This window comes from Amycolatopsis sp. WAC 04169, assembly GCF_003947535.1.
Taxonomy (GTDB): Bacteria; Actinomycetota; Actinomycetes; order Mycobacteriales; family Pseudonocardiaceae; genus Amycolatopsis; species Amycolatopsis keratiniphila.
Genome location: NZ_QHJI01000007.1, coordinates 54,685 through 170,027, shown reverse-complemented (window position 1 = coordinate 170,027; position 115,343 = coordinate 54,685). Strand labels below are relative to the sequence as shown.

General features: G+C 69.4%; 85 protein-coding genes and 1 tRNA gene (2 of these 86 only partly in view). 52 read left to right on the top strand and 34 right to left on the bottom strand.

Translation table 11 applies throughout. The features are described from left to right. The 5 genes in view from DMC61_RS20115 to DMC61_RS20095 are tightly spaced (at most 55 nt apart) and all read left to right on the top strand, a layout consistent with a single transcriptional unit that may run on beyond the window. A protein-coding gene (locus tag DMC61_RS20115) for an FAD-dependent oxidoreductase (RefSeq protein WP_125690594.1) crosses the window boundary here: on the top strand, positions 1-108 show its 3' end. The gene continues 1,254 nt to the left of window position 1, outside the view; the window shows 108 of its 1,362 coding nt (coding positions 1,255-1,362); the start codon falls outside the window, past its left edge; its stop codon occupies positions 106-108. After that, complete coding sequence (locus DMC61_RS20110; RefSeq protein ID WP_125690593.1) at positions 105-1,016, top strand: dihydrodipicolinate synthase family protein; 912 nt, start codon at positions 105-107, stop codon at positions 1,014-1,016. The genes DMC61_RS20115 and DMC61_RS20110 overlap by 4 nt, the downstream gene beginning before the upstream one ends. Continuing rightward, on the top strand, positions 1,017-2,018 hold the full coding sequence (locus DMC61_RS20105; protein WP_125690592.1) for a proline racemase family protein: 1,002 nt from the start codon (positions 1,017-1,019) through the stop codon (positions 2,016-2,018). Positions 2,019-2,073: 55 nt separating this feature from the next. After that, positions 2,074-3,525, top strand: a complete 1,452-nt coding sequence (locus DMC61_RS20100; protein ID WP_125690591.1) for an amino acid permease — start codon at positions 2,074-2,076, stop codon at positions 3,523-3,525. After that, positions 3,522-4,886, top strand: coding sequence for an aldehyde dehydrogenase (NADP(+)) (locus DMC61_RS20095; RefSeq protein WP_125690590.1), 1,365 nt, complete (start codon positions 3,522-3,524; stop codon positions 4,884-4,886). The genes DMC61_RS20100 and DMC61_RS20095 overlap by 4 nt, the downstream gene beginning before the upstream one ends. A gap of 81 nt (positions 4,887-4,967) precedes the next feature. Here the strand turns inward: DMC61_RS20095 and DMC61_RS20090 are convergent, their stop codons facing one another. From DMC61_RS20090 to DMC61_RS20080, 3 genes are read right to left on the bottom strand one after another with little or no spacing between them, the layout of a single operon-like run. Further along, positions 4,968-6,182, bottom strand: coding sequence for an amidohydrolase family protein (locus tag DMC61_RS20090; RefSeq protein WP_125690589.1), 1,215 nt, complete (start codon positions 6,180-6,182; stop codon positions 4,968-4,970). Next, the gene (locus DMC61_RS20085) at positions 6,179-6,619 is read right to left on the bottom strand and encodes a GAF domain-containing protein (RefSeq protein ID WP_016333976.1); all 441 of its coding nucleotides are present in this window, start codon (positions 6,617-6,619) and stop codon (positions 6,179-6,181) included. Before DMC61_RS20085 ends, DMC61_RS20090 begins: the two co-directional genes overlap by 4 nt. Beyond that, positions 6,616-8,007 carry an MFS transporter gene (locus tag DMC61_RS20080; RefSeq protein ID WP_125690588.1) on the bottom strand — a complete coding sequence of 464 codons (1,392 nt, stop codon included), beginning with the start codon at positions 8,005-8,007 and terminating at the stop codon, positions 6,616-6,618. Before DMC61_RS20080 ends, DMC61_RS20085 begins: the two co-directional genes overlap by 4 nt. 144 nt (positions 8,008-8,151) lie before the next feature. Between DMC61_RS20080 and DMC61_RS20075 the strand changes: the two genes are divergently transcribed. The 5 genes from DMC61_RS20075 to DMC61_RS20060 all read left to right on the top strand — a co-directional run bounded on the left by DMC61_RS20075 (position 8,152) and on the right by DMC61_RS20060 (position 11,470). Next, a complete protein-coding gene (locus tag DMC61_RS20075; protein WP_125690587.1) occupies positions 8,152-9,078 on the top strand; it encodes a MurR/RpiR family transcriptional regulator in 927 nt (308 codons plus the stop codon). 79 nt (positions 9,079-9,157) lie between these two features. Continuing rightward, positions 9,158-9,322, top strand: coding sequence for a hypothetical protein (locus DMC61_RS41180; protein WP_158634120.1), 165 nt, complete (start codon positions 9,158-9,160; stop codon positions 9,320-9,322). Positions 9,323-9,407: 85 nt separating this feature from the next. Continuing rightward, positions 9,408-9,713 (top strand): hypothetical protein, encoded by a 306-nt coding sequence (locus tag DMC61_RS20070; RefSeq protein WP_125690586.1) that lies wholly within the window; start codon positions 9,408-9,410, stop codon positions 9,711-9,713. Beyond that, positions 9,706-10,818 carry a VanZ family protein gene (locus tag DMC61_RS20065; protein ID WP_125690585.1) on the top strand — a complete coding sequence of 371 codons (1,113 nt, stop codon included), beginning with the start codon at positions 9,706-9,708 and terminating at the stop codon, positions 10,816-10,818. The genes DMC61_RS20070 and DMC61_RS20065 overlap by 8 nt, the downstream gene beginning before the upstream one ends. 223 nt (positions 10,819-11,041) lie before the next feature. Further along, positions 11,042-11,470, top strand: a complete 429-nt coding sequence (locus tag DMC61_RS20060; protein ID WP_125690584.1) for a hypothetical protein — start codon at positions 11,042-11,044, stop codon at positions 11,468-11,470. Here DMC61_RS20060 and DMC61_RS20055 read toward each other — a convergent pair. From DMC61_RS20055 to DMC61_RS20040, 4 genes are all read right to left on the bottom strand, one after another. Continuing rightward, positions 11,443-12,537: a S1 family peptidase gene (locus tag DMC61_RS20055; protein WP_125690583.1), complete on the bottom strand. Its 1,095-nt coding sequence runs from the start codon at positions 12,535-12,537 to the stop codon at positions 11,443-11,445. The genes DMC61_RS20060 and DMC61_RS20055 overlap by 28 nt on opposite strands. A gap of 308 nt (positions 12,538-12,845) precedes the next feature. Next, positions 12,846-13,751, bottom strand: coding sequence for a M56 family metallopeptidase (locus tag DMC61_RS20050; RefSeq protein WP_125690582.1), 906 nt, complete (start codon positions 13,749-13,751; stop codon positions 12,846-12,848). Next, positions 13,748-14,110, bottom strand: coding sequence for a BlaI/MecI/CopY family transcriptional regulator (locus DMC61_RS20045; protein ID WP_016333984.1), 363 nt, complete (start codon positions 14,108-14,110; stop codon positions 13,748-13,750). The genes DMC61_RS20050 and DMC61_RS20045 overlap by 4 nt, the downstream gene beginning before the upstream one ends. A gap of 37 nt (positions 14,111-14,147) precedes the next feature. After that, positions 14,148-15,194 (bottom strand): C40 family peptidase, encoded by a 1,047-nt coding sequence (locus DMC61_RS20040; RefSeq protein ID WP_125690581.1) that lies wholly within the window; start codon positions 15,192-15,194, stop codon positions 14,148-14,150. A 179-nt stretch (positions 15,195-15,373) separates the two neighbouring features. Here DMC61_RS20040 and DMC61_RS20035 point away from each other — a divergent pair, with 179 nt between their 5' ends. The 3 genes from DMC61_RS20035 to DMC61_RS20025 are packed head-to-tail and all read left to right on the top strand — an operon-like array spanning position 15,374 to position 18,009. Beyond that, the gene (locus tag DMC61_RS20035) at positions 15,374-15,676 is read left to right on the top strand and encodes a hypothetical protein (RefSeq protein ID WP_233594873.1); all 303 of its coding nucleotides are present in this window, start codon (positions 15,374-15,376) and stop codon (positions 15,674-15,676) included. A 54-nt stretch (positions 15,677-15,730) separates the two neighbouring features. Further along, positions 15,731-16,780 (top strand): PLP-dependent cysteine synthase family protein, encoded by a 1,050-nt coding sequence (locus DMC61_RS20030; protein ID WP_125690580.1) that lies wholly within the window; start codon positions 15,731-15,733, stop codon positions 16,778-16,780. Next, positions 16,777-18,009 carry an MDR family MFS transporter gene (locus DMC61_RS20025; protein ID WP_370456424.1) on the top strand — a complete coding sequence of 411 codons (1,233 nt, stop codon included), beginning with the start codon at positions 16,777-16,779 and terminating at the stop codon, positions 18,007-18,009. Before DMC61_RS20030 ends, DMC61_RS20025 begins: the two co-directional genes overlap by 4 nt. On the opposite strand, the gene DMC61_RS20020 is transcribed toward DMC61_RS20025, so the two are convergent. From DMC61_RS20020 to DMC61_RS20010, 3 genes are read right to left on the bottom strand one after another with little or no spacing between them, the layout of a single operon-like run. Further along, positions 17,988-18,554, bottom strand: a complete 567-nt coding sequence (locus DMC61_RS20020) for a vitamin K epoxide reductase family protein (RefSeq protein WP_125690578.1) — start codon at positions 18,552-18,554, stop codon at positions 17,988-17,990. The two genes, DMC61_RS20025 and DMC61_RS20020, sit on opposite strands and share 22 nt — an antisense overlap. Continuing rightward, positions 18,551-19,219, bottom strand: a complete 669-nt coding sequence (locus tag DMC61_RS20015; protein WP_125690577.1) for a thioredoxin domain-containing protein — start codon at positions 19,217-19,219, stop codon at positions 18,551-18,553. The genes DMC61_RS20020 and DMC61_RS20015 overlap by 4 nt, the downstream gene beginning before the upstream one ends. A gap of 56 nt (positions 19,220-19,275) precedes the next feature. Beyond that, complete coding sequence (locus DMC61_RS20010) at positions 19,276-19,668, bottom strand: hypothetical protein (RefSeq protein WP_233594872.1); 393 nt, start codon at positions 19,666-19,668, stop codon at positions 19,276-19,278. A gap of 91 nt (positions 19,669-19,759) precedes the next feature. Between DMC61_RS20010 and DMC61_RS20005 the strand changes: the two genes are divergently transcribed. The 4 genes from DMC61_RS20005 to DMC61_RS41950 all read left to right on the top strand — a co-directional run bounded on the left by DMC61_RS20005 (position 19,760) and on the right by DMC61_RS41950 (position 22,436). Continuing rightward, the gene (locus tag DMC61_RS20005) at positions 19,760-20,113 is read left to right on the top strand and encodes a VOC family protein (RefSeq protein ID WP_125690576.1); all 354 of its coding nucleotides are present in this window, start codon (positions 19,760-19,762) and stop codon (positions 20,111-20,113) included. Positions 20,114-20,217: 104 nt separating this feature from the next. Beyond that, positions 20,218-21,021 carry an endonuclease/exonuclease/phosphatase family protein gene (locus DMC61_RS20000; protein ID WP_125690575.1) on the top strand — a complete coding sequence of 268 codons (804 nt, stop codon included), beginning with the start codon at positions 20,218-20,220 and terminating at the stop codon, positions 21,019-21,021. Next, entirely contained in the window at positions 21,018-22,166 is a 1,149-nt protein-coding gene (locus DMC61_RS19995) for a family 43 glycosylhydrolase (protein WP_125690574.1), read from the top strand. The genes DMC61_RS20000 and DMC61_RS19995 overlap by 4 nt, the downstream gene beginning before the upstream one ends. Before the next feature lie 138 nt (positions 22,167-22,304). After that, the gene (locus DMC61_RS41950) at positions 22,305-22,436 is read left to right on the top strand and encodes a hypothetical protein (protein ID WP_255431566.1); all 132 of its coding nucleotides are present in this window, start codon (positions 22,305-22,307) and stop codon (positions 22,434-22,436) included. A gap of 67 nt (positions 22,437-22,503) precedes the next feature. Here DMC61_RS41950 and DMC61_RS19990 read toward each other — a convergent pair whose 3' ends face one another. Both DMC61_RS19990 and DMC61_RS19985 read right to left on the bottom strand, forming a co-directional pair. Beyond that, entirely contained in the window at positions 22,504-22,908 is a 405-nt protein-coding gene (locus DMC61_RS19990) for a ChaB family protein (RefSeq protein WP_125690573.1), read from the bottom strand. Positions 22,909-22,972: 64 nt separating this feature from the next. After that, complete coding sequence (locus DMC61_RS19985) at positions 22,973-23,185, bottom strand: DUF3072 domain-containing protein (protein WP_125690572.1); 213 nt, start codon at positions 23,183-23,185, stop codon at positions 22,973-22,975. 187 nt (positions 23,186-23,372) lie between these two features. Between DMC61_RS19985 and DMC61_RS19980 the strand changes: the two genes are divergently transcribed. The 7 genes from DMC61_RS19980 (at position 23,373) to DMC61_RS19950 (ending at position 36,071) form a co-directional block, all read left to right on the top strand. Then, a complete protein-coding gene (locus tag DMC61_RS19980) occupies positions 23,373-24,860 on the top strand; it encodes an amidohydrolase family protein (RefSeq protein WP_125690571.1) in 1,488 nt (495 codons plus the stop codon). After that, on the top strand, positions 24,857-26,482 hold the full coding sequence (locus DMC61_RS19975; protein WP_125690570.1) for a CdaR family transcriptional regulator: 1,626 nt from the start codon (positions 24,857-24,859) through the stop codon (positions 26,480-26,482). Before DMC61_RS19980 ends, DMC61_RS19975 begins: the two co-directional genes overlap by 4 nt. Before the next feature lie 138 nt (positions 26,483-26,620). Further along, the gene (locus DMC61_RS19970) at positions 26,621-28,009 is read left to right on the top strand and encodes a serine hydrolase (RefSeq protein WP_125690569.1); all 1,389 of its coding nucleotides are present in this window, start codon (positions 26,621-26,623) and stop codon (positions 28,007-28,009) included. Beyond that, positions 28,006-28,908, top strand: a complete 903-nt coding sequence (locus DMC61_RS19965) for a serine hydrolase (RefSeq protein WP_125690568.1) — start codon at positions 28,006-28,008, stop codon at positions 28,906-28,908. The genes DMC61_RS19970 and DMC61_RS19965 overlap by 4 nt, the downstream gene beginning before the upstream one ends. 10 nt (positions 28,909-28,918) lie before the next feature. Next, complete coding sequence (locus DMC61_RS19960) at positions 28,919-30,517, top strand: ABC transporter substrate-binding protein (RefSeq protein ID WP_125690567.1); 1,599 nt, start codon at positions 28,919-28,921, stop codon at positions 30,515-30,517. Positions 30,518-30,616: 99 nt separating this feature from the next. Beyond that, on the top strand, positions 30,617-34,957 hold the full coding sequence (locus tag DMC61_RS19955; RefSeq protein ID WP_125690566.1) for a cation-translocating P-type ATPase: 4,341 nt from the start codon (positions 30,617-30,619) through the stop codon (positions 34,955-34,957). Between the two features lie 67 nt (positions 34,958-35,024). Next, positions 35,025-36,071, top strand: coding sequence for a YihY/virulence factor BrkB family protein (locus tag DMC61_RS19950; RefSeq protein ID WP_233594871.1), 1,047 nt, complete (start codon positions 35,025-35,027; stop codon positions 36,069-36,071). Positions 36,072-36,081: 10 nt separating this feature from the next. Here the strand turns inward: DMC61_RS19950 and DMC61_RS19945 are convergent, their stop codons facing one another. The 3 genes from DMC61_RS19945 to DMC61_RS19935 form a co-directional block, all read right to left on the bottom strand. After that, positions 36,082-36,501: a VOC family protein gene (locus tag DMC61_RS19945; protein WP_016334004.1), complete on the bottom strand. Its 420-nt coding sequence runs from the start codon at positions 36,499-36,501 to the stop codon at positions 36,082-36,084. 128 nt (positions 36,502-36,629) lie between these two features. Next, positions 36,630-37,415 (bottom strand): CPBP family intramembrane glutamic endopeptidase, encoded by a 786-nt coding sequence (locus DMC61_RS19940; protein ID WP_125690565.1) that lies wholly within the window; start codon positions 37,413-37,415, stop codon positions 36,630-36,632. Between the two features lie 12 nt (positions 37,416-37,427). Next, positions 37,428-38,696, bottom strand: coding sequence for a cytochrome P450 (locus DMC61_RS19935; RefSeq protein ID WP_125690564.1), 1,269 nt, complete (start codon positions 38,694-38,696; stop codon positions 37,428-37,430). A gap of 182 nt (positions 38,697-38,878) precedes the next feature. On the opposite strand from DMC61_RS19935, the gene DMC61_RS19930 reads away from it, so the two are divergent. Next, positions 38,879-39,220 carry a hypothetical protein gene (locus tag DMC61_RS19930; RefSeq protein ID WP_125690563.1) on the top strand — a complete coding sequence of 114 codons (342 nt, stop codon included), beginning with the start codon at positions 38,879-38,881 and terminating at the stop codon, positions 39,218-39,220. A 47-nt stretch (positions 39,221-39,267) separates the two neighbouring features. Here the strand turns inward: DMC61_RS19930 and DMC61_RS19925 are convergent, their stop codons facing one another. After that, on the bottom strand, positions 39,268-40,251 hold the full coding sequence (locus tag DMC61_RS19925; RefSeq protein ID WP_125690562.1) for a helix-turn-helix transcriptional regulator: 984 nt from the start codon (positions 40,249-40,251) through the stop codon (positions 39,268-39,270). Between the two features lie 201 nt (positions 40,252-40,452). On the opposite strand from DMC61_RS19925, the gene DMC61_RS19920 reads away from it, so the two are divergent. Beyond that, a complete protein-coding gene (locus DMC61_RS19920) occupies positions 40,453-43,269 on the top strand; it encodes a BTAD domain-containing putative transcriptional regulator (protein WP_125690561.1) in 2,817 nt (938 codons plus the stop codon). A 290-nt stretch (positions 43,270-43,559) separates the two neighbouring features. Further along, on the top strand, positions 43,560-45,605 hold the full coding sequence (locus tag DMC61_RS19915) for an MDR family MFS transporter (RefSeq protein WP_125690560.1): 2,046 nt from the start codon (positions 43,560-43,562) through the stop codon (positions 45,603-45,605). Positions 45,606-45,827: 222 nt separating this feature from the next. Here DMC61_RS19915 and DMC61_RS19910 read toward each other — a convergent pair whose 3' ends face one another. The 3 genes from DMC61_RS19910 to DMC61_RS19900 form a co-directional block, all read right to left on the bottom strand. Further along, the gene (locus DMC61_RS19910) at positions 45,828-46,316 is read right to left on the bottom strand and encodes an NUDIX hydrolase (RefSeq protein WP_125690559.1); all 489 of its coding nucleotides are present in this window, start codon (positions 46,314-46,316) and stop codon (positions 45,828-45,830) included. Positions 46,317-46,321: 5 nt separating this feature from the next. Then, positions 46,322-47,542, bottom strand: coding sequence for a helix-turn-helix domain-containing protein (locus DMC61_RS19905; RefSeq protein ID WP_125690558.1), 1,221 nt, complete (start codon positions 47,540-47,542; stop codon positions 46,322-46,324). 197 nt (positions 47,543-47,739) lie between these two features. Then, positions 47,740-48,102 carry a GntR family transcriptional regulator gene (locus tag DMC61_RS19900; RefSeq protein WP_125690557.1) on the bottom strand — a complete coding sequence of 121 codons (363 nt, stop codon included), beginning with the start codon at positions 48,100-48,102 and terminating at the stop codon, positions 47,740-47,742. A gap of 87 nt (positions 48,103-48,189) precedes the next feature. On the opposite strand from DMC61_RS19900, the gene DMC61_RS19895 reads away from it, so the two are divergent. From DMC61_RS19895 to mobF, 9 genes are all read left to right on the top strand, one after another. Continuing rightward, on the top strand, positions 48,190-48,558 hold the full coding sequence (locus DMC61_RS19895) for a helix-turn-helix domain-containing protein (RefSeq protein WP_233594870.1): 369 nt from the start codon (positions 48,190-48,192) through the stop codon (positions 48,556-48,558). Beyond that, entirely contained in the window at positions 48,558-50,651 is a 2,094-nt protein-coding gene (locus DMC61_RS19890) for a type IV secretory system conjugative DNA transfer family protein (protein WP_125690556.1), read from the top strand. The genes DMC61_RS19895 and DMC61_RS19890 overlap by 1 nt, the downstream gene beginning before the upstream one ends. Further along, on the top strand, positions 50,648-50,932 hold the full coding sequence (locus tag DMC61_RS41175) for a hypothetical protein (RefSeq protein WP_158634119.1): 285 nt from the start codon (positions 50,648-50,650) through the stop codon (positions 50,930-50,932). Before DMC61_RS19890 ends, DMC61_RS41175 begins: the two co-directional genes overlap by 4 nt. Further along, entirely contained in the window at positions 50,929-51,306 is a 378-nt protein-coding gene (locus DMC61_RS41170; protein WP_158634118.1) for an SsgA family sporulation/cell division regulator, read from the top strand. The genes DMC61_RS41175 and DMC61_RS41170 overlap by 4 nt, the downstream gene beginning before the upstream one ends. Then, entirely contained in the window at positions 51,303-51,509 is a 207-nt protein-coding gene (locus DMC61_RS19880; protein ID WP_125690554.1) for a hypothetical protein, read from the top strand. Before DMC61_RS41170 ends, DMC61_RS19880 begins: the two co-directional genes overlap by 4 nt. Continuing rightward, positions 51,506-52,237: a hypothetical protein gene (locus tag DMC61_RS19875; RefSeq protein WP_199750044.1), complete on the top strand. Its 732-nt coding sequence runs from the start codon at positions 51,506-51,508 to the stop codon at positions 52,235-52,237. Before DMC61_RS19880 ends, DMC61_RS19875 begins: the two co-directional genes overlap by 4 nt. Next, entirely contained in the window at positions 52,234-54,693 is a 2,460-nt protein-coding gene (locus DMC61_RS19870) for a hypothetical protein (RefSeq protein WP_125690553.1), read from the top strand. The genes DMC61_RS19875 and DMC61_RS19870 overlap by 4 nt, the downstream gene beginning before the upstream one ends. After that, positions 54,690-55,730 carry a DUF2637 domain-containing protein gene (locus tag DMC61_RS19865; RefSeq protein WP_125690552.1) on the top strand — a complete coding sequence of 347 codons (1,041 nt, stop codon included), beginning with the start codon at positions 54,690-54,692 and terminating at the stop codon, positions 55,728-55,730. The genes DMC61_RS19870 and DMC61_RS19865 overlap by 4 nt, the downstream gene beginning before the upstream one ends. Before the next feature lie 220 nt (positions 55,731-55,950). Then, a complete protein-coding gene (gene mobF / locus DMC61_RS19860) occupies positions 55,951-60,408 on the top strand; it encodes a MobF family relaxase (protein WP_125690551.1) in 4,458 nt (1,485 codons plus the stop codon). Between the two features lie 5 nt (positions 60,409-60,413). Here mobF and DMC61_RS19855 read toward each other — a convergent pair whose 3' ends face one another. Then, positions 60,414-60,827, bottom strand: coding sequence for a hypothetical protein (locus DMC61_RS19855; RefSeq protein WP_125690550.1), 414 nt, complete (start codon positions 60,825-60,827; stop codon positions 60,414-60,416). Positions 60,828-61,202: 375 nt separating this feature from the next. On the opposite strand from DMC61_RS19855, the gene DMC61_RS19850 reads away from it, so the two are divergent. From DMC61_RS19850 to DMC61_RS19815, 7 genes are all read left to right on the top strand, one after another. Further along, on the top strand, positions 61,203-61,427 hold the full coding sequence (locus DMC61_RS19850) for a hypothetical protein (RefSeq protein ID WP_125690549.1): 225 nt from the start codon (positions 61,203-61,205) through the stop codon (positions 61,425-61,427). Further along, positions 61,424-61,837: a hypothetical protein gene (locus DMC61_RS19845; protein WP_125690548.1), complete on the top strand. Its 414-nt coding sequence runs from the start codon at positions 61,424-61,426 to the stop codon at positions 61,835-61,837. The genes DMC61_RS19850 and DMC61_RS19845 overlap by 4 nt, the downstream gene beginning before the upstream one ends. Before the next feature lie 47 nt (positions 61,838-61,884). Further along, positions 61,885-62,523 (top strand): hypothetical protein, encoded by a 639-nt coding sequence (locus DMC61_RS19840; protein WP_125690547.1) that lies wholly within the window; start codon positions 61,885-61,887, stop codon positions 62,521-62,523. A gap of 37 nt (positions 62,524-62,560) precedes the next feature. Continuing rightward, positions 62,561-62,797, top strand: a complete 237-nt coding sequence (locus tag DMC61_RS19835) for a hypothetical protein (protein ID WP_125690546.1) — start codon at positions 62,561-62,563, stop codon at positions 62,795-62,797. After that, positions 62,794-63,432 carry a hypothetical protein gene (locus DMC61_RS19830; RefSeq protein WP_125690545.1) on the top strand — a complete coding sequence of 213 codons (639 nt, stop codon included), beginning with the start codon at positions 62,794-62,796 and terminating at the stop codon, positions 63,430-63,432. Before DMC61_RS19835 ends, DMC61_RS19830 begins: the two co-directional genes overlap by 4 nt. A 95-nt stretch (positions 63,433-63,527) precedes the next feature. Continuing rightward, on the top strand, positions 63,528-64,514 hold the full coding sequence (locus tag DMC61_RS41685; protein ID WP_233594869.1) for a DNA cytosine methyltransferase: 987 nt from the start codon (positions 63,528-63,530) through the stop codon (positions 64,512-64,514). A 243-nt stretch (positions 64,515-64,757) separates the two neighbouring features. Continuing rightward, positions 64,758-66,761, top strand: a complete 2,004-nt coding sequence (locus tag DMC61_RS19815) for a hypothetical protein (RefSeq protein ID WP_125690544.1) — start codon at positions 64,758-64,760, stop codon at positions 66,759-66,761. 1,213 nt (positions 66,762-67,974) lie between these two features. Here DMC61_RS19815 and DMC61_RS19810 read toward each other — a convergent pair. Beyond that, positions 67,975-68,334: a hypothetical protein gene (locus DMC61_RS19810; protein ID WP_125690543.1), complete on the bottom strand. Its 360-nt coding sequence runs from the start codon at positions 68,332-68,334 to the stop codon at positions 67,975-67,977. A 343-nt stretch (positions 68,335-68,677) separates the two neighbouring features. On the opposite strand from DMC61_RS19810, the gene DMC61_RS19805 reads away from it, so the two are divergent. The 4 genes from DMC61_RS19805 to DMC61_RS19785 all read left to right on the top strand — a co-directional run bounded on the left by DMC61_RS19805 (position 68,678) and on the right by DMC61_RS19785 (position 74,607). Then, the gene (locus DMC61_RS19805; protein ID WP_125690542.1) at positions 68,678-69,442 is read left to right on the top strand and encodes a hypothetical protein; all 765 of its coding nucleotides are present in this window, start codon (positions 68,678-68,680) and stop codon (positions 69,440-69,442) included. Between the two features lie 521 nt (positions 69,443-69,963). Beyond that, the gene (locus DMC61_RS19795; RefSeq protein ID WP_158634117.1) at positions 69,964-72,591 is read left to right on the top strand and encodes a tetratricopeptide repeat protein; all 2,628 of its coding nucleotides are present in this window, start codon (positions 69,964-69,966) and stop codon (positions 72,589-72,591) included. A gap of 323 nt (positions 72,592-72,914) precedes the next feature. Beyond that, the gene (locus tag DMC61_RS19790) at positions 72,915-73,136 is read left to right on the top strand and encodes a hypothetical protein (protein WP_125690540.1); all 222 of its coding nucleotides are present in this window, start codon (positions 72,915-72,917) and stop codon (positions 73,134-73,136) included. A gap of 247 nt (positions 73,137-73,383) precedes the next feature. Beyond that, positions 73,384-74,607, top strand: a complete 1,224-nt coding sequence (locus DMC61_RS19785) for a site-specific integrase (RefSeq protein WP_125690539.1) — start codon at positions 73,384-73,386, stop codon at positions 74,605-74,607. Positions 74,608-74,745: 138 nt separating this feature from the next. Here the strand turns inward: DMC61_RS19785 and DMC61_RS19780 are convergent. The 4 genes from DMC61_RS19780 to DMC61_RS19765 all read right to left on the bottom strand — a co-directional run bounded on the left by DMC61_RS19780 (position 74,746) and on the right by DMC61_RS19765 (position 79,562). Beyond that, positions 74,746-74,819, bottom strand: a tRNA-Pro gene (locus tag DMC61_RS19780). Positions 74,820-74,958: 139 nt separating this feature from the next. Next, the gene (locus tag DMC61_RS19775; protein ID WP_125690538.1) at positions 74,959-76,128 is read right to left on the bottom strand and encodes an alginate lyase family protein; all 1,170 of its coding nucleotides are present in this window, start codon (positions 76,126-76,128) and stop codon (positions 74,959-74,961) included. A 133-nt stretch (positions 76,129-76,261) separates the two neighbouring features. Beyond that, positions 76,262-77,278, bottom strand: coding sequence for a lactonase family protein (locus DMC61_RS19770; protein ID WP_370456419.1), 1,017 nt, complete (start codon positions 77,276-77,278; stop codon positions 76,262-76,264). 67 nt (positions 77,279-77,345) lie between these two features. Beyond that, positions 77,346-79,562 (bottom strand): glycosyl hydrolase family 18 protein, encoded by a 2,217-nt coding sequence (locus DMC61_RS19765; RefSeq protein ID WP_125690936.1) that lies wholly within the window; start codon positions 79,560-79,562, stop codon positions 77,346-77,348. Positions 79,563-79,782: 220 nt separating this feature from the next. Here DMC61_RS19765 and DMC61_RS19760 point away from each other — a divergent pair, with 220 nt between their 5' ends. Beyond that, positions 79,783-80,385, top strand: a complete 603-nt coding sequence (locus DMC61_RS19760) for an RNA polymerase sigma factor (RefSeq protein WP_199750043.1) — start codon at positions 79,783-79,785, stop codon at positions 80,383-80,385. Then, the gene (locus tag DMC61_RS19755; RefSeq protein WP_125690535.1) at positions 80,378-81,286 is read left to right on the top strand and encodes a CU044_5270 family protein; all 909 of its coding nucleotides are present in this window, start codon (positions 80,378-80,380) and stop codon (positions 81,284-81,286) included. The genes DMC61_RS19760 and DMC61_RS19755 overlap by 8 nt, the downstream gene beginning before the upstream one ends. Before the next feature lie 5 nt (positions 81,287-81,291). On the opposite strand, the gene DMC61_RS19750 is transcribed toward DMC61_RS19755, so the two are convergent. Then, positions 81,292-82,071, bottom strand: a complete 780-nt coding sequence (locus DMC61_RS19750) for an enoyl-CoA hydratase/isomerase family protein (protein WP_125690534.1) — start codon at positions 82,069-82,071, stop codon at positions 81,292-81,294. A gap of 36 nt (positions 82,072-82,107) precedes the next feature. After that, the gene (locus DMC61_RS19745) at positions 82,108-82,998 is read right to left on the bottom strand and encodes a PaaX family transcriptional regulator C-terminal domain-containing protein (protein ID WP_125690533.1); all 891 of its coding nucleotides are present in this window, start codon (positions 82,996-82,998) and stop codon (positions 82,108-82,110) included. 147 nt (positions 82,999-83,145) lie between these two features. Here DMC61_RS19745 and DMC61_RS19740 point away from each other — a divergent pair, with 147 nt between their 5' ends. Further along, entirely contained in the window at positions 83,146-84,783 is a 1,638-nt protein-coding gene (locus DMC61_RS19740; protein ID WP_125690532.1) for an ABC-F family ATP-binding cassette domain-containing protein, read from the top strand. A 48-nt stretch (positions 84,784-84,831) separates the two neighbouring features. Here DMC61_RS19740 and DMC61_RS19735 read toward each other — a convergent pair whose 3' ends face one another. The 7 genes from DMC61_RS19735 to DMC61_RS19705 all read right to left on the bottom strand — a co-directional run bounded on the left by DMC61_RS19735 (position 84,832) and on the right by DMC61_RS19705 (position 92,854). After that, complete coding sequence (locus DMC61_RS19735; RefSeq protein WP_125690531.1) at positions 84,832-85,650, bottom strand: carbohydrate ABC transporter permease; 819 nt, start codon at positions 85,648-85,650, stop codon at positions 84,832-84,834. Next, the gene (locus DMC61_RS19730; RefSeq protein ID WP_233594868.1) at positions 85,647-86,534 is read right to left on the bottom strand and encodes a carbohydrate ABC transporter permease; all 888 of its coding nucleotides are present in this window, start codon (positions 86,532-86,534) and stop codon (positions 85,647-85,649) included. Before DMC61_RS19730 ends, DMC61_RS19735 begins: the two co-directional genes overlap by 4 nt. A gap of 7 nt (positions 86,535-86,541) precedes the next feature. Continuing rightward, entirely contained in the window at positions 86,542-87,813 is a 1,272-nt protein-coding gene (locus tag DMC61_RS19725; protein ID WP_125690530.1) for an extracellular solute-binding protein, read from the bottom strand. Positions 87,814-87,951: 138 nt separating this feature from the next. Then, positions 87,952-90,057 (bottom strand): alpha-galactosidase, encoded by a 2,106-nt coding sequence (locus tag DMC61_RS19720; protein WP_125690529.1) that lies wholly within the window; start codon positions 90,055-90,057, stop codon positions 87,952-87,954. Positions 90,058-90,403: 346 nt separating this feature from the next. Further along, positions 90,404-90,841 (bottom strand): PPOX class F420-dependent oxidoreductase, encoded by a 438-nt coding sequence (locus DMC61_RS19715; RefSeq protein WP_125690528.1) that lies wholly within the window; start codon positions 90,839-90,841, stop codon positions 90,404-90,406. After that, positions 90,841-91,806: an RNA polymerase subunit sigma-70 gene (locus DMC61_RS19710; protein ID WP_125690527.1), complete on the bottom strand. Its 966-nt coding sequence runs from the start codon at positions 91,804-91,806 to the stop codon at positions 90,841-90,843. The genes DMC61_RS19715 and DMC61_RS19710 overlap by 1 nt, the downstream gene beginning before the upstream one ends. A 100-nt stretch (positions 91,807-91,906) precedes the next feature. Continuing rightward, entirely contained in the window at positions 91,907-92,854 is a 948-nt protein-coding gene (locus tag DMC61_RS19705) for a methionyl-tRNA formyltransferase (RefSeq protein ID WP_125690526.1), read from the bottom strand. Positions 92,855-92,991: 137 nt separating this feature from the next. Here DMC61_RS19705 and DMC61_RS19700 point away from each other — a divergent pair, with 137 nt between their 5' ends. Continuing rightward, a complete protein-coding gene (locus DMC61_RS19700) occupies positions 92,992-94,335 on the top strand; it encodes a lysine N(6)-hydroxylase/L-ornithine N(5)-oxygenase family protein (RefSeq protein WP_125690525.1) in 1,344 nt (447 codons plus the stop codon). Between the two features lie 30 nt (positions 94,336-94,365). Next, positions 94,366-115,343: the 5' portion of a non-ribosomal peptide synthase/polyketide synthase gene (locus DMC61_RS19695; RefSeq protein WP_255431564.1), read on the top strand. 1,249 nt of this gene lie beyond the right edge of the window; 20,978 of the gene's 22,227 nt are visible here — the first part of the coding sequence; its start codon is at positions 94,366-94,368; the stop codon falls past the right edge of the window.

Genomic DNA, 115,343 nt, shown 5'->3' with positions numbered 1-115,343 from the left:
CCGGCCGTGTCCGAACTCTGCGGCGGGGCCGACCGGCACCACCGCCCGATCGCCCAGCCGATCCGGCTGGGCGAACTCGCCGCCCCAACCGAAGGAGAACCTGAATGAGCACCCCCGACCTCGGTGGCGTCGTCGTCGCGACCGCCCTTCCGTACCGGGAAGACGCGTCGGCGCCCGCCGGGCTGGCCGTGGACTACGACGCCTATGCGGCGCACTGCCGGTGGCTGGTCGACAACGGCTGCCGGGGCGTCGGCCCGAACGGTTCGCTCGGCGAATACTCCTCGCTGACCGACGAGGAGCGTCGCCGCGTCGCCCGGACCGCGATCGAAACCGTGGGCGACGACGGGATCGTCGTCGTCGGCGTGCACGGCCCCGGATCGCACCAGGCCAAGTACTGGGCCGAGGTCGCGGCCGAGGACGGTGCCGACGGTCTGCTGTGCCTGCCGCCCACGATGTACCGCGCGAACCGCGGTGAGGTGCTCGCGCACTTCGAGGCGGTGGCGTCGGTCGGCCTGCCGGTGATGGTCTACAACAACCCCATCGACACCAAGGTCGACCTCACCCCCGCGCTGCTCGCCGAGATCGCGCAGATCGACAACGTGGTCGCGGTCAAGGAGTTCTCCGGTGACGTCCGAAGGGTGCTGGAGATCCGCGAGCAGGCACCGGGCCTGGACGTGATCAGCGGCGCCGACGACGTCGTGCTGGAGAGCCTGCTGATGGGCGCGACCGGCTGGTTCGCCGGGTTCCCCAATGTGTTCCCGGCCGAGTCGGTGCGCCTGTTCGACCTGGCGCGGTCCGGCAAACTCGACGAGGCCAGGGCGCTCTACGAACCGCTGGTGGCCGCGTTCCGCTGGGACTCGCGCACCGAGTTCGTCCAGGCGATCAAACTCGGGATGGACCTGGTCGACCGGTACGGCGGGCCGTGCCGCCCGCCCCGGGGGCCGCTGACCGAAGAGCACCGCGAGCAGGTCACCGCCGACATGCGCCGCGCGCTCGCCTCGCTGGGGGTGGCGTAGGTGCGGTCGATCCGCTCGATCACCGCCGTCGATTCGCATACCGAGGGCATGCCGACCCGGGTGGTGACCGGCGGGGTCGGCGTCATCCCCGGCGACACGATGGCCGAACGCCGCCGGTACTTCATGGAGAACCTGGACCATCTGCGGCAGTTCCTGATGAACGAGCCGCGCGGTCACTCGGCGATGAGCGGCGCGATCCTGCAGCCGCCGACCCGGCCGGACGCCGACTGGGGGGTGGTGTACATCGAGGTGTCCGGCTGCCTGCCGATGTGCGGCCACGGCACCATCGGCGTCGCGACCGTGCTGGTGGAGACCGGCATGGTCGAGGTGACCGAACCGAAGACCGTGGTCCGGCTGGACACCCCGGCCGGGCTCGTGCACGCCGAGGTCGAGGTCCGCGACGGCCGCGCGGTCCGCGTCAAGCTGCGCAACGTCGCGTCGTTCCTCGCCGAGCGGGACGCCGTAGTCGAAGTGCCGGGGCTGGGCGAGGTTCGCTACGACCTGGCCTACGGCGGCAACTTCTACGCCATTCTCGAACTGTCCCAAGTGGACATTCCGTTCGATCGGGCGGAGAAGGACCGGATCCTCGCCGCGGGGCTGGACATCATGGCGGCCATCAACGACCAGCGGCCGCCGGAACATCCGGCCGATCCGCTGATCGGCGGCTGCAAACACGTCCAGTTCCTCGCCCCGGGTTCGGACGCCCGGGCGTCACAGAACGCGATGGCGATCCACCCGGGCTGGTTCGATCGGTCGCCTTGCGGCACCGGCACCTCCGCCAGGATGGCCCAGCTCCACGCCCGCGGCGAACTCCCGCTGCACACGCCGTTCGAGAACAGTTCGTTCATCGGCACCACGTTCACCGGCGAGCTGGTCGCGGAGACCACCGTCGGCGGCGTCCCCGCCGTGGTGCCGGAGTTCTCCGGCCGAGCCTGGATCACCGGCAACGCCACGTATCTGCTGGACCCGGACGACCCGTTCCCCGCGGGGTTCGTCCTCTAGCCCCTCTCCCCACCGCCGACCCGGGCCGCCCCGCGCGGTCCGGAAGGGATTTGTCATGCCCGAATCAACGACGATCCGGCCTCGGACCAAGCTTTTCTCCCGATCCGGGCTCTTCCGGCGCAAGTCCTTCGAGGGGCCCGACGAGGCCGGTCCCGGTGGGCTTCCCCGCACGATGGGCCTCTGGCAGCTGGTCTCGCTCAGCCTCGGCGGCCTGGTCGGCGCCGGTGTCTTCTCGCTGGCAGGGGTGGTCGCGAACCAGCAGGCCGGGCCCGGCGTGATGATCTCGTTCCTGATCGCGATCATCGCCAGCTCGGCGGCGGCCCTGTGCTACGCCGAATTCGCCGGGCTCATCCCGCGTGCCGGATCCGCGTACACGTACTCCTACGCGGCGCTGGGGGAAGTCGCGGGCTGGCTGATCGGCTGGGATCTGTTGCTGGAGTACACCGCGATCGTCGCCGTGGTCGCCATCGCGGTGTCCGGCTACCTGTCCTACGTCGTGGAGCAGGTCGGCCTGGACCTTCCGTCGTGGATGCTCGGGGCGCCGGGAACCGGGCCGGGGCACCGCGTCGACCTGTTCGCCGCGCTGCTGTGCCTGCTGCTGGCGTTCGTCCTTTCCCGTGGCAGCAAGCAATCCGCGCGGTTCGAAACGGCGCTGGTGGTGGTCAAGCTGGCGATCGTGGCGCTGGTCGTGGTCGCCGGCGCGTTCCACATCTCGGCGGGGAACTTCAGCCCGTTCCTGCCCTACGGTATCGGCGGCGCGGTCGCGGGCGCGGCGACGACGTTCTTCGCGGTGTACGGCTACGACGCGATGACGGCCGCCGCGGAGGAGAGCGTCGAGGCGAAACGGTTGCTGCCCAAGGCGATCATCGTGTCGCTCGCCATCGCGGCGGTGATCTACCTGCTGGTGTCCATCGTGCTGGTGGGCATGCAACGCTACGACCAGATCGACGTGCACAGCCCGTTCTCGAGCGCGCTGGCCGCGGTCGGACTGGCCGGACTGGCCGGGCTGGGCACGGTCGTCGCGGTCGGCGGCATCCTCGGGATCACCACGTCGGCGTTCGCGAACATGCTGGCGGTGTCGCGGATCTGGTTCGCGATGAGCCGGGACGGCCTGCTGCCGCGGTATTTCGCCCGCACCCACCCCCGGCGCAGGGTGCCGACGCGGGTGATCTGGCCGGTCGGGATCGGCTCGGCGGTGATCGCGGGCTTCCTGCCGATCAAGGAGGCCGCGGATCTGACGAACATCGGGATCCTGGCCGCGTTCATCGTCGTGTCGATCGCGGTGGTGGTGCTGCGGCGCACCCGGCCGGATCTTCCGCGCTCGTTCCGTACGCCGTGGGTCCCGTTCGTGCCGCTGGTCGGGGTGGCGTTCGCGGTGTGGCTGATCGCGAACCTGGACGCGCTGACCTGGCTGCGGTTCGCGGGCTGGATGGTGCTCGGGCTGGTGGTGTACGCCGTGTTCGGATTCCGGAACTCGGTGGAGAACCCGGAGAGGAAGGAAACATGAAGGAGATCGAGCGGGCGGCGGAGATCGCGGGCGCGTGGGCGGCGGTGTCGCCGACGACGCGAGCGGAGGTGATCACCGGGGTCGCCGACGCGCTGGACGCGGCCGGGCCGTCCCTGATCGAGATCGCCGACGCCGAAACCAGGCTGGGAACCGCACGGCTGACCGGTGAACTGGCCAGGACGACGTTCCAGCTACGGCTGCTCGCGGCCGGGAGCGGCGCGTACTACGACGTCCGGATCGACCGCGCCGACCCGTCGTGGCCACCCGGTCCGCGTCCGGAGCTGCGTCGTTATCGGACCGCGGTGGGGCCGGTGCTGGTGTTCGCCGCGAGCAACTTCCCGTTCGCGTTCAGCGTGGCGGGCGGAGACACGGCGTCGGCGTGGGTGGCCGGGTGCCCGGTGGTGGTCAAGGCGCATCCCGGACATCCGGAGCTGTCCCGCCGGACGGCGGCGATCATCGGCGAAGCCCTCGGCCCATGGGGTGACATCTTCGGCCTCGTCGAAGGAGAAGCCGTCGGCGTGGAGGCGCTGCGTCACCCGGCGATCGCGGCCGCCGCCTTCACCGGATCGGTGGCGGGCGGGCTCGCCCTGGCGCGGATCGCCGCCGAACGGCCGGTCCCGATCCCGTTCCACGGCGAGCTCGGCAGCGTCAACCCAGTGATTGTCCTGCCGGGCGCCGCGCGGGCCGAGGAACCGGCAGCGGGCTACGCCGGCTCGCTGACCCTGGGCAACGGCCAGTTCTGCACGAACCCGGGCCTGGTGTTCGTGCCGTCGGAGAGCCCGTTCGTGGAGCTCGTCGCCGAACGGTTGCGCGGGATCCCGGCCGCGCCGTTCCTGAACGACCGGATCGCGGCCGGCTTCGACGCCGGTGCCGAGCGGCTGACCGGCATCCCGGGCATGCGTGAGGTCGTCGCCGGTCCTGGTCCTCGGCTGCTCGAGATCGACCTGGCCGACTTCGTGCCTGAAGCGGCCGAAGAGTGCTTCGGCCCGCTGGGCGTCGTCGTGCGGTACTCACGGCTTTCCGATGTCCTGCCGGTGCTGTCGGCGTTGCCCGGCCAGCTCACGACGACGGTGCACGCGCTGCCCGAAGAGTCGTCCGAGGTCGAGGCGCTGCGGCCGGTGCTGGCCGACCGCAGCGGGCGGATCCTGTGGGGCGGCTGGCCGACCGGGGTCGCGGTGACCGCCGCGATGCAGCACGGCGGACCGTTCCCGGCGACGACGTCTCCGGCGTCGACGTCGGTCGGGACGGCGGCGGTGGAGCGCTTCCTGCGTCCGGTGTCCTATCAGGACTGGCCTTCGCACCTGCTGCCGGAGCCGTTGCGGGACGAGAATCCTTGGGATGTCCCGCAACACTTCTCGTGAGGCAGGAAATGAAGGCCTCCTTGAGGGACCCAGAGTCCCTCAAGGAGGCCTTCACGGACAGCGCAGGGTGACCGCCAGAAGTCAGGCCGACACGACGGTCCCGCCCTGCACCACGTACCGGAACTTCTCCGGCTCGGCCAGCACGCCGACGTCCTCCAGCGGATCCCGGTCGACGACCACCAGATCCGCGTGCGCGCCCGGCGCGAGCGTGCCGATCTCGCCGGTCAGGTTCAGCAGATCCGCCGCCGTCGACGTCGCGGAGCGGATCACCGCCAGCGCGGACTGCACCTCGCCGCGCAACCGGAACTCGTGATTCTGGTGCCGGTGCATCCCGCCGAGGAGATCACTGCCGTACACCAGTTTCACCCCGCCGCGCGCGGCCCGCTCCAAAGCCGCCATACCCGCGCCGAGCACCTCGTCGACCTTGCGCCAGCTGGATTCCGGCAACCCGTGCTCGCGCCCTTCCTCCTTCAGCGCCCAGTACGTCACCAGGGTCGGCACGAGGTACGCGTCGTGCCGGAGGAACAGCTCGACACTCAGGTCGTCGATCAGGTTGCCGTGTTCGATCGACCGGACACCGAGCTCCAGTGCGCGATTCACCGCACGGGCGGTGTAGGCGTGCGCGGCGACGTAGCGGTTGGCCGCCTCCGCCTCTTCGACGATGGCGCGCAGTTCCTCGCCGGAGTACTGCGTCGAGTCGATCCGGTCGGTGGGGGAGGCGACGCCGCCGGAGGCCATCACCTTGATGTGGTGCGCTCCCTTGCGCAGTTCGTCGCGCGCGGCCGCGCGGACCGCGTCGACCCCGGCGGCGACCCGGCCGAGACCGGCGCAGCACGGGTGGTCTTCGCTGGTGTTGGCGCCGCGTGTCCGGCTGTCGCCGTGTCCGCCGGTCTGGCTCAGCGCGCGACCGCAGAACAACAGGCGCGGGCCGCGGAACAAGCCTTCGGCCTGCGCGTCGGCGAGACCGTAGTCCGCGCCGGAAGCGTCGCGGACCGTCGTGAAACCGCGGTCCAGCATCCGGCTCATGGTGCGGGCACTGTGCGCGGTCACGTACGACGGTGACGACGCGGGCAGCGACCCGAGATCCGCGGTGGACGCGGTGACGTGCACGTGGGCGTCGACGAGCCCGGGCAGCACGAACGCTCCGCGCAGGTCCTCGGTCCGCGCGTCGTCCGCGGTGAGCCCGGTGCCGATCTCGACGATCCGCCCGTCGGCGCACCGGAGGTCGCCCTCGGTGTACTCGCCGGTGACCGGGTCGAGCAGGCGGGCGTCGCGCAGCAGCAGCGATCCGTTCATCGGGTCTCCTCCAGGAGTTCGCGCAGGGCCGGGACCGCCAACGGTGCCAGAGATCGCGCCATCGCGACGGAATCGTCGTCGTAGTGGCCCTCCGCGTCGAGGAGGTTGAGGACACCGAGGGTCCGGCCCTCGTCGACCACCGGCACGTTGATCACCGCGCCGCAGCCGAGGCTGTCGATGAGTTCGTGGTCGGCGAAGATCTCCCGCACCGCCGCGCTGTCCGGCCCGAAGTACGGCTCCTGGCCGGTGATGCACCGGTCCAGCCAGCCGGCGGCGACCTCGACGGTCTTCTCACCGCCGACCGGGTATTCGACGGGGTGGCTGCTGTGCACTCGCCGCAGCGCCCGCCGCTCGGGCACCCAGGCCAGCACGGTGAACAGCCGTACGCCGATCGTGGCTCGGGTCTTATCCTCCACAGTGGACAGTGACACGGTCACTTCGTCATCTCCTTGGCGGTCTTCACGGGCGCGCCGTGTTCGGTCAGTTCTTCCAGGGAACGGCCGGCGGTGGACAGGCCGAACACGACCACGCACACCACCCCGGCCGCCAGGACGGCGGTGGTGAGGCCGAAGACGCCCGCGAAGCCGAGGCTCGCGGCGGACAGGCCGATGATCGTCGGGGCCAGGATGCTGCCGACCCGGCCGAACGCGCTGGACAGCCCGGTGCCGCTGGCGCGGATCCAGGTCGGGAACACCTCGGGGGTGTAGGAGTACACGCCGGCGTACGTGCCGTTGAGGAAGAACGACAGCACCGCCCCGGCGAGGGTGATCGACCACGGCGCGTCCATCTGGCTCAGCCAGAACGCGCTCACCGCCGAGCCCGCGAGGTACAACGCGATGGTGTGCTTGCGGTCGAGCCGTTCCGACAGCCACGCGGCGGAGAAGTACCCGGGGATCTGCGCCAGGTAGATGATGATCGAGAACTCGAAGCTCTTGGTCACCGTGATACCTCGCTCGACGAGCAGGGTCGGGATCCAGGAGAAGAAGCCGTAGTAGGAGAACGTGATCACGAACCACACGGTCCAGATCACCGCGGTGCGGCGGGCCATGGCCGGGCTCCACAGAAACTTCAACGCGCTGAGCAGATTGACCTTGGGGGTCTCCGTCGCGGGCTGCGCCTCGGCCTCGGCGACGGCCGGAAGTGCTTGCCCTGTCGCCTTTTCGACGTCCCGTTCCAGTTTCGAGACGATCTTCTCCGCCTCGGCATGACGTCCGTTCGCGACCAGGAACCTCGGTGATTCCGGCAGGGATCGGCGCCACCACAGCAGCATGACGATCGGCAGCGCGGTGATCAGCTGCGCGACCCGCCAGCCCTCCGGCACCGTCGGGACGACGAACCGCCCGATCAGCGCGGCCATGACGAATCCGAACGAGAAGAACCCGGCCAGCGCTCCGACGAACCAGCCGCGGCGTTTGGCGGGGACGAATTCCGACAGGAACGGCGCGATGATCGCGCTTTCGGCGCCCGCGCCCGCCCCGGCCAGCACCCGCGCGCCCAGGAAGACCTCGTAGTTGGGGGAGAAGGCCGCGACCACGGAGAACACCGCGTAGAAGGCCAGCGCGTACATCATGACCTTCTTGCGGCCGATGCGGTCGCCCAGCAGGCCGGCGGCGATCGCGCCGAAGAGGAAGCCGAACGGCGTCGCCGAACCGATGAGCCCGAGCTGGCCGTTGTCGAGACCCCAGGCGGCTTTCGCGCTCGGCAGGAGGAAGGCGACGACGGCGGAGTCCATGCCGTCGAAGGTGTAGCCGAGTCCGCCGATGAGCAGGAGTTTGTAATGGGGACGGCTCAGCGGGAGCCGGTCCAGTCGTGCCAGAAGCGTCATGGGGAACGCCTTCCGTGGTTCGGGCGACTAGGAGAGACGAGAGTGCGGACAACGTATACTGCGTTTCGGCAAAACTGCAATGGTTGTTGCAAGTGGTTCGACGGGCACGATGCGTTACCGTGACGCGGTCGAGGGAGGGCGTGCGTGACAGAGACGGGAACCGACGACGGTTTCGAGGCGTGGCTGCGGGATCGGACACCGGAACGCGGCCTGCGGCCGAAGTCGGCCGCGGTGCTCGAAGTGCTGGTCTCGCAACCGCGCCGGGCGTCGTTCGGCTCGACGGCCGAGCTCGCCCAGCTCGCCGGGGTCAACGTCGCCACCGTCACCCGGACGGCGCAGGCGCTCGGGTTCGCCGGATGGCCGGCGTTGCAACAGGAGTTGCGGGCGAGGTACATGTCGTCGCTGAGCGCGCCGCAGGTCGCCGAGGAACATCGGGACGTCGACTCGCCGGGGTCGGCGTCGTTGCGCCGGGACCTCGACAGTCTCGCCCTGCTGAACCGGCGGTTCGCCGAGGACGAGATCCGCCAGGTCGCCGAGGCCGTCGCGGGGGCGCGCCGCACGGTCGTCATCGCCGACGGCAGTTACGCCGCGGTCGGGATCGCGTTCGCGCACAACGCCCGGCTCGCCGGGTACGACGTCCACGCGATCACCGCGGGCGACGCCGAACTCGCCAACGCCACGGCGAAGCTCTCCTCCGAAGACGTGCTGATCGCGATCAGTTTCTGGCGCCTGTACGAAAGCACCGTGCTCGCCGCGAACGAGGCGAAGGCCAGGGGAGCGCGTGCGTTCGCCATCACCGACGCGGCGAGTCCCGCGCTGGCGGGCGCCGTCGAGCAGGTGCTGATGGTGCCGGCCGAAGGCGTGACCTTCTTCCCGTCGCTGACCGCGGGGATGAGCCTGGTGCAGGCGATCGTCGCACAACTGGCCGCCGTCGACCCGGTCCGCACCGGTGAGTCGATCGAGGCGGCCGAGGCCATGTGGTCGCGGTTCGACCTGCTGCACCGCCGCCCGGGGTCGGCCGATCGGACAGTGCCGAAAAGGTCGACCGGCGGAGGCGTCTCCGCCGGATGACCGATCCGCCGCCCCCTGCCGGGAGGCGATCCTGGTTCCAGGCCGCCGGAACAGGCGGCACGGGATCGAGGAGGACGAAATGACCATCATCGAGACTTTGGGTGCCTACGCCGGGATCGCTCTTCTGGCGCTGATGGCGGCGACGCCGCTGCTGGTCGAACTCGACCAGCGGTTCCCGGCCACCCGCCGGGCGAAGGCGGCCGAACGGGAACGCCCGATGCCCGCCGGACTCGCGTCAGCGTGACGCAGAGCACAGGGACTACCTCACGTGAGTGATTCGCGCTCCGCCAATTCGTAACTTTGTGTCGCGTTATGGAACGCTCTGTGACGTGACCGTGGATTTCTGCACCAACGCCCAGCCCTCCGACACCTTCGCGGAGTTCCGGAGGAACGTCGACGAACTGACCCAGGCGTTCATCGACGCCTGCCGTCAGGGCCGTACGCCGGGCGACGCTTCTCTCGACCTGCTGCAGCGGGTTCATCGCGAAGACCGCAACTGGGTCGTCGTCCACCTGACCTTCGCCATCGCGGCGCTCGCGCATCAGCGAACGCTGTCGCCCGCCGACGCCGTCACCCGGCCAGGTGGCGTGACGGGTGCGCCGGAGCGCGCGTTGTTAGCTTCCGCGAGTGACTGATCCGACCATCTCCGCGATCATCGCGGTGTTCGCGGGTTTCGTGCTCGCGGGCTTCCTGGCCGTCCCGTACATCGCCGCGAGCTACCGGCGCCGCGGCGAACTCGGGTTCTGGCGGATCCTGCTGGTGTTCGGGTTCCTGGTCTACGCCATGTCGCTGTGGACGTACACCTTGCTCCCCATCCCGGAGACGACGACGGCGTGGTGCGCCGAACACGCGTCCAGCCATCTGCAACTGCGCCCGTTCCAGTTCGTCGCCGACATCCGCCGTGAACAGACCGGCGTGGGGCTGCGGGCGTTCCTGCGTAATCCGGCCGTCCAGCAGGCGGTGTTCAATGTCGCCTTGTTCGTGCCGCTGGGGATGTTCGTCCGGCACCTGTTCCGGCGGGGTTTCCTCACCACAGTCGCCCTCGGCTTCGCGGTCTCGCTGTTCATCGAATGCACCCAGCTGACCGGCGTCTGGTTCCTGTTCGAGTGCCCGTACCGGCTGGCCGACGTGGACGACCTGCTGACCAACACCCTCGGCGCCGCGGTCGGTTTCGGGCTCGCCCCGCTCCTGCGGCTGCTGCCGGGGAACGAACCGTCCGCGCCGCCCGGGACACCGCGGCCGGTCACCGCGCGCCGCCGCCTGCTCGGGATGGCCGTCGACGTCGTGTCCGTCATCCTGCTCGGCACCACGGTTGGGATCGTGACGACCGTGCTCGTCGGCGAACCGAACACCGTGGTCACCGCGCTGATCGGCACCTTCCTGCCCGCGCTGCTCCTTCTGTTCGTCATCCCGGTCGCGGGCAACGGCGCGAGCTTCGGCCAGCGCGTCGTGTTACTGCGGCCTACCGGCCCGGACGGCGGGAAGCCTTCGCTGTGGCGGATGATCGTGCGATTCCTGACCGGGTCCGGGGGCTACTTCACGTTGCTCACCTTGGCGTCGGTGGTCAACGGCGGATTCGAGCCGCTGGCGAACCTGTTGTTCTTCGCCAGCGGAATCCTCGCGATCCGGCCCGAAGGTCACCAAGGACTTTCCGGGCTGGTCGCCGGCCTGCGGATGGCCGACGTGCGGGCGTTCGACGACCAGGAGGTGCCCAGTCTCGTGAGCGGCAAGGACGGTTAGGACCGTCCTGGCGAGGTGGTCGGCGCGGAAGAGCGACCGGGGTGAAGGCTCCCTTCACCGCATTGGACGCGGCGAAGGGAGCCTTCACCCCACCATCGACCCGCCCGCGACCAAACCGGAACCGTCCTTACCGCTCACGAGGTTCGCCACCCGATCGGGTTGACCGGGCCGTTCCCGCGAGTCATTGCGCCTGGCAGGAGGCACGGGCCGGAACACTCGCCCGGTGAACGTGGAGTCGATGGACGACGTGGCCGACTGCCTGCTGTCGGTGGCCTGGAACATCTTCCCGTTGATGGGGAAACCTCCCGCGAGCCCGGGGAACCGGGCGGAGGAGATCCGGACCCTGCTCGTCGACGCCTGCCACGACGCCGGGATGCGGGCCCGCGAATGGGCCGCGGCACACGGAGCGGGAACCGAAGAGGAACGCCGTCCTTTCCTGCGTCTCGCGGAGATCGGGACCGACGCGAACCTGTTCCTGGGCATGGTTTCCGGCACGCTGGTCGCGGATCCCGAACGGATCCGGCACCGCTGGGCGGAGATCGAGACGCTCGTCATCGAGGCGGGGGAGCTCGCCGCGCTGATCGAGGGGCGACCGGAGGACCGGCCGCCCCTCGCCGCGGGAGATCAGTCCTTTTCCAGCTTCAGGTCGTAGCGGTCGAGTACCTCCTTGACGGGCTGGAAGAACGTGGTGCCGCCTTCACTGCAGTCACCGGAGCCGCCCGACGTCATGCCCTGGGCCTGCACCAGTTTCGTGCCGGAGCCAGACGAAGGACGGCTGACGAACGACCCGCCGGAGTCGCCGGGCTCGGCGCAGGCGTCGGTCTGGGTGAGGCCTCGCACGATGTTCCCGTTGCCGTAGTTCACCGTCTGGTCGAGCGCTTCGACCCGCCCGCAGTGCCAGTGGGTGGTGATCCCGGACCGGCAGACCCGGCCGCCGACGCCGACCACGTCCGCGCCTTCGATCCGCACGTCGGACCCGTCCTCGTAGCGGTCGACCCGGGGCGGGGTCGAGACGTCGGAATGTGTCACCTCGACCGTCCCGTAGTCGTTGCCGGGGAAGGACGACCTCGCGACCTTGCCGATCGTGCCGCCGACGCCGCGCACGGTGCCGCCGAGTTCCGTGCAGTGGCCCGCGGTGATCACGTAATGATCGTCATCGTCGTAGGCGTTGAACCCGACCGAACACGCGCCACCGCTGAAGTACAGACCCTGCCCGCCGACCACACTCCACAACGGTCGCGGCGCGCTCTTCACGTGCTCCACCCGCACCGGCACGCCCGCGGAGCCGGCCCACGCGCGGCCCGCGGGATCGCCGCCCACCACGCTCACGACGACCTCGTTCGCGGGCACGTCGACGTACCAGCCGGCGACCGACCCGGGTAGCCCCTCGGTTCTGTTGTCCAAAGTGGACTGGATCGTCTTCAGTTCGGCGGCGCTGTGCCTGAGTACCTTCGGAATCGCGCCCGCGGAGCGGATCCTTGCCGACTGGCGCGCGTCGGTGGTGCCGACGACCAGTTCGCCGGTCGTGGTGTCCAGCCAGGAACCGGCGAACGCGGTGCCGAGCGAAGTGCCGAGTTTCTGCTGCGCCGCGGCCAAAGCAGCCGGTCCGGCAGCCTCGTTCAGCACCGATGTCGCCGCCGAAGCCGGGGTCGCGAAGGCGGTGACGGCCGCGGCGGCGCCGATCAGCACGGTCAAGGTGCGCAGGGGGTGTCGGATCACGAAAACCTCCAGGAAATCCAGTGCGGGAAACGTTCCTCATTCGACGTTACGACAGGGGACACCGGGCGAATGCCGCCATTTGAGTAGCGCTGGGAATTCGCCTTTCCGGCTCAATGGAATGGGCACCCCTCACTCTTGTGAGTGGAAACTGCACGATTTGCCGTCCCCGATTCCCTGACCGGTCAACGACTGAAAGCGACGTGCGTACGTCCGTTCGGGAAAGCGGCGTTCAAAGCCGGAAAACGTGGATCACCTGATGGTGTCGGCGCTGAACCCGTTCGTCCGCATCGGTGACGAACGCGTTTCTTTCACCAGCAGGAAACGAGGCCCGCCGTGAACATCAGGCCGACGGTGAGCACGGGCGGGGCGAACAGGGCCAGCGTCCCGCCCGCGACGGCCCGCACCCGTTCCGGAAATCGAGCGGGCTCGCTCGGATGCCGCGCCAGCCAGCGCAGCCGGAGCGCGGTGTCGCCGCCGGCGGCCTGGATCGACAACAGGGCCGACCGCACGGTGTCCGGTCCGTGCCCGGCCGCGGCCGCCCGGTCGGCGGCCAGTTCGACCAGCAGCCGGACGGCGCCCGGGAGTTCGCGCATCAGCGGGACGAACCGCAGCGTGCGGCCGAGTGTTTCGGCGCAACCGGCCAGGAAGTGATGTCTGCCGCGCAGATGAGCGCGCTCATGGGCGAGCACGGCGGCCAATTCGCGGGACGACAGTCTTCCGGCCAGGCCCTTGCTCGCGACGATCAGGCCGTCGCGGCCGCCGAGGCTGTAGGCGATCGGACGATCGTCGGGAAGCCACAGGGTCGGCCCGGGCCGCGCGCCGGACAGCCGGAGCACGTCGAGATGGCGCCGGTGCACCAGCGTGCTGCGTTTCCGCCGCCGGGCGGTGGACAGCGCGAGCCGGGCCGCCGCGATCACGAGCGCGGTGGCGGCGAAGGTCCCGGCGACCGGATCGAGGCCCGGAAGGCCGCTGTGGCCGACGGCCGCCCAGCATTCGTGGAGGATCCGGGTGATGGCCCCGGCAGGTCCGTGGTCCGGCAGGACGAGGAGCAGGACGGCGCCGAGCGTGCCGGCGAGGACGCCTGCCGCGGTCAGCAGCCACCACGCGAGCGCCGTGCCGGGGCTGATCCCGCCGGCGGTCAGCCTGCCCAGCAGCCGGGGTGAGAACCAGCCGGTCACCACCACGCCGAACAGGAGCACCGCCGCCAGGATCATCGCTTGCCGGGCTTCCGGCGCAGGGCCCGCCGCAGGATGTCCGACTCCTCTTCGGTGACCGAGCGCGCGAAATGCAGCAGCACGGACTCCCGGTCTTCCGAAGCGTCGAGGAGTTCGCGAAGGCTTTGCGCGGTGGCTTCCTCGCGGGTCGCCACGGCGCGGTAGCGGTACGCGCGATTCTCCATTTCGCGTTCGACCCATTCCTTGCGGTGCAGGTTGTCCAGCACGGTCATCACCGTGGTGTAGGCGAGATCGCGATGCCGGTTGATCGCCTCGAGGACCTGGCGCACCCGCAAGGGTTCCGCCGCGTCCCAGAGCACGTCCATCACCGACGCTTCGAGCTCGCCCAGCCGTTGCATGACACCTCCGCCGGGAAGGATACTGTGCCGCTCCCGCTCAGCCGACGACGCGCCGTGCGCCCATCAGGTGCCCGTCGCCCTTGACCGAACGGACGTCGACGAGCTGGCCTTCGGTCGGCGCGTCGACCATCTTGCCGCTGCCGACGTACATGCCGACGTGGTGGATGGCGCCGGGATTGCCGGTGCCGTCGTCGTAGAAGACGAGGTCGCCGGGGACGAGCGCGTCCAGCGGGACGGGCTTCCCCACGGTGAACTGCTGACGGCTGGTGCGCGGCAGGGAGATGCCCGCCTGCTTGTACGCCCACGACGTCAGGCCGGAGCAGTCGAATTCGCTCGGGCCGGTGGCGCCCCATTCGTACTGTGAGCCGCGTTTGGACAGCGCCGCCTGCAGCGCGTCGTTCGCGGCGCCGGGCGGGCCGAGATAGGAGCCCTTGTCCTGGACCTTGCCGAGTTTCGCCTTGTCCGCGGCCGGCAGTTCGCCGAGCGCCTGCCGCACCTTGGCGATCTGGTCGTCGAGGTCCTTCTTGCGGGTGCGGACCTGCTCCAGTGCCACCGTCGCGTCGTTGGCCGCGAGCTGGGCCGTTTCCCGCGCGTCCGCGGCCGTGGCGCGTGCCGCCTGTGCCTTCCCGAGCGCGTCACGCAGGCCGTTCAACGCCTTGGCCTTCTCGTCGGCCAGGACCGACAGTGCCGAGGATCGGTCGAGGAACTCCTGTCTGCTGCCGCTGTCGAGCAGCAGGACGGCGTTGCCGAGCCGCTCGCCGCTCATCGCGGACCGCGCGATCGCCTCGACCTGGGGCCGGAAACGATCGATCGCCGACTGGGCCTGCGTGAGATCGCCGTCGGCCCGGCCGAGGGCCGCCGTCGCCTGGTCGCGTTCGGTCTCGCGCGTCTTCAGCCGGTCCTGGGATTCCTGCAGGTCCTCGTCGGCCTTGGCCGCCTGTGCGCCGAGTTCCTGATAGCGCCGCATCGGATCCTGGCCGTCCGGCGCCGGTTGCGCGCTCGCGGGGAGCGCGCCGAAGCCGAGGAGCATGAGGGCGGCGGTGGCGGCGAGGGGATGCCGCGGCGAGCGCCGATATGAGGTCACGGGTGCCGAATCTCCTGTCGCGCAGGTGCAACTATCGCGCCTAGTAGTACGGGGACGGATGTGAGTGCCCGGTGAAGTCCTACTAAGACGGCTAGTACTAGGGCTCATGGGAGATGTTGTCGATCTTTGCTACGGTGGGAACCGTGAGTGTCTCTTCGGCTACTCTTCGTCGACTCGTGGTGGCTTTGCTGCTGCTGGTCGTGGCGGGTTCGGGAACCGTCGCCTGCCTGGACGGGCACGGCGAGGCCATCGCCGTCACGTCGGCTTCCCATGACTTCTCGTGCCCGCCGCGCGAGGGACACGTGCACGCCCGCCCGCTCACCGAACTCGCCGTGCGAAACGAGGATTCGCCCTCCACGCCGGACCTTCCGTCTCCGGCGGTTCGCGTGCTTTCGCCTGCGGCGCAAGAGAAGGCACGATCGCTCCCCGCCGCCCGGAGCGGACACCGGATACTCGTCGAACTGTGCGTTTCGCGGACGTGACGGACCTCGCGCCGTCCTGTCCCCGTCCACACCGCACAGAAAGACGAATCCTCGATGAACGCTGTCTTGCCCCAGCGCGCGGCGCTCGCCGTCGGCAACACGCCCGTGCTCTGGATCGACGAACGACTCACCGGCTCCGGTAAGGGTTTCTGGGCCAAACTGGAGGGCTTCAACCCCGGCGGCATGAAGGACCGCCCCGCGTTGCACATGGTGGCGGCGGCCAAGGCCCGCGGCGACCTGGCCGACGGCGCGACGATCGTCGAGTCGACCAGCGGGACGCTCGGGCTCGGGCTCGCGCTGGCCGGGATCGTCCACGGGCATCCGGTCACCCTCGTCACCGATCCCGGCATGGAGCCCATCGTGCGGCGGATGCTCACCGCGCACGGCACCCGCGTCGACCTCGTCACCGAGCCCCATCCGGTGGGCGGCTGGCAGCAGGCGCGCCGCAACCGGGTCCGGCGGGTGCTGGCGGAGCAGCCCGGTTCCTGGTGCCCCGACCAGTACCACAACCCGGACAACGTCGACGCGTACACGGGCTTGGCCGAGGAACTGGCCGCGCAACTGGGCCGGATCGACCTGCTGGTGTGCTCGGTCGGCACCGGCGGGCATTCGGCCGGGACCTTCCGCGCGCTGCGGCGGTATTCCCCGCATCTGCGCCTGATCGGCGTGGACACCGTCGGTTCGACGATCTTCGGTCAGCCCGCCACCTCGCGGCTCATGCGCGGCCTAGGGTCGAGCATCCATCCGCGCAACGTCGACTACGACGCGTTCGAGGAGGTCCACTGGGTCGCCCCGGCCGAAGCGGTGTGGACCTGCCGCCGTCTCGCCGCCGCCCAGTACGCGACCGGCGGCTGGAGCGTCGGCGCGGTCGCCCTCGTGGCCGCCTGGCTGGCGCGCACGCACGATCCGGACGTGCGGATCGCCGCGATCTTCCCCGACGGCCCCCAGCGCTACTTCGACACCGTCTACAACGACGAGTACTGCGCGGGACACGGGCTGCTCGACGTGGTCCCGGCGCGGGAGCCGGACGTCATCGGCCACCCCGGCGAACGCGTGGTGGAACGCTGGACCCGATGCCGCACGATCGTGGATCCCGCGCGGTGACCGGGTTCGCGGAGCGGTTCCGGTCGTTCGACCGGCCCAGCAAGGTGCTGATGGTCAACCAGTTCACCATCAACGTCGGGTTCTACATGCTGATGCCGTACCTGGCGGGCTACCTCGCGGGCCCGCTGGGGCTGGCGGGCTGGGCCGTCGGCCTGGTGCTGGGCATCCGCAACTTCTCGCAGCAGGGCATGTTCCTGGTCGGGGGCACGCTGGCCGACCGGTTCGGCTACAAACCGCTCATCGTCGCCGGATGCGTGCTGAGGACGGCGGGGTTCGCGTTGTTGAGCGTGACTTCGTCGTTGCCGTCGCTGATCGTCGCGTCCGCGGCCACCGGTTTCGCCGGGGCGCTGTTCAATCCGGCGGTGCGCGCCTATCTGGCCGCGGACGCGGGGGAGCGGCGGCTCGAGGCCTTCTCGGTGTTCAACGTGTTCTACCAGGGCGGGATCCTGGCCGGGCCGGTGGTCGGGCTCGCGCTGACCGCCGTCGACTTCCGGCTGACCTGCCTGGTCGCCGCCGCGGTCTTCGGCGTCCTGACCGTGGTGCAGGTGCGGGCGCTGCCCGCGCACGACAACGGGCGGGACCGCTCGTCGGTCTGGTCGGATTGGCGCGTCGTCGTGGCGAACCGGTCGTTCCTGCTCTTCGCGCTGGTCATGATCGGCTCGTACGTGCTGTCCTTCCAGACCTATCTGGCGCTTCCGATGGAGGCACGGCGGATCACCGGATCGGAGACGTCGGCGACCGTGCTCATCGCCGGGCTGTTCGTGATCTCGGGCGGCCTCGCGATCGCCGGGCAGCTCAAGATCACGGCCTGGTTCAAGGACCGGTGGCCGCCCGGCATCTGCCTGGCCATGGGCATGACGTTCATGGCCGCGGCCTTCGTCGCGCCGCTGGCCGTCGCCAGGGCGGCCCCGGTCGTCGCGGGAGCCGGACTGCTCGTCTCCGCGGCCCTGCTGGCCGTGGGAACGGTAGTCGTCTTCCCGTTCGAAATGGACACCGTCGTGCGGCTCTCCGGCGACCGGCTCGTCGCCACGCATTACGGCTTCTACAACACGATCGTCGGCGTGGGCATCCTCCTCGGGAATCTGTTCACCGGCACCGTTTTCGACCTCGCGCGCCGGGCCGGTTTCCCGGAGTTCCCGTGGCTCGCCCTGACGGTGATCGGGGCCGTCTGCGCCTTCGGGTTGCGTGGTCTCGACCGGAGCCGCCTTCAGACGAGCGTCGTCCAGTAACTCCAGAAGGCCTGCAGGACCGCGACGGTGATGGCGGCGTACCAGACCACGAGCACCACGCTGTGGTACCGGACCGCCGCCCTCACCTCCGGTCCTTTGTGGAGGTTGTGCAGGGTCGTGTACCAGAAGACGGCGATGGTGACCGCCCACACGACCATGCAGTAGGGGCACAGCGCGCCGATGACGTACAGGCTCTGGATCATCAGCCAGTGCACGAACACGACACCGAGCGCCGAACCGATCTGGAGGCCCAGCCAGTACCACCGGGGCAGCCGTGCTCCGCCGAGCAGGGCGACCCCGGTCGTGACCACGACGCCGAATCCGGCGATCCCCAGCAACGGATTGGGGAAGCCGAACAGTTCCGCCTGCGGCGTCTTCATGATCGAGCCGCAGCTGAGGACCGGGTTGACACTGCAGGTCGGGATGTAGGAGAAATCCTTGAGCAGCCGGATCTTCTCGATGGTGAGGACGAACGAGGCCAGCAGGCCGATCGCGCCGCCGACGAGCAGCACCCACGGCGTCACGCGGACGGCGAACGGCTTCACTTGGCCAGTTCCCGGTCGATGACCGCCTTGAGGCCCTGATAGGACGGTGACCCCGAGAACTTCACGCCGTTGACGAAGAACGTCGGTGTGCCCTCGACGCCGATGTTCGCCCCGTCGGTGCGGTCGGCGAGCACCCGGCCGAGCGTGACCTGGTCGTCCAGCGCCGTCTCGAAGGCCTTCAGGTCGAGGCCCAGCTGCCGCGCGAAGCCGAGGAAGGTTTCGCGATGGGAGACCTGCTGGTCGCCCCATTCCGGCTGCTTCTCGAACATCAGGCGGTACATCGGTTCGAGCTTGCCCTGTTTGCCGGCCGCTTCCACGGCGCGGGCGGCGAGCTCGGCGTTCCGGTGGCTGGGGATGGGGAAGTAGCGCATGACGAAGGTGACCCGGTCGCCGTACTCGGCGCGGAGCCGCTCGACGCCGGGGAACGCGGCCCCGCACGCCTCGCATTCGAGGTCGAGGAACTCCACGACGGTCACCTTGCTGCCCGGCGGGTCGGAGAGCCGGTGGCTGTCCGGCCGGACGAGGATCGACGCGGGGACCACCGGAGGCGCGTCCGCCTGCGCGGCGGGGGTGTCTTCACCGAGATTGGTGAAGACGAGCAACGCGGCCACCACCGCGATCACGACGGCCACGACCGTCAGGGAAACCTTGGTGTTCTTGGTCATTCTGTTGTGTCCTTGGCTTGGTTCCGGCAACTGGAAACGGCGGAGGCTAGGCCGGATCAGGTACGGGAAACGCAGAGCCGGACAAGGGGTGGGGTGCTCGAAGAACACCTCGCCGGTGAGGTCGGCGGCACTCCGGCCTGACGGTGCCGATGGTGCCGGACGAGCAGGAAGAGCACGGCGAGCAGCGCCAGGCCGATACCGGTGAGATCGTCGAGGTGATTGTCCGTGACGGGCTGCTCCGCCGGGCTCAGCCGGGACGTCGCCGGCTCGCATTCGTCGGCCGGGCCGGTGACGTGCGTCGCTTCGGCGGCGAACAGGGGAGCGCAGGGTGAGCCGGCCGCCGCGGCGCCGTCACTGCACAGCGCGCCTTGCAGCAGGGCGACGGCGGTGAGCACGGCCAGCACGGCGAAAAGCCGCGCGGTCGTCCTCACTGTCCCTCTGCCGGTCACGCGAACAGGGTAAAGGCGACCTTGTAAAGCCGAGGCGAACCCGGACAAAACGACCTGCAGTGGTCGGCGATCCCGAGTGGAAGGACGTGCCGTGCCCAGGTTCAAGGATGTCTACGCTGTTCTGCCGGTGTCGGACCATGCCGCCGCGGCCGCCTGGTACGAGCGCTGGATCGGGCGGCGACCCGACACCGAACCCATGGAAGGCGTCGCCGAGTGGCGGATCGCCGGGAGCGCGGGCATCCAGGTCGCCCACGATCCGGAACCCGCGGGCAAGAGCACCGTGGTCATCGTCGTCGAAGACATCGACGAGACCGTCGGCGACCTCGCGGAACGCGGCGCGGAATGCGGCCCGGTCCAGGACTTCGGCTTCGTCAAGTTGACGGAGATCGTGGATCCGGACGGCAACAAGGTCACCTTCGTCTGGGAGAACCCCTCGCCGGAGTGACCGGGCCAATTCTTTCCGGAAGATGACGGCATCGCGCTCGCCGTTGCCCGTGGCGGGCCGCCGATGGTCCGATTCCCTCCGTCATCGACACTGGAGGGAATTCCATGAAGCATCCGAGGCGCAAGGCTTTCGCGCTGGCACTGCTCGTCCCGCTCGCCGCTCTCGTCGCGGTGCCCGGCGCGGAGGCGGCGACCGAACGCACGATCAAGGTCGTCACCTACAACGTGGGCGACGCGGGCGGGCTCAAGGCCGACCTCGTCCGTCTCATCGAGACCGAACGTCCCGCCGTCCTGGGGCTGCAGGAGGTCGCCGATCGCGAGGACGTCGTGCGGGAGGCCGCGGCGGCGACCGGCTATGTCGCCATCTACGAGACGGACCGCCGCGCGATCAAGCACAACGCCATCCTGGTGCGCGGCAACATGAACATCACCGGCCACGGCGCGGGCGAGATCTCACCCGCGTCCAAAGTGGACCCGTCCACGCCCGGCACCGGGCCCGCCGAGCCCGGTGACTGCGGCTGCTGGGTGCCGCCCAAGTACGTCAACTGGGTGCGGGTGGGAGGCGCCGGCTTCGAGTGGGTCGTCGGCGTCGTGCACCTGACGCCGTCCGCGCAGCGGTTCGAGCTCAACCGCGAACTGCACAACCTGCAGGTCCGTAACACCGCGGACTGGTACTCGTCGCGGGTGGCCGAACCGATCGTCATGGGCGACTTCAACGCGGAGCCGGGTTCGGACCTGATGGCCGGGATGCGGCGCGTGGCCGATTCCTACAGCGCGCCGAGTCACGGCGACAGGTCCATCGACCACGTGTGGGCGAAGAAGGACTCGGCCGGGTCCGCCGTGGACGCCCTCGGCGGCTACGGGAGCGACCACCGCCCGGTGCGCGCCCGGGTGACGGTGACCCGATGATGCGGCGCGCCCTGATCGCCCTCCTGTGCGGTGTCGGCCTTCTGACCGCCGGGCCGAGCGCCACAGCCGAAACCGGGCCCCGCGACGAGTCACTGGACTTCCGGTTTCCGGCGGCGGATCTGATGCGGGTCCCGGAGACGAACACCTACGTCGCGGTCGGGGCGAGCGTCCCCGGCAAGAAGCTTCCGTACACGAAGGTCGAGTTCAGCGGCGGAACCTTCCAGCGCCGGGGCGCTGTCGACGGCGATGCCTGGGACGGCGTCACGTTCCCCGCGGGCTATTGGGCGAGACCGGACTCTCCACTGTGGACACCGGCCTTGTTCGCGCATCAGGAGGACGGACGTGTCGTCTACTACGTCTTCTACAGCGCGGCACTTCCCGGCCCCGAGCCCGCCGGGCAGGCGAAGCACTGCATCGGCTACGCGACCTCGTTCCGTGCCACGGGCGGTTTCGTCGCCAACGCGGATCCGCTGTTCTGCCCTGATCGCGGATGGGCGATCGACGCCGACGTGAGCAGGGGACAGGGCGAGGTGTGGCTGACCCTGCGCAACGGGGCTTGGACGCAAGACCGCGTCACCGCCCTCGGTGCCGCCAAGCTGGAGTTCGACCGGCCCCGCCACGTGCGGCGGATAGCGGAAGCCGACGCGAAGAAGCTCATCGACAACGCGAACCTCGAGTGGACGCATCACAACAGTCCGGCCGACGACGTCCTCACGATCGAGAATCCCAACGCCGTCCGCATCGACGGGGACTGGTATCTCTTCTACTCGGGGAACAACTGGTACGCGAACCGCTACTCCACCGGCGTCGCCTACTGCGGCACCGCGCTGACGGACAACCGATGCACCCCGATGGCCGAGCAGCGCGCGTACTTCTCCTACGAGCCCGATCCGGACGGCGAGCCGCGGTTCCGGCCGGGCCTGCCGGACAAGTTCCGCAAGAAGAACCTGCCGGGCAACAAGCGGGGCCCCGGCGCGTTCAACGCCTTCCAGGCGCCGGACGGGTCGTGGTGGGCTTCGTGGAACTACATCACCGACGCGAGCCCGTTGCCGCAGGAGGATCCCTCGCCGGAACGACGGAGCCGGATCGCTCGATTGACGAAGACCGGGAGCGGGGCCACGGCCGAGTTCAGCGTGAGCTGGTGACCAGGGGAAATCGGGTCTCCGCGGCCGAGGTTGCCGCGGAGACCCGCCCTGAACTCGCGATGATTGATCTCCGGAGCCTGGGGTAATCGCCTCCTGCCGGCGTCCGGCCGGCCGCGACGCCAAACGGAGTGAAGAACCATGACACACGCCATCGAAGATCCCCAGTCGTCGACCGAACGGGTGACCGTGCCGGAACCACGCGGTGAGACGGATGCCTTGGAGGAAACGGCGCTCGATCTCGAGCCGACCATCGTCCTCGGCCGGGAGTGACGGACGGCCGGCTCCCGCGGCGACGGCTGCACGAGCCGGCCTGTTCCTCGCGACGAGCGCCCGGTCGCTACTTGTCCTGCCGGGCCCGGGCGGTCTCCCGGCGGCTGGCCTTCTCGAGCGCGTCGACCAGTTCGCCCTTCGACATACGTGAACGTCCGCGGATCCCCAGCTCGCGGGCCCGCTGATACAGATGGCTCTTCGCGGCTCGAGCGTCGACGCCGCCGTGGGTGTTTTTGGTGCGTTGCCCGGCACCTCCCGCGGCCTGCTCGTCGGGCGGCCCCCTGCGCTCCTTCGGCTCCCAATGGTCACCGACCTTCTCGAAGGAGTGCTTCACGGCGGCGAACGCGGTCTGGGCGGCGCGGCGTCCGGGTCCGTAGGTTTCGAGCGCCGAATCGTGCGCGGCCACCCAGATGTCCTGTGCCTTGCGCGGTGAACGCAAGAGCGTGCTGGGCAGGTCTTCCCGTCCTGGCATGGCGAACCTCCTTGCTCACGGATCGCGCCATCGGGCAGACGGTCACGACCCGCCGTAGTGGGCCCTACTGTCCCCGTCCGGTCTGGTTCTGGAGCCGGTCGATCAGCTCCGACGCCTCGGCTTTGGTCAAGCCGTCCGGAACCGTCTCGCCCGCCTCCTGGGCGAGGGTGCCGAGGTAGGAGCGCTGGGGCCCGGTCATCGGCTCGTCGCCGGTCGCCCAGTCTTCGCGGGGTTTCTCCGGGCTCGGGGTGTCGGTCGGCTGCGTGTTGTCGCTCATCTGACGTCCTTCGGCTGGGCACATGATCAGGCGGCGAATACCCCGCCAGACGGGAAGCCACACCTTCCCGCACCGGTCCCGAGTTCGTGCTCGCGGAGGAAATTCTCGCTGGGATTCATCGCGCGGGACGAACGGACCGCTCGCTGCTCGACCTAGTGTCGTCGCCAACGAGGCTAGGAGGGCAGGTATGCGCACGCTCTTGCGCGGCGGTCGCGTCGTCGATCCGGCCAGCGGGTTCGACGGCACCGCCGACGTGCTGGTCGATGGCGGCCGGGTGGTCGCCGTCGGGCCGGGCCTGCCGGAGGCCGGGGACCAGATCGCGATCGACGTCGCCGGATACCTCGTCGGGCCGGGTTTCGTCGATCTGCACAGCCATGTGCATTCGATCGCGGGCCACCGGTTGCAGGCGATGGACGGGGTCACCACGGCGCTCGATCTGGAGGCCGGGATGATGCCGGTCGGCCGGGCGTACGCGGAGGCGGCCTCGGCGGGGCGGCCGCTGCACTACGGTTTCTCCGCTTCCTGGGGTTCCGCACGGGCGAAGGTGCTGGCCGGGGTCGAGCCGGACGCGAACTTCGCCACCGCTCTCTCGGTGCTGGGCGATCCGGCCTGGCAGCGGTCTTCGTCGAAACGCGAACTGGCTTCCTGGCTGTCCCTGCTGGAAGACGAGCTGGCGGCGGGTGCGCTCGGCGTCGGCGTGCTGCTCGGGTACGCGCCTGCCAGCGACCCGGCCGAGTTCCTGGCCTTGGCGAGGCTTGCCAAGCGGGCCGGAGCGCCGACGTACACGCACGTCCGCGAGCTGGTCGAGGTCGACCCGGACACGCCGGTCGACGGCTCGGAGGAGATCGCGATCGCCGCGGCCGAGACCGGGGCGGCGATGCACCATTGCCACGTCAACAGCACGTCGGGGCACCACATCGACCGGGTGCTCGCCGCGCTGGAGGCCGGCCGCTCAGCCGGGTCGCGGGTGACGGTGGAGGCCTATCCCTACGGGGCGGGCTGCACCGCGGTCGGTGCGTTCTTCCTCGCCCCGGAGCGGCTGCGGATGAACGGGCTCGACCCGACACGGGTGGTGCTGCTGGAGACCGGTGAGCGGATCGCCGACGAGGCGCGGTTGCGGCAGGTCCGGAGCGAGATGCCGGGGGCGCCGTGCCTTCTCGAGTCGCTCGACGAGCAGGATCCGGGAGAACGAGCCCTGCTGCACAGGTCGCTGGCTTTCCCCGATTCGATCGTCGCGAGCGACGCGATGCCGGTGTTCTGGCCCGACGGCACCGGTGACAGCACCGGTGACAGCACCCGATGGCCGCTTCCCTCGAGCGGGGTGACACACCCGCGCACGGCGGGGACGTTCTCGAAAGCACTTCGCCTGATGGTGCGCGAAACCGGCACCTGGACCTGGCTGGAGGCGTTCCGCCGCTGTTCCTATCTGCCCGCGCGGGTGCTGGACGAGGTCGCGCCCGCCGCGCGGGCGAAGGGCAGGCTGGACGTCGGCGCGGACGCCGACATCGTCGTCCGCGACCCGGCCACCATCACCGACACCGCCTCGTACTTCGACCCGACCCGGCCTTCGATCGGCGTCCGGCACCTCTTCGTCTCGGGCACTCCGGTGGTCCGCGACGGGCGCCTGCTCACCGACGCGTTCCCCGGCAGGCCGCTGCGCGGTGAACCGCGGTGAACGCCAACCCGCATACGAGCCTGAACCGCGTCATCGAAGCACTGGGGGACGTGCTCCTCGAGCCGCTCGCGGTCGGCCGGGACACCCGGCGTCCCCTCGGCGGCGTGGTGATCCACGACCCGTACGACGACGCCGAGTTCCCCGACCGGGCGGTGGTGCTCGGGGTCGGGGTGCGCGAACCCGGTGAGATCGTGAAGCTGCTGCACGAACTCGGCGAACGCGGCGCGTCCGCGCTGGTCGTGCGCTCGCCGGTCTCCGCCCCGGCCGAGCCGGCGCGAGCGGCCGCCGCCTCCGGGGTGGCGTTGGTCGGCCTGGCGAGCAGGGCGTCGTGGACGCAACTGGCCGCGATGCTCCGTACGTTGCTGGCCGAGGGCGACGTCGGCGACGTCTCTCCGCAGGCGCTCGGCGGAATCCCGACCGGCGACCTGTTCGCGCTCGCCAACGCGATCGCCGCGTTGCTCGACGCGCCGATCACCATCGAGGACCGTGACTCGCGGGTGCTCGCCTTCTCCGGCCGCCAGGACGAAACCGATCCGCCGCGGGTCGAAACGATCCTCGGCCGCCAGGTGCCGGAGCGGTACACCCGGGGGTTGGCGGAGAGCGGCTTCTTCGACCGCCTCTATCACGAGACGGGACCGGTCTATTTCTATCCGGACGACGATGGCGAGAACCGGCCCAGGGCGGTGGCCGCCGTCCGGGCGGGCGATGAGGTGCTCGGCTCGATCTGGGCCGTGGTCGATCACGCGCTGAGCGACGAACGTGCGGCGGCGCTGGTGGACGCCACGAAGATCGTGGCGTTGCACCTGCTCCGGCTGCGCGCCGGAGAAGATGTCGAACGCCGGCTGCGAGCCGATCTGGTGAGCACCGCCCTCGAAGGCGGGCGCGGGGCCCCGGAAGCCGTCGCGCGCCTCGGCCTGCTCGGACGGCCCGCCGTCGTACTCGCGATGGGTCTGCTCGACTCGGCCGACGACGATCCCCGGCTCGCCACCGAACGCCATCGCGTCGCCGACGCGCTCGCCCTCCATCTGAGCGCGGTCCAGCCGCGATCGGCGGTCGCGCTCATCGGCGAGGTCGTGTACGGGATCGTGCCCGGGAACCACGGTGATCAGCAGGAACGCTCGGTGCGCGTCGCGGCCGCGTTCCTGGAACGAATAGGGCACCGGGTCTCCGCGACGATCGGCGTCGGACCGACCGCGCTCGACAGCTCGGGCCTGTACGACTCTCGCATCGGGGCGGACCGGGCGTTGCGGGTGCTGCTCACCAACGGCGGCGCCAAGCGGGTGCTCACGGCGGAGGACGCGCACATCGACGCGCTGATGCTCGAACTGGCGGACCTTTCGGCGGCCCGCGGTGACGTCGCGACCGGGCCGATCGCGAGGTTGCTGGCCTACGACCGGGAACACCAGTCCCAGTTCGTGCACACGCTGCGGTGCTGGCTCGACTCGTTCGGGGACACCAACGCCGCGTCGGCGGCGGCCTATGTGCATCCGAGCACCTTCCGGTACCGGTTGCGCCGGCTGGCCGAGATAGGCGGCATCGACCTCGACGACCCCAGGGACCGGTTCGCGGCGATGGTGCAGCTGCATCTGCTGCTCCACGGGACGCGGCCCGAAACAGCCTGAGACACCACCGATCAGGGGGTTCCTCCGCGCGGACGAACTTCCCCCGCGGCTCTCCTCGATCCGGACGAACAACCGGCGCCTCCGCCGGACCTAGCATTCCCGCAACGCCGGACCATCCACACCGGACAAGAGGTGCACATGTCGAAGATCTCCGAAATCGATACCTGGCTCCGGGAGAATTTCGCCGTCCTGCTGGACCGGCACCGGGTTCCCGGTGCCGCGATCGCGGTGCTCGCCGACGGCGAGATCGTCGAGCACGCGGCGGGTGTCCTGAACACGAGCACCGGGGTGGAGTCCACAAAGGACTCGGTATTCCAGGTCGGGTCGATCACCAAGGTCTGGACGATCACGCTGATCATGCAGCTGGTCGACGAGGGCCTGGTCGACCTCGACCGCCCAGTGCGCGACTACCTGCCGGAGTTCCGGCTCGCCGACGAGCAGGCCGCGGCCACGATCACCGTCCGGCAGCTCGCGTGTCACACCGGCGGGTTCGAAGGTGACGTCTTCGCCGACACCGGAACCGGTGAGGACGCGGTGGCCAAGCTCATCCCGTTGCTGGCGGACGTGCCGCAGTTGTTCCCGCCGGGCGAGCGGTTCTCCTACAGCAACGCCGGCTACTGCGTGCTCGGCCGCATCGTCGAGGTGCTGCGAGGCGAGTACTGGGACGACTGCGTGCGCGAGCGGCTGATCGGCCCGCTCGGCCTGACCCACGCCGGCTGCGGCGCCGAGGACGCCATCCGCCATCGCGCCGCGTTCGGTCACGACCTGCCGGAGACGGGTGGCGGGCCGGTGCCCACGAAGGTCTGGTCGCTCGCCCGTTCCAACGCGCCCGCCGGGGCGACGCTGGTCATGTGCCCGCGCGATCTGCTGACCTTCGCCCGCATGCACCTGAACGAGGGCAAGGCCGACAACGGTGCCCAGGTGCTGTCGCCGGAGTCGGTGCGCGCCATGCGCGAGCGGCAGATCACCGTGCCGGATCTCGGCGTCATGGGCGCGTACTGGGGCCTCGGCTGGGCGGACTTCGGCTGGCAGGGCGGCACGGTGATCGGCCACGACGGCGGCACGATCGGCCAGTCCGCCTTCCTGCGCGTCGCGCCGGAGCACGACGTCGCGTTCGCGTTGCTGACCAACGGAGGGGCCGCGCTGCGGGCTTACCACGAGATCGCCACCAAGCTGATGCGCGAACTCGCCGGCATCACGGTCCCGCCGCTGCCCGAGCCGGATCCCGCGGCGGCGCCTGCCGATCTTTCCCGGTATGTGGGCGAATACTCGTCGAGGGTCGTGTCCACCGTCGTCACCGAGGAGGGCGGCAGGCTCTGGCTCCGGCGCACCCCGAAGGGGGAGTTCGCCGAACTCGACGAGCCCTCGGGCACGGTCGAACTGCTGCCGTGGCACGGCGAAACCTTCGTCGCCGTCGTCCCGGAACTCCCGGGCGCCTACATGCCCCACGAGTTCGTCGGCGACGACGGCACCGGCCGGGCCCGGTTCCTCCACACCGGACGCGCGGACCGGCGGGTGACCCGGTGAACGACATCCGCGAACGGATCGAGGCGGTGTTCGCCGCCGCGGGCGCCGAAGGTTCGCTGCACGCCAGGGAAATCGGCGTGCCGGACGGTGCCGAGGTGTCGGTCGGCGCCGACGATCAAGTGGTCCTCGCCTCGGTCTTCAAGATCCCGATCGCGCTCGCCTACGCCCGGGAAGTGGTGGCCGGACGGCTCGACGAGACCGAGTACACGAAGGTGACCGCGCGATACCGGATCGGCGGCATCGGCACCGCGGGCTGCGCCGACGACGTCGAGATGACCTGGCGCGACCTCGCCTGGTTCATGCTCACGATGAGCGACAACGCGGCGACCGACCTGATCTGGAACCGGATCGGCCAGGAGACGATCTGCCGGGTGGTCGCCGACCTCGGGCTGACCCGTACCCGCATGATCGGCTCCTGCGAGGACTCGTTCCGCATCGGGCTCGCCGAACTGGGCGGGACCGACCTCGCCGAAATCGACGCGCTGCTGGCCGAAGCCACCGACGAACAGCTGCGGAACCTGTCGATGTGCGACCCGGAAAGGGAAACCTCGTCGACACCGCGCGAGACGACCGAACTGCTCGACGCGATCTGGACCGACCGGGCGGGCGAACCCGAAGCCTGCGAACGCGTCCGGGCGATCATGGCCCACCAGATCTGGCCGCACCGGCTGTCCACCGGATTCCCTTCCGGGGTGCGGATAGCCGCGAAAACCGGGACGCTGCCGGGCATTCGCAACGAAGCGGGAGTGGTGACCCTGCCCGAGGGCCGCCGTTTCGCGGTCGCGGTGTTCACCCGCGCCCATTCCTTCGAGGACCGCCTCCCCGAGGTCGACGCGTCCATCGGCGCCGCCGCCCGGCTGGCGCTCGACCACCTCGCCGCCGAGAACGTGACACCGTAGGAGAACTCCCATGAAAACTGCTCGGCACACCGCCGTGACGGCGGTCGTGGTCGCGTTGACCGTGAGCGCGTGCTCCGCACCGGCGCCCTCCGGCACGGACCCGGACGCGAACCGGCCACTGGCCGACGGCAAGACTTTCACCTACGCCGTCGGTTCGGATCCGGGGACGCTCGATCCGGCGCTCACCGTGCTCTCGATCGCCGGCGAGATCGGCCGCTACCTCTATGACGGGTTGCTCGGCGTGGACGGGAAGGGAGAGCCCGAGGCCGGCCTCGCGGCGCAGTGGGAAGCCACCACGACCACCGCGTCCTTCACCCTGCGCAAAGGCATCACCTGTCCCGACGGGAGCCCGCTCACCGCGAAGGACGTCGCGGCGAACATCGACTTCATCGGCGACCCGGCGAACAAGTCCCCGATCGCGGGCAACACGGTGAAGGTGGGCACGAAAGCGGTCGCCGACGATTCCGCGGGCACCGTGAAGGTCACCAGCGGGGCGCCGGACGCGTTCCTGCTGCGCAACATCGGCAACATCCCGATCGTCTGCGCGAAGGGCCTCGCCGATCGCGCGACGCTGGCCAGGGGCGAGAACGGCACCGGCATGTTCACCGTGTCCGAGATCGTCCCGAACGACCACTACACGCTGACCCGGCGCAAGGACTACCACTGGGGCCCCGGCGCCTTCGATCCGCGGCAGAAGGGCTTGCCGGACAAGGTGATCATCCGGGTCATCCCCAACATGACCACCGTCACGAACCTGCTGCTGTCCGGCGAGCTCAACGCCGCCCAGGTGAGCGGGCCGGACCAGCAGCGGCTGCGCGCGCGAGGGCTGTTCCATGCCGACACGACCGTGGCGTTCGGCGAGTTGTGGTTCAACCAGGCACCCGGCCGGTTCGGCGCGGACCAGGCGATGCGCCGTGCGCTGGTGCAGGCAGTCGACCTCGCCCAGGTCGCCAAGGTGCTGACCAGGGACGCCGGCGCCCCGGTCCGGAGTCTGATCACCATGGAACCGGCGGCGTGCACCGGCGACTCCGCCACCGGGCACATCCCCGGCTTCGATCTCGCCGCGGCCAAGGCCGCGCTCGAGGCGGCGGGCTGGAAGCCGGGACCGGACGGCATCCGGGCGAAGGACGGCAAACGCCTCGCGCTGACCGCCATCTACGGCACGCAGATCGGCGCGACCATGACACCGGCCGCCGAGCTGATGCAGCGGGGCTGGAAGGAGGCGGGCGTCGACGTGACACTCAAGGGCCTGGACAGCCCGGCGGCCAGCCAGACGCTGTTCGCCTCCGGCGACTGGGACCTCTCGCTGGCGCCGGTCAGCCTGAACCTGCCGAGCCAGCTGACCCCGTTCGTCTCCGGCAGCCGCCCGCCGGAGGGCACGAACTTCGCGCATATCGACAACCCGCGGTACGACGCGCTGGTCGCGAAGGCGGCCACTCAGGTCGGGACCGCGGGCTGCCCGGACTGGCTGGCCGCGGAGACGGCGCTGTTCGAGGACCAGGACGTCGCGCAGTTCGCGAACTCGGTACTCCCGACCTTCGGGAACAAGGCGCGGTTCGAGATCTCGAACACCTTCCTCCAACCGTCGTCGATCCGGATGTATGCCTGATCGACCCCGTCACCTCTTGAGGGGAAAGAGGATTCGGCGCTCCGGTGCCCGGGTACCCGGTGAGATCCACAAGGCCACCGAGCGCGAGGAGGATGCCGCATGCCGCGGACGGACCCGGAGACCGTGGACGTGCTGGGTGTCGCCTTCCCCAAACCGTCGCGGACGCTGGGGCGGGTCGCCAGGGGGCTGGCCGGGCTGGCACTCCTCCCGCTGGAAGGCATCCCGGGACGTGGACCGCGGCGGGCGGTCTGGTCGTGTCCCGGCAGGCTCTACATCGAGACGCACGGCGTGAAGGGACCGGAGGGCGCCCGCGTCGCCCGGCGGGTGGAACGAGCCCTGGCGGAGATCCCCGGCGTGCGCTGGGCCCAGGTGAACGCGCCGACGTCCCGGGTGGTCGTCGCGGTCGAGGATCCGGGGCCCCGGCGGCTGGAGCTGATCCGCGCGGTCGAACGAGCCGAGGCGGAACCCGCTTCCGAAGCCGAGCGGGTCGAAGAGGACGAACTGCACCATCCGGCGGACGGCACCACGGCGACCCGGCTGCCGTCCACCCTCGCCGCGGACGCCGCGGGGCTGATGCTGTCGGTGGCGACGAAGATCATGCCGTGGGCCCCGTTGCCGACGGAGGTCGCGGCGCTGGCGTCCCTGGTCGACCTGCACCCGCGCTTGCGTGACCTGGCGGACCGGAAACTGCGAGGACGGGAAAGGGCCGATTCGGCGACCTCCATCGGCGCGGCGCTGGTCCATGGTCTCGCGGCCCGCAGCGAGGGAACGGTCCTGGACATCATGCTCCGCGGCACCCAGTGGCGGGAGGCCAAGGCGCACCAGCGGGCCTGGTGCGAGGCGGAATCCACGCTGGTCGGACAGCGCGAACACGCGGGCGCCGACTCGGTGGTGAGCGAACGGCCCTGGCCGCTTCCGGAAAGCGCCGCCGATCGTCACGCGCGCCGGTCGATCACCGCCGGTGCCGCGGCCGCCGCGGCGACGCTGCCGTTCGTCGGGCCGAGGCGCGCCGCCGCGGTCGGGATCTCCGCGTTGCCCAAGGCCCCGTCCACCGGCACGGCCGCCTTCGCCGCCCAGCTGGGCCAGGTCCTCGCCCGCCGCGGTGCGCTGGTGATGGACCGGTCCGCGCTGCGCGGCCTCGACCTGCTCGACACGATCGTCATCGACACCACGGCGCTCGGCGCCGGGGCGAACATCCTCAGCGATCTGGTTCCTTCGCCCGACGGTGACCCGGCCGACCTGACGGCCGCCGCCTTCGCCTTGTTCGACCCGCGGAAACCCGAGGTGGTCCGGCGGGACGGAGAGTGGACGCTCGGTCCGGTGGACGAACTGGACGTCACCGGCTTCCCCGACCGGCAGCGGATGCTGGACCAGGGCGCCCACCTGGTGCTGGGACTGGTCCGCGACGGGCAGCCGGCCGGTCTGCTCGCCGTGGCGCAGGAGCGCTCACCCGACGTGGACGCGTTGGCGTCCGCGGCCGAGGCCGCCGGACTGCAGGTGGTCCAGACCGACGGCCCGGTGTTCGACGCCGTTCACGAACTCCAGGCCTGCGGACGTGTGGTCATGCTGGTCTCCGACGATCGCCGGGCGCTGGGGGCGGCCGACTGCGGAGTCGGCGTGCACGAGGACGGGACACCGCCGCCGTGGGGCGCACATGTGCTGATCGGCCGCGACATCGGCACGGCCGTCCTGCTCGTCGAAGCGATCACCGCCGCGAAGGCGGTGGTCCGTGACTCGACCATGTTCGCGACCGCGGCCAGCGGAATCGGCGGCGTGACCGCGCTCAGCGCGCGGCGCCGCCCTGCCGCGAGCGGCCTCCGCGCGGTGAACGCCGGGGCACTCATGGCGTTCAGCGACGGAATTTGGCGAGCCCGCTCTCTCACCGGCGAGCGGAAGACGCCCTCGTCGGGCCGTGTCGCGCCGCCGTGGCACCTGATGCCCGCGGACCTCGTGCTCGACCGGCTCGGCTCGAGCCCGCGTGGGCTGGACGAGCGTGAGGCCCGGCGACGGGCACCCGCCGATCGTGCGGGCGGGGAAGGCAATGCGGGCAAGAGCATCGCGAAGGCGTTCATGGCCGAGCTCGCCAACCCGCTGACCCCGGTCCTGGCCGGTGGTGCGGCGGTTTCGGCGGCGGTGGGGTCACCGGTCGACGCCGCGCTGGTCGCCGGGATCGTCGGGGTGTCCGCGTTGATCGGCAGCGCGCAGCAGGTGCACACCGACCGCGCGCTGGCGGGGCTCTTCGAACGGTCCGCGACGGTGACCACCGTCCTACGAGACGGTGCCGAGCGGCAGATCGTCGCCGACGATCTGGTGCGGGGTGACGTCGTGTCGCTGCGGTCCGGCGACGTCGTACCCGCGGACTGCCGGGTGCTCGAAGCGACCGGCGCGGAGCTGGACGAGTCGTCGCTGACCGGGGAGTCGCTGCCGGTGCCGAAGACCCCGGCGCCGGTCGTGGCGGCGGAGATCGCCGAACGGGCCTCGATCCTGTACGAGGGCACCACGGTCGCCGCGGGCAAGGTGACCGCCGTCGTCGTGGCGACCGGCGACGAGACCGAGGTCGGCCGGGGAATGGCCGCGGCGCGCGGCGCCGCCCCCGAGACCGGTGTCGAAGCGCGGCTCGCATCGCTCACCAAACAGGCTTTGCCGGTCGCGGTCGGCTCGGCGGCCGCCGTCGCGGGAGCCGGCCTGCTCTGGGGCGTACCGCTGCGGCAAAGTGTCGGGGCGGCGGTGAACCTCGCGGTCGCGTCGGTCCCGGAAGGCCTGCCGTTCCTGGTGAACGCGGCCCAGCTGGCGGCCGCCCGGCGACTCGCCGAACACGGCGCGCTCGTCCGCAATCCGCGCACCATCGAAGCCCTCGGCCGGGTCGACGTCCTCTGCTTCGACAAGACCGGCACCCTCACCGAAGGCAAGCTCAGCGTCAACCGGATCGACGACGGCAAGACCACCGCCTCGCCGAGGCGGCTGTGGAAGAGCCACCAGGCGGTGCTGGCCGCGGCCGTCCGTGCGACGCCTCGGGCGGAGAACCCCGAGGAACTGCCGCACCACACGGATCAAGCGATTCTCGAAGGCGGCATCACCGCGGGCGTGGACGCCGGCGGCTGGGAGAAGACCGATGCGGTCCCGTTCGAACCGTCGCGAGGATTCCACGCGACCAACGGCAAGCTCGGCGAGCGGCACGTGGTGTGCGTGAAGGGCGCACCGGAGATCGTCCTTCCCCGGTGCACCCGGCACGGCGATCGGCCGATGGGCGCGGGTGTCCGCGGCAGGCTGGAGAAACGGGCCGGCCGCCTGGCCGCGGCCGGGCACCGTGTCCTCGCCGTCGCGGAGCGCACCGTGTCCACAAAGGACCTTTCCGAGGACGACGTCGCCGATCTCCGGTTGCTCGGCTTCGTCGCGTTGGCTGATCCGGTGCGGGACAGTGCCGCGCCGGCGGCGGATCGGTTGCGCGAGGCGGGGGTGCGCACGGTGATGATCACCGGCGATCACCCGGCCACCGGCGAGGCCGTGTCGGAGGAGATCACCGGACGCAACGGCGACACCAAGGTGCTCACCGGCGCGAAGATCGAGGAACTCGACGACGAAGGGCTCGATCGGGAACTCGCCGACGTCGACGTGATCGCCCGCTGCAGCCCGGCGCAGAAGGTCCGGATCATCCAGGCCTACCAACGCGGTGGCCGGGTCGTCGCGATGACCGGCGACGGCGCGAACGACGCGCCCGCCATCCGGCTCGCCGACGTCGGGATCGCGCTCGGGCAGCGGGGCACGGCCGCGGCCAGGGCGGCCGCGGACCTCGTGGTGACCGACGACCGGCTGGAGACGATCGTCGCCGCGCTGGTGGAAGGCCGGGCGATGTGGGCGTCGGTCCGCGAGGCGCTCGGCATCCTGCTCGGCGGGAACCTGGGGGAGATCGCGTTCACCGTACTCGGCTCGGTCGTCACCGGACGATCTCCGCTCACCGCCCGCCAGCTGCTGCTGATGAACCTCCTCACCGACCTGGCGCCCGCACTGGCGATCGCGTTGAGCAGGCCAGACGGTGAATCCGTGCCGGAATTGCTGTGGGAGGGGCCCAGCGCGTCGCTCGGGAACGCGCTCCGGCGCGACATCACCACGCGTGCGGTGACTACGACGCTCGGTGCGTCGACCGCGTGGACCCTCGCGAGGCTGACCGGCAGGCGGCGGCGGGCGAGCACGATCGCGCTCGTCTCCCTGATCGGTACCCAGCTCGGGCAGACGCTGGCGGTCGGCGGCCGCGACGGCACCGTCCTCGCGGCCGGCCTGGGCTCCGCCGCACTGCTGGCGATACTGGTCCAGACCCCCGGGGTCAGCCAGTTCTTCGGATGCACACCGCTCGGTCCGGTCGGCTGGGGAATCGCCCTCGGCAGCGCGGGCGCGGCGAGCGTGGGCGGCCTCCTGCTCGGAAATCGAGAGGCAGAGGTCTAGCGAAGCGAGAGCGGGGTACCTGGCTTGAGTGGAGAGCAGTGGTGATCGTGGGCTGAGGTGCAGCGCAGTGGAGCGACGACGAGTGCGGCAGGGTGGCGTCACCGGGAATCGGGCGGGGCAGGACGAGCCCGAAGGCCCGACGGATCTGTCGAAGCGTTCGTGGTGGCAAGTGCTGAAACGGACGGTCAAGCAGTTCCAGCGGGACAACTTGACCGACTGGGCTGCCACGCTGACCTACTTCAGCGTGTTGTCGATCTTCCCGGCGATCGTGGTGCTCACCGCGATGCTGGGTCTGCTGGGCCCGGCGGCGACGCAGACGCTGATCGACAACATCAACACGCTGGTTCCCGGGCAGGGCCGTGAGATCTTGGTCAACGCGATCCGGGAGGTGGGCCGGTCTCAAGGGCTGGCCGGACCGGTCGCCATCGTGGGTATCGCGGGGGCGCTGTGGACGGCGTCCGGATACGTGGGTGCGTTCATGCGAGCCTCGAACGCAATCTACGAGATGCCCGAAGGACGGCCGATATGGAAAACGGTGCCGCTGCGACTGGTTTTGACCCTGGCGGTCGTGGTGCTGCTGGCGGTGTGCGCGGTGGGTGTGGTGGCGACCGGTGGGGTGGCCGAGCGGGCCGGGCGACTGCTGGGGGTCGGGTCGGCCGGGGTGCAGGTGTGGGATATCGCGAAATGGCCGGTGATCGCGCTCCTGGTGAGTTTGGCGTTCGCCTTGTTGTACTGGGCCGCCCCCAATGTGAAACATCCGGGATTCCGGTGGCTGAGCCCCGGCGGTGTGCTGGCGGTGGTGGTGTGGGTGCTGGCCTCGGCCGGATTCGCTTTCTATGTGGGGAATTTCGGCTCCTACAACAAGACCTACGGCACGTTGGCCGGGGTGATCGTGTTCCTGGTGTGGCTGTGGATCTCCAATATCGCCGTGCTGCTGGGGGCGGAGTTCGACGCCGAACTCGCCCGGGGGCAGCGCATCGAGACCGGGCAATCCTCCGAGCGGGAGCCTTTCCTGCCACCGCGGGATACCCGCGCCTTCGATGACGACGACACCGCGCAGGTGACGACGAAGGGTCCGGGGACCGTTGCGGAGGGCCGCGGCGGTGAGGAGTGACGATCGGTCGCTACAGCTGGAACTCGCCCGGCGCGAGGCTGCGCGCGAGGCAGAACTCGTTGCCCTCCGGGTCTGCCAGCACGACCCACGGGAGGTTCTCGCCCTGGCCGAGGTCCACGGTCGACGCGCCGAGCGCGAGCAGCCGATCCAGCTCGGAGCGCTGGTCGCCGTCGATCGGGGTGATCTCGAAATGCACCCGGTTCTTCCCGCTCTTGCCGTCGGGCACCCGGACGAACGACATGCTCGGCACAACCGGCCCGCGGCGCAGATCGGCGAGCCGCTCCGCGTCCGGAACCTCGGGGTCGGGCCCGATCCCGACGACCTCACCCTTGTCTTCGTAGACGACGTACCCGAGGACACCGCACCAGAACTCGGCCAGCCGTCGAGGATCCGCGCAGTCGATCGTCGTCCATTCCAGCCTGCTCGTCATCTACCAACGCCCTTGTCCGTCGGAATCCCTTCAAGCTCGACCACCTTCTCACGATCTCAGGCTGTTTTCAGGTGAATTTCGTCGGGCGGGCCGTCGCGCGAACCGATGTGATCTGTGTACTTCGATGCTTACCAATGTGGGCCCGACAATCCGGCCACCGTGATGACGGCAATGGTCGCGTCGGCCCCGATGTGCGCGATGTACGGCAGCAGGAGCCCGCGGCTCCGTACCCGCAAGACGCCGAGAAAGTAGCCCCAGACGCCGGCCATCACCATTCCGGTCCAGCCGGGCGGAAACCCGTTGAAGTGGAACAGCCCGAACGCGACACCCTGGACGATCAGGGCTGCTCGTACCGACCAGATCGTGGCCATCTCGTCGAGCAGTACACCTCGGAACAGGCTCTCTTCCAGTGCCGCGTTGAAGAGGGAGAAAGCGATGACGGCGAGGGCTACCTGCCAAAGCGGACTGTTCTTCGCCGCGACGACGTAGCCGGGCAGCACCGGATCCGTGAACCGTGCCCAGCTGACCAGTGCCGTCGTGGTGCCCACGATCAGGACCACGACGGCAGCGGCAAGCGGCCAGGTCGGGCGGCCCGGTTCGACCCAGCCGTACGCCGTCCCGATCGACTGGCGCCGGCCGAGTCCGGCCGGTAGACCGAACACGACGACGAGCGCGAGGACGATCCGCACGGCCGGGGGCCAGTCCAGAAGGATCGACACATGGAACACGGCCGAGACGGCGGCGGCGACGGCCACGGCGCGGATGCCTGGCGCGGAACGGCTCCGCACGGCCGCCACCAGGGACGCGACGAGCCCGGCGGCGACGACGAGGGAGAACCACGGCGTGCCGGGCAAGACCGGCGCCGCCATGAGGAGGCAGGCCGCCACCGTGGCGGTTCGCGTCGTATGAGGCATGAAACGGCGACCTCAGGCCGTGACCGGAAAGTGGCTCAGGCCTCGGATGGAATTGCCTTCCCGGCGTCGAAGCGGACCTGCCTGGCGCAGGTGTGGCATCCGCTCCGCGAGGGTGCGGAAGACGATTTCGGCTTCGATACGCGCCAGCCTCGCGCCGAGGCAATAGTGTATTCCGCTGGAGAACGCCAGGTGGTCCGATGCGCCGGACCGGGAGATGTCGAATTCGCCCGGCCTTTCGTACACCTCCGGATCACGGTTGGCCGCGGCCAGCAGCACGGCGACGAACCGGCCCGGCCTGATCCTGCGCCCGGCCAGTTCCACCTCGGTATGCGCGATCCGCAGAGAAGCCTGCACCGGGGGGTCGTAGCGCAAGGCTTCCTCCACCGCGGCGGCGGCGAGGCTCGGATCCGAGCACAGCGACTCCCACTGCTCGGGGTGCCCCAGCAGTGCCCGCACGCCGTTGCCGATCAGGTTGACCGTGGTCTCGAAACCGGCGATCAGCAACAGCAACGCGGTGCCGTGCAGCTCCCGTGCGGTCATCCTTCCGTCCCCGACGGCGGCCGCGAGATCGCTGATCACGTCGTCGCCGGGAATCGCCGTACGTTCGTGAAGCAGCCGGTCGAACAACACGACGAGGTCCTCGCCGACGGTGATCAGTCGTTCGGCTTGCCGGACCGAGTGCACGCCGCTGAGGCCTTCACCGATCAAAGTGCCGTATTCGGCGAAGACGGATCGGTCGGCGGCCGGGATACCGAGCAGGTCACTGATGACCGTGATCGGGAGTGGCGCGGCCAGATCTCCGACGAGGTCGAAGGCCTCCTGCCCGGCCACCTTGGCCAGGAGAGAGTCCACCACCGCCTGCACCGTCGGCCGGTAGCGGTCCATCCGCCCTGGCTTGAACGAGGGCGCGGCGAGCCTGCGCAGCCGGGTGTGATCGGGTGGATCCAGGTCGAGGAAGCTCTCCGGGTAGGTCTGGGACACCATGCCCAGCGCGCCGGTGAGCGCGGGCGTGCCGTCCGCGTACTTCATGCCGAACCGGCGATCCCGCAGGACCTGGTCGCACAGCGCGAAGGAAGCCGTGGCCCACGACCCGCTCAGCCCGCGGTACAGCGGGCCTTTCGCCCTTATCCGTTCGTACAACGGGTACGGGTCTTCCCGCCATTTCGGATGCTCTATTTGTACGAGGAGATCACCGAACCCGCCGAGCAGCCGGCTGACGGTTTTGGAGACCTGGATCTGCGCACCGATTCGCAGTGCGTCGGCGGGGCTCAAGGCGTTCATCATTTCCTCCTGGCGTCAGCGGAATCTACGACGAGCACATGGCAGATTCCTTGCAGTGCCCTTGAGGTGGGTGCTTTTGAACGGTAATGGAAAGGCTTGGAGCGGGATTCTCCGTCCGGTTATGTTCGATCGGCAAGGGCAACCGAGGGAAGGAATGGGGAATGAAGGTTTCGAGCAGGCGGATGACGGGGGTCGTTGCCGGTGCGGCGGCGTTTTTCGCCGCGGTTTCGATCGCGGCCGCTCCGGCGGGTGCTTCCGAAGCCGGAGTGCAGACCGACGCGTGGCCCTGTGCGGGCCCGGCGGATTTCTTCGCCGCCAAGAACAAGAACGGCTCCTGGACGTGTTACGCGAACTCCGGGTCGAGTCTCGCGCGCTCGTTCAACACCGTTCACTGGCAGTCGGGAGCGAACTCCGGATACTTCTGGCACGAATGCCACGGGACGTACTACCCCGCCAAGCGATTCATCGCGTGGCAGAGTGAATCGCTCGGCGATTGCACCATTTACAAGGTGAACATCGACTGAGCGTGCACCAGGGGCCGCCTCCGAACCGCGGAGGCGGCCCCGCGCTTTCACGCCGGGAATCGGTGGCCGAGGAGATCCGCTCCCAAACGGGTCAGCCGATGACGTACCGCCGGTCCGGCCCGCTCGGTGGTGATCAGCCCGGCGGAGCGCAGGATCGACGCGTGATAGCTGGCCACGGAGACGGTGACGCCCGCCCGCCGGCCCAGTTCCGTCGTCGTGCAGCCGTCGCCGACGGCCCGGAGTGTCCCGGCGCGGGTCGGCCCGAGCAGGTCCTCCAGCGGCTTCGCGTCCGTGCCACCCGCCACGGCGGGACAGGTGACCGGCGCCGGACGTGTGGTCGCGGGGAAGACGAGCACGGGTGGCAGGGCCGGGTCCGCGAGCACCGTCGGCCGTCCGTGGCAGAAGAACGACGGCAGCAAGCGCAATCCCCGGCCGCCGAGACGCAGGTCCCGGCCGAGGTGGTCGCCGTCCAGTTCGAGCGAGTCACCACGCCAAGTGAGCGCTGGATGCAGGGATCCCAGCAAGCCACCCGTCCCTCGCGACACCAGGATCCGCGTCCGAGCGGCGGCGTCGTCACGTACGTGGTGCTCGATCCGCGTCCAGGATGGTTCCACGGCCGTACGGTGGTAGTCGGCGAGCCCGCGCGTGAGGTCGGTCAGGGCGGTGTGGTCGCCTGAGGCCAGCCTGGTGGCCCACCGTGACGGCATCGCACGCCCGGCGAGCCGCGCGAGTTCGGTCCGCAGGCGATGACGCGGCGTGCGCCGCAGTGCGGCGAGCCCGCTTTCAAGGCCAGCCGCCGATTCCGCGGGTGTGAGGAAATCCGGTGAATAACCCCGTGGCGGCGCCAGGTCGAACAGGGCCCGCATGGCGGGGCTCAGCGTCAGTCCCGCGCGCCAGCGTTCATGGCGTGGTTCCACCGCCGGGCTTTGCAGGACGTGCAGGCTCAGGAGCACTTCCCATAACGGATCTGGCTCGGTCGCGAGGGTGACACGGGCCAGATCGGCGGCCGAGAAATGAATGTGCAGAGGCATTTCGGTGAGTCGCCTTTCGGACGAGGAAGCCCTCGGTCGTGCCGGCAACGGTAAGGCGGCGGCATCGCACCGGAATGGAAAGGAGATAGCAAGCGCGAGCTCGATCCCGCTGAACACCGCACGCCCGCGTTAATCCATTTGTGCCCTCCTGCCGGGCTGCGGTATAGAGGAATCTTCGGCGGTGTCTTGGGGGGGGGCGCGGTGCGGTTCGGGATTCTCGGTCCGGTCGGGGCGTGGGGGACGTTGGGGCGGATCGAACTGGGCGGACCGCGCTCCCAGGCCGTGCTGGCCGCGCTGCTGGTGAACGCGAACCGGGTGGTCGGCCTGGGTTCGCTGGTCGATGCCATCTGGGGCGAGGAGCCGCCGCCCACGGCCGTGGACACGATGCGCACCTACGTGTCCCGCCTCCGGCGCGCTTTCGCCGCGGCCGAACGCGGTGACAGGCTGGTTTCGGAAGCGGGCGGCTACCGGATCCGGGTCGATCCGGGCGAACTCGACCTCGACGTGTTCGACGACCATGTCGCGCTGGGGCGCGAAGCCGTGACGGCCGGGCGGTTGGTGGAAGCCGTGGTCGAATTCGACTCCGCGATGAAACTGTGGCGGGGCAGCCCGTTCGCGGGAGTGCCGGGGCCGTTCGCCCGGACCAACGCCGACGCGCTGGCGGAGACCCGGTTGGCGGTGCAGGAGGAACGTCTCGCGGTCGAACTGGAACTGGGAAACCACGCCGACGTGATCGCCGAACTGCAGCGGTTGCGCACCGCGCACCCGCTGCGGGAGTCGCTGTGCGAGCAGCTCATGGTGGCGTTGTACCGGTCGGGCAGGCAGGCCGCGGCGTTGGACGTGTTCCGGCAGACCCGTGAACTCCTGGTGGCGGAACTGGGGGTCGAGCCGGGAGCGCGGCTGCGGCAGGCGCATCGGAGGGTCCTGGAGCAGGCCGACCCGGTGCCACGGCTCCAGGACGAAGCCACGGGGGACGAAGTCGGAGCGTGGGGTCCCAGGACCGCCGGGTTGCGCGGACTGCCGCCCGCTGTCGCGGACTTCACCGGACGCCAGGCCGAGACGAGCCTCATCACGGAACTGTGTTCACCGAGCGCCGGCCGGACGTCGCCGGTGGTGGTCGCCGTCGACGGGATGGCCGGGGTCGGGAAGACGGCGTTCGCGGTCCATGTGGCGCATTCGCTGGCGGACCGGTACCCGGACGCGCAGTTCTACATCGACCTGTACGGGCACACGCCGGGTCTGCAACCGCGAGACGCCCACGACGCGCTCCACGTGTTGCTTCGCGCCGTCGGTGTCCCCGCGGAGGCGATACCGGAGAACACGGAGACGCGGGCCATGCTCTGGCGCGACACCCTTGCCGAGAAGCGGGCGCTCGTAGTGCTGGACAACGTGGGGGACGGCGTGCGCGTCGAGTCCCTGCTTCCGGCCGGACCGGGCTGTGCCGTGGTGATCACCGGCCGGCATCGCCTGCTGGACCTCGACGGCGCCCACCAGCTCACGCTCGATCCGCTTTCGCCCGCCGACGCGGGCAGGCTGCTCACCCGGATCGCGGCCGCACGCGGTGCCGAGTCGGACCGCGCGGCGATCGCGGAAACCGTACGGCTGTGCGGTGAATTGCCGCTGGCCATCCGGATCGCCGGAGCCCGGCTGTCCCGGTCCCTGCCGGTGACGGCACTGCGCCGCAGGCTCAGCGACCAACGCGACGTCGTGCCGCGGCTGCGTTCGGGCAGCCGCAGTGTCGCCGCGGCGTTCGCTCTGTCGTATGGCCGGCTTCCGCCGGACTCGAAGCGGGCCTTCCACCTTCTCGGTCTCCATCTGGGGCCGGATGTGGACCGCTTCGAAGCGGCCGCGCTGCTCGGCACCTCACCCGACGACGCCGAGCGGCACGTGGAGTCACTGGTCGACGCGAGCCTGATCCAGCAGGTCAAGGCCGAGCGGTATCAGTTCCACGACCTGCTGCGTGCCTATGCGCGCGAACAGGGACTCGCGAGCGAGTCGCAGCCGGACCGCAAGCGGGCGCAGTCGCGGGTGCTGGAGTACTACGTGAACACCATGACGGCGGCGTACCGGCGGTTCTTTCCCGGCGACCGGGACGGCGTCCGTCTCGCCACGCCGAAAGGGCTCGTCCGTGACTTCAGCGGTTACGAGGAATTCGTCGACTGGTCCCACGTCGATCAGACGAGTCTCAGCCTGGCATCGAGCACGGACACGGCTACCCACCACGGCCGGGTGTCGCTCGAAGACTGGGTGCAACTGCTCCGTCCCGGTCGCCCGCCCACCGGGCAGAGCGGAACCGTGCAGCCCGGCCAGACCCGGATTCTGCACGCCCTGGGAACACTTCAATACTGGACCGGCCGATGCGAAGACGCGAAGCGCACACTGCGGCACGCGATGACACAGTGCCGCGAGACCGGCGAACACCGACGTGAGAGCGCGATCCTCCACACCCTCGGCGAGGTGCTGGTGGCCGCGGGAACACCGGAGGACGCCGTCGGGGTATTCCGTCGTTGTGTCGAGTCCTCGCGCGCGCTCGGGGATACCTGGGGCGAGGCGGTCGCGTTGAACAGCTTGGGCGGAGCCCATCGGGTACTGGCCGAGCACGAATCGGCGCTGGGCTGCTGTACCGACGCGCTGCGCTTGCATCGTGAACTCCGCTCCAGCTGGGGAGAAGGTGTCACCCTCACCAATCTCGGCAGGCTGTACCGCTGTATGGGCCGCCCCGAAGAGGCGCTTGCCGCCCTCGACGAGGCGGTGGTTTCGCTGCGCGAAAGCGGCGATCAGCTCGAACTGGCGGCGGCCCTCGTAGACCTGGGGTACGCCCGCCGGGCCGACGACGATCCGGAGCAGGCCAGGAACGCTTGGGAAGAAGCCCTCCCGGTGCTCGGCATCCTCGCCGACCCGATGGCGGACGTCGTGCGCGGTCATCTCCGCGAACTGTCACCGATGTCCGAGCCGGATCGGGGCCAGGTTCGCGGCCGCTCCGGTCAGCAGGCCCGGCCGGTGTTCTTGCCGAAGTAGCCGTAGGAAGGCGCGGCGTCCTTGGGCGAGTTCCCGAGATGCCCCACCTCGTGCGGCGCGACGCAGATGTCGTGCTGGTAGATAGATGTTCTGTACGCCGTTCCAATTCATCCACACCTGGACGACGACCGGGCAGGGCGACCGCCGCGGCGCCGACGAGGACGGCGGTTGCGAGACGCTTCAAGGGCCCGGCCTTTCGGACCTCGCGAGCACCACCGGATCGAGTGATCATCGAGTGCGCCGTGCCCGGGGGCTGTCTTACGTTGAGTGTCCGACGTGAGGGAGGCTCGATGACCACGACCGCCGAGGTCGGCGCGCCGGACGCCGCCCCGCCGGTCCTGAGCCGCAAACGCCGGAACGCGGTGTTCGCGGCGGTCATGCTCGGGATGTTGCTCGCGGCGCTCGACCAGACGATCGTGGGGACCGCGCTGCCGACGATCGTCGGGGATCTCGGCGGTGCAGGGCATCTGTCGTGGGTGATCACCTCCTACCTGCTCGCCGAGACGATCATGACCGTCGTCGTCGGCAAACTCGGCGATCTGTTCGGCCGCAAGCTGATGTTCCAGCTGTCGGTGATCGTGTTCACGGTGGGCTCGTTCTTCTGCGGCTTCGCCGGCGACATGATCTGGCTCATCGTGGCTCGCGCGGTGCAGGGCCTGGGCGCGGGCGGCCTGATGGTCACCGCGACCGCGCTCGTGGCCGACGTGGTGCCCCTGCGCGAGCGGGGCAAGTACCAGGGCATCCTCGGTTCGGTCTTCGGTGTCGTCACGGTGCTCGGCCCGATGCTGGGCGGGCTGTTCGTGGACCACCTCTCGTGGCGATGGGCCTTCTACGTCAACGTCCCGATCGCGGTTTTGGTACTGATCGTGGCGGCGAGCGCGATGCCGAGCGTCAAGTCCGTGGCGAGGCCGGTGATCGACTATCTCGGCATCCTGCTGATCGGACTGGCCGCGACCGGCCTGACACTGGTCACCAGCTGGGGCGGTACGCAGTACGCGTGGGATTCGCCGACGATCATCGGGATGTCGATCGGCTCGGTGATCCTGCTGGTGCTGTTCGTCTTCGCGGAGAAGCGCGCGAAGGAACCGACCCTGCCGATGCGGCTGTTCCGGAATCCCGTGTTCACCGTTTCGGCGATCCTGAGCTTCGTCGTGGGGTTCGCGATGCTCGGTGCGCTGTCGTACTTGCCGACCTATCTGCAGTACGTCCACGGCATCTCGGCGACCAGTTCGGGTGTGCGGATGCTGCCGATGGTGATCGCGCTGCTGGTGGCCGGTGTGTTCGCGGGCAACGTGGTCGGCCGGACGGGGCGGTACAAGATCTTCCCGATCGCCGGCGGGATCGGGCTGACACTCGGCCTGTACCTGCTCTCGCGGCTGACCCCGACGAGCGGGTTCTGGGAGATGTCCCTCTACTTCGCCGTGCTGGGCCTGGGAATCGGCCTGAGCATGCAGGTTTTGGTCATTGTCGTGCAGAACACCGCCGACTACCGCGATCTGGGCGTCGCGACGTCCGGGGTGACCTTCCTCCGGTCCTTGGGTTCTTCTTTCGGTGCGGCCGTCTTCGGCACGATCTACGCCAACCAGTTGGCGCCGAACATGGCCACGGCGGGTGCGGAACATCCGCTGCCGCCCGGGATCGACCCCAAGGCGGTCCAGGTCCCGAACGCGCTCCACGCCTTGCCGGATTCGGTTTCGGCGCCCTACATCCAGGCGTACGGCGATTCCCTGCACACGGTTTTCCTTTATGCCGCACCGGTCGGTCTCGTCGCGCTGGTTTTGGCGTTCTTCCTCAAGGAGGTTCCGCTGCGGGACACCTCACGGGCGGCCGCACCGGACCTCGGCGACGGTTTCGCGATGCCGGAGCCTGGCAACGGGGATCAGGACCTCGAGCGTGCCGTCGGCCGCTTGCTGGCGCGTGAGGGGAAGGCGGCCTCGGCGGGCGTCCTCATGAAGTCCGGCTGCGAACTCGACACCGGCGGATTGTGGTGCCTTGGGCAGGTCCGCCTGCGGGAACGCCGGAACAAACCGACGTCCCTCTCCGTGATCGGCGATCGTTACGGCGTCCCGAAAGAAGTGTTCGAAGCCGCCTTCGCGCGCCTCGAATTCACCGGCCACCTGACGTTCAAATCCGGGGGATGGGCCACCACGGAGGCAGGACGCGCCGAACTCGAAAAGCTCATCCGGGCTTGGAAAGCCTGGCTGGCCGAACGGCTGCGGGACTGGGGCCTGGAAGGGCAAGACGAACTGGACGCGGCGCTCGGCCGGGTCGCGAACCGGATCCTGGACCAGGCCGCCGAAGACCAGCCCAGCGGGAAACACGCCGCGGCCGTCTGAGCCGATCACATGAAAAAGCGGGTTCCCGCAGCTGGTGAGCTGCGGAAACCCGCTTCGTCCGTCGGGCTGACAGGATTCGAACCTGCGACCCCTTGACCCCCAGGACTGCGGCGCGGCTCTGACCTGCGAAAACAGCGAGACATGAGTTTCCTGGTTTCACCCGAGTCCTGCGGTTTTGCTTGATTCGCTCGATTCGCTGTCCCCGGGCTGTCCCCGGTGGACTCATTGCCGAGCCAAGTTTGGCGGAGGTGTCAACGCAGGTTCGCCGTGCTCGAGATACATGGTCGTGCGGCGCTGGTACGCCTCGTGAGCGCGGGTGAGGCGACGGACCAATCGTGGGATGACGTACTCGTGGAGTTGCTGCACGGAGACCCATTCCCATTGGTCTAGTTCTTCGCCGTCGAGCACGATTCGGTCTACGTCCTCACCGAGCGTGCCGCAGTCGAAGACGTACAGCAGCTTGTCTCCCTCCTTGTCGTTCGGAGCCCAGTCCTGAACGAGCAAGGCCTCCGGCGAACGATCAAGGGCAAGCTCTTCTTGCAGTTCGCGTCGACACGCGGCCGCCGGCGACTCACCGCGGTCGACGTAGCCGCCGGGGATGTCCCAACGGTTGCCGTACGTTTTGCGTACAAGTAGCACTCGATCGCCGTCAACGAACAACGCCCCGGAGGCGACCCGGGGCGTTGCGAACTTCTCAGATGGATCGGTCACGGCTCCTACCCTACGACGTGCATCCTCCGCGCAAGCTGGTCCAGCTCGAAGGCGGGCTTACCGTGCGTGTTGCGGACCCAATTCAGGACCAGTTGCCTGCTCAGGTAATGGTGTCGGACCTGGTCGGGCGCCATTCGCTCGGCGTCGAGCACTGTTGCGACCGCAGCCTCAGTTCGCCCGGATGTGTTGAACGCCCGTGCAACGTCAAGGAGGTGGCGGACCCGTCGCTCAAGGGGAAGGGCACTGGTGTCAAGACTGGGACCGAGGTCGAGGGCGATTTGCACGTCGCCCAGCTCCATCGCGGTGTTGACCCGGTGGATCGCCACGTTTGTCGGCCCGAATGCCGTCCACAGGTGGTTGCCGTCGACGCCCAGGCGACGGGCGGCGTCCTCTGCTTCGGCGAGGTATGCACGGGTCGTCGAGCGATCGTCTGATCGCGACGCTGCCATCGAGCCAGCGAGAAACAACATGCCGTACGCCGACAGCAGATCGCCGCCGCCGTCGCCGAGGTGCGGCTGAAGATACGCGGCACCGGCCTCGGTGAGGCTCCTCGCTGGCTCGTGGCGACCTGTCGAAAGCAGCGCGAACGCAACGGATCGGAAGAGGGAGCCGGTAATCGCGTGGTTGCCTGTTTCTTGTGCAGCCGCGAGACCACGCTCGGCAGCCATCCACGCGAGGTCGGCTTCGCCCAGCTTGGTGAGTACCGACGCCGACGCCTGGTAGCTCAAGGCGAGTAGCTCGTGCGCGCGGATCCTCTCGTCGCCTTCATATTGGCGCGCTGCGAGGAGTGCGTCGGCGAGCAGAAGCGGCGAACGACCGGCGGCGAAACCGAAACGTGAGTTCTGGTATGCGTCAAAGACTGTCCGGAGCTCACCCGCAAGCTCGTTTAAATTCGGAGGCTCCGCGTCCGGTGCGGGCGCGTTGAGAATTGGGGTCAGCTGGCGGTAGTCCATTAAGGCCGCCCGGAGCGCGGGGACTGTCGACGTTCCGCTGTCCGGTGTCCAGTCCAGCAGTGTGGGTTCGCCGATCAAGTCACCCAATGCGACGTCGAGCGCATCAGCCAACCGGCGAATGACGGACAGCCGATCAAGCTCAGCTCGGTTGTTCTCCGCCTTTCGCAGCCACTCAGCAGTGCGTCCGACGAGGCCCGCCAACGCCTCCTGAGACATGCCGCGCCGGCGGCGGTACCAGGCGACTCGTTCGCCAACGGTCAGGTTCTCGCTCATTCCTCGCATGAACATCACCCTCCCTGCCCGCAAGAAACGTACCGGGAAAGTTTTTCCCGGGTGGACCGGCAAACCGGCCCCAGGCTGCTCTTATGCGAAACCAGCGACGTCAGGTGGTCCCAGCAGCCACCGTACGCAATGCGACAGTCGATGCCTGTGGCGACGCGGGTGATTCGTGCGACGCCAGAGCGAAGAGTTCACGACTCACCGAGTTGAGCTTCGAGCCGCGCGAGGCGCTCCTTGACACTGGCGAGCTCGGCGCGGAGTGCTTCGACTTGGTCGGCGATGTCCGCCGACGGCGGAAGGCTTGCCGGAGCGTCGTCTGCGCGCTCGCTGACGAACGATCCTTTTCCTTGACGCGACACGATGAAGCCGCCCGCGCGCAACAACTCCAGGGATCGCTTGATCGTCTCGACGCCGACCTCGTATTGCTCTGCGAGGGCGCGCATGCTCGGCAGCTGGTCGCCGGGCTTCAGGTCGCCCAATTGGATCTGGTCACGGACCAGGGCTGCGATCCGGAGGTAAGCCGGGCGGGGGTCGCTGAGGTCGTAGCCATCCATGGGCCTGAGTCTACGGATAAAGCCAGCATAGCCGTCTTTGCCGGTACTTCAGCCTTGTCTGAGACAGCTAAGACGGCTAAGCTGGCTATGTTCTCAAGTTTCGCGGTACTCGCCGCGATTTCCCTGCAACAACAGGAAACCCCGACCGGTGTTGGAGCACCGGCCGGGGCGCGCATCGAAACGTTGGGAGAAACGATGCAGGTGGAGCGTACCCGGCTGTACCGGGTCCAAGCGGTCGCGGAGGCGTGCGATGTCTCGGCGGCAACGATCTACAGGGCAGTGGAGTCCGGCGCGCTGCGCGCCAAGCGGATGGGTACCGGCAAAGGCGCGATCAGGATCTCGGGCGAAGCGATCGAGGAGTATCTCGCTGCCTGTGAGTCGGCTGCCGCGACGCGCGTGAGCCCCCAGGACGAGTCCTCGGGTGAGTTCGAGTTCGCGGCTGGGGGTGCGGCCTGATGCGTACGTTCGGGGCTCTTCTGACGGCGGTCGTGTTGATCGCGCTGGGGAATCTGTTGAGTGACTGGCATGTGAAGGCGGCTGTGGTGTGGCCGTGGTTCGTGGTCGCGGGTGTCGCGGCCGGCGTGTTCGGTCTGGCGGAGCTGGTGCGCGGGAACGCGGCACGTCTGGTGACGGTCGCGGCCGGGCTGACCGGCTTGTCGCTGTGGTTCGCGGGCTGGGTTCCCGAGGTGACGCCGGGCTACGAGGTGTGGCCGTGGGGTCTGCTGTTCGGTGGCCCGGTGCTGGCGGTCGCGGCGTTCCTGGGCCTGCGCGGCCGGAACGGTTCGGCGGGGTTGATCGGGAAGTGGTCGCGTCGTTCGCGGCGGAATGGTGGTGTGGCGTCGCGGTGGCAGATCTGGCGGGTGGCGTCGAAGTCCGCGATGCGGCGCAAGGCGAAGGTGCTGAAGCCGGGTTTGAAGCGGGCGATGTGGTGGACCCGCCGCCAGGTGCCGGTGACCGAGTACGCCACGGCGGTGGCACGGGTGGGGTTCCAGCGGATCTGGTCGCCGGTGGAGGACGTGACGTTGCGGCTGGGCGGGCCGCGGTCGGGCAAGACCGGGGAGCTGGCGTGCCGGATCCTCGACGCCCCGGGCGCGGTGATCGCCACCTCCACGCGGACGGACCTGATCGAGCTGACCGCGCAGCTGCGCGAACAGCAGCACGGCCCGTCGTTCGTGTTCAACCCGTCGGGTTTGGGGAAGCTGGACTCGACGATCACGTTCGACCCGCTGGCCGGATGCGCGAACCCGGTGACCGCGACGCACCGCGCGAGCGATCTGCTGCCCGACGGTGGCAGTGACGAGCGGGAGCACTGGGTGTCGCAGGCCCGCCGCGCGCTGGCGGCGCTGATGCACGCCGCCGCCCTAGGCGAGCTGGACATGGTCGACGTGCAGTCGTGGGTCGCGGACCCGGACGGTGCGGCGGATGAGGTGCTGCGGCTGCTGCGCCGTTCGCCGGAACCGGCGTTCGAGACCACCGCCCGGCAGTTCCTGACCACGAACGACCGCACGAGGTCGTCGATCACGACCACGATCATGCCCGCCCTGGGGTGGCTGACCGACCCGACCGCGCGGGCCGCGGCCACGGGTGGCGCGTTCGACGTCGCCGACCTGCTCGACACGCGCGGCACCGTCTACATGCTCGGCGCCGAAGAGGGCCACACCGCCCCGCTGGTGGCGGCGCTGACCGCGCACATCGCCCGCGAGGCCCGCCGCATCGCCTCCGAATCCCCAGGCGGCAGGTTGGACCCGGCGCTGACGATGGTGCTCGACGAGGCGGCGCTGATCTGCCCAGTTCCGCTGGATAACTGGACTTCGGACATGGGTGGCCGCAACATCACCATCCACATCGGAGCCCAGTCCCGCGCGCAGCTGCGCAAGCGGTGGGGCGACACCGGGTGCGCGGCGATCCTGACGAACTCCTCGACGCTGCTGGTGCTGGCCAACCAGAAGGACCCGGACGACCTCCAGGCGTATTCGCTGCTGACGTCGGACCGGCACGAGATGGTCGAGACCGAAGACGTCGACGGGCGCGTGACGGGCCGGACGCCGCAGCGGGTGCCGGTGCTGTCGCCGGGGCAGATCTCGCAGCTGCCGGAGTTGCACGCGGTGATCGTGCGGCGGGGGATGCCCGCCGCGATCGGGAAGCTCCAGATGGCGTGGAAGCGCCGTGACGTCAAGGCGATCGAACGCGGCTGGCGCCGCGCCGAGCTGATGATCCGCTGGGCGGATCGGCGCGAGCTGTGGCTGACCAAGGCCGGGGCGTTCGTCGACATGCTCGCCGACCGCGTCGAACCGTGGGTCACGCGTGCCCAGGACTGGGCCGCCAACCGTCGTGGTGGCCGTGTCGAGGCGGTTGTGCCGCCGCAGGCCGAGCACGAGGCCGGGGCGGTCCGGGTCGAGGCCGTGCGCCTCGACGGCGACCCGGAACCCGCGGCCGGCGACCGCACCGTGGATCCGCTCGCGGCGCTGGACGCCGAACTCGATGCCCACATCGCCGGGACGAGCGAGTTCCCGGGCACCGATGAGCGCGGGGAGGGCCGGTCGCGATGAACCCGAACCAGCCTTTCATGCCGGTCGACACGTTCCGGATCACGACCGTGATCGCGCAGTTGACCCGCGAGTTCGTCGAGCACTCCGGCGAACAGGCCCGCCTGGTGGCGGTGCTGGTGGAGATCACCGTGTGGCGCACCGTGCACGGCCAGACGGCCGGGCAGATCACCCGGTTCCTCGACGCCCACGTCGCACCCGGCGTCCGCGAGGACTTCGTCGCCTGGGTCGTCTCCGAGACCGGCCGCCGCCTGAACTCCGTCCCGGGCGGGGGTGCGCGATGACCGCCATCGAGTTCACCGTGCACGTATTGGTCGAGACCGGGCAGGCGGCGGTGAACGCCCGCTACGACGCGGCCGAGCCGTACGCGATCACGTTCGGGTTCCCCGGCGCGGACTGGGCGATCAGCCGGGACCTGCTCGCCGAAGCCCTGCGCAACGGCCAGGCCGGGATCGGCGACGTCCGAGTCACCGCCCGCGGCGACCTGATCACCGTCGGCCTGTCCAGCCCGGACGGGTGTGGCTGGGTGATGTTCCGCCGCGACGACCTCGCCGAGCTCGTGGCCCGCACCTTCGACACGGTCCGCCCAGGCACCGAGGGCGACGCGCTCGACTGGTCGGCCGCCGCCGAGGTGTTCCCGGGGGTGAGTTTCCGATGAGCGCTCCCACGACACCGCGCGTGTGGCTCGCCGCCGGCGTCGCCGACAAGCCTGCACCGACCGATCACCCGGTGGTCCGCGACGACCTGATGCACCTGTGGTTCCCCGGCGACGACGACCTCTGGCACACCGCTGACGGCCGTCACCACGCCGCCTGGACCGAACTGCATGCCCGCTTCGACCTCGTGGAGGTCCCCCGATGAGCACGAACGAGAAGAAGGAGCCCGAGTTCGCGACCACGGCCGCGGTCGCCGGTCTGGCCCGTGAGGTCGAGGGGCTGCGGCTGACGATGGAGGCGGTCACGCCGCTGCCTCAGCAGGTGGAAGCCCTGCACGAGTTGGTGGAGCCGTTGCCGGAGCAGGTGACGAAGCTGGCGAAGGTCGTCAAGGGCCTGGTGGAGCAGCTCAACGACGAGGAACCGGGCAAGAAGACCCGGCCGTTGTCGTGGCTCGATCTCGCCGACGGCGACGATGTCGACGGCGCTGACGAGGCCCAGACCGTGCTCACGGAGCTGTCGTTGTGGCTGACGCGGGTGTATCTGCGTTACCACGGCGCCGAGCTCCCGGAGTGCTGGTGGTGGCACCCCGACGTGGTCGAGGAACTCGTCTGCCTGATGCGGTCGTGGCTCGCCGCCTACGTCGACCGGGACGCCACCGTGGCCCGTGCCGCGGACTGGCATGACCGCTATCGGCCGGGTGTGGTGAAGCGGATCAAGGCGGCGACGGCGAATTGTTCGCTGGAGAACCACCAGGACGGCGGCAGCCTGTTCCTGCCCGGACCGCGGGTGCCGTCCGGGACGGCGCTCGCGCCGATCGCCGGATGGTGGGGCACCGCCCGCACTGCCACCGCGCCGGAGCCGGACGTCGCGGTCGTCGCCGACGCCCGCGCGGCCGAGGCCGCCCGCCGCCGCGCCGGGGGTGGTCGGCGATGAGCGAGCCGAGGGATCAGCAGCCTCAGGCGGCTACCCGGTTCGGCGCGGACGATGCCGTCGAGGACGAGTTCGGTGAGGAGCTGTTCGAGCCGGACGTGCCCGATCAGGTCGTCGACGAGGTCGAGCAGCTGGCGTTCGATCGCGCCTACACCGTGGGCGAGGAAGCGATCGACCTGTTCGAGAACGTCCTGCGCGAGGCCGAGGGCGAGGCCGACGCTCTCGCCGAAACGCTGCGGATGTTCGACGGCGACAGCCTCACGGTCGCCCAGGCCGCGCTCGACCTCTACACCGCGCACCGCGGCACCGAAGACGAACCACCCGACCACGCCGAGCTCGCCGCCACCGTCGCCGCCGAACAGGCCGTCGCCCAGGACCCGGACGTCGTGCTGATCGACCCGGACGAACTGATGCCCGCCGACGAAGCTCTGCGCAACTACGACGTCGCCGACGAGGCGGTGGGCCGCTTCGCGCAGCTGCGCACCGAAGGCTGGGACCACGACGCGGCCGCTGCTCGTGCGGTTGAGGCCAGCCTCGACGAGACCGGGCTCGCGGTCGCGGCGGTCATCGCCTACCGCCGCCAGCTCGACGCCGGCCAGAGCCACGACGCGGCCCGGTTCGCAGCTGTGAGCGAGACGGCGACCGCCTTCACCTCACGTATCAGCGCCGAGCAGGCCGACCAGGTCCGCGCCGCGCTCACCCACCCCGCCGACGACGTCGAGCACGCGTCGGCCCACGACACCGGAGAAGAGTCCACTATGGATAGCAACGAACCGGGAACCTCCGCACAGGCCGACGCCATCGACGAGACGGTCGGCGAGTCCACGACCTTCGCCGCGTTCGCGCCGGGCGATGTGGTGCGTAGCCGGATCACGGGGGAACTGTCGACCGTCACCGACGACGCCGCGACCTGGGACCCGGCGTTCTACGCGCCCGCCGACGAGGTCGAGCTGCCCGAGGTCGCCGAGCTGGCACCGGACGCCGGAGGCTGGATCGCGCGGAACCTTCCCGCTCGCGACAACACTCCGAGCACGGGCGTGCCGGAGATGGATCTGCGGACCGCGATCGAGCTTGTCGCCGAGGACAGCCGTATCGAGTCCGGCAACGAGGGCTTGACCGCCCGCGACGCCGCCGTAGCGGCACGGGAACTGACCGAAGAGGACATCCACGACGTGGTCGAGAGCGACGCGACCCGCGCCGCCTATCTCACCGTCATCAACGCGTTCGACGCCGATGTCGACCAGGCTCTCGCGGCCCTGTCTACCGCCCCGTCGAACGACGGGCAGGCCAGCGCGTGGCCGGTCGTGGACCAGGACGAAACCGCCGCCGCCGCCGGCGTCGCCGCCGATGAGACGGTGGCCCGGATCGACCAGGTTCTCGCCGACGATGCCGATGGTGACGTCTCGGAGGAGGACGCAGAGGACCAGTACATCGAGCAGCGCCGCGCGTCCCTCCGCGCCGAACTCGCCGCAGCCGCTGACGGAATGACCGTCGAGGACGCGCGGGCCATTGTGCGGGAAGCGGACGGGCTCGAAGACCACCTTTCCAGCTGCAGTCAGGACGTGTCCCAGTGCAGCACGTGCAGCCAGCAGGAACACGAGACCAGTGATTTCTGGACTGTCGACGTTCCCGCGGCACGGCAACGCCTTGCCAGCGCCGCCGACACCGACCAGAACGACGTGTCCGCGTCGGTCGAGCCGGTGACTCGCGACTCGATCACGGACCGGTTCGCCGAACTGCGCGCCGCCGGGGCGGATCCGTCGTCGGCGGCGCGGGACGCGGCCGCCGAGTCCGGTGTGGCCGATGCGGTGGCGGAGCGGTTCGAGCGAATGCTCGCAACCGGTGTCCCGGCCGACCTCGCGTTCGGGGCCGCCGTCTCGGCCGAGGTCCAGAACCCTGTTCTCGCCCAGGCCGCGGCGACGCGCGGGCGCGTGATCGACGAGCAGATCGCGGCCGAGGCCGCCGCGGCGAACACCGCGCTGCGCAAGGCCGACGCCGTGGCGGACGCGGTCAAGGGCTACGCAGGGTGGGTCGATTCCGGCGCCGACCCGGACAAGGCGCTGCGGTCGACCGGGTTCAACGGCAATCAGGACATGCTCGCGACCGCGGCCCGCCTGTTCACCCACTACCGCGCCCAGGGCGAGTCCGACGCCGACGCCTGCGCCCGTGCCGCCACAGAGGCGGTCGAGCGCCACACGGCCACGAGGCCGACCGCGCGTGAGGTGGACGACGCCGACGAGGACGACGACGTCGACTCCGACGAGGACACCGAGCCGCCGCTCGCCGAACGGGTCGCGGAATGCGAGAGAGCCGTCGAGGACGTCGAGGACGCGGTGCGGCACCACGACCGCGCCGACGAGGACACCGAGCGGGCGGAGCGGTGCGCCCGCTGGAACACCGAAGACGACGCCGCCGACGAGGACGCCGCCGGCGCCGGTGACGAGTGGGGGCAGGGATGAGCGTGGACGACGTGACGACGCGGCGGGAGGAGGCCCGGGCGGACCGGGCCGCGAACGCCGAGCAGCGCCGCGCCGACAAGGCCGCGGAGCGGGCCGAGGAGCGGGAGGACCGGCGCCTGGAGTTCGAGCAGCGCCGCGCGGCCGAGGCCGCCAAGCAGGAAGCGCGGGAGGCCAAGCGCGCCAAGCGGAAGGCCGGTCGCGTCCGGTTCGCGAAGACGCTGGTGGAGGCGAGCCGCAAGCACGCCCTGGATCTGCTGTTCGTTCCGGTGATCCTGGTTCCGGCGATCCTGGCGTGGTCGGCGATGGCCGAGTACGGCAAGCAGATCTTCGGTGCGGTCGGGGTCCTGCTGCCGTTGTTCAGCGAGGCGGCGATGTGGGCGTTCGCGGCGGCGGTCACGATCGGTGTCCGCCGCGGCGAGCCGACCGGGTGGTTGAAGGCCGGGGTGTGGGTGTTCGCCGCTGTCGCGGCGGGCTTGAACTTCCTGCACGGCTTTTCGACCGGACACCATTGGGACACCGGTGTGGTGATGGCCGTGGTGTCCATCGGCGGCGTGGTCGTCCACCAGTTGATCACCGCCCGCCCGTCGTCGGTGCGCGCGAAGCCCGCCACGCCGGACCGTCCGTCCGGGGCGCCCGTCCAGCCGGAGCCCGTCCAATCGGCCGCGCCGCCGCCCGCGCCCGTCCAGTCGGCTTCCGTTCAGTCGAACCCGGTGGACACGTCCAACGCGCCCGCAGCGGGTGAACGTCCAACCGTCCGCCCGGAATCTGTTCAGCCGGACACGGCCGAGGAGCGCGGTGCGCGAGCGCCGTCGCCGGAGCGTCCAGCGGTCGCGCCGTCGTCGCCGAAGCGGGACCGCGCCTTGCACGAGGCCCGCAAATACCAGGCGCTGCACGGCAACCTCCCGACCGTCGATCAGCTCTCCGAAACGGCCCAGGTTTCCCGAGGCACCGCCGGAACCGTCCTGAAGGAACTCCGGGAACAGCCGCACCACCTTCACGTCATCACGAATCTCAGTGCCACCAAGGCCAACTCATGATCAGCAGCTCACCCAGCGCCACAACCCAAGGCAGTAAGCCACCAAGTCAGCCCAAGACACCCATCAGCCACTCACTCAGCAAGTACTCACCACAGAACCAAGACAGTGCACACCTATGCATCACGATCTGTCGGGCCGGTGCGCCCTGGCGGGCGCCCGGGAACACCACCGCCGTTGTTGATCTTCAAAGCCCGTGTGTTGATCTTGGAAGGGGGGCGGGATGCTGACGTTGTCGAACGGATACTCGGTCTCCTACCTCACCGAGGAGGTCGCGAAAGGGCGGGAGAACTACTACACCGACGCGGTCGCCGAGGGGGAGCCGCCGGGCCGCTGGTACGGCGGCGGGGCCGAGAAACTCGGCTTGACGGGGCTGGTCGACGAGCAGGACATGCAGGCGGTCTACGAGCAGTTCGTCGACCCGCGCGATGAGGCGTTCAAGGATCCAACGCGGTGGGCGGAGGCGTCCACTCTCGGTCACACGGGGCGGAACTATCCAACGGCGGACGAGTTGTACGCGGTCGCGTTGGACAAGGAGCCGGGCGCGACGGGTGAACGCCGCGAGGAATTGCGGCTGGAGGCGAACAAGGCCGCGCGGAAGAACGTGGCCTTTTTGGACGCCACGTTCAGCGTCCAGAAGTCGGTCACGGTGCTGCACACCGCGTTCGAGGCGCAGCAGGTCCGCGCTGAACGGACGGCTGGACGACTGGACGACGCGCTCGCCGCCGCCATGGCGGCGGGCGCGTCCCCGGCCGAACTCGCCGAGCTCGGACGGCAGCGTGACGACGCACGAACGGCCGCCGCGTCGTGGCGGGCGCACCGCGACGCGGTGGAGGACGCGATCTGGGCGGGGAACCGCGCGGCACTGGACTACCTGTCCGAGCACGCCGGGTATTCCCGGGTCGGGCACCACGGCGGGGCCGCGGGCCGGTTCATCGACGCCCACGACTTCGTCGTGGCGTCGTTCTTCCAGCACGACTCGCGCAACCACGATCCGCAGCTGCACATCCACAACGCGATCCTCAACCGCGTCGAAGGCGCCGATGGGCAGTGGCGCACGCTGGACGGCCGCGCCCTGTACGCGCACCGGGGCGCGGCCGCGGCGGTGGGGGAGCGCACCACCGAGGAACACCTCGCGAAGGCGCTCGGGATCCGGTTCGCCACGCGACCGGATGGGAAGTCCCGCGAGGTTGTCGGAATCAACCAGCAGGTGATGGACCTGTTCAGCTCGCGCCGCCGCGCGATCACGAAGAAAACCGCCGCTTTGGTCGAGTCGTTCGAAGCGCGGTTCGGGCGGGAGCCGAACTCGCTGGAGCTGGATCGCTTGCAGCGGCAGGCCACGTTCGCCACGCGCAAGGCGAAGTCGCACGACGGCGAGACCGTCGAGGAACGCCTGGAACGCTGGGACCGCGAGCTGCGCGCCGAGGTCGCCGACGGTCTCGCCGGCGTCGCCCGCGACGTCCTCAACCTCGACCACGGCCCGCGCGAAGCCGCCCGGTGGTCGCCGGACGACGTGTTGAAGACCGCGCTGGCGGACGTGCAGTCCACGAAGTCCGGGTGGACCGCGCCGGACCTGACGCGCGCGATCTCGGACGCGCTGCCGGATCACCTGGGCGACCTCGACGGCGCACAGGTCGCGCGGCTGCTGGACACGCTCACCGCCGAGGGCGTGAAGCTGGCGACCCCGCTCGCCACCGACCGCCCTGGTGTCGCCGTCCTGCCGGACGCGTTGAAGCTTGCGAACGGCGAATCCGCCTACGAGGCACCGGGCCGCCGTCTCTACGCCACCCCGGAACATGTCCACACCGAACGCGCGCTCGCCGCCGCCACCGCCCGGGGCGGAGCTCCGGCGCTGGACGTGTCCGACGTGGACGGCTTCGTGTCCGCGCTGGCGGATCACGGGATGGTGCTGGGCGCGGACCAGGCCGCCGCGGTGCGCGGCGTGCTGACCTCCGGCGCGGCGGTCGAGTCACTGGTCGGCCCGGCAGGCACCGGGAAGTCCTTTGTGGTCGGCGCCCTGGCGAAAGCGTGGCAGGACAACGACTTGTGGGGCGGGCAGTCTCGACGCGTGGTCGGGTTGGCGTCCAGCCAGGTCGCCACCGACGTGCTCGCCGGTGAGGGGCTGACCGCGCGGAACATCGCGCGGTGGCTCGGGGTGCAGGAGAAGCTCGCCGAGGGCTCGACCCACCCCGAGCACGTCGAGTGGAAGCTGAACCTCGGCGACCTGGTCGTGGTCGACGAGTCGGCGATGGCGAACACCGCCGACCTCGCCCGCATCCACCGACACGTGGAGGCGGCGGGGGCGAAGCTGCTGCTGACCGGTGACCATCGGCAGCTGGCCGCCGTCGGCGCCGGAGGCGGCATGGACCTGATGGCCACCGCCGGGGCCGCGTACGAGCTAACCGAGGTCCGCCGCTTCCACGCCGAGTGGGAACGCGGCGCGTCGCTGCGGCTGCGCGACGGCGACGAGACCGTGCTAGGCGACTACCACAAGCATGGCCGGATCCTCGACGGCGGAACCCGCGAGCAAGCCGAAGCCACCGCCGGAAAAGCGTGGCTCGCCGACACGCTGGCGGGGAAGCACTCGATCCTGATCGTGGACACCAACGAGCAGGCCGCGCACCTGTCGGCCGAGCTCCGCAACGAACTCGTGCGGCTCGGCAAAGTCCAAGAAGCCGGTGTGTCGCTGGGGATGCAGGGCACCTACGCCAGCGTCGGGGACCTGATCCAGGCCCGCCGCAACGGCTGGAACCTCACCGGGTTCGACGGCAACCCGGAGGCGCCGATCAACCGCAAGCAGTACCGCGTCCTCGAGACCCGCGACGACGGCGGCCTCATCGTCGCCCGCGTCCTCGGACGCGAAGACGGCGTCGGCGAAGTCCTCGGCGAGCGGATCACGCTGCCCGGCGCCTACGTGTCCGAACACGTGGCGCTCGGCTACGCCTCGACCGTCCACAGCGCGCAAGGCCTCACCGTCGACACCAGCCACGCTGTCGTCACCGAAGCGACCGGGCAGGAAGCCCTCTACGTCGGGCTCACCCGCGGCCGCGAGGGCAACACCGCGCACGTGACGACGCTGGCCGTCCCGGTCGACGCGACCGAAGGTGCGGCGTTGCAGGCGGTGAAACGCAGTCCGGCGGCGGTGCTGGCCGCCGCGTTCGACGGCACCGGCCCGCAACGCTCTGCACTCGCCGAGGCCACCGAGGCGGCGGCGGACAACGACGCCATCCGCACCCCGGCCGAACTGCTCGCCGACGCCACCGAGCTGGCCACCGCCGGCCGCACTCAGCGGTGGCTCGACGAGCTCGTGGAGGAGGGGAAGCTGACGGAGAACCAGCGGGCGAGGATCGCCGCCGAGGACGGCGGCCCCACGCTCGCGCGGCTGCTGCGCCGCGCCGAGCTCGCCGGGCACGACCCGCGCGAAGTCCTCGACCACGCCGTCACCGCCCGGACGCTGTCCGGGTCGCGGCAGCTGACGAACGTGATCCACCACCGAATCACCGACACCGTCACCCTCGACCCCGTCGGCGATTCCTACGCCGACTGGCTGCCCAAGGTCGACGACCCGCAGTGGGCGGCCTACCTGCGGGAACTAGCCGACACTGCCGATGCTCGCCGTCTGGAACTGGGGGAGCAACTGGCGGCGGAGCCGCAGCAGTGGGCGATCGAGGCGTTCGGCCCGGTGCCTGAGGATCCCGCCCTGGCGAAGGAATGGAGCAAGCAAGCCGGAATGGTCGCGGCGCACCGCGAGCTGACCGGACATGAGGACGAGGAGACCGCGTTGGGTGCGGCACCGAAATCCGGGCAGGTCGAGGCGTACGCGTCGTGGCGCTCGGCATGGCGAGTCCTCGGGCGCCCGGAGTCGGGGCGGGACGAGCTGGAGATGTCCGACGGGCAGCTGCTGGTCCGGATGCGGGCGTGGGAGCGGGAGAAGGCGTGGGGGCCGGAGTTCGTCGGCCAGGAACTCGCCGGAACCCACCAGGCCCTCGACGCCCGTCGCCGGGACGCGGCCATGCGCCGCGCCGAAGCCGACGTCGTCGCCGACGAAGAGGAGCGGGAACGGATGCTCCAGGAAGCGGCCGAGGCCGACGCGCTCGCCGACACCCTCGCCGCTCGCGCGGCAGAGCTGGAAGGCGCGGACGAGGCGCGGGCGCTGTGGTACGCCCACACCGCCGAAACCCGCGCCGCGGCCGACCGCGCCAGCGCGGAAATCTCCGCCCGCAACCTCGACACCACACCCGCACCGCTGGTCACCGCCGACGAGTGGCTCGACGTCCACCACGAGCACATGACCGGCGAGGATGCCCACCGCGAGGTCACCGCCGACCACGACCTCACCGACATCGCCCAGCAGCGCGCCGCCGACGTCGACACCGTCACCACCGCCGAAGACGGCGAGGACGTGGTCGCGGAGGTCGAAGTGGCCGACGTCCGCGAGGTCGCAGCCAACGAGGACCCGGTCGTCGAGTCCGACGAGGTCCGGGTGCCCTCTGCCGAGGAGACCGCCGGAGCGGTCGAGCAGGCACAGCGCGCACTCAAGGAGATCGCCGCCCGCCAGGCCATTGAGGAACGGCACGCCGAAGAGGAAGCTCAGGCGGCGGAGCTGTACCGCCGCAACACCAGCGACGCCGCCGACGCGGCCGAGCTGGCCGACGCCGACGGCGCGGTGTACGGGCGATGAGCAGGTCAGCCCTGGGAGTGGGCGGGAACGTCCAGCGGCGGAACACCGCTGCGGTGCCACGCCCACTCCAGGGTGGTCACGATCGAATCGAGCCAGCCGGGCCGGTTCGCGACGTAGTTGGGAATCGGCCGGCGCAGTGCGAGACGCTGAGCGGCCAGGCATTCCGCTTCGATGGTCTCCTCGTGCGCGAGCCCGGTTCGCTCCGTGATCGGGGCGTAGGCGAGGAACGTGCGGCCGGTTTCGAGACGGACGGTCGCGCAGGCAATCCAGCGGCACACGTCGACCACGCCGAGCGCAGCCCAGGTGCGCTCACGGTCGTACTGGCGTTCAGCGGCGAGCCACAGGCGCGCGAACTCCACCACCGGCACCCGCACGTTGCCGCGAGGAATCCGGTCGAAGTCGCGTCCGGTCAGCTCCATGGAATCCATGGTGACACGCGCCCCCGACAGAAACCGTCCACCGACCGGGGCAATCCGCCGGCGTCGGTGCGCTTTCACCGATAACCGCCCTCTGCGGGCGGAACAAGGTCCGCGCAAGCGCGGACTGTGTCTTTGAGCTTCGCAGCCCGGCTTAGCACGGCCCCAACCTCACGGTAAAGGGGCGCATTCCGAAAACTTTCTGAGCGCGAAAAGCGTGCGCTCACAAACTTTTCGGCCTGACCCCTTGACCGCGAGCCTCTGGGGCCGCGCGGTGCGCCGAAAAGGGGCAGCGGCAGAGCCGACGCCCCGCCCTACGGGCAGCGAAGAAAACCAACCCGGCACACCAGCGGATCACCACCCACGAGGGAGATCGCCATGGCAGCACAGGGAAAGAAGAAGACCAAAGACGAACTCAACGCCGAAGCCCTCGGCATGACCGTGGAGAAACTCCACGAACTCAAAGACCAGGTCGGTGCCGCGAAGGGGCGCGGGAAGCGCCCGGCCGGGACCGCCGGCGCCGACACCAAACTCGCCAGCTGGGGCCAGGTCGAAGGCCAGGAAGAACTGTTCGCCTGCGAGCCGGACCAGGCCGCGTCATGAGCGCCAGCGCTGCCGAAACCGTTGCGGTGAAAGCAGCCCGCGACAACTGGGACCAGGTCCTGTCCGGTCGCGGGCATGCGATGACGTGGCGGCTCGGGCCGAACGCCCGCCGCCGAGGGCACGCCTACTTCTGGGAAGGCACCTGCACACGCTGCGGAGCCGAGATCAGCGTCTCCGACGGAGCCACCTCCTGCGGCGGCGTCCGCGACGCCCGCCACGTCCCGTGCAGCGGAACGGGAACCGCCGTCCTCACCGAGATCGAAACCGCCCGCGTCGACGACCTCATCACCGCCGCCGTGACCGAGTTCCGCGCCGCGCTCGACGTCCACATGGGCTGCACACATTGGAGTTTTTACGTCCTCGCCGGAATCGCCACCTGTCTCGACTGCGGCCACCAATGGCACATCTGACGAACCCCACCATCCCGCCGAGCACCGACCACAAAGGACTGAACGACATGACCGAAACCCTGAACCAGGCAGCACTCTTCGCAGCCCTGTCCGTGCACATCAACGCCCACCCCGACCTTGCCGAGCTGGCCAGCGTCTCGGGCTCGACGCTTCAGATTTCCGGTACCGAGGGGGTCACAGCGGCTGTCGCGTGGGCGCACACCCTCGGCGGAGACAGGACGGTCACCCTGGGAGCCCACCCGCACGGGGATGTCGGAGTCAAGATCACCGGCACGATGGCCGGTCGCCGGGTCACGGTCTTCACCGTCGACGACGACCGACTCCACGAACTGCTCCCGCCTGATGTGGGGCAGCCCTACTTCCAGCGTCAATGCACGCTCACCCTGGCCGACCTCGAAGCCCACCTGGACACCGCAGTGCCCGCCGACGAGACCAATGCACCAGAACCGGAAGGGACACCTGGGGCTCAGCTGGCGGCGGCGCTGCACGTGATGTTCCCCGAGGACTTCTTCGCGATCGCCGAGGCCGACGCCTACGGCGCGCTCAAGCACAAGGTCCTCACCAACTGCGAGATCAACAACACGACACCCCGCGAGGTCTTGGAAGCGATCGACCCCGAGGACCGCGCCTTCGCGGCGAAGGCCGACGACCCGGCCGCGTTCCTCGCCTCCCGCATCGAGTCCTGACCACCGTCCACCCCGGCCACGAAAGAGAGATCATCCGATGAGGATTCGCGTCGAGGGCACCGAAACCGAGATCGCCGCCGCGGTCGAACGCATCGCCACCGTGCTGGAGGTCCAGGAGACCAGCCGGTTCTACGCCAACCGCGGGGCCACCACGTTGGGCCGCGTGTACCTGACCGTCGCCACCCCGCCGGCCACCCCCGTCGTCCGGGCCGATGCCGAACGCACCGACCAGCAGCGGCAGCTGCCGGACACGAGCCGGAAGGACCTCCGATGAGCACGTCCGCCTACCGCGAGGCCGCCTACACCCCCGGAGTCTGGGCTCACCAACTCGACTCCACCTCACCGTCCGTGCCACTCGCCGACATCGCGGACGAGATCACAGCGTTGACCCGCCGCACCGGCGTCCCGATGACCGCCCACGTGCTCACCACCGGCATCACCGCGTGGCAGATCGTGCTGGTCCGCGACCCCAGCGTCGCGCACGGAACCCCCGACCCCCGCGACTGCGAACGCGCCGCGCGAAACCTCGCTGCCACCGGCCGGTGGCAGAGCAGAGGGCAGCTGGCCCGCGCGTCGGCCCTGATCGCGATCGGACTCCGTGAGGGCTACGCCCCCGGCAACCAGCTGCACACCCTGGCCGAGTTCAAAACCCTGCACTCCCGCCACCTTCCCGTGTGGGTCGGCGGACCGGCTGAACTCATCTCCGCCCGCCTGCTGCCCGACAGCGGCGTACGCACCTACCGCGAACCGGGGGTGCTGACCTTCACCGACCCGGAGAACCTGCCCGCGTTCGCCGCGATCGCCCACGACCTCGGCCAGCACCGGTTCGTCGTCCACGACTGGCTCACCGGATGGACCGTCGCCTACAGCCGCACCGGCCAGGGCGCCTACCTCGCTGGGGAGGCATGACGGATGACACGCCAGGGGTGCCTATCTGCTGAGAACAGGATTCTGGTGATCCATGATGGGCCGACGACACAGCGACAGCATGAGGGGATGCGCCGATGACCTCGACCGCGAGCGGGTTGGTGGTCGAAGGGTTCGCTGGCCCTGGAGGCTGGTCGGAAGGGCTGCGCCTGGCGGGCTTCCGCGGCGACTCTCTCGGGATCGAGCTGGATCCCGACGCCGCCGAAACCGCCACGGCAGCAGGTCACCGCCGGCTGATCGCCGATGTCGCAGCAGTGGATCTCGACCAGTTCGACGATGTCGACGGTGTCGTCCAGTCGCCGCCGTGTCCGCCGTGGTCCGCATCCGGAACGGGGCGTGGTCGGATCGATCAGGCCGAGGTCGCGGACAGGATGGCGGCCTTCGCGCAGGGCCGTCTTCCGGACAAGGTGGCGTGGGCGGACCCGCGGTCGCCGTTGACCGCCGAGCCGCTCCGCTATGTCGCCAGGCTTCGTCCGCGGTGGGTGGCGCTGGAGCAGGTTCCCGCGGTCCTCCCGTTGTGGCAGCACGCCGCCGCGCTGCTGCGCGAACTCGGCTACCGCACGTGGACCGGGGTCGTGGCCGCTGAGCAGTACGGGGTCGCGCAGACTCGCCGGCGGGCGGTGCTGACCGCCCGCCTCGACGAGGGCGCGCTCGCGCCCGGCCCGCACAGTGTGAAGCCGGTGTCGATGGCCGACGTACTCGGCTGGGACGGCGCGGTGTTGGTCTCGAACTACGGCACCGGCGGCGACCCGAAACGCCGCGGCCGTCGACCGATGACCGGACCCGCGTTCACCATGACCGGTCGATGTGGACGGAACAAGTGGGAATGGCCCGACGGGACCCGTCGGAACATGACGGTGGCCGAAGCCGGGCTACTGCAAGGCTTCCGCGCCGACTATCCGTGGTCCGGCGGCTCGACTTCCCGGCAACTCCAGGTCGGCAACGCCGTCCCGCCGCCCTTGGCCGCCGCCGTTCTGAAGCCCCTGCTGCTCGCCGGCTCGAAGCCCTCCGCGACGCTCCCGGCAGACCCTGTGATGGGGGTCTCAGCGGCGGTGCTAGGCTGATCGACGACCGACCTGCTCGGGCTGTTGACGAACGGGAACCTGAAGGTCGACGTACGACTCGGAGTCCATGGACTGCCGTCCTCGTGTCCGGCTGGTTCTCCTCTTCGCGGACAGACCTCGTGGTAGCTCAGTCGCCAGATAGGACCCACGCCACGCGTTGGAAGGGCCGCTGGGACGAGTCCTCTTCGGATCCGCCCACTGTCTGGGCGTCATATTCAGATCCGAGAAGAAGAGGACGACTTCATGTCTGACAGCCCGTCCAAGCGCTACCACATTGCTGGCGAGGACATCGACTTCCCTGACCTTGCCGACGGCAGGGCGATCAAGAACTCCGCGACGCGTTTCGCCAGCTCCTGGAGTCTGCCCGCCGACGCGGCCTTCAGCCTCGCGACCGCGATGGTGGACCCGGCCGCCGACCGCGGCCGGCTCGACGCGAAGGACCCGTTCTCCCACCTGCAGGCGATCCAGACGCCCGCCGGGAAGTTCCTGCTCGCGCACCGGACGACCCTGTGGACCTCGGCGGTGTCGGGAGATGGCGGGAACGGCCGCAGCCGCTACTCCCTGCAGACCACCACCGAAAACGGCAACCGGACCAGGCCGTGGCCGATCGGCCGGCACCACAAGCCCGCGATCATCGACTACCACACCCCCTCGCTCACCGACATGACCGACGCGGTCTCTCTGAGCGCGAAGGCCATCCGGTCGCCGGACCTGATCACCCAGATCCGCAACAGCCCGCGCGGAGTGTGGAACCCGCCCGTCGTCGTGCTCGCTCGCGCGTACGTGACCGACAAGGACGGCACGGTGCATGAGCGGTTCTTCCTGCACACCATCGAGGGCAGCACCCGTGTCGAGGCCTGTCACGTCCTCACCGACACCGCGGCCGACGCCCCGCTCAAGGGCAGCGATGCCCCGCTGGACCACCTGCGCGAGGCTTACGGCCGCCTCACGCATCGCTTCGCCACCACGCCGGGTGCTCGGCGCACCCTCGACGCCGCGCGGGGTGCGACGATGCCGGCGCTGGTGGTGGTCGGTGTCGTCGAAGAGGACATGACCACCCCGATTCCCGGGGGCTTCCCCGCGGTCGTGAACGACTACGTGGAGTCGGTGCACGTCCAGCCGCGCCCCTTCAGCGACGTGGCCCAGGCCAACGTCATCGGGGAACGCTTCGTCCTCACCCTGCGCGACCAGAACCGGCTGGACGCCGAAACCGCGGACGCGCTTCTCGGGCGTGAGCCGGACGTCGCGGGAAAGGCGACCGTGCGCGCCGCCAAGCTCGTGCGGGCGGTGACCGCCCCGGAGAATGAACCGCTGATCCGTGACTTCGTCATCACCGACGAGGGCTCCTATTTGACGAAGGTCAAGCGTGCCAAGCTGATCGGCCCGCTCGTCGTCCGCCAGTTCCGCGACCCCGCGGCCACCGCCGAACGCGCCCTCATGCGAGCCTTCACGCCGGACCTGCTGCTGAAGACGCAGTGGAAGGTCACCGGCGTCGACAGCGAGACCCTGCGGACCAAGGCCGAGGCCGACGTCGCGGCCGGACGGTTCGACACCCCCGTGCTGGCCGAGCTGATCGCCCGTGGCGGGCCTGCCCTGTGCGCCGCAGGCCTGCTCCTGGGCGACCAGGGCTCCACCGTGAGCGGAATCCGGGAGCTGCGGGGGAGTGTCGAGAAGGTCGTCGAAGGGCTCGCGCGGAACCTGGGCGGCGTCAACGTCCTTGCCGACGCCGTCGCCTGGGCCGATGGTGAGCAGCAATACCTGCCGAGGAAGTTCGACCTCGAAGGCGCGGTGATCACCGACGACCACGACGACGCGGAGCACTTCGTCGACGACTGGCGCCAGGGCAACATGGGCATCCGCGCGCTCGCCTTCACCAACGGTACGACGCCCACCTCGACCGGCGGTCTTGGAGAGCCGAGCAAGCCCGCGCCGAAGACGCCGGACGAGGAGTACAAGGCGATGGAAAGCGAGCTGATCGCCGACATCACCCGTGCCGGCGCGACGCTCCGCTACATGTACCACCTCAAGGACGAGCTGGATCGGAAGATCATGGAGCGTCTCCGGCTGCGGCCCGCGAAGGTGTACAAGGAGTTCCCCGAGCAGCTCACCACCCTCCGCAACCGCTACGGAAGCGACGACCCCTTCGCCGTCGACTTCGAGGACGACAAGCCGCTCGACGAGCCGCTCGAAGACGACGACCTCGAGGATGAAGATGCCGACACGTTCGACGAGGACGAGGAGAACTGAAGCCTGATGAGGCGGCGGCCGTAGGGGCTCCGGCTCCCGACCAGAACAATCGGGAGCCGGAGCCGTCCGTTTAGAAGAGGGTCAGCTGCAGAGGGTTCGCGGCCCCGCCGCGGCACCTGCGACAGGTCACGGCGCTTTCGGTCCGCTGGATGCTCTGTGGATCCCACCCGTTGAGGCCGGATCCACAGGCGGGGAGTCCCAAGCTGGTGATCCGGTGGACAGTGCCCGTGCGGGTCCTGCCGTGGAGTCCGGGGTCGGAGTCCGGACGGACGCCCGCCGGCCCGGCAGGAGCCGCGGGCACGGTCTGCCTACGGTGCGGGTAGCGGCGGATAAACGGGTCGAGATGGTTCCGCTGGCCGTTGTTGGTGCTGGAGGACTGGTCGATGTCACGCGGTTGCACAGATGAGGCCTTCCGTGTGTTCGGCAGCCGACCGTGACCGGGTTCACCGGTCTACCAGCATCAACCGAGTGAAACCGGTTGACATACCCCCCATCTTGGGGGGTAACTTGAAGGTAGCGAATCTGAAGTCTGTACGGTGGCTAGGACTGTGGCTACAGTCTTAACCGTCAAATGTACATGAGCGTGCCCGACCCGCGCAAGGGGTCTGGGCACGTTTTTTTATTGCGGCGTTGACGCGGCCGATGGTGCTGTGTCGCGGGCGCGAGTCGGATGCTGGGCTCCTTGCAGTTCGTGCTTCGAAAGAGGCTGGCCGAGTGGAGGCCGGGCGCATGATCGAGTTGCCGCGCCGCCACTTGTCGATCGCCATTCGTCGACGTCGGAGCGCCGTTCGTCGACAGGGGCGCCGGAGTGGAACTTATTGGCGAACCTATGCCTCTGCGCTCATGCACGTGCATTTGCATGTGTATTACGAGGAGTGACGATTCCTTCGTGTTGCTCCGACGTCACCCACATAGTGCCCACGCGATTTGGCGAGCCATCTACGCAGAGTAGTTTTTCTGCGCTGCCGCGGCCTTGCGCGTAGTTCGAACAGGGGTGCGATGCGCAGGTTCCTTCGAACGAGTGACGACAGCCTTGGGATCTGCGGCTATGTGGGATTGATCAGCACCTTCAGGTCGCGTCGAGGTCTCAGGTTTCGACTTGCGCACGCGCAAGCCGCTCGGCGCGCGTTAACGGCCAGATAACGCTCGACACACCACACGGGCCATCCGCTGCGTGCCCTGCGTCACGGTCGCCCTGTATTGTCAGCTTCGTTCAGCGGGATGCTCCCCGGTCTGCCTCGGCCGCCTGCACCACGTTCGCCGGCCATGGCGCGAACGTCGCGCCAAGGAAGCCGAGGTAGAAATCGGTGAGCGAAACGCAGGACCCTTCGGCCTCGTCTGGTAGCAGCGAGGACTCGAAGGCGAACAAGAAGATCGACCGTGTGATCACGGTGCTCCACGTCGCGAAGATGGCCGCTACGGCAGCGGAAGTCTGTGGCGAGGTCTCACAAAATGAGGCCCTGACGTGGATCGCCAGGGCCTCACGAATGCTGCTCGCGTCAACGACGGTATGGCTGGCAAGGCGCCGTCGCTGATCAGTAACACGCACGCGGGGCGCCGTCGGTTCATGCAAGCCAGCATGTTGCCGACGGAGTCCTCCAAACCGAACGGTCACCCGAACGGCCGTACCGTGCAGTCACAATCATGCGACCCGCGAGTATACAACTCCATGTGACATGGGTCACTTTTCGTATTTTCTGCAAGCCCGCAAACTTTTTGTAGAACGTCGACCCGGCCCGCCTTGCCAACTTTTGTCATCGCTTTGGCGCTGGTACAGACAACCTCGTTCGCCAACCGGGTGAAGCTTGTAACAACCTGAAGATCCGGAACGGTGGCGCTTGAACCATCTCAGTAAGTCAACGCGACGTTGACTTACACTGTCAACGACATGTTGACAAAGCAGGCAGAGGATCCGCATGGAAAAGCCGAATTCCACCGCCGACGACTTGGCGCTGAAGGCTGCCGAGCTTGCACGTAAGCTGGGCGTCAAGCGGTACATGTCCAAGCCTGGACGCGTCTTGCATCTGGTCGAAGAAGTCGCCGGCGCAGGCCCCGAAGCCGAGCTGGGGCCGAGTGAACTCGGCTTAGCCCTGGAACTGATCGCCCTCGTCCGCGACGACGTCGACGCCGCGGAACTCCGGCTGCTGACGAAAGCCCGCGAACACCAGATGAGCTGGAACGAGATCGCGCACCATCTGCCTGTCTCGTCCCGTCAAGCCGCCGAGCAGCGATTCCTACGCCTCTACGCCTCCACGTCACAACGTGAGACAGATCGAGTGGTGCGCGACCCAAAGCAAGCTCGCCACGACCGGCGTCGATCCCAGCTCATCGACTCTCTTCTGGCTGAAGCCGAACCACTGCTCGGGCGTCTCGCCGAGGTCTTTGGCGAGAGACTGCTCAAGGACGAGATGTGGGACCAGCTCGTCGACCCTGCCTTTGACGCCGGCCGCCGAAGCCTGGGCGGACAACTCGAACCTGTTCTCCGGGCGGTCCGGCTTGCCTACCGGCAAAACAGGCTCAGGCCCCTCTATCTGTCGCTACGTCGCCTGATTCAGACCCTCGACAAACACGGCTTCCCATTTACGAAGCTTCCCGCAGAGGTCCACAACGACGTCGGTGGCTTCAAGGCGCTCCAAGCGCGGATCGTCGCCATCGGAACGGACGATTCGAGCGACAGTTGACCTCTCGCGGGCAGCGCTACACAAGGCGGCTGACGGAATCACGGAAGAAGGATCACGCGTCTCGCGGCCACAACGCGTCCGCGACGACCCACTGCTGATGGCGGGTACCGCCCTGCTCGAGGTCGCCTGCCACATGCCGAGGAAGCCGGGGACCGTGGCCGTGAGGTTGAGCTCGTCCGGCAAGGTAGGTCGACATTCTCCGACCTGGTACACCTTGCTCAAGTCCACCCACACGGGGCGGCTCGGCCGCACGATGTGCAGGTGCCGGGGTCCTGGAGATGTGGTATCGCCTGTATCGAGCATGTGTTCGATTATGCGTCGAACATTGCGGTCATGGTGTCGAAGGCGCTGCTCGGTTGGAATCTTTGGCGACTACCGGTGAGCTGATAGGTGCAGTCGTAGCGCACCGGGCGGTACCTGCGACAGTAGAAGTAATGGTTGTGGCCCCCGTGGGGCACGGGCGGGGTGGGGAGGACTTGGTGAGGTCTCGCCGGTGGCCGCGAGTCGCGGTGGTGGTCGGTGTGGTGGCCGCAGTGGTGTGGCTGGTGGGTACGTTCGGGCTGCCGGGCTGGCTGCTGGCTGATCAGCATCCGGTCCGCAACGTGTTAGAGGGATTGAGTTGGCCAGCGGGGATCGTGGCCGCGCTGGCCCTTGGCGTGCCCGCGTTGTGGCGGTGGATGCGCGGCCGACCGGCTTCCCCATCCGCAACGATTACCGGAGCTGAGGAGAACCCGCTGTTGGGGCGAGCATTGCACCTGGTTGATGGCGAGTTGCCGCCGGTATCAGGAGTGGGGTTGCTCGACCTGCGGGTGAAGCCGGCGATCGACACCCATGCTGACGATGGCTCAGATCTACCTCCCTATGTCGCCCGGGACATCGACGAGGACCTCGAATGGGCCATCCACGCCGGCGGGATGGTGCTTTTGCACGGCCCGGCTGCGGTGGGGAAATCGCGAGCGGCGGCCGAGGCGCTGCGCCGCCTACGACCCGCTCATAAACTGCTCGTGCCCGACGGCGGCCCGGCGCTACGGGAGATCGTGGACGCCGACGTGGACCTGTCCGAGACAGTGCTTTGGCTTGACGACCTCGAGCGCTACCTCGGCGCCGACGGCCTCGATGTTGGATTGTTGCAGCGATTGTGCCCCTCCGGGAGAGTCGGCGTGGCGGTGGTCGCGACGATGCGTGATGAGCAACTCGCCCTGCACACCGACGTCGCTGCTCGTCATGCCAGCGACACTGGGGCGGGAATCGACCGGGCGGCAATGGAGGTTCTCGCAAGTGTCCGCGGTCGGCGTCGGATCAGGGTTGCCGCAGCGCTCACCGATGACGAGAGAACCCGTGCTGTCCGAGCTGGTGAGCGCGACGCCCGGGTCAGGCGCGCGGTTGCTGCTCCGGAAGGGTTCGCCGAGTACCTGGCTGCGGGGGTAGCGATGATGGACCGCTGGAGCACCGGCGAAACGCCCGAGTTTATCCGCGGCCAAGCCCTCATCAGCGCGGCGGTCGACTGCCGCCGCGCCGGACACCACGACCCCGTGCCCGCCGCACTTCTGGACGACCTGCACATCCAGTTCCTGCCGCCTGCGTGGCGGTATCGTGCCGACCTACCCTCGCTGGAGGTCGGGTTGCACTGGGCCACCCGGCCGGTCCTCGGCGCCAGCTCCTGCCTGCAGCCCGCCTCCAAGCAGCATTTCCTTGCTTCCGACTACCTTCTCGATCGGGCCCAGCGAATTTACGCCGACTCAGCCGCACCGCTCGCCGGACCAGTCAGCGACACCACGTGGACCACTCTCACCGCGGCGCTCGCCCCCAAGCAATGCCTCCGTGTCGGCGCTAGCGCCTATCACGCCGACCGTTTTGACGTTGCTGAACAGGCATTCATCGCCGCCAGTACCGATGACCCGACAGCCCTGATTTACGTCGGGATCGTGCTTGGCGAGCAACCAGGTCGTGAGGCTGAGGCTGAGCAGTTCTACCGGGACGCCATCGCGGTGGGCGAAACCGACGCCCTGCTCGGCTTGGGGTTCCTGTTGAGTGCGCAGTCTGGTCGTGAGGCTGAGGCTGAGCAGTTCTTTCGAGACGCCATCGCCGCGGGCAACACCGACGCCCTGTCCGCTCTCGGGGCCCTGTTGGGCATGCAATCCGGGCGTGAGGCTGAGGCCGAGCAGTTCTACCAGGATGCTATCGCCGCTGGGAAAACCCACGCCCTGAACAACCTGGGGGAACTGTTGAGTGCGCAGTCTGGTCGTGAGGCTGAGGCCGAGCAGCTCTTTCGGGACGCCATCGCCGCAGGCAACACCTATGCTCTGAATGGCCTGGGGATCCTGTTGAGTGCGCAGTCTGGTCGTGAGGCTGAGGCTGAGCAGCTCTTTCGGGACGCCATCGCCGCAGGCAACACCTATGCTCTGAATGGCCTGGGGATCCTGTTGAGTGCGCAGTCTGGTCGTGAGGCTGAGGCTGAGCAGCTCTACCGGGACGCTATCGCCGCAGGCAGCACCCCCGCTCTGGTAAATTTGGGGAACCTGTTGAGTAAGCAGTCTGGTCGTGAGGCTGAGGCCGAGCAGCTCTACCGGGACGCCATCGCCGCGGGCAACACTCTCGCCCTGTTCGGCTTGGGGAAACTGTTGAGTATGCAGTCTGGTCGTGAGGCTGAGGCTGAGCAGTTCTTTCGGGACGCTGTCGCCACAGGCAAAACCGACGCTCTGTTCGGCTTGGGGTTCCTGTTGAGTGCGCAGTCTGGTCGTGAGGCTGAGGCTGAGCAGTTCTTTCGGGACGCCATCGCCGCAGGCATTACCCACGCCCTCTTCGGCCTCGGCACTCTGTTGAGTATGCAGTCTGGTCGTGAGGCTGAGGCCGAGCAGCTCTTTCGGGACGCCATCGCCGCAGGCATTACCCACGCCCTGAATAGCCTGGGGTTCCTGTTGAGTAAGCAGTCTGGTCGTGAGGCTGAGGCCGAGCAGCTCTTTCGGGACGCCATCGCCGCAGGAGACACCCACGCCCTGAATGGCCTGGGGATCCTGTTGAGTAAGCAGTCTGGTCGTGAGGCTGAGGCCGAGCAGCTCTACCGGGACGCCATCGCCGCAGGAGACACCCACGCCCTGAACAATCTGCAATTACTGCTCGATGAGCAAGACGAGTGCGAAACCGAATGAGAATCGACGCAGGCAGTGCGCGCTACTTTGGCATGTGCCGGCCGCGCTTTCGTTGCTGGGGCATAGTGTGGCCAGCTGGCGTGGCCTCGGAGAGAACGTCGACCTAGAGAACGTCGACCTGCGGATCTTGGTCCACAAGTTGGTCCCACGACTGATGTCCACTCGCGCCTCGGGAACCTAGTTTTGTGCAACTGGCGCCACCTATGGCCAGGGGATCCAAGTATCGCCAAGGCAGCGCTGGAACTTGTAAACAGACTGTCGGAAGTTCGAGCCTTCGGTGACGAGCCCTCTAGGTGCAAAGCCACTGCTACGGACCACGGGGCGTGGCGGGTGTCACCACCGTCGAGGTCTCCGATCGTGAAGACTACCCAGCCGACCTAAAGCTCGGTGGTGGTCGCGTGCCGCATGCCAAGGAACCTGAGGACCGTGGCCTTGAGAACAAGGTCGTCCTGCAAGGCAGGTCGGCACTCGCCGACCTGGTACACCTTGCTCAAACAGGCGTGTCGCGTCCCAGCTACAGCAAGTTCGGCAAAAGCTGCGACTAAAGAAAAACGTGCAACGTCAGCGACGCGAATTTGCCGAGCATTTGCGAGATACTCTTTTCATAGTGCAGATTCTGGTTTAGGTTCGATTTCAGTGGTCAAGGTGGGTTAGTGACGGCGATGTTCGCGTCGCGTCGCAGCCGGAAACCTTAATTGCTCATTAATGCTCGTCGGTCGCTTTTGGTTGGCGTTGAGTGCTGACCGGGGCTCGACGTGTGGCCCTTTATCGATTCGGGAACAGGAATGGAACATGACTCGGTCTGACGCCAAATATCGGACCCCGCCGATGGGTGTGTCGCTTGCAACGGATATCGAACACCGTGTGGGGCGTCCCAAGCCGTATCGGGCCCGGGTTCGCTGGAGTGATCCGAACTCGAACGCCTATCCGTCGATCTCCCGTTCGTTCTCCACGGCTGACGACGCCGAGACGTGGATCAAAGACATGGAGCGGGCGGCGGCCAGTGGTGTCGATCCGACGGCTGCCGAGATGCCGCTCGGAGAGTACGGCGACCTCAACCTGTCCGTCGCCATTCGCGGCCTGGCGACGAAGACGACCGACCCATACCTCGCCGGGTGGCGAAAACGCGTGAAGCCGACGATCGGGCACCTTCCAGTCAAGAACGTCACGTACGGGGTCGTTGACCGCGCCGCGATGGGCTGGATAGCGGATGGCTGTAGTAAGTCGACGATCAAGAACAGCCTCGCGATGCTTGTTCGGGTAATGGAACAGGCGTACCGCGACGAGTTGGTCGATCGCAATCCGGCGCGGATTACGGGATGGCAGAGAGAATTTCAGCTCGCGGAGGATGAGCTGGACAACCCGCGATCTCTGGCCTTGCCTGGCTGGGACAGCCTTACTGGCCTCGCCGACGCTCTTGTGCAGCGATCGGCGGGAAAGTTTACGCCCGGCTACCCGGGATGGGGGAAGATCGTGACGTTCATGGCGTGCACGGCTGCGCGAATCGGCGAGGTTTCCGGTGTCCGAGCCTGCGACATCGACCGGGAGCAGTGGCTGTGGACGGTTCGGCGGCAAACGACGACGGCGCCCGGGGGCCTGGTGGACAAGGCCACCAAGGGACGGCGTGCCCGAACGGTTCCGCTGATCGAAGAGATTCGGCCGCTGGTCGCTGCTCGTCTCGACGCGGTGGGCTCGGATCCGATGGCGCGACTCTTCACGGGCCCGCGGGGCGGTCGGGTGACTACGGCGATTCTGCGGGACGCTACTCACTGGGACGAGGTGGTCAGCACCTTGGGCTTCGAGCACCTTCGCCGCCACGACCTCCGCCACACGGCGTTGACGTGGATGGCGGATGCCGGCGTCCCGGTCCACGTGTTGCGGAAGATCGCGGGCCACGGCTCGTTGACGACAACTCAGCGGTACCTGCATCCCGACCGGCAATCCATCACGGACGCGGGCGATCTCCTGACCAAGCACCTGTCGGTGCCCAGGCGGCCGAGGTTGCGGGCCGTCTGATTTCGGGCGCTTGAAGGGGAATCTGTCCCCAATCTGTCCCCAGCGAGCCAAGGCGTAGATCACCGTCACGATCAGCCTTGATCATGAAGAAGGCCCGTGAGCAGCGGTTATGCTGCTCACGGGCCTTCTGTCTTCCGGTCGGGCTGACAGGATTCGAACCTGCGACCCCTTGACCCCCAGTCAAGTGCGCTACCAAACTGCGCCACAGCCCGGACCCGCGCTCCGTGGAGTGCGATGTGAGTACTTTAGCGGGTCCCGAACAGGGGCTTGCAACCAGGGGTCACTGTGTGTCTGAGCTGGGAAAACGGTCCGTGAGGGCCGCCCTGCCGCATTCGGGCGGCCCCCACGGGGTCACTGAGGGTTGCCGGCGTGCGTGAGGGTCTGCCAGGCGACGAACAGGTTGTTGGTGCCCGCCGGGCGCTGACGCAGGGTGAGGGCCTCCGTGTTGCTCATGGTGTGCCCGAGGCGGGTGTGGAGGTGGTTGTACCCGACCTCGGTGATCGGGCCGAGCCCGAGCTTCAGGCTGCCGCCGCACAGCCACGACGGGACCGCGGCGCCAATCTGGTACTTCGCGTGGAAGCCGAGGCCTTCGCGGAGGCGGTCGGCGATCTCGGGGTAGAGGTCCTGGCCCTGGATGCGGGTGGTCTCGGCGAAGTTCGCGATGGCGGCGAGGCCGTAACCGGTATGGGTGAAGTCCCGGCAGGTCTCCTGCGAGAGACCGTTGACGAACGTCGTCTGGCCCTGCCAGTACTTCACGATCTTGTCGCGGGTGTCCAGCCCGCTGCCGGGCGCGGTCTTCGGGAGTGCGCCGTCGCTGATCAGGTAGAGGTAGGCGGGGACGCGGGTGCGGAACTTCGCGACGGCCTTGTCGTAGACCGTCTTGTCGTCGAGGAACACGGCGATGCCGATCGCGGCCTCGGTCATGCTGAGTTCCCAGTTCCCGTTGCTGTGACTGCCGTTGATCACCTCGGGCAGGTACACGTTCCGGAGCATGGTGCCGAAGCGGCCGGAGTTCGGCCAGGCCGTGTAGGTGTGCTTGATGATCTCCGCGGCGCGCGGCCACGAGGAGGCTGACCACGCCGACTGCAGGGGAGCGTTGCTGTTCGTGTGATCCTTGAGCACCGCCGACCACGCGTCCATGATCTCGATCGCCTTGGTCGCGTATTTCGCATCGCGCGTGATGTACCACGCTAGCGAAAGGGAATACGCGGCGATCGCGTCTTGCCGTTCATCGGTACAGCCGATGTTCGGATTCGAATAGGAACCGCATTCGACGATGGCGCGCGGTTTCGGTGACCGGGACAACGAGGCGTACGAACTCGACATCATCGCGTCGTAGGCCTGTTTCCACGGTTGCGCTCCGGCCTGGACCTTGGCGCGGACGAAGTCCAGTTGCGGGCGGCTGACCAGCACGCCGGGGTGGGTGAAGGTGGCGGGCGCGGCCTGGGTGGGAGCGCTGAAAAGGCTTAGCGCCAACGGGACGAGTGTGGCCAGGGCGAGCAGTTTCCTCGGTAGGGACATGGTTCTCCTCGGGCGGGTGTGAGCCAGGTCACCGGCGGCGTGGGTTCAGTGTCATGGTCTGAACCAGTTGCGTCAAGGCCTTTATTCGCCTCGAAAAGAAAGAAAGCCCGTCCCGTTCAGCGGGCTGAATGAATCAATGTGGCCAAAGGCCGACGAAGGCCGGGCTCCCGATCGGATAAGTGCCGATCATGCGCCAGGTCGCGCGTTCGTAGGCCTGGATTGCGTCACTGCTCTGCGCGGCGACATAAACGTGTTCGCCGACGATGGAGAAGTGCCGTGGCCATTCGCCGGTGCCGTGGTCGGCCACAGCCACGCCGTCGAAGGCGAACTCCGTGATCTTCTCGGGACCCCGGTTCGACAGGAACAGCCGGTCGTCGTGCAGGACGAGCTGCGCCGGGAGGTTCTCGCCACCAGGTTCGAGCGTCGCCGGAACGGAGCTCTCCACGGTGAACGTGCCCGGCGGCTCTTCGCGCACCGTCACCAGCGAGGCGGCCAGTTCGCCGACGACGTACGCGTGGTTCGTGCCGGGACGCCGGACCAGTTGCCGCGGGCCGGTCCCGGCGGGCAGCGTCGACACCGACACGGGGATCAGTTCGCCTTCCTCGCCGAGGCGATAGCTGCGGATCTCGTCGGTGCCCAGGTCGACCGCGCTGACCAGCGTGCCCGTCTCGTCGACGACGGCCATGTGGACGTGCGCGGCTTCCTGCCGGTCGGTGTTCGGGCCGCCGCCTTCGTGCTGGACCAGCGCCGTCCGCACGGTGGGCACGCCGTCCGGCCCCAGCGCGAACGCGGCCAGGCTGCCGCCGCTGTAGTTGGCGCACAGCAGGAAACGGCCGTCCGGCGTGACCGACAGATGGCAGGGATCCGCCCCGCCGGTCGGCAGCGTGTTCAGGACCGACAGGGTCCCGTCCTCGGCGACCGCCACGGCGGTGATCGCGCCTTCGGCCGTCTCGTTGACGGCGTAGAGCACCGGGAGGGTGGGATGCGGGGTCAGCCAGCTCGGCGAATCCAGCGCGAGCGAGCCCGCCGGGGTCAGTTCCCCGGTCCGCGCGTCGCGCCGGAACGTGCCGATGCCCTCGCCGCGGCCGTCGCTCGCGGCGGTGTAGGAGCCGACGACGAGCACCTGGTTCGCTGTAGTCACGAAGCACACTGTGCAGCAAGCCGCGGCGGAGGTGAAGCCCTCGCGCGTGGCTCACCACGCGCGAGGGCCGGGTGCGTCACTTCAGCGAGTTGTCCACTGTGGTCATGAGGGATCCGGTGTCACCGGACATCTCCCAGGCCATGACCCCGAGCAGTCCTCTCGTCTTGAGCCAGGCGACCTTCTGCTGGATGGACCAGGCGTCGTCGAAGGTCCACCATTGCCCGCCGTTGCCGGTGTAGCACGACGTGGCCACGGCCGCGGTGTCGTGCTGGACGGCGCAGTTGGGGACACTGGCCAAGAGATTCGCGTAGCCACGAGTACCTGCTTCCTCGGCGAACTGGCCTGGCGCGGCACCGGTCGCGCTCTGCCATTCGCCCTTCTTCCCGCCGTCCGCGACCCCTTGCCAGCCTCTGCCGTAGAAGGCGAGCCCGAGGGTCAGTTTCCGTGGATTGGCACCGGCTTCGGTGTAGGCGTTGATCGCCGATTCCACGCTGAACTTGAAGTTGTACGGGTCGTCCGCGTCGGCGTAGAGGTTCCCCTGATGGCCGGTGCGGTTCGGCTCCCACGAGTTGTCGCTGCCCGAGCCGTGGAAGTCGTAACCCTGCACGTTCGCGACGTCGAGGTAGTCGAAGATCTTCGGGATCTCCCAACCGCCCTTCACCTTCGCCGGGTCGGCGGGGGTGAACGCCTGCAGTTCGTACCGTTTGCCGGTGGTCGCGCCGTAGGCGTCCATCTGCGTCCGGAACTCGGCCAGCAGCGCGGTCAGGTTCGTCTTGTCGTTGGCGCTCCAGTGGTTCCCGGGGTGCCCGTCGGGGCTGCCCGGCCACTCCCAGTCGATGTCGATACCGTCGAAGATGCCCGCGGCCGTGCCCGGTCCGCCGGCGCCGCCGTACGCCTTCACGTTGCCCTTCAGGTACGTGTCGATGCACGACGCGACGAACTTCTGCCGCGAGGCGGGCGTGGCCGCGACGTCGGAGAAGTACTTCGAGTAGGTCCAGCCGCCCAGGGAGATGAGCACCTTCAGGTTGGGGTACTTGGCCTTGAGCTTCTTCAGCTGGTTGAAGTTGCCGCGCAGCGTCTCCCAGCCGGTGTCGCCGACACCGTCGACGGACTGGGCCGCGGACATCGGCCGCGAGTAGTCGGCTTCCGCGTCGCCGGCGCCGTCGCCCTGGTTCGGGTCCTGCGGGTTGGACGTCGTTCCCTTGGTGACACCCGAAAGGCAGGTGTGGTTGACCGGGTCGATGTTCCCGAAGGCGTACAGCAGATGGGTCAGCTTGGCGGCCGAGCCGTTGGTCACCAGGTTCTTGACGAAGAACTGGCGGCCGTAGATGCCCCACTGGACGAAGTAGCCGACCCGGGCGTAGCCGTTCACGATGTCGCCGGTGCGGGCGCTGACGGCCGCGCTCGCCGCGGAGACGTTGTCGTACCCGTCACGGGCTTTGACCGTGAAAGAGTACGAAGTGGACGGTGAAAGCCCGGTCACCGTCGCGGTCGTGCCGGTGACGGTGGTGGCGAGGGTCGTGCCGCGGTAGACGTCGTAGGAGACGACGCCGGTGTTGTCGGTGGACGCGTTCCACGCCAAGGAGATCGAACCCGAGGTGACCGCGGTCGAGCGGAGGTTCGACGGCGCCGTCGGAGGCTGGGTGTCGTCGCTCGGGTTGTTGGTGGTCACCGCCAGCGCCGGGGTGGGCGGCGACTTGGCGTCCTTCCGGTCCTTGGCGACGACGGTGAAGCTGTACGCCGTGTTCGGCGTCAGCCCGGTGATCCTCGCTTCGGTGCCGGTGACCGAGGCCGCCAGCGTGGTGCCCTGGTAGACGTCGTAGCCGACGACGGGCAGCGAGCCGGGAGCCGCGGCGTTCCACGCCAGCGCGGCGGTCGTGGTCGTCTTCGCCACGAGACGCAGGTTGGCCGGGGTCGACGGCGGCGTGTCGCCGGAGCCGTCGCAGTTGGCGTCGTCGATCCGGCACGTGGTCGGGTTGACCCCGGAACTGAGCTGGAACGACGGGCTGTAGGGGTAGGTCGAACGGCCCGGCGCGAGCGACTTGATGTAGAACGCCGGGGTGAGGGTGACCTGGTTGCCCGACTGGGAAACCGTGGCGTGCGAGCCGCTCGTGGCGGTCACGCCGGCGGGCACGGTGAAGGTGATGGACCAGTCGGCGACGGTTTCGCTGCTGGGGTTCGTGACGGTGTACTCACCGGTGTTCCCGGCCAAGGTGAAGGCGGCGCGGAGGCGGCCCGCCGCCGACGCCGGATTACCTGCGGCCACGAGGAGCCCGGCGGCGAGGAGTGTCACGGTGAGTGCGCTGAGTAGTCTTCTTCTGGTGCGTCTCATGGCGGTTCTCTCCAAAAGAGGCGGCGAGACTGACCTGCTCGGAAAATGGCGCGCGTGGTCTAGACCACAGATGAATGTAGCGCGGCACGCATAAAAGGTCTAGACCGATTCGTCGGTCGTGAACCCGTTCGGCGCCGGATGCGGACAACAAGTGACACCGACGAACGGCGAAAGGCGGTCCATGAGCTCATCCGAGGCGGATCCGGGCGATCCGGAGGACGCGGAAGTGATCGCGAGGTCGGTGACCAGCCCGGACCGGTTCTCCGCGATCTTCGACCGGCACGCCTCGCATATCCACCGCTACCTGGTCAGACGCATCGGGCCGGTGGCCGCGGAAGACGCGCTGGGGGAGACGTTCCTGATCGCCTTCCGCAAACGCGCGGGATACGACACCGAGCGCCGCGATGCCCGGCCGTGGCTCTACGGCATCGCGACCAACCTGGTCGCGCAGCGGCGCCGTGACGAGGTCAGGGAGCTGAAACTGCGGGAAGCCCTCGGTCCGCCACCCGACGAAGAAGGGCATGCCGAACGCGTCGCCGATCAAGTGACCGCCGAGGCGATGGGGAAACTGCTGGACTCCGCGCTCGCGGAACTGGCCGACGGCGACCGCGACACGCTCACGCTGTTCGCCGGGGAAGGCCTGAGCTACGAGGAGATCGCCGCGGCGCTGGACATCCCGCTCGGCACCGTCCGCTCGCGGCTCAACCGTGCCCGCCGGAAGGTCCGCGAGGCGCTCGGGCGCCCGGACACCACGATCGCGAAGGAGATCTCAACCCATGGATGAGCTGCAGCTGATCGCCGAGCGGACCGGATCGGTGCCCCTCGCGGAATCCGGCGCCCTCGGTTCGGCACGCGCGCGATTGATGGCCGAAATCGCCGACGCCGGAACGGAAAACGCGGTGCCGCTGAAGAATCGGCGGCGCTGGGTCTGGACCGGCGCCGGCGCGGTCGGACTCGCCGCGGCGATCACCGCCGTCGTCGCGCTGGCGCCGGTCGAGAAGGTCGGCCTGGAGCCGACCGCGGCCGTCGCGGACCCCGCCGTCGTACTCCGCAACGCCGCCGCGGCCGCGCTGAAGGCGCCGGGCACACCGCCGAAACCGGACCAGTTCGTCTACACGAAGACGAAGCAGCCCGACGGCGAACGGGAGGCGTGGCTGTCGGCCGACGGCACCCGCGACGGACGGATCAAGATGGCCGACGGCTCGCTCTTCCCGCTCCCGGGCTGCCGGGACGGGCGGGGGCAGGTCTACAAGGGCGGGCAGCCGCTCAAGGGCGTCACGGAACCCTGCACGCCGTCACCCGCCTACCGGACGGACCTCCCCGCCGACGCCGAGGCGATGTTCGCCTACCTCAACGCCCATCACAGCGGTGAGACGGGTGACTACAACGCGATGGGCAAGGACATCCTCGCGCTGGCGAACGAGAATCTCCTCCCGCCGGCGGTCCGGGCAGCCCTGTTCGGCGCGGCCGCCAAGGTGCCCGGGCTGCGCGCCGTCGACCACGCCGAGGACGCGGCGGGCAGGCCCGGTGTCGGCATCACGTGGCCGCTCGGACCGCATGACGACCCGAAGGTGGCGAAACCGGTGGTGATCGTCTTCGCCGCCGACACCTTCCTGTATCTGGGCACGAATTCGACCGCGGTGACCGCGTCCGGCGTGGTGGACGAGGCCGGACAACAGCCCTAGGGCGATCAGCGGCCGGTGAAGGTCGCCTTGCCGGGACCGTCGGCGAGGAACGACTTCACCGCGCCGCGCAGGTCTTCGGTCTCGAAGAGCCCGGCGGCGATGGTCGTGATGTGCTCGTTCGCCTCGGCGACGCCACCGTGCTCGTAGTGCTCCAGGACCTTCTTGGTGGCGGCGTGCGCCCGCGTCGGCCCCTGCGCGAGGTCGGTCGTGAACGCGCGGACGGCCTCGTCGAAGCCGTCCGCCGGGAACACCCGGTTCACCACGTTCCAGCGTTCGAGCGTCGCGGCGTCGTAGGTCGCGCCCGTCATCACGAACTCCTTGGCACGGCCGACACCGGCGCGGGCGGCGAGCCGCTGCGTGCCGCCCATGGTCGGGGTCAGCCCGACGACCCGTTCGACCAGGCCGAACTTGGCCTTCTCGCTCGCGAGGATGATGTCGCAGGCGACCGCGACCTCGAAGGCCCAGGTCAGGCACAGGCCATGGGCGGCGAACACGGTGGGGAACGGGAGTGCGGCGATCCGGTCGGGGATCGCCAGCATCTCGTCGAAGAGCACCTTCGCCTCGGCGGCGCTCGACTGGGCGTCGAACAGGGAGACGTCCACCCCGCCGCTGACGATCTTGCCCTCGGCGCGGATCAGCGCCGCGCGCGGCGGCGTGGCCTCCAGTTCGCGGATGGCCTCGCCCAGTTCGCGCTGCAGTTCCGCCGTGTAGAGGTTCAGCGGCGGCGAAGCGATGGTCAGGACGGCGAGGTCGGCTTCACGGTCGAGGCGGATCGAGGTGGCCAAGGCGGGTTCCCTCCGGTGGGTCGGTTTCCCGTGACCCTAGCCCGAGGTCGCCGCGAGTTCGTCCCATTGCGCCTGTGCTTCCGGTCGCCATTCGACGTGCTTGCGGTGGAAGAGGTCCGCCGCGCGCACGCCGCTCCAGCCGTCGGGGAGAAGTTTCAGCGGAAGCCGAGGATCGAGGAACGGGAAGCTGCGCCATTCGTGTACGAGTTCGGTCTGCGCGCGCAGGACGCCGTGTTCGCCGGAGGGCCGGGCGCCGGTGAACCGGTCGATGAAGTCCTCGTAGCGGTCTTTCAGATCGCTCAGGTCCCAGGACCGCGCGACCATCGTCTCCTGGTCGCCGACGTCGCCGTAGGCGGCGGTGAACGACATCGCCTGTGCGTCGAGGCCGAGGTCCTGCACGATCTGCTGGGCCTCCCGCTGACGGCTGAGATCCGGGCTGACCCAGACCCCCGCGACCGGGGAGCCGAACCCGGCCCAGGTCAGGCGCGTGCGGAGCCGGTGCCGGAGATCCCGCTTCGCTTCGGGGACCGAGACGATCAGCATCAGCCAACGCCCGTCCCACGCCTTTTCCTCGTTGCCGAAGGCGTAGATCCGTTCCGCGCCTTCGGTCAGGAGGCGCCTGCCTGGTGGAGTGAGCGACCAGCGCACTCTTCGCCCGACGCGTTCGGAGACCACCCAGCCCTCGGCGGAGGAACGGGCCAGCGCCTGCCGTGCGGACTTCTCCTCGATGTCCAGCACGCGCAGTGCCTCGACCAGCGTCGACGTCCAGATCGCCTGGTCGCGGGGCAGGACGTACTCGCCGAGGATCGTCATCAGCAGCGACCGCGCGCTGGCATGACCGACTTCCCGCCGCCTGCTCAATGTCGGCCTGCGGGTACCGCCTTTCTGCTGGTGGACGACGGGGACCGGGGTGGCGGAGTCCGCCATTTGCTGTCACCGACCTCAATGCTCGGGGGATTCGTTCGGGTCCAGAAGAACAACCAGGTTACCCACGTTCCGTGATCGCTTGGATACTTGCCACTCTTCCGAGGGACCACGAGCTGTTCAATCGGTCCCCGTAGACTTACCGATCTCATGAGCGCCACACTCGTTGCCAAGGATCTCGCCGCCGGCCACGGCGACCGTGTTCTGTTCTCCGGTCTCGACCTGGTCGTCGCCCCGGGCGAAGTGATCGGTCTCGTCGGTGTGAACGGCGCGGGCAAGTCGACCCTGCTGAAGACCCTCGGCGGCCTCGTGCCACCGGAGGAGGGCAGTGTCCGGCTGAACCCGCCGACGGCCACCGTCGGTCACCTCCCGCAGGAACCGGAACGCCGCGAGGGTGAGTCCGTCCGCGCGTTCCTCGCCCGGCGCACCGGCGTCACCGCCGCCCAGGCCGCGCTCGACGCCGCCACCGAGGCGCTCACCGCGGGCGAACCCGGCGCGGACGACGCCTACGGTCTCGCCCTCGACCGCTGGCTCGCGCTCGGCGGGGCGGATCTGGACGACCGGGCGGGGGAGGTCGTCGCGGATCTCGGCCTCACCGTCAACCTCGACCAGCCGATGCTTTCGCTGTCGGGCGGGCAGGCAGCGCGCGCCGGGATGGCGTCGCTGCTGCTGAGCCGGTACGACATCTTCCTGCTCGACGAGCCGACCAACGACCTCGACCTCGACGGCCTGGAACGGCTGGAGCGGTTCGTGACCGGGCTGCGCGCGGGAACCGTGCTGGTCAGCCACGACCGGGAATTCCTCGCCCGCACCGTCGATCGCGTCGTCGAACTCGACTACGCGCAGCAGCAGGTGCGGACCTATGGCGGCGGCTACGAGTCGTATCTGGAGGAACGTGCCGTCGCGCGGCGGCACGCCCGCGAGGAGTACGAGGAGTACGCGAACACCAAGGCCTCGCTCGAAGCCCGTGGTGCGATGCAGCGTTCGTGGATGGAGAAGGGCGTCAAGAACGCCCGGCGCAAGGCCACCGACAACGACAAGGTGGGCCGCAAGTTCCGGAGCGAGGCGACCGAGAAGCAGGCGTCGAAGGCGCGCCAGACCGACCGCATGATCGAGCGGCTCGAAGTCGTCGAAGAACCGCGCAAAGAATGGGAACTGCGCATGGAGATCGCCGCGGCGCCCCGGGCGGGCGCGGTCGTGGCGACCCTGCGCGGCGCGGTGGTGCGGCGGGGCGGGTTCACCCTCGGCCCGGTCGACCTGCAGATCGACTGGGCGGACAAGGTCGCGATCACCGGGGCCAACGGCGCCGGCAAGTCGACGCTGCTCGCGGCGCTGCTCGGGCGGGTCCCGGTCGACGAGGGCGCCGCCTCGCTCGGTTCCGGTGTCGTGGTCGGGGAAGTCGACCAGGCGCGGAAGCTGTTCCTCGGCGACCTTCCGCTCGTCGAAGCGTTCGCCAGGGAGGTGCCCGAACTCGCCGACGCCGACGTGCGGACGCTGCTGGCGAAGTACGGGCTCAAGGCGGCGCACGTCCTGCGGTCGGCGGCCACGTTGTCGCCGGGGGAGCGGACCCGGTCGGCGCTGGCGCTGCTGCAGGCGCGCGGGGTGAACCTGCTGGTGCTCGACGAGCCGACGAACCACCTCGACCTGCCCGCGATCGAGCAACTGGAGTCGGCGCTCGCGGACTATCCGGGCACGCTGCTGCTGGTGACGCACGACCGGCGGATGCTGGACGCGGTGGCGACGACCCGGCGGCTGGAAGTGGCCGAGGGGAAGGTCACCGAACTCTGAGCATTTAGTCCTCTGAATGCGTGCCGCATCCAGAGGACCAAATGCGGGTCAGCCCTTGGTCGCGCCGCCGGTGAGTCCCTTCACGAACTGCTTCTGCAGGGCCAGATAGAAGATGAGCACCGGCAGCGTCGCCAGGAACATGAGCGCGAAGACGCTGCCGAGATCCGCTTGGTACTGCCCGATCGAGCGGTAGATCCCGGTGGTGACCGTGGTCCCCTGGCTGGGGCCGAGGATGATCAGCGGGTCGATGAAGTCGTTCCAGATCCACACGCCGAGGAAGATCAGCACACTCGCCGTGGCCGGCCGCAGCAGCGGGAAGACGATCCGCCAGAACACCTGCGTCCGGCTCGCACCGTCGAGCAGCGCGGCCTCTTCGAGTTCCACCGGCACCCCGCGGATGAACCCGGTGAACACGAAGACCCCGAACGGCACGTAGTAGCCGACGTTGAACAGCACCAGTCCCTGGATCGTCGCCATCAACCCGGTCAGCCGCAGCACCTCGGTGACCGGAATGAGGATCACCTGCGGCGGGATCATCAAGCCCGCCAACAGGATCAGCGCGAGCACCTTGGTCCACCGCTTGGCCGAACGCGCCAGGTAGTGCCCGAGCATGGCCGAAAGCACCGTCAGCACGAGGATCGACGACAGGGTGACGAGCAGGCTGTTCGCCAGGCTGACCCAGAACAGGCCGTCGGGCCGCGTGAGGACGGCGTGGATGTTGGCCGGCGTCGGTGGCAGCGGGACCGACGCCGGCGTCCGGGCGATCTGGTCGCCGGGTTTGAACACGTTGACGAGCACGTAGTACAGCGGCACGGCGAACAGCGCGCCCACCAGGATCGCCGCGATGGGCCGGAGTTTCGTGCTCACAGGTCGACCTCCCGCCGCCGCAGGAAACGCAGCACGATCGTGGTCAGCGTCGCCACGATCACCAGCATCACTATGGCCATCGCGGACGCGTAGCCGACGTGGTTCGCGTCGAGGCCGGTGGCGAGGACGTCGAACGCGATGGTCGCCGTGGTCCCCGAACCCGGCCCGCCGTTGGTGACGACCTTGACGTAGTCGTAGGTCTTGAACGCCGAGATCAGCAGCACGACGGTGTTGATCGTCAACGAAGGCGCGAGCAGCGGCCAGGTCACCGCGCGGAACCGGCGGACCGGCCCGGCACCGTCGATCTCCGCGGCCTCCAGCAGTTCGGCCGGGACACCCTGCAGGCCCGCGAGGTACACGACCACGCAGAACCCCAGCATCTGCCAGCACACGATCGACGCGACCGAGTACAGCGCCAGATCCGGGTCGGAAAGCCAGCCCGGCGGATGCTCGACGCCGAGGGCGCGGAGCGCGTCGTTGACCGGGCCCCGGTCGTCGAGCAGTTTCGTCCAGATGATGCTGACCACGACCGAGCTGAGGATCACGGGCGTGAAGAACACGCTCCGCAAAGCGTTGTACAGCCAGCCTTTCCGGTCGAGCAGCACCGCGACGCCGAGTCCGAGCACGTTCGGCACGACCACGACGATCAAGGTCAGGATCGTGGTGACCCGGAGCGCGTTCAGGAACTGTTCGTCCTGGAACAGCAGCCGGTAATTCTCGAGGCCCACGAATTCCGCCGGCGGGTTGAACGGATTGTGGTTCGTCAGGCTGTAGCCGAAGCTGATGAGGATCGGTGCCATGACGAAGCACAGGTAGATGACGACTCCAGGTGCGCCGAACGAGGCGAAATGCCACACCCGCGGCAAGATCGGTTTTCTCGCCATCGTGGTGTCAGCGCGCCTTCGCCCACTCGGTGTCCAGGAACGCGCACGCGTCGGCCACCGATCTGCGGCCGGTGATGACGTCCTGCGCGGCCTGGTACACCTTGTCCTTCATACCCGGCAGGAGCCCGTCGTCCGCGGTCTCCCAGCTGAAGGCGTTCACGACCGCGTTCTTCGCGACGGCTTCCTTGTACAGCTCGTATCCCGCCTTGAAGACCGGGCCGACGTCGGCGGGCGGCGTGTAGCCCTTGATCGCGGGGAACAGACCGTCGGCCTTGACCGAGGCGTCGATCTGTTCCTTGTCCAACTGGAACGCGAGCGCGAACTTCCTTGCCGCGTCGAGGTTCGGCGACTTCGCGTTGACGACGATGCCGCCACCGGTGTACGCGGGCACGACGAGTTTCCCGTCTTCGGAAGGAAAATTGAAGACGCCGATCTCGAACGGCGATTTCTTGGCGTCGGCGCTCGCGGCGAACCAGTTGCCCATCGGGTACATCGCGCCTTCGCCGTTGAGGAAGGCCGCCTCGGTCGCCGAATAGTCCCGGGACACCTGGGTCTTGTCGATGTACCCCTTGGCCACCAGATCGGCGAACTTGCCGAACGCCTGCTGGAAGGCCGGGTCGGCGAACTTGACCTTGTCGGCCCGCCGCTGGGAAAGCCAGTCCGGTGTCTTGCCGTAGACGTCGACGCTGACCAAGCCGTCCAGCAGCATCGCGGACGGGAACCCTTCCTTGCCGCCGCCGATGGTGAACGGCGTGATGCCCTTGGCCTTCAGTTTCTCCGACGCCGCGAGGAGCTCGTTCCAGGTCGACGGCGCCGACATGATCCCGGCATCGGCGAAGAGCTTCTTGTTGTAGTAGACCGGCGGGATCGTCTGGGTGTTGGCGGGCAGCTGGTGGTGCCCGCCCTTGATCGGATTGGCGCCGGGGAACTGGAAGTCCTTGAGCTCCTCGGGCGTCCACGCGTAGAGGTTGCCCGATTCGGCGAACCCGGCCGAATCGACGGCGATCGCGACGTCGGGGAACTGGCCGGACTGCAGGAGTTGCTTGGCGTAGCCGGTGCGGTCGGTCGACGGGGCGACCAGTTTCTTCACGCTCAGGCCGGGGTTGCGGTCCGTGACGCGTTTGATGGCGGAGTCCCAGTAGGACGGTGGAAGGTTCGGCGTCTCGAACGTCAGGAAGGTGATCTCGCCGCCGGAGGCGCCCGTCCCGCCGCCGACGGTGCATCCGGTGAGGCTCGCGGCGAGGAGTAGTGCGGCTCCCAACGCGAAGGACCTTCTCATGCCCCAGTCACCCTTCTCGCGGCGATGCACGACGTCTCATATACGACGGCATTCGATCGGATGTCTAGGGGGATGTCAAGCGGCTCTAATGGGCTTTACTGAGCGAAAAGGGGCGATACATCTGATCTATCGGCGGGCTCAGACCTTCGTCAACCGGATCACCGCACTGGCGAAATCGCCGTCGGGAAGCCCGGGGAGCAGGCCGTGTGCCAGGAGCGGGGCACCGTGCCACACCTTTCCCGTGTCCTCGTCGCGGTAGCGGGCCGCGGGGTCGAGACCTTCCAGCCGGACCGGCCGTTCGCGAGTGTGGAAATGTGCCGCTTGCCGGAACACGAACACCACCGCGCGGCCGCCGTCGTCCGCCACGTACTGCAGCGCGGAGACGCCGTCGGTGGCAGGCGGCACGAGACGGTGGAGCCTGCCGTGCTGGACGACCGGCCGGATGTCCTTGTACAGCGCGATCTGTTCGCGCGCGTAGGTCAGCTCCTCCTCGGTCCACTTCACGATGTCGCCGCCTACGCCGAGGACACCGGCCATCGCGACGTGGAACCGGAAACGCAGCGGAGTGGACCTCCGGGTGACGAAGTTGGGGTCGTCGGTGACCCACGCCGACATCGCGCGCGCCGGGTACACCTGGCCGTAGCCGTGCTGGATGACGAGCCTGTCGAGCGCGTCGGTGTTGTCGGAGGTCCAGACCTGATCGGTCCTGGCCAGCACGCCGAGATCGATCCGCCCGCCACCGCCGCTGCACGCCTCGATCCGCAGCCCGGGATGGCGGGCGCGCAGGCGGTCCATGATCGCGTAGACCGAGCGGGTGTGCTCCACCCAGAGCGTGTCCGGATTCCCGTCGCCGGGCCAGCCCGCTTCGCTGAAGGGGCGGTTCATGTCCCACTTGAGGAAGTCGATCCCGTGGTCGGCGACGAGGGAGTCGAGTGTGTCGAACGCCCATTCGGCGACGTCCGGCCGCGCGAAATTGAGCACCAGCTGCCGCCGCAGTTCCGAACGGGTCCGATGTGGATAGTGGAGGACCCAGTCGGGGTGGGCGCGGTACAGATCGCTGTCCGGGTTGACCATTTCGGGTTCGACCCAGAGCCCGAACTTCATGCCGAGCCGGTGTACCTCGCGGACGAGCGGTTCGAGACCGTCGGGGAACTTGTCGCGGTTGACCTGCCAGTCGCCGAGGCCGGCGTGGTCACCGCTGCGGGCGCCGAACCAGCCGTCGTCCATCACGAACAGCTCCACGCCGAGCGCCGCGGCCTTCTCCGCCAGCGCGCGTTGACCGGCTTCGGTGACGTCGAACCCCGTCGCCTCCCATGAGTTGTAGAGCACCGGCCGGAGCTCGCCGGGATGCGGGAGGACGTGGTCGAGCGTGTACGCGTGCCAGGCTCGGCTCGCGGCGCCGAAGCCGCCGTCGGTGTACAACCCGGCGAAGACCGGTGTGGTGAGCGTGTCGCCGGGTGCGAGCCGGGGGACGACGCCGTCCTGGCCGAAGCCGCCGGTCACGGTGAGCCGTCCGGTGGAGGAGCGGGTGGTGGTGATCCGCCACGACCCGCTCCACGCGAGCGCGGCGCTGTAGACCTCGCCGTGCCGCTCGGTGGCTTCGCCGTCGTCGAGCATCACCCAGGGGTTGGCGTGATGGCTGGTGATGCCGCGCCTGCTGCCGAACGTGGTCTCGCCGTGGGGGACGGGCTCGCGGAGCAGCCGGCTCTCGGCCGCCCAGCCGCCGATGACGTGGCTGATCCGGTAGTCCGGCCGGACCGGCACGACCCAGGTCGCGGAGTCGGCGCGGAAGATCTCGATCGGGCCGTCCGTGCCGTCGTGGGCGAGTTCGGTCCAGCGTTCGATGACGTCCGTGCCCGCCGGGACGCGGTAGCCGAGCGTGATCCGCAGCGGGTAGTGGCGATCGCGGAAGTGGACGCGCAGGAGTCCGCCTTCGATGTCGTGGCCGAGGTAGCGCCATTCGAGAGCGCGGGTCCCGTCGGCGAACCGGACCTGGAGGGCGGGGGTCCAGTACCGGGTGCCGCCGTCGGCGGCGAGCTCGTCCAGCCCCTCGTTGGGATCGTTGAAGGAGTCCCAGCGTTCCTCGGTCCGGCCGAGGACGTCGGCGAGCTGGCCGGCGGTGAGGGCCGGGCCCCAGTAGACGTGGGAAGGCGCGTCGTCGACGGTCAGCCGGAGAGCGTAGCTCGTGGCTGCCGTGCGGATGAGCCAGGAACGGGTGCTGTCGTCGAAAACGATCTCGGCCACGGGCCCATCCTTACGCCGAACGCCCGCGGTGACCAGTGGCTCCCGCTCGCCGGTACATCACGCCTGGCGCCGCACACACGTGATCGAAGCCGGAACTCGCGTGATTGAAGACGAAACTCGCGTGATCAGCGGCGGAACATCGAGTGCGGCCTCCAATCACGCAAGTCACGTCCCTGATCACGCGAGTCACGTCTTCGCTCACGCCGCGCCCTGTGTGCCCAGTCCGTGAAGGCCTCCTTGAGGGAACCAGAGTCCCTCAAGGAGGCCTTCACGGACTTCGGGCCAGCAGGGGTACAGAGGACACGGTTGGCTCTAACCGGCCTGATCACTTACGAGGCCGAAGCGGTCAGCCGCCGATCTTCGCGATTGCCACGAAATGCTCCGGCCGCACCCGCACGATCACCTTCCCCGGCGAAGTCGCGTACGCCAGCCAGCCGTCGATGGCCTCCTGCCCAGCCTCGCCGAGGTACCGGCGGGCGATCCGTTCCGAGCCGAGACGCACGCCGTCCGGATCCGAAACGATTTCCGCGACACCCTCGACGCTGACGAACGAGTACGGCGGGAGCGGGTCGTCGGCGACCACCGAAACCCGCGGATTCTCCTTGAGCGCCTTGCCTTTGACGGTGTCCGCACCGAGGTTGACCAGGATGTCGTCCTCGTCGAGGGCGAACCAGACCGGCACCGCGTGCGGCCTGCCGTCCGGGCGGACCGTCGCGAAGACGGCGGTGCGGGTGCCTTCCGCGAGGAAGGCGCGGCGCTCGTCGTCGGTCATCTTCTCCGGCATTACTTTCCCTCCAGGACGGCGTCCAGGCCGAAGGCCGGGAACAGATGGCTGTCGAACGTGGTGAACTCCGCGGCCTTGCCGTCGACGACGCGGACGAGGTCGAGCTTGAAGGCGCGGAAGACGGTGTCGCCGGGCCGCCGCAGGTACGAGGCGAACGCGGGCATCCGGTTGGCGTCGACCGCGACGGCACGCCATTCGCCCATCTCCTCGGCGATCCTGCCGTGCCGGGCGAGATGTTCGAGACCGATGTAGCAGTGGGGCTCCGGCGGCATCGTCACGCGGACGTCGTCGCGGACCAGAGTGCTCAAAGTGCTGAAATCGCCGTTGTCGTGGGCTTCGACAAGCCGCCGGACCAGTGCGCGTTCCTCTTCGGAGGGTGCCGGGACCGACCATTCGCCGCGCTGCTGCGGGAGGCGTTCGCGCAGGGTCGCGCGGCCCCGTTGCAGGGCGCTGTTCGCGGCGGGGACCGAGAGGTCGAGCAGTTCGGCGGTTTCGGCGGCCTGCCAGCCGAGCACGTCGCGCAGGATCAGCACCGCGCGTTGCCGCGGCGGCAGCATCTGCAGGACCGCGAGGAAAGCGAGTTCGATGGTCTCCCTGGCGACGGCGAGCGCGTGCGGTTCGGCCTCGGGCGGCGCGATCTCGTCCAGGAGGCGGTCCGGATACGGCTGGATCCAAGGGATTTCGGCGAACGAGCGGACCGACGGCACCCGCCGGTCCTTCTTGCGGATCGCGTCGAGGCAGGCGTTGGTGGCGATCCGGTACAGCCACGCGCGGAAGTTGCCGCCGTCGAAGGTGTCCAGCCCGCGCCACGCGTTGAGCAGCGCCTCCTGGACGACGTCTTCCGCCTCGTCGAACGAGCCGAGCATCCGGTAGCAGTGGACGTGGAGTTCCCGGCGGTGCTGTCCGGTGAGCGCGGCGAAGGCGGTTTCGTCTCCCGCCTTCGCCGCGGCGATCGTGTCGGTCATGGCGCCTCCCATCGAGTGTTCTTACCCGATGTAACGGCGCCCTTCGCCGGAACTCATCGGTCCCGCGATGACTTTTTCGCGGGACCGGTGGAACCGCAGGTCAGGGGCGGGCGGTGAGGTATCCGCCCATGGTCCGGAAGTAGTCCGTGGCGGCCAGTTCCGTGCCGTCCTCGGTCCGCACCCGCTCGATGACGAGCCCGTGCGAGCGGCCGCGGCGCGACTCGGGGCCGGCGACGATCACGACGCCTTCACCCTCTCGGATGAAGATCCGGCCCGGGGTCCCGCCGTACTGGCCCACCGACACCGAGGAGCGGATCACGCGCAGCTGCTTGCCGCGGTGGTAGGTGAAGGCGTTGGGGTACGGGTCGGACTGGGCGCGCACCAGCCGCTCGATCTCGTCCGCGGGCCACGACCAGTCGATGAGGCTGTCTTCGAGGGCGCGCTTGTGGAAGAAGCTGGCCTTCGACCTGTCCTGTTTGACCGGGGTGAAGTCCCCCTTCGCGATCAGCTCGATGGCTTCGGTGGTGATCGGCGCGATGAGGTCGACCGTCCGGTGGAACAGATCGGTCGTCGTGTCCTTCGGTCCGACCGGGACGGAACGCTGCAGCACGATGTCGCCCGCGTCGAGGTCGGCGTCCATCATGTGGGCGGTGAGCCCGACTTCCTTCTCACCGTTGATGAGCGCCCAGATCAGCGGCGAGAAGCCGGCGTAGGCGGGCAGCAGCGAGTCGTGGACGTTCAGCGTGCCGTACCGCGGCATCTCGAAGATCTCGGGCGGCAGCCAGGTGCGCCAGTTGTTGGCGACGATCAGGTCGAGATCGGCTTCCTTCAGCTCCGCCAGGAGTTCCGCGTCGTCGGGACGCTGCCGCAGCAGCGCGCGGATCCCGTTTTCCTCGGCGAGGTCCGCGACGGAGTCGGACCAGATCTTCTCGTAGGCGTGGTCGCTCTTCGGGTGGGTGACGACGAGGGCGACATCGTGGCCCGCGTCGATCAACGCCCGCAGGGTGCGGTGTCCCCAGGTCTGGTATCCGAACATGGCGACCCGCATGGGACCGGCCTCCTCCTGGTCGAGGGATGAACATCACCACTGAAAGTACTAGTTGAGCCTCACCTAACTTAGGTTAGGGTTCCCTGGTCTTTGTTGCGAAGTACCGAGATGCGGCTGAGCCGCGCAAGGGGTTCAAGATGGCACGAGCAGTGGTCGGTGAACGGGTTCCGGTCTACGACGTGGTCGGGGTCGGGTTCGGTCCCTCGAACCTCGCGCTCGCCATCGCCGTCACCGAGCACAACGCCGCGCCGGGGGCCGAGACCGTCACGGCCCACTTCCTCGAGCGTCAGGCTCGTTTCGGCTGGCACCGCGGGATGTTGATCGACAACGCGACCATGCAGGTCTCCTTCCTCAAGGACCTGGCGACGATGCGGAACCCGACCAGTTCGTTCAGCTTCCTGTCGTATTTGCACAGCAAGGAACGATTGGTCGATTTCATCAACCACAAGAACCTGTTCCCGTTGCGGATCGAGTTCCACGACTACTTCGAATGGGCGGCCGAAAAGGTCGACGACCTGGTTTCCTATGGCACGGAAGTGCTTTCCGTCACGCCGGTGTTCGACGGCGACGAGATCGTGTTCTTCGACGTGCACGCCCGCACCGACGGCGAGCTGGTGAACCTGCGCGCCCGCAACCTGGTGATGGGCACCGGGCTGCGGCCGAATCTCCCCGAAGGTGTGACGCCGGGCACACGCATCTGGCACAACAGCGAACTCCTGCACCGGCTCGAGGGCATGGCCGCCGAGGAACCGCGCCGGTTCGTCGTCGTCGGCGCCGGCCAGAGCGCGGCCGAGGTCAGCGCGCTGCTGCACGACCGCTTCCCCCGCGCCGAGGTGTGCGCGGTGTTCGCGCGATACGGCTACAGCCCGGCCGACGACAGCGCGTTCGCCAACCGGATCTTCGACCCCGAGGCGGTCGGCCGGTTCTACGAGGCGCCGGAAGCGGTCAAGGACCGCCTCATGCGCTACCACGGCGCGACCAACTACTCGGCCGTGGACATCGAGCTCATCGACGAGCTGTACCGGCGCGTCTACCGCGAGAAGGTGCAGGGGATCGAGCGGCTGAAGCTGATCAACGTCTCCCGGCCCACCGAGGTCACCGACACCGGCTCCGAAGTACGGGTCACCGTCGAGGCGCTGGAGACCGGGGCGCGGACCAGGCTCGACGCCGACTTCGTCGTGTACGCCACCGGGTACAGCCCGGCGGACCCGACGCCGTTGCTCGGTGAGCTCGCCTCCACCTGCGCGCGCGACGACGAGGGCAGGCTCCGCGTCGAGCGCGACTACCGGATCGTCACCGAGCCGCCGCTCGACGGCGGGATCTACCTGCAGGGCGGCACCGAGCACACGCACGGCATCACGTCTTCGCTGCTGTCCAACACCGCGGTCCGGGTCGGCGAGATCCTCCAGTCCATTGTGGACCGGCGCGCGGCCGGCGCGTCCCGGCCCGCGTACGCGGTGAGCGGGTCCGGGCCCGCCTGAGGCCCGGACGATCCGAAGCGTTTCCGAACGGTGGAGGCAAACCCGATGAACCGCGGCTTTCCCCTGACCCCGGCACAGCAGGGGATCTGGCTCGCTCAGCAGCTCGACCCGGCCGATCCGGTCTACACGATCGGCTGGTTCGTGGAGCTTCGCGGCGCCATCGACCTCGCCCGGCTGGGTGACGCCGTCCGGCGGGCGGTCGCGGAGGCGGAATGCCTGCACGTGACGGTCGGGCTGGACGGTGACACGCCGGTCCAGCGTCCGGCCGCTCCCGGCGAGGTCGCCGTGCTCGACTTCAGCGGTGAGCCGGATCCGGAACGCGCCGCCGACGAGTGGGCGCGGGCCGAACTCGCCGTCGTGACCGACCCCGCCAGGGGGCCGCTCACCGCGCACACGCTGCTGATCCTGGCCGGGGACCGGGTCCGCTGGTTCCAGCGCTACCACCATCTGGTGATGGACGCGCACGGGCAGGCCGTCCTGACCCGCCGCGCGGCGGCGCTCTATTCGGGTACCACCGAGGAGGTCTCCTGGCCGCTGGCGGAGTTGGCCGAGTCCGGCTACGACGGGACAGCCGACCGGGAGTACTGGCTGGGTGAACTCGCGGGCAGGCCGAACCCGGTGCGGCTGCTCGGCCGCGCGTCGGCGGGCCGGGTCCGGCTCCGTCGGCATTCGTGGGAACTGCCCGCGGCCGAGGCGGGCCGCCTGCGGAAGTTCGCGCTGGACGCGGGGACGAGGTTGTCCCGGGTCGCCATCGCCGCCGTGGCCGCCTACGCCCACCGTGTGACCGGCGCCGAAGACCTCGTCCTCGGCCTCCCGGTCACCGCGCGCACCACCCGCGCCCTGCGTGAACAGCCGGGCATGGTCTCCAACGTCCTGCCGCTGCGGCTGACCGTGCGGCCGGAGACGACGCCGTCGCGACTGGTCGCCCAGGTCGCGGAGAAGGTCTCCGCGCTGCTGGAACACAGCCGGTACCGCGGGGAGGACCTGGCCCGCGAACTCGGCGCGAGCGGCGGAGTGCACGAACTCGTCGGGCTGAGCGTGAACTACATGGCCGTGGACGGCGAACTCGCGTTCGGTGACGCGAGCGCGACGGTGCACAACCTCGAACTCGGGCCGATCAGCGACGTCGCCATCGCCGTGTACGACGCCGGCGAGGGCCGGGGCCTCCGTTTCGACTTCGACGCCGACGAGGCCGTCTCGTCCGACGACGAACTCGCCGACCATCGCCGCCGGTTCGCCGCCGTGCTGGACGCCCTGCTGAACGGTCCGGACCTGCCGCTGGCCGCCGTCGACCTGCTTTCGGCGGAGGAGCGGGCCCGGGTGCTGGACCTCGGGACCGCGGTCGCGGAGTCGCCCGAGGTGTCCTGGCCCGAGGCGTTCGCCCGGGTGGTGGCGCGGAAACCGGACGCCGAGGCCGTCGTCTGCGAGGACGTCCGGATGACCTACGCCGAGGTCGACGCAGCCGCCAACCGGCTCGCGCGGCTGCTGCGCCGGCGCGGGGTCGGTGACGAGGACGTCGTCGGCGTGGCCATGCCGCGTTCGGCCGATCTCGTGGTCGCCCTGCTCGGCGTGATGAAGGCCGGGGCCGCGTATCTCCCGCTCGACCTGGACCACCCCGAGGACCGCCTCGCGTACATGCTCGCGCACGCGGGCGCGGGGATCGTGGTGTCCACTGTGGAGGAATCGGCCCAGCTCCCGTCCGGGGTGGACGTCGAGCAGATCCTGCTCGACGACCCGGTGATCACCGCCGAGCTCGCGGAGCTCGATTCGTCCACTGTGGACGTGAGCGGGATCGCGCTGGGCCAGGCCGCGTACGTCATCTACACCTCTGGCTCGACGGGGAAGCCGAAGGGCGTGGTCCTGTCCCACGACGGGATCGGCAGCCTGATCAGCACGGCGACCGAACGGATCGGCATCGGCGAGCACAGCCGGGTCGTGCAGTTCGCCTCCACCGGGTTCGACGTGACGGTCTGGGATCTGGTCATGTCACTGTGCGTCGGCGGGACACTGATCGTCGTGCCGTCGCACCGCCGCGTCGCGGGTGTGGAGCTGACCGGCTACATCGCCGCCAACGCGGCGACGCATATGATCCTGCCGCCGTCGCTGGTCGCGGCCCTCCCGGCGGACTGCGAGCTGCCGAAGGGCGCGGTGCTGATCGTCGGCACCGAGACCGTCCCGCCGGAACTGATCGCGCGCTGGGCCGAAGACCTGAAGGTCGTCGCCGCGTACGGGCTGACCGAGGCGACGGTGAACTCGACGCTGTGGGCGGCCGAGCCCGGCTGGAGCGGGCCGATCCCGATCGGCGTCCCGGATCCGAACACCCGCTGCTATGTCCTCGACACCGCGCTGCGACCGGTCCCGGTCGGTGTCGAAGGGGAGCTGTACGTCGGCGGACGCGGTCTCGCCCGAGGTTACGCGGGACGGCCGGGGCTGTCGGCGGAGCGTTTCGTCGCCGACCCGTTCGCCGGGGACGGCGAGAGGATGTACCGCACCGGCGACCGCGTCCGCTGGCGCGCGGACGGGAACCTCGACTTCCTCGGCCGCACCGATCACCAGGTCAAGATCCGCGGATTCCGGATCGAACCCGGTGAGGTCGAATCGGCACTCGCCGCGTACGCCGGGGTCGAGCGGATCGCCGTCGTGCCCCGCGAGGTCAAACCGGGGGACCGGCGCCTGGTGGCGTACGTCGTGCCGCGGGCGGGCGGATCGCCGTCGCTGCTGAAAGACCTGCGCGCCCACGCGGAATCGGCGTTGCCGCACTACATGGTGCCGTCGGCCTTCGTGGAACTCGACCGGCTGCCGATCATGCCGAACGGCAAACTCGACCGGACCGCGTTGCCGTTGCCGGACTTCGGCGCCGCCGCGACCGGCCGCGCGCCGGCCACCGAACGGGAACGGATCCTCTGCGACGTCGCCGCGCGAGTCCTCGGCCTGGCCACGATCGGCGCGGACGACGACTTCTTCTCGCTCGGCGGAGACAGCATCCTGTCCATCCGGCTGGTGCTGGGCGCGGCGGAACACGGTCTCGCGATCACCCCGCGCCAGGTTTTCCAGCACAGGACTCCCGAAGCGCTGGCCGTCTGCGCTGAAGCGGTGCGCGCTGAGTCCACTGTGGACGACCGACCGCTCCTGGAGCTGACTGACGCCGAACGTGCGTCGCTCGCCGAATACGCCGAAGTCCTGCCCGTGACACCGTTGCAGGAAGGGTTCTTCTTCCACGCGGAATTCGAGGGCGGTTCGGCCGCCGACATCTACACGGTCCAGGAGGTGCTGGACCTCGAAGGCGATGTCGACGCCGACGTGTTGCGCCGGTCGGTGCAGGCGCTGCTGGACCGGTATTCGTCGCTGCGCTCCGGCTTCCGGCAGCTCGACGGCGGCCGGGTGGTCCAGACGGTGGCACGGCACGCCGAACTGCCTTGGCGCGAGGTGGCCGCCGAAGACGCCGAGGCGGCCTTCGAGGCCGATCGTGCGCGCCGGTTCGACTTCGCCCGGCCTCCGCTGCTGCGGGCGACCTTCACCCGGCTCGGTGAGGATCACGCCAAACTGGCGCTCACGTTCCATCACATCATCGCCGACGGCTGGTCGGTCGTGGTGCTGCTGCGCGAACTGCTCGCGGCGTACGAGGGAGCACCCGTACTGCCGGAAGCGGGCACCCGAGCCGACCACCTGCGCCGGCTCGCGTCCCGCGATCACGAGGTTTCGCGCGAGACCTGGCGGACGGCGTTGTCCGAAGTGGACGAATCTACCCGGCTGATCGACGAACGCGCCGGGGTGGCGAGACGGCCGTCGCGCCTTCACCTGAGCCTCGGCGAGCGGGCGACCGCGGCGTTGTCCGCGATGGCCCGCGAGCACGGGCTCACCCTCGGCACCGTCCTGCACGGCGCCTGGGGGCTCCTGCTCGGCGGGCTCACCGGACGGGACGACGTCCTGTTCGGGAGCACGGTCTCGGGTCGTGACACCGGCGCCACCGGTCTCGAATCGGCGGTCGGCCTCTACATCAACACGGTGCCGGTGCGGCTGCGCTGGTCGGGGGCCGAGACCGTCGCCGCCGTGCTGCGACGGCTGCAGGACGAGCAGGCGGCCCTGCTGGACCACCAGCATCTCGGCCTCGGCGAACTGCAGCGCCTCGCGGGCACGGGGCAGGAAGAACTGTTCGACACCCTTGTCGTCGTCGAGAACTTCCCGCGCGACGACGAGCGTGCCTCCGGGACCGTCCGCCTCGCCGGCGTGGAAGTCACCGACGCCGTGCACTTCCCGGTCGCGGTGATCGCGACACCGGGGGACGATCTGGGTTTCAGCCTCAAGTTCGACGCGGCGAGGATCGACGCGGTCGCGGCCGGGCAGCTCGCGGAACGGTTCGCGCGGCTGCTGGAGACGCTGAGCGCGAACCCCGGTCTGCCGGTCGCCGCGCTCGACCTGCTGTCGCCCGCCGAACGCGGCCGTCTCGCCGAACTCAACGCGACCGCGCATCCCGTGCCGGAGCGCACGCTGGCCGAGGCCTTCGCCGAGCAGGTCGCCAAGACCCCGTCCGCGACGGCGGTGCTGTTCAAGGACACCGAACTGTCCTATGCGGACCTCGACGCCCGCGCGGAGCAGGTGGCGCGCAGGCTGCGTTCGCTCGGAGCGGGTCCCGAAGAGATCGTGGCCGTCGCCGTGCCGAGGTCGGCCGAGCTGATGGTCGCCCTGCTCGGTGTCCTCAAGGCCGGGGCCGCATACCTGCCGATCGACCTCGACTATCCCGCGGACCGGCTCGAATACATGCTGGCCGATTCCGGCGCGCGCCTCGTGCTCTCCGAACCCGGGACGGCCGCGCGGATCCCGGATGTCGCCGGCTTGACGCGGGTCCCCGTGACCGGCGAGCCCGTGGACAACGTCGAGGGTGCGGCAGCCGGACCGGACAACACCGCATACCTCATCTACACGTCGGGTTCGACCGGGCGGCCGAAGGGCGTGGCCGTCACGCATCGCGCGATCGTCAACCGGCTCGCGTGGATGCAGCACGAGTACCGGCTCACGGCCTCGGACCGCGTGCTGCAGAAGACGCCGTCGAGTTTCGACGTGTCCGTGTGGGAGTTCTTCTGGGCGCTGTGCGAAGGCGCCACGGTGGTGCTGGCCGAACCGGACGGTCACCGCGATCCCGCCTATCTCGCGCGCGTGATCCGGGACCGGCGGATCACCACCCTGCACTTCGTCCCGTCGATGCTCGCGGCCTTCCTTGGCAGCGACGAGGCCACCGGCGATCTCGGATCGCTGCGTCAGGTGTTCTCCAGCGGTGAGGCACTGCCCGGCGAGACCGCCGCACGGTGGCGCTCGCTCACCGGCGTCCCGCTGCACAACCTCTACGGCCCCACCGAGGCGGCCGTGGACGTGACCTTCTTCGCCAGTACCGGTGCCGACGGCGCCACCGTCCCCATCGGACGTCCGGTGTGGAACACGCGGCTGCACGTCCTCGACGGCTGCCTTCGCCCGGTGCCCGACGGTGTGGCGGGCGAGCTGTACCTCGCCGGTGTCCAGCTGGCCCGCGGCTACCACGGGCGTCCGGGGCTGACCGCCGAACGCTTCGTCGCCGACCCGTTCGGCGAACCGGGGCAGCGGTTGTACCGGACCGGCGACCTGGTGCGCCGCCGCGCCGACGGCGAGATCGAGTACCTCGGCCGCACCGACCGGCAGGTGAAGATCCGCGGCAACCGGATAGAGCTCGGCGAGATCGAAGCGGTTCTCGTCGCGCAGCCGGAGGTCACGGCCGCGACGGTCGTGGCGAAGGACGGGGCGCTCGTCGGCTACGTCGCCGGGACCGCGGATCCGGAGAATCTGCGAACCGCCCTCAGTGAGGCACTGCCCGCACCGATGGTCCCGCAGGCGTTCGTCGTCCTCGACGAATTCCCCTTGACCCCCAGCGGAAAACTCGACGTCCGGGCCCTGCCCGCGCCCGAGGCCGGCCGGACCGAAGCCGCACCCGGGAACGAGCAGGAGCGCGCGCTCGCGCGGATCTTCGCCGACGTCCTCGGCCTGGAGACCGTCGGCGCCGACGGCGACTTCTTCCTGCTGGGCGGCGACAGCATCTCGTCGATCGCCGTGTCGAGCCGTGCCCGGCGGGCAGGATTCGAGCTGAGCCCCAAGGACGTGTTCGAACTCCGGACCCCGGCCGCGCTCGCCGCGTCCGCCACACCGGCCGAGCCGGTGGCCGACGCCGACGGCATCGGAGCCGTCCCCCTGCTGCCGGAAATGCTCCGGTTGCGTGAGCTGGGCGACGCGGTCCAGCCGGAGTCCGTGCTGCTGACCGTGCCCTCCGGAGCCGACCTCGAGACGCTCGCCGCGGCCCTGCAGCTCGTGCTCGACCACCACGACGGCCTGCGGCTCACACTGTCGCGGGTCGCCTCGGTGCTGTGGTCGCTCGAAGTCCGTCCACAAGGGACCGTCCAGGCCTCGGACCTGCTCCGTCACGCATCCGGAGCCCTCGAAGACGAGTACCGGGACGCCGCGGGCAGGCTGACCGACAACCTCCTGCAGGCCGTCTGGTTCGACGAACCGGGCAGGCTGCTGCTGATCGCGCATCCGGTCCTGCTGGACGCGCGGAGCCTGACGACGCTGTCCGCCGATCTCGCGATCGCCTGGCAGGCCGTGACCGACGGCCGCCCGCCGGTGTTCACGCGAGCGCGGACGTCGCTGCGGACCATCGCCCGCCGGATCGCCGGCGCGGCACAGGATCCCGCGCTGCTCGGCGAGGTCGAGCACTGGGCCGGGACGCTCGCACCCGTTTCCTTCGAGGTCGACGGTGAGGTCAGCGAACGCCGGATCACCCTGTCCGTCGAGGACACCCGGACGCTCGTCGGCGCGCTGCCGTCCGCCGTGCACGGCGACGTGACCGACGTCCTCCTGACCGCGCTGAAGATCGCCGTCGACGGTGACCTGCTCGTCGATCTGCACGGCCGGGTCGACCCGTCGGCCACGATCGGCGCGCTGACCTCGGTCCGCCCGGTGCGGATCACCGCGTCCGGCGAACCGCTCGCGATGCTCAAGGCCGTCAAGGAAACCGTCCGGAAGACCCCCGAGGGCTACGGTCCGCTGCGGTACCTCGACGCCCAGACCGGACCGCTGCTCGCCGGGCTCGCGAAGCCGCGGATCGCCCTCCGGTACGACGGCCGCGTCCCGGCCGGACCAGGGGAGTGGCAGGTCGCCGGATACGCGGCCACGCCGCCGTCCGGCGACCAGGTCGTGCGTATCGGGGTCGCCTGCGAGGAGACCGAGGAAGGCCCGAGGCTGACCGCGACGTTCGCTGGGCCGGGCGGAGACCTGGCCGAACGCTGGGCCGCCGCCCTGGTCGGACTCGCGGCCGTGGACACCGACGCTCCGGTCGGGCTGACGCCGTCCGACCTCGAACTGGTGTCGCTGACGCAGGAGGAGATCGACCGCGTCGAGCGGTCCAGCCCGGTGCCGGTCGCCGACGTCTGGCCGTTGTCGCCGCTGCAGGAAGGTCTGTTCTTCCACTCCAGCTACAACTCCGACCGGGTGGACATCTACACGATCCAGGAGGCGATCGACTTCGATCACCGCCTGGACGCCGACAGGCTCCGGACGGCGGTGTCCGCGCTGCTGCGGCGGATCCCGAGCCTCGGCGCCGGTTTCACCAGCGAAGGGCTGCGCGGCCCGGTCCAGTTCGTGGCGGCCGAGGTCGCGCCGCCGGTGTCCGAAGTGGACCTTTCGGCGCTGCCCGAAGACGAACGGCAAGCGAAGCTCGACGAGCTGATGGCCGAGGACCGCGCGACGCGGTTCGACCTCGGCACCCCGCCGCTGTTTCGGCTGAAACTGGTGCGGCTCGGGAACGGCCGCGACCGGGTGGTGCTGAACCGGCACCTGCTGCTCTGGGACGGCTGGTCGGCCTGGCTGTTCATCGAGCAGCTGTTCGCGCTGTACGACCTCGGCGGAGACGACCGGACGCTGCCCGCGGCCGGATCCTATGTGGACTTCCTGCGCTGGCTGGACCGGCAGGACATCGAGGCCGCCACGAACGCCTGGCGCGAGGCGCTGTCCGGCCTCGCGGAGCCGACCGTCGTCGGGCCCGAAGGCCGTGACCTGGCCCCGGCGACCCCGGTCAACCTCGACACCGTGCTGCCCTCCGGGCTCAGCCGGGCCTTGCGCGAGCAGGCCCGCAGGCACGGCCTCACGGTGAACTCCGTGCTCAACGCCGCTTGGGGCCTGGTCCTGTCGACCATGACCGGACGCCACGACGTCGTGTTCGGTGCCGCGGTCGCGGGCAGGCCCGCCGCCGTGCCCGAGATCGAGAACACCATCGGCCTGTTCCTCAACACCGTGCCCACCCGGGTGCGGCTCGACGCGGCCGAATCCGTGCTGGACCTGGTGCGGCGCTTGCAGTCCGAGCGGATGGACCTGACGCCGTACGAGTTCATGAGCCTCGGGGTGCTGCAACGCGAGGCCGGGCACCGTGTCCTCTTCGACACGCTGTTCGTGCTGCGCAACGCCGACGGCGACGAACGGCGCGACGGCCTCCGTCACCGGCACGGCATCACCGACCTGCTGAACATCGACGCCACGCATTACCCGCTGACGCTGGTGGTCACCCCGGGCGAGGAAACGCGGGTCACGCTGTCTTACCGGGACGACGTCATCGACTCCGCCGAAGCGGCGTCGGTGCTCGACCGGTTCACGTCGCTGGTGGCGCAGATCGTCGACGACCCGGCGAAACCGGTCGCCGCGCTGACCACGGTGTCCGCCGAGGACCGTGCCGCGCTGGAAGCGGGCTGGGCCGAAGCCGAGCATCCCGTCATCGAGGACACGATCGCGGATCTGCTCGCCGTGCAGGCGGAGCGCACTCCCGGCGAGACGGCGCTGGTGTTCGGCGAAGAACAGCTGACCTACGCCGAACTCGACGCGCGCATCAACCGGATGGCCCGGCTGCTGCTGGCCAAGGGTGCCGCGCCGGAACAGGTGATCGCGCTCGGCCTGCCGCGTTCGATCGACATGGTCGTCGCGCTGTTCGCCGTGCTGCGGACGGGGGCGGCGTACCTGCCGCTGGAACTCGACTACCCGGTCGAGCGGCTCACGGTGATGCTGGAAGACGCCCGGCCGCTCTGCCTGGTGTCCACAAAGGACGTTTCAGCGACGCTGCCCGGTGACACGCCCCGGGTGCTCGTGGACGACCACGAAGACAGGGCGTTCGGCGACGGCCCGATCTCCGACGCCGAACGCCCGCTGTTCGCGCGGAGCCGCGCGGACCGCATGGAACACCCGGCGTACGTCATCTACACCTCGGGCTCGACCGGGAAGCCGAAGGGCGTCGTCACGCCGTACCGCGGCCTGACGAACATGCAGCTCAACCACCAGGGCGCGATCTTCGCCCCGGCCATCGCGTCGGCGGGCGGACGGCGGCTGCGGATCGCGCACACCGTGTCGTTCGCCTTCGACATGTCCTGGGAAGAACTGCTGTGGCTCGTGGAGGGGCACGAGGTCCACGTCTGCGACGAGGAACTGCGCCGGGACGCGAGGGCGCTCGTGGCGTACTGCGACGAGCACGAGGTCGACGTCGTCAACGTGACGCCGACGTACGCCCATCTGCTGATCGAGGAGGGGCTGCTGGAGGGGCACCGGCCCGCGCTGGTCCTGCTCGGCGGCGCGGCGGTGTCGGAGTCGGTGTGGAACCGGCTGCGGGACACCGACGGCACCTACGGCTACAACCTGTACGGCCCCACCGAGTACACGATCAACACGCTCGGTGGCGGCACGACCGACAGCGACACCCCGACCGTGGGCAAGCCGATCTGGAACACCCGCGCGTACATCGTCGACGCCTGGCTCCGGCCCGTCCGCGACGGTGTCGCGGGCGAGCTCTACATCGCGGGCGAAGGCCTGGCCCGCGGTTATCTCGGCCGTCCCGGTCTGACGGCCGAACGGTTCGTCGCCGATCCCTTCGTGCCCGGTGGCGGGCGCATGTACCGCACCGGTGACCTGGTGCGCCGCCGTCCCGACGGGAATCTCGACTTCCTCGGCCGCACCGACGACCAGGTGAAGATCCGCGGCTACCGGGTGGAACTCGGCGAGATCGAGACCGCGCTCAGCCGCTACCCCGAGGTCGCGCAGGCCGCCGTCATCGCGCGCCCGGACCCGTCGGCGCCCGGTCTGCAGCGGCTGATCGGTTACGTCGTCCTGGCCGAACTGAGCGGGGACGCGCGCGCCGAAGCCGAAGCCGATCAGGTCGGCGAATGGCAGCAGATCTACTCGGACGAGTACACCGAGATCCCGACGGCGTTGTTCACCGAGGACTTCGCGGGCTGGGACTCCAGCTACGACGGCGACCCGATCCCGCTGGAGCACATGCGGGAATGGCGGCGCGCGACCGTCGACCGGATCGCCGAGCTGAAACCGGAACGGGTGCTGGAGATCGGCGTCGGCACGGGTCTGCTCATGGGGCAGATCGCGCCCTTGGTCCAGGAGTACTGGGGGACCGACCTCGCCGCGCCGGTGATCGCGAAGCTGAACCGAGAGCTGGACCAGGACCCGGCGCTGGCGGCCAAGGTGAACCTGCGTGCCCAGCCAGCGCACGTGTTCGACGGCCTGCCCGCGGGCCGGTTCGACACGATCGTGATCAACTCCGTCATCCAGTACTTCCCGAGCGTCGACTACCTGACCGACGTCATCACCCGGGCGATCGGCCTGCTCGCCCCCGGTGGCGCGTTGTTCGTCGGCGACGTCAGGAACCTGCGGCTCGCCCGCGCCTTCCACACCGCGATCCAGCTCACCCGCGCCGACGCGACCTCCGACGTCGCCCAGGTGCGCCGCGCGATCGAACGCGGTGCCGCGCTGGAGAAGGAACTGCTGATCGACCCGGACTACTTCACCGCGCTCGCGCGGCGGCTCCCGGACGTCGCGGCGCAGGTCCGGATCAAACGCGCCCGGCTGCACAACGAGCTGAGCCGGTACCGCTACGACGCGGTCCTGGTGAAAGAGCCCGCTGAGACCTTCTCGGCCGCGCAAGCACCGCGGTTGTCCTGGGATGAAGTGGGCTCGCTCGCCGCTTTGGAGGACCGCCTCACCGGTGCGGAGACGCTGCGGGTGAGCCGGATCCCGGACGCCCGCCAGACGCCCGAGGTCGAGGCGACGCGGGCGCTGGACGCCGGTGCGCCGCTCATCGATGTCCTGGAGCTCTTCCGTGCTCCGGCCGGGGTCGAGCCCGAGGACGTGCACGAACTCGGCGACCGGCTCGGGTTCCGGGTGTACTGCACCTGGTCGGCCGACGGCGCGTTCGAGGCGATGTTCGTCCACAAGGGACAGACGGAAGCGCTGGTCACCGGGGTGCATCAGCCGGTCTCGGTGGGTACGAGCCTGGCCAAGTACGCGACGAGCCCGACGGCGGCGCGTGGTGGCGGCGAACTCGTGCAGCGCCTGCGGGACCGGCTCAAGACGGAGCTGCCGGATTACATGGTCCCGGCCGCGTTCGTCACGCTGGGCGCGCTGCCGTTGACCGACAACGGCAAGCTCAACACCCGCGCGCTCCCGGACGCCGAGCAGACGGTGCGGCTCGCCGAAAGCCGTTCGGCCGAGACCGCCGAGGAAGAGACGCTGTGCGCGCTCTTCGGCGAGGTCCTCGGCGTGGAGGGGGTCGGTGTCGAGGACAACTTCTTCGACCTCGGCGGCCATTCCCTGCTCGCCACCCGGCTCATCAGCCGGGCCCGCACCGAACTCGGTGCCGAACTGGCCATCCGTGACCTGTTCGAGGCACCGACGGTCGCGGAGCTGGCCGCTCGCGCGGGCGGCGGCGAACCGGCGCGGGCCGCCGTGGTCCGCGCCGAGCGCCCCGACCGGATCCCGCTTTCCGCCGCCCAGCGCAGCCTTTGGCTCGTGGACCGGATGGAAGCGAACGCGGTCGCCTACAATTTCCCGCTGACCTTCCGTTTGCGTGGAGCCCTGGATCTCGACGCGCTGCGGGCCGCGCTCGGTGACGTGCTCGGCAGGCACGAAGTCTTGCGCTCTGTCTTCGACGAGCACGACGGCGAGCCCTACCAGCGCGTTCTCGACGCGCCGGAGATCCCGTTCGCTGTCGAGGACTGCGATGAGGCCGGGCTGGATGCCCGGATCGCCGAGCTCTCGCGGACGCCGTTCGACCTGGCGCGAGAGATCCCCGTCCGGCTGCGCGTGCTGCGGCTCGGTGAAGGCGACCAGGTGATCTCGCTGGTCCTGCACCACAGCGCGACCGACGAATGGTCCGACCGGCCGTTCCTGGGCGATCTCACGTCGGCCTATCAGGCGCGGCTCGCCGGTGACAGTCCCGTGTGGACGGATCTTCCGGTGCAGTACGCCGACTTCGCTCTGTGGCAGAAGGACTTCCTCGATCAGCATGGTGCCGCGCAGGTCGCCTACTGGGCCGACTCCCTGCGCGGGGCACCGGACGAGCTGACCCTGCCGCTGGATCGCCCGCGTCCGCTCCAGCCGACGGGCAAGGGCGGCAAGGTGAAATCCCCGCTCTCCGAGGAACTGTCGGCCGCGGTGCGCGAGCTGGCGGCGAAGGCGGGAGCGAGCCCGTTCATGGTGCTCCAGGCGGCGGTGGCCGCACTGTTGCACCGGACCGGCGCCGGGGAGGACATCCCGCTGGGCGCACCGATCGCCGGACGGACCGACGCGGCGCTCGACGACCTCGTCGGGTTCTTCGTGAACACGCTGGTGCTGCGCACCGACCTCTCGGGCGAGCCGACGTTCGCCGCCCTGCTCGAAAGGGTGCGCGAGGCCGACCTGGCCGCGTTCTCGCACGGCGACCTGCCGTTCGAAAGTGTCGTCGAGCGGCTCAACCCGCCCCGGGTGCCGGGGCGGAACCCGCTGTTCCAGGTGATGGTCGGCTACCACCGGCAGAGCGACGCGCACGACGTGCTCGGACTGCCCGCCGAGTGGTTCGAGATGGACACCGGCATGGCGAAGTTCGACCTGCACTTCACGATGGTCGACGACGGCACCACCGCCACATTGATGCTGGAGTACGCCGAAGACCTCGCCGGCGAGGCGACGGCCGGGCGTTTGCTGGACCGGCTCACGTCCGTGCTGGAGCAGGTCACCGCCGAGCCGGAGCGGCCGATCGCCGCGCTCGACGTCCTCGTCGGTGACGAACTGGCGCGGGTCACGGAATGGAACCGCACGGCCCGGGAAGTCCCGGCCGCGACCCTGCCGGAGTTGTTCGAGGCGCAGGTGGCGCGGACGCCGGACGCCCCCGCCGTCGTGTTCGAGGGCGTCGAGCTGTCGTACGCGGAGTTCGACGCGCGGGCGAATCAGCTCGCGTGGTGGCTGGTCGAGCAGGGTGTGGGTGCGGAGTCGGTGGTGGCGGTGTCGTTGCCGCGCTCGATCGACCTCGTCGTCGCGTTGTACGCCGTGCACAAGGCCGGTGGTGCTTACCTGCCGGTCGACCGCGACTATCCGGCCGATCGCGTCGCGTTCATGCTCGAAGACGCCGCCCCCGCGGTCGTGCTCGAAGAGCTGCCCGTTCTCGACGGGTACTCCTCCGAAAGCCTGGGACGCGTCGTGGACCCCGCGTCCCCGGCGTACGTGATCTACACGTCGGGTTCGACGGGGCGTCCCAAGGGTGTGGTGGTGCCGCATGCGGGCATCGTGAACCGGTTGCTGTGGATGCAGGACGAGTACGGCCTGACGGCTGATGATCGGGTGTTGCAGAAGACGCCGTCGAGTTTCGATGTGTCGGTGTGGGAGTTCTTCTGGCCGTTGATCACCGGCGCGACGCTGGTGGTCGCCAAACCGGAGGGACACAAGGACCCGGCCTATCTTGCCGAGCTGATCCGCACGGCCAGGATCACCACCGTCCACTTCGTACCGTCGATGCTCGCGCTCTTCCTCGAGACCGCCGAATGCACCGGGCTGCGGCGCGTGATCTGCAGTGGTGAGGCTCTTCCGTCGGAACTGGCGGCCCGCGTGGACGTCCCGCTGTACAACCTCTACGGCCCGACCGAAGCGTCGGTCGACGTGACCGCTTGGCGGGCCGGTGCCGAAACGACGCCGTCCGTCCCGATCGGGCGTCCGGTGTGGAACACGCGGACGTACGTGCTGGACGCGCGGCTGAACCCGGTCCCGCCGGGTGTCCCCGGTGAGCTTTACCTCGCCGGTGTGCAGCTCGCTCGCGGGTATCTTGCCCGGCCCGGGCTGACCGCGGAACGGTTCGTCGCCGACCCGTTCGGCGGCCCGGGGGAGCGCATGTACCGCACCGGGGACCTCGCGCGCTGGTCGGACGACGGTGTGCTGGAGTTCCTGGGCCGCGTGGACGATCAGGTCAAGATCCGCGGCTTCCGGGTCGAACTCGGCGAGGTCGAGGCGGCGCTGACCGCGTCCGGGTCCGTCACGCGCGCAGTGGTCGTCGCCCGTGAAGACCGGCTGGTGGCGTACGTCGTCGGCTCGGTCGACGGACTGCGGGAAGCGGTGGCCGCGAAGCTGCCGGACCACATGGTGCCCTCGGCGTTCGTCGTGCTCGACGAGATCCCGCTGACCCCGAACGGGAAACTCGACCGCAAAGCCCTGCCCGCTCCCGAGTTCGCGACCACCGAAGGACGCGAGCCGAGGAACGCGCGGGAAGAGGCCCTGTGCGCGTTGTTCGCCGACGTGCTCGGCGTCGAACGGGTCGGGATCGACGACGGTTTCTTCGCCCTCGGTGGGCATTCGCTGCTCGTGATGCGCCTGGTCAGCCGGATCTCGGCGAGTTTGGACGCCACGGTGTCGGTCCGTGACGTCTTCGACGCGCCGACGGTCGCGGCACTGGCCGAACGCCTCGCGGAACCGTCGGCCCAGCCGGCACTGAGCGCGGGGAACCGGCCGGAGCTGCTGCCGCTTTCGCCCGCCCAGCAACGGTTGTGGTTCCTGTACCGGCTCGAAGGGGGCACGCCCACCTACAACATCCCGCTCGCGTGGCGGCTGCACGGCGAGCTGGACACGGAGGCGCTGAGCGCGGCGATCGGCGACCTCGTCGAGCGGCACGAGCCGCTCCGGACGGTGTTCGTCGAGGAAGGCGGCGTCGCGGCACAGCGCATCCTGACCGACGCTCGCCCGGAGGTCGGTTTCGAGGAAGCGGGCGACCTTTCGGCGCAGTTGGCCGCAGAGGCCGGTCGCGGATTCGCCCTCGACGAGGAACTCCCGATCCGGGCCACGGTTTTCGCCGTGTCGCCGCGGGAACATGTCCTGCTGCTGGTGATCCACCACGTGGCGACGGACGAGTGGTCGCAGGGACCGCTCATGGCCGACCTCGCCACCGCCTACGAGGCGCGTCTCGCCGGAACGGCTCCACAGTGGACAGAGCTGGCGGTCCAGTACGCGGACTACGCCCTGTGGCAACGCGAACTGCTCGATTCGACGGCCGCCGGGCACCTCCGGTTCTGGCAGGAAGCGCTGGCGGGCCTGCCGGACGAACTGCCGCTGCCCGCGGACCGGCGGCGTCCGGCCGAATCGAGCCATCGCGGCGGTCTCGTCACCTTCCCGATCGACGCCGCGCTCACCGCACGGCTGCGTGCGGTGGCCCAGCGGCACGACGTCAGCATGTTCATGCTGGCCCAGGCCGCGGTCGCGGCACTGCTGCACCGGCTCGGCGCGGGGGATGACATCCCGCTCGGCGCACCGAGTTCCGGCCGCGTCGACGAGCGGCTGGAGCCGCTGATCGGCTTCTTCGTCAACTCGCTCGTGCTGCGCACCGACCTGTCCGGCGAGCCGGCGTTCGGCGAACTGCTCTCCCGGGTACGCGCGACCGACCTCGCCGCCTTCGAACACCAGGAGCTGCCGTTCGAGCGCCTGGTCGACGCGGTCAACCCGGAACGTTCGCTGGCCAGGCACCCGCTGTTCCAGGTGATGGTGGTGTACCTGCCCGAAGCCGAGGACCGACTGACCCTGCCCGGACTTCGTGCGGAGCAGGAGGACTTCGCGCAGGGCGTCGCGAAGTTCGACCTCGAGTTCGGCTTCCTGGAGCACGGCGAGGGGATCTCCGGCGCGATCGAGTACAGCGCCGACCTGTTCGACCACGCGACCGCCGAGTCGTTCGCGCGGCGTCTGGTGACCGTTCTGGAGCAGGTGGCCGCCGACCCCGCGATCCCGGTCGGTGAGCTGGACGTCTTCGGTGAGGACGAGCGCGCGCTGCTCGGGCAGTGGAACGACACCTCGCACGACGTCCCGGCGAGCACGTTGCCCGAGTTGTTCGAGGCGCAGGTGGCGCGGACGCCGGATGCTCCGGCTGTGGTGTTCGAGGACGTCGAGCTGTCGTATGCCGAGTTCGACGCGCGAGCCAATCAGCTCGCGCGGTGGCTGGTCGAGCAGGGCGTGAGTGCGGAGTCGGTGGTGGCGGTGTCGCTGCCCCGGTCGATCGATCTGGTCGTCGCGCTGTACGCGGTGCACAAGGCGGGCGCGGCCTACCTGCCGCTCGACACGGACTACCCGGCCGATCGCATCGCGTTCATGCTCGAAGATGCCGCTCCGACGGTCGTACTGGACGAGCTGCCGGTGTTGGACGGCTATTCGGGAGAGAGCCTGCGGCGTGCCGTGGATCCCGCGTCCCCGGCGTACGTGATCTACACGTCGGGTTCGACTGGGCGTCCCAAGGGGGTGGTGGTGCCGCATGCGGGCATCGTTAACCGGTTGCTGTGGATGCAGGACGAGTACGGTCTGACGGCTGATGATCGGGTGTTGCAGAAGACGCCGTCGAGTTTCGATGTGTCGGTGTGGGAGTTCTTCTGGCCGCTGATCACCGGAGCGACGCTGGTGGTCGCCAAACCGGACGGGCACCGGGACCCGCGGTATCTCGCGGACCTGATCCGCGACCAGCGGATCACGACGCTGCACTTCGTCCCGTCGATGCTGGCGGCGTTCCTCGCCGAAGAGCCGGAGTGGCATGGCGTCCGCCGCGTCCTGTGCAGTGGCGAGGCGCTGCCGCCGGAGTTGGCCGCTCGCGTGACCGTCCCGCTGCACAACCTCTACGGGCCGACAGAAGCCTCGGTGGACGTGACCTCGTGGGAGGTCGTCGATGACACCGTTCCCATCGGACGTCCGGTGTGGAACACGCAGGTGTATGTGCTCGACTCCCGGCTGCGGCCGGTTCCGCCGGGTGTGGCGGGCGAGCTGTACCTGGCGGGCAAGCAGCTCGCCCGCGGCTATCTCGGCCGGGCCGGGCTCACCGCCGAGCGGTTCGTGGCGAACCCGTTCGCAGCGGGGGAGCGGATGTACCGCACGGGCGACCTCGCGCGGTGGCGGGCCGACGGCGCGCTCGACTACCTCGGCCGCGCCGACGACCAGGTCAAACTGCGCGGCTTCCGGATCGAGCTGGGCGAGATCGAGTCCGTGCTGTCCGCGCGGGTGGTCCTGCGGGAGGGCAGGCTCGTCGCGTACCTGACCGGGGAGGCCGACGTCGACGAGGCCCGGCGGCTCGCCGAGGGCACCCTGCCGGAGTACATGGTGCCGTCCGCGTTCGTGGTGCTGGACGCGTTCCCGTTGACACCCAACGGGAAGCTCGACCGCAAGGCGCTGCCCGCGCCGGACTTCTCCGGCGAGGTCACCGACGACGCCCCGCGCACACCTCGCGAGGAACTGCTCGCGTCGCTCGTCGCAGGGGTGCTCGGGTTGGAGAAGGTCGGTGTCCACGACGACTTCTTCCGCCTCGGCGGCGACAGCATCGTCGCGATGCAGCTGGTCGGCCGCGTGCGGAATGCCGGGCTGCTGCTGAGCCCGCGTGACGTCTTCCGGCACCGGACCGTCGCGGCCCTGGCCGAGGTCAGCGCGGTGCGGCTCGACGCACCCGCGCCCGAGAGCGGGAAACCGTTGGTGGAGCTCGACGCGAGCGAACGCGCGGAGATCCTCGACGTCGCGCCGGACACGGCCGAGGTATGGCCGCTGACGCCGTTGCAGGCCGGGTTGCTCTTCCACGCGACGATGGACGGCGACGGACCGGACGTCTACACCGTCCAGGTGTCCTTCGATCTCGAAGGGCCGCTCGACCGGGCTCGGTTGCGCGACGCCGCTCAGGCACTCGTCGACCGGAATGCCGTTCTGCGGACAGGCTACCGCTACCTCGCGTCCGGTCGCCCTGTCGCGCTGGTGGCGCGTTCGGTCACGGTTCCTTGGCGCTTCGTGGATGCGCCGGACACCGTCGAAGCGGAGATGGCCCACGACAGGCGCCGCTTCGATCCGGCGGCCGCGCCGGTGCTGCGCTTCCTGCTGCTCGCCCTGCCGGATGGAGGGCACCGGCTGGTGTTCACCCACCAGCACGTGCTGCTCGACGGCTGGTCGGTGCCGCAGTTGTTCGCCGAGCTGTCCCAGCTCTACGCCGGAGCCGACGTGGCACCGGCCCGCCAGTACCGCGACCATCTCGGCTGGCTCGGAGGCCAGGACCGGGACGCGGCGGAAGCCGCCTGGCGGCAGGCGCTCGACGGCCTGACCGAGCCGACACATCTCGTCCCGCACGACCCCCAGCGGGTTCCGGCCCTGCCGGAGCGGCTGTCGCTGGAGGTGCCGGAGCAGTCGACCGAGGCGCTCACCGCACTGGCCCGCTCACGCGGCCTGACCCTGAACACACTGGTCCAGACGGCGTGGAGCATCGTGCTCGGCAGGCTCACCGGCCGGGCGGACGTCGTCTTCGGTGCGACGGTCGCCGGACGCCCGCCCGAACTGGCCGGGGTCGAGCGGATGATCGGCCTGTTCATCAACACCATCCCGGTGCGGATCGTGCTCGACCCGGCCGAGAAGCTGGGCGACCTGCTCGACCGGGTCCAGGACGAGCAGTCCGGATTGCTCGCGCACCAGCACTTCGGGCTCGCCGACATCCAGCGCGGTGCCGGGCTGGGGGAGCTGTTCGACACCCTCATGGTGTTCGAGAGCTACCCGGGCGCGGACGAGGACGAGACGGGCGCCGGGTTGCGCGGGGAGATCGTGCGCCACGACGACTCCACGCACTATCCGCTCACCTGGGCGGTGGAGCCGGGAGCACGGCTGAAGCTCACCGCGGAGTACCGCGCCGACCTGTTCGACGCCGGCCTGCCGGAACGGCTTCTGCCCGCGATGGAGCGGGTGCTCGCGGCGATGGTGTCCGATGTGGACGCTCCCGTCGGCCGTGCCGACATTCTGGGCGAGGCCGACCTGGACCTGATCGTGCACGAGTGGAACGAGACGGCCCTCGCCGTCGAACCGTCCACTGTGGCCGGTCTGTTCGAGGCTCAGGTCCGGCGTTCGCCCGACGCGACGGCGGTGGTGTCCGGTGCGGTCGCCCTGACCTTCACCGACCTCAACGCACGCGCCAACCGGCTGGCCAGGGCGCTGGTCGCCCACGGTGTGGGGCCCGAGGACTTCGTCGCCTTGGCGCTGCCGCGTTCGGCCGACGTGCTGCTGGCGATCCTCGCGGTCCACAAGGCCGGGGCGGCGTATCTGCCGCTCGACCCGGACTACCCGGCCGAACGGCTGGCCGCGATGCTCGCCGACTCGCGGCCCAAGGTGATCCTCACCGAACCCGAGCTGCTGGAGTCGTTGCCCCGGAACGAGATCGAGACGCTGGCGCTCTGCGCGCTCGTCACCGAAGACCGGCAGGCACACGACCTGACCGACCGGGACCGCGTCCGTCCGCTCGTCCCGGAGCATCCGGCGTACGTGATCTACACGTCGGGCTCGACCGGCACGCCCAAGGGCGTCGTCGTCCCGCATCGCGGCGTGGTGAACCTGTTCCACAGCCACCGCGCCACGTTGCACCGGCCCGCGGTCGAGGCCACCGGCAAACCGCATCTGCGGGTCGGGCACGCGTGGTCGTTCTCCTTCGACGCCTCCTGGCAGCCCCAGTTGTGGCTGCTCGACGGGCACGCCGTGCACATCGTGGACGAGGAGACGCGGCGCGACCCCGAACTGCTGGCCGCGATGATCGAACGGGAGGGCTTCGACTTCATCGAGGTCACGCCGTCGTTCTTCGCGCAGATGGCGGACGCGGGCCTGCTCGACGGCGACCGGTGCCCGCTCGCGGTGATCGGTGTCGGCGGTGAGGCGGTGCCCGAGAGCCTGTGGCGTCGTCTGGCCACTTTGGACGGCACCGAGGCCTTCAACCTGTACGGGCCGACCGAGTCCACAGTGGACGCCCTCGTCGCGCGGATCGGCGACAGCGAGAAGCCGCTGGTGGGCCGTCCGGTCGCGAACACCCGCGCGTATGTGCTGGACGCGGCGTTGCGGCCGGTGCCGCCAGGGGTCACCGGTGAGCTGTACCTCGCCGGTGCCGGGCTCGCCCGCGGCTATCTCGGGCGGGCGGCGCTGACGGCGGAGCGGTTCGTCGCGGATCCGTTCGGTCCGGCGGGTGCCCGGATGTACCGCACCGGAGACCTCGCGCGCTGGACCGCGGACGGGCGCCTGGACTTCGGCGGACGCGCCGACGACCAGGCGAAGATCCGCGGGTTCCGGGTCGAGCCCGGTGAGATCGAGGCGGTGCTCGAACGGCACGACGACGTCGCGCAGGCCGTCGTCCTGGTCCGTGAGGATCGCCCTCGCGTCAAGCAACTCGTGGCGTACGTGGTGTCCACTGTGGAGCGGGACGAACTGCGGCGGTTCGCGGCCGAGACGTTGCCGGACTACATGGTCCCGGCGGCGTTCGTCACGCTCGACGCGCTTCCCACGCTGTCGAACGGGAAACTGGACCGCAAGGCGTTGCCGGCGCCGGACTACTCGGAGCTGGCCGGTGGCCGCGCGCCCGAGACCGCGCTGGAGAAGACGTTGTGCGCGCTCTTCACCGAGGTGCTCGACGTGCCGGAGCTGGGTGCCGATGACGACTTCTTCGCCCTCGGCGGGGACAGCATCGTCGCGATGCGGCTGGTCGGCCGGGCACGCGCGGCCGGACTGAAGATCACGCCGCACGACGTGTTCGCGGGCCGGACGGTCGCGGCGCTGGCGGAGGTCGCGGAACGGATCGAGGACGACGGCGCGATCGCGCTCACGCCGATCATGCACGCGCTCCGCGAACTCGGCGGCCCGATCGACGGTTACCATCAGGCCGCGCTGGTGCGGACGCC

Excerpts from the sequence above, each read along its gene's own strand:
- DMC61_RS19865 (WP_125690552.1), top strand. The coding sequence starts at position 54,690 with ATGAGCGTGGACGACGTGACGACGCGGCGGGAGGAGGCCCGGGCGGAC.
- DMC61_RS20100 (WP_125690591.1), top strand. The coding sequence starts at position 2,074 with ATGCCCGAATCAACGACGATCCGGCCTCGGACCAAGCTTTTCTCCCGA.
- DMC61_RS20045 (WP_016333984.1), bottom strand. The coding sequence starts at position 14,110 with ATGCAACGGCTGGGCGAGCTCGAAGCGTCGGTGATGGACGTGCTCTGG.
- DMC61_RS20095 (WP_125690590.1), top strand. The coding sequence starts at position 3,522 with ATGAAGGAGATCGAGCGGGCGGCGGAGATCGCGGGCGCGTGGGCGGCG.
- DMC61_RS20080 (WP_125690588.1), bottom strand. The coding sequence starts at position 8,007 with ATGACGCTTCTGGCACGACTGGACCGGCTCCCGCTGAGCCGTCCCCAT.
- DMC61_RS20000 (WP_125690575.1), top strand. The coding sequence starts at position 20,218 with ATGAAGCATCCGAGGCGCAAGGCTTTCGCGCTGGCACTGCTCGTCCCG.
- DMC61_RS19815 (WP_125690544.1), top strand. The coding sequence starts at position 64,758 with ATGTCTGACAGCCCGTCCAAGCGCTACCACATTGCTGGCGAGGACATC.
- DMC61_RS19705 (WP_125690526.1), bottom strand. The coding sequence starts at position 92,854 with ATGCGGGTCGCCATGTTCGGATACCAGACCTGGGGACACCGCACCCTG.
- DMC61_RS19710 (WP_125690527.1), bottom strand. The coding sequence starts at position 91,806 with ATGACCGACACGATCGCCGCGGCGAAGGCGGGAGACGAAACCGCCTTC.
- DMC61_RS19900 (WP_125690557.1), bottom strand. The coding sequence starts at position 48,102 with ATGGATGGCTACGACCTCAGCGACCCCCGCCCGGCTTACCTCCGGATC.
- DMC61_RS19905 (WP_125690558.1), bottom strand. The coding sequence starts at position 47,542 with ATGAGCGAGAACCTGACCGTTGGCGAACGAGTCGCCTGGTACCGCCGC.
- DMC61_RS19970 (WP_125690569.1), top strand. The coding sequence starts at position 26,621 with ATGTCGAAGATCTCCGAAATCGATACCTGGCTCCGGGAGAATTTCGCC.
- DMC61_RS19990 (WP_125690573.1), bottom strand. The coding sequence starts at position 22,908 with ATGCCAGGACGGGAAGACCTGCCCAGCACGCTCTTGCGTTCACCGCGC.
- DMC61_RS19835 (WP_125690546.1), top strand. The coding sequence starts at position 62,561 with ATGAGGATTCGCGTCGAGGGCACCGAAACCGAGATCGCCGCCGCGGTC.
- DMC61_RS19980 (WP_125690571.1), top strand. The coding sequence starts at position 23,373 with ATGCGCACGCTCTTGCGCGGCGGTCGCGTCGTCGATCCGGCCAGCGGG.
- DMC61_RS19935 (WP_125690564.1), bottom strand. The coding sequence starts at position 38,696 with ATGAACGCCTTGAGCCCCGCCGACGCACTGCGAATCGGTGCGCAGATC.
- DMC61_RS19985 (WP_125690572.1), bottom strand. The coding sequence starts at position 23,185 with ATGAGCGACAACACGCAGCCGACCGACACCCCGAGCCCGGAGAAACCC.
- DMC61_RS19855 (WP_125690550.1), bottom strand. The coding sequence starts at position 60,827 with ATGGAGCTGACCGGACGCGACTTCGACCGGATTCCTCGCGGCAACGTG.
- DMC61_RS19945 (WP_016334004.1), bottom strand. The coding sequence starts at position 36,501 with ATGACGAGCAGGCTGGAATGGACGACGATCGACTGCGCGGATCCTCGA.
- DMC61_RS19775 (WP_125690538.1), bottom strand. The coding sequence starts at position 76,128 with ATGTCCCTACCGAGGAAACTGCTCGCCCTGGCCACACTCGTCCCGTTG.
- DMC61_RS20050 (WP_125690582.1), bottom strand. The coding sequence starts at position 13,751 with ATGATCCTGGCGGCGGTGCTCCTGTTCGGCGTGGTGGTGACCGGCTGG.
- DMC61_RS20015 (WP_125690577.1), bottom strand. The coding sequence starts at position 19,219 with ATGACCAAGAACACCAAGGTTTCCCTGACGGTCGTGGCCGTCGTGATC.
- DMC61_RS19955 (WP_125690566.1), top strand. The coding sequence starts at position 30,617 with ATGCCGCGGACGGACCCGGAGACCGTGGACGTGCTGGGTGTCGCCTTC.
- DMC61_RS19875 (WP_199750044.1), top strand. The coding sequence starts at position 51,506 with ATGAGCACGAACGAGAAGAAGGAGCCCGAGTTCGCGACCACGGCCGCG.
- DMC61_RS19995 (WP_125690574.1), top strand. The coding sequence starts at position 21,018 with ATGATGCGGCGCGCCCTGATCGCCCTCCTGTGCGGTGTCGGCCTTCTG.
- DMC61_RS20030 (WP_125690580.1), top strand. The coding sequence starts at position 15,731 with ATGAACGCTGTCTTGCCCCAGCGCGCGGCGCTCGCCGTCGGCAACACG.
- DMC61_RS19890 (WP_125690556.1), top strand. The coding sequence starts at position 48,558 with ATGCGTACGTTCGGGGCTCTTCTGACGGCGGTCGTGTTGATCGCGCTG.
- DMC61_RS19915 (WP_125690560.1), top strand. The coding sequence starts at position 43,560 with ATGACCACGACCGCCGAGGTCGGCGCGCCGGACGCCGCCCCGCCGGTC.
- DMC61_RS41180 (WP_158634120.1), top strand. The coding sequence starts at position 9,158 with ATGACCATCATCGAGACTTTGGGTGCCTACGCCGGGATCGCTCTTCTG.
- DMC61_RS19880 (WP_125690554.1), top strand. The coding sequence starts at position 51,303 with ATGAGCGCTCCCACGACACCGCGCGTGTGGCTCGCCGCCGGCGTCGCC.
- DMC61_RS41950 (WP_255431566.1), top strand. The coding sequence starts at position 22,305 with ATGACACACGCCATCGAAGATCCCCAGTCGTCGACCGAACGGGTGACC.
- DMC61_RS19740 (WP_125690532.1), top strand. The coding sequence starts at position 83,146 with ATGAGCGCCACACTCGTTGCCAAGGATCTCGCCGCCGGCCACGGCGAC.
- DMC61_RS41685 (WP_233594869.1), top strand. The coding sequence starts at position 63,528 with ATGACCTCGACCGCGAGCGGGTTGGTGGTCGAAGGGTTCGCTGGCCCT.
- DMC61_RS19895 (WP_233594870.1), top strand. The coding sequence starts at position 48,190 with ATGTTCTCAAGTTTCGCGGTACTCGCCGCGATTTCCCTGCAACAACAG.
- DMC61_RS19760 (WP_199750043.1), top strand. The coding sequence starts at position 79,783 with ATGAGCTCATCCGAGGCGGATCCGGGCGATCCGGAGGACGCGGAAGTG.
- DMC61_RS19715 (WP_125690528.1), bottom strand. The coding sequence starts at position 90,841 with ATGCCGGAGAAGATGACCGACGACGAGCGCCGCGCCTTCCTCGCGGAA.
- DMC61_RS41170 (WP_158634118.1), top strand. The coding sequence starts at position 50,929 with ATGACCGCCATCGAGTTCACCGTGCACGTATTGGTCGAGACCGGGCAG.
- DMC61_RS19785 (WP_125690539.1), top strand. The coding sequence starts at position 73,384 with ATGACTCGGTCTGACGCCAAATATCGGACCCCGCCGATGGGTGTGTCG.
- DMC61_RS20090 (WP_125690589.1), bottom strand. The coding sequence starts at position 6,182 with ATGAACGGATCGCTGCTGCTGCGCGACGCCCGCCTGCTCGACCCGGTC.
- DMC61_RS20110 (WP_125690593.1), top strand. The coding sequence starts at position 105 with ATGAGCACCCCCGACCTCGGTGGCGTCGTCGTCGCGACCGCCCTTCCG.
- DMC61_RS19700 (WP_125690525.1), top strand. The coding sequence starts at position 92,992 with ATGGCACGAGCAGTGGTCGGTGAACGGGTTCCGGTCTACGACGTGGTC.
- DMC61_RS19745 (WP_125690533.1), bottom strand. The coding sequence starts at position 82,998 with ATGGCGGACTCCGCCACCCCGGTCCCCGTCGTCCACCAGCAGAAAGGC.
- DMC61_RS19845 (WP_125690548.1), top strand. The coding sequence starts at position 61,424 with ATGAGCGCCAGCGCTGCCGAAACCGTTGCGGTGAAAGCAGCCCGCGAC.
- DMC61_RS19755 (WP_125690535.1), top strand. The coding sequence starts at position 80,378 with ATGGATGAGCTGCAGCTGATCGCCGAGCGGACCGGATCGGTGCCCCTC.
- DMC61_RS19805 (WP_125690542.1), top strand. The coding sequence starts at position 68,678 with ATGGAAAAGCCGAATTCCACCGCCGACGACTTGGCGCTGAAGGCTGCC.
- DMC61_RS19960 (WP_125690567.1), top strand. The coding sequence starts at position 28,919 with ATGAAAACTGCTCGGCACACCGCCGTGACGGCGGTCGTGGTCGCGTTG.
- DMC61_RS19840 (WP_125690547.1), top strand. The coding sequence starts at position 61,885 with ATGACCGAAACCCTGAACCAGGCAGCACTCTTCGCAGCCCTGTCCGTG.
- DMC61_RS19925 (WP_125690562.1), bottom strand. The coding sequence starts at position 40,251 with ATGCCTCTGCACATTCATTTCTCGGCCGCCGATCTGGCCCGTGTCACC.
- DMC61_RS19725 (WP_125690530.1), bottom strand. The coding sequence starts at position 87,813 with ATGAGAAGGTCCTTCGCGTTGGGAGCCGCACTACTCCTCGCCGCGAGC.
- DMC61_RS19930 (WP_125690563.1), top strand. The coding sequence starts at position 38,879 with ATGACGGGGGTCGTTGCCGGTGCGGCGGCGTTTTTCGCCGCGGTTTCG.
- mobF (WP_125690551.1), top strand. The coding sequence starts at position 55,951 with ATGCTGACGTTGTCGAACGGATACTCGGTCTCCTACCTCACCGAGGAG.
- DMC61_RS19850 (WP_125690549.1), top strand. The coding sequence starts at position 61,203 with ATGGCAGCACAGGGAAAGAAGAAGACCAAAGACGAACTCAACGCCGAA.
- DMC61_RS19940 (WP_125690565.1), bottom strand. The coding sequence starts at position 37,415 with ATGCCTCATACGACGCGAACCGCCACGGTGGCGGCCTGCCTCCTCATG.
- DMC61_RS19830 (WP_125690545.1), top strand. The coding sequence starts at position 62,794 with ATGAGCACGTCCGCCTACCGCGAGGCCGCCTACACCCCCGGAGTCTGG.
- DMC61_RS19870 (WP_125690553.1), top strand. The coding sequence starts at position 52,234 with ATGAGCGAGCCGAGGGATCAGCAGCCTCAGGCGGCTACCCGGTTCGGC.
- DMC61_RS41175 (WP_158634119.1), top strand. The coding sequence starts at position 50,648 with ATGAACCCGAACCAGCCTTTCATGCCGGTCGACACGTTCCGGATCACG.
- DMC61_RS19730 (WP_233594868.1), bottom strand. The coding sequence starts at position 86,534 with ATGGCGAGAAAACCGATCTTGCCGCGGGTGTGGCATTTCGCCTCGTTC.